Source organism: Lentzea sp. NPDC036949 (assembly GCF_055608075.1).
In genome coordinates, this window is sequence record NZ_JBVJRA010000002.1 from 679,708 (window position 1) to 765,958 (window position 86,251).

Sequence of the window (86,251 nt, forward strand, 5' to 3'; positions counted from 1 at the left end):
CAAAGTGGTCAACTCCGGTTGGCGTGATCGACTTCCCAGCGGCCTGCTAGGCCATTAGAGTGACGCATAAGCCCAGTAGCTTGATAACGCGTCACGATCCTTGAGCGATCGCATCCATTAGTAGGAAGCCTTCGTTGACGAGTGAACGACGTCACTGTGGGCAACCATGAGAGCGAACCGGAAACAAACGGAGCAATCCGGGCGTTGCACACGGTGAGCAAGAAGCCTGGGCCCCGGCCCTGAGCCGAGCGAAAGGACACCGCCATGGCCGACCGCGTTTTGCGTGGAAGCCGGCTCGGAGCAGTCAGCTACGAGACCGACCGCAACCACGATCTCGCTCCGCGCCGGGCAGCGCGGTACGCCTGCCCCAAGGGACACGACTTCGAGGTCCCGTTCTCCGACGACGCCGAGCTGCCTCCGACGTGGGAGTGCCGTCTGCACGGCACCGAGTCGAAGATCATCGACGGTGTCGAGCCGGAGGTGAAGAAGGTCAAGCCGCCGCGCACGCACTGGGACATGCTCCTGGAGCGCCGGTCGATCCCCGAGCTCGAGGAGCTGCTCGACGAGCGCCTCGAAGAGCTGCGCGGACGCCGCACCCGCACGGCCTGACCCGAGCACAGACGCTCAAGCCGTCCCGGTCGCCTTCCGGGGCGGCTTTTTGCGTGCCCGGAAAGCCGCACGCGGCGCACCGGGTGCGGCCTAGGATCTTGATCATGTGGCCACGCCTGGACGGACTGCGCACGCTCGAGCTCGGCCTGCCCGGTGAGCACCGCGACCGGCTCACCGCCCTGGTGCTCGCCGGGACGAAGCAGGCCACCGCCGGTCTGCTGGCCGGCTACACCGGTGAGGGCGAGCTGCCCGAGCACGTCGGTGAGCGGCTGGTGCTCGTGGACAGCGCCGGTGACCGGCTCGCGGTGGTCGAGGTGACGGCCGTGCTCGTGACGCCGTTCGACTTGGTCGGCTGGGAGCTCGCCGAGGCGGAGGGCGAGGGGTTCACCTCGGTGGAGCACTGGCGGGAGGTGCACGCCGGGTTCTGGGCGGAGCACGGCGGTGGCCGGCCCAGCGGACGGGCACCTGTCGTGTGCGTGTGGTTCCGGCTGATCAACGGGTGACAAGCGCGGTGCGGCGGGCATCCTGTGCGCATGACGACCACGCACGTGCGGCTGCCCTCCGGTGAGTCCATCCCCTCCCTCGGCCTGGGCACGTGGCACCTGGGTGAGTCGCGGGCGGCGCGCGCGGACGAGGTGACCGCGCTGCGGCTGGGGCTCGACCTGGGCATGACGCTGGTCGACACCGCCGAGATGTACGCCGACGGCGGCGCCGAGGAGGTCGTGCGCGAGGCCGTCGAGGGGCGGCGGGACGAGGTGTTCCTCGTGTCGAAGGTGCTCCCCCGCAACGCCAGCGCGGCGGGCACCGTGCGGGCGTGCGAGGCGAGCCTGCGGCGGCTCGGCACCGACCGGATCGACCTGTACCTGCTGCACTGGCGGGGGCGGGTGCCGTTCGAGCAGACCCTCGACGGGTTCGCCGCGCTCGTCGAGGCGGGCAAGATCCGGCACTGGGGCGTCAGCAACTTCGACGTGGCCGACATGAGCGAGCTGACGGCGTTGTCCGGGTTCTGCCAGACCGACCAGATCCTCTACAACCTCAGCCGCCGCGGGCCGGAGCACGACCTGCTGCCGTGGTTGGCGGAGCGGTCCATCCCGGTCATGGCCTACTCCCCCGTCGAGCAGGGCCGGTTGCTGCGTTCACCGGTGCTGGCGGAGGTCGCCCGCCGCCACGACGCCTCCCCCGCGCAAGTCGCGCTGGCGTGGGTGCTGCGCCGGCCCGGTGTCACCGCCATCCCCAAGTCCAGCTCCCCGGAGCACGTGCGGGAGAACGCCGCGGCTGTGGACCTCGCCCTCACCGTCCAGGACCTGTCCGACCTCGACGCGGCCTTCCCTCCCCCGGACGGCCCCGAACCCCTGGACGTCCTCTGACCGCTCCCCCCGCATCTGCAAGTACCACCAACTCGACATCAACAGGCTCGTAACCACCACCAACAGCACCTCCGGCCCCTGCGGGTGGCGAACAGGTTGGTGGTACTTGCAGATGCTCAGGCCGGGGTGCGGACGTGGAGGGTCACGCGGTCTCCCGCGAGCTCGAAGCGGACGTGGGAGAGGTCGGGCACGACGATGTCGGCGTCCAGGTCGGTGCCGACGCCCAGCGTGGTGCAGCCTGCGGCACGACCGGAGGCGAGACCCGAGGCGGTGTCCTCCACGGCCAGGCAGCGGCGCGGGTCGACGTGGAGCTGTTCGGCGGCCTTGAGGTACGGGACGGGTTCGGGTTTGCCGCGGTCGACGTCGTCGGCGGTCACCAGCACGTCGGTCACGGGTAACCCGGCGGCGGTCGTGCGGGCGTCGGTCACGTCACGGGTGCAGGAGGTGACGATGGCCTTGCGGTCGCCGACGGCGGTGGTCGCGTCGAGCGCGCCGGGCAGCACGACGACGCCGTCGAGGTCGTGGGTGGCGATGTGCGAGTAGTGGGCGAGGCCCGACTCGTGCCGGTCCGGTGGCAGCAGGGCGGCGACGATGTCCTTGGCGGGCTTGCCTTCCGTGCCGGCGAGGCGGGCCGGGTCGACGCCTTCCTCCTCGGCCCAGCGGTGCCACGCCCTGCGCACGGCGGCGGTGGAGTCGATCAGGGTGCCGTCCATGTCGAACAGGACGGCGTCGAATTCGAGTCCCATGGTCATCCCTTCGATCCGGTGGTGCAGGGGTCACGGTGGTCACGACCGGCTGGCCTCACCGCGGTGCTGTTACTTCGCTGTGGTGTCCGCGAGCTCGCGGCGCGCGACCTGGCGGACGAGCAGCACGACGAAGCCCAGTGCCACGAGGCTGAGTGCCGCGCCGAGCACGGCCACGCCGGGCAGGCCGAACTGGTCGAGTGCGATGCCGCCGAAGCCGGCGCCCGCGACGATGCCGATGTTGAACGCCGAGACGGCGAACGAGACCGCGAGCTCGCCGCCCTCCCCCGCCGCCTGGAACAGCGCGGCCTGCACCGCCGGGACGAACGACCAGGCGGCCAGCTGCCACACCACGACGAGCGCGATGGTCTGGAGGGCGCTGGTGGACATCGGCAGCACGGCGAGCAGGGCCACGGAGGTGATGGCGGAGGTGATGAGCAGCGTCTTGCGGGAGTCGGTGTCGGCTCCCTTGCCGCCGATGACGTTGCCGACCACGGCGCAGACACCGGCGATGACGAGCACGACGATGACCATCGTGCTGTCGAGGCCTGCGCGCTGTTCCAGCAGTGGCACGAGGTAGGTGTAGACGGTGAACGAGGCACCCCAGAACAGGGTGATCGCGGCGAGGCCGATGAGCACGGGCGCGGTGCGGATGGCGCGCAGGCGGACCTTGAGCGGCGGGCCGTCGTCGGCACCGGTGGGCGGCAGTGCGATGGCGATGAACGCCAGTGACAGCAACGCCATGCCGCCGATGACGAGCATCGGGACCCGCCAGCCCATCTGGTGGCCGAGCAGGGTGCTGATGGGCACGCCCAGCGCGGTGGCGGTGTTGACGCCGGCCTGGATCGTGGCGATCTTCGAGGCGCGCTTCTCCTCCCCGCCCAGGCGGGCGGCGGCACCGATGGCGGTGGCCAGGTAGAGGCCCATCATGGCGCCGGAGAGGATGCGCGAGCCCAGCAGGACCGCGTAGTTGGGTGCGAGCCCGGCGGTGAGGTGCCCGACGGCGAACACGATGAGCGCGCCGAACAGGACCTTGCGCCGGTCCATCCGGTGGCAGGCGGCGGCGAGCACCGGGGCGCTGATGGCGAACGCGACGGCGTTGAGCGTCACCAGCTGGCCCGCGGCCGCCTCCGACACGTTCAGGTCACGCGCGATCTGGGGCAGCAGTCCGACGACGGCGAATTCGGTGCACGCCACCGCGAACGCGCCGCTGAACAAAGCCCATATCCAAATCCTCTTCACTGCCCCCTCCAGGCGTGCGCGTTGACAACGCAATTGCGCAGAGGGTTCTCAGCTCGCTTCACGGCTAAGCAAATTTCCCCGTGACGGACTACGGGGTCCCGCAGGCATTCGGCGCGGGTCCGGTGGATCTGCGCGTATTTTCGCACGTAGGACCAACCAAAGTCGTCACGGGATCAGCCCAGCCACGGATGTCCGATTAGCACCTGGATGGGCGGTTCAAGCGGGTGAGCGAGTGGGTACGTGCAGTAGTACCGCGGCGCCTGAGGGTGACGACGCGCCACGTCCGCCGACGGGGAGGACCTCTGTGCTCAAGGACGTCGAGCAGCCCGCCACAGCACCGTCCACACAGCGAACACCGGGACCACAGCGAACACCGGGAGCACCTCGAACACCCGGCAGCCCCGAGCTCGTCACCGCTGCCCTCGCCGCACTCGAACGCGGCGAGGGCAGCGTGCTCGTTGCCGAGCAGCACGGCGTGCTGGGGCGCAGAGCGCTGGTCGGGCACGCGCGGGCCGAGGCCGCGCGCAGGGGCACGAGAGTGGTGCACGGGCGCGCGACCCACGTCGACCGGGTGGCACCGCTGTCCACGCTCAGAGCGGCGCTCAGCGCCGGGGTGCCCGACGCCCACCGCGACTTCGACGTCGACCACCTGACCGCGTTGCGGCAGGTCAGAGCACAGCTGGTGGGGCTGGCCGGTGACGGCGGCGTGCTGGTGTGCCTGGACGACTTCCACCACGCCGACGACGCGACGGCGCTGGCGCTGCGGGTGCTGATCCCCGGTCTGGCGACCACCCCGGTGCTGTGGCTGCTCTCGCTGCGCCCGGCGCAGGCCTCCCCCGCCGTGCGCGGGGTCGTCGACGTGCTCCTGGACGCCGGTGCGCGGCTGCTGCCCGCGCGGTGGCCGACCGGGGACGACGCGCGGCGCCTGTGCGCACAGGTGCTCGGCGCCGAGCCCGACCCGGCAGTGGTCGCGATCGCGACGGACGTCGACGGTGACGCGGAACGGGTCCTGCGCGCGTTGCACGAGGCCGGGCACATCCAGGTCGGCGGTGGTACGGCGGTGCTCGCCGCCGGCGCCGACCGGCAGCCGCTGCCGTCCTGGCTGGTCGCGGACGTCCGCGCCGCCCTGGGTGACCTGGCCGCGACCCCCACCGCCGTGCTGCACGCCGGTGCGGTGCTGGGCAGGGCGTTCACCGTGCACGAGGCGGCCGCGTTGTTGCGCAGGCCGGTGCCCGAGCTGCTGCAGGCCGCCGCGCAGCTGGTCGAGGCCGGGGTGCTGGCACCGGATGCCGGAGGCCTGGCCTTCCGCAGCGAGCTGGTGCGCCGGGTGGTGTACGCGGGGCTGGCCGAGCCGGTGCGGGTCGCGCTGCACCGCGAGGCCGCCGACGTCGTCGCCGCGGAGGGCGGTGCGCCGGCGGAGGTCGTGCGCCACCTCGAACGCGGTGGCCGCCGGGGTTCGCCCGCGGTGGTCGAGGCGCTGCGCAAGGCCGTGCGGGAACGCACCGGTGGCCCGGTCGAGGCCGCTGAGCTGGCGGTGAAGCTGCTGGACGTGGTCGGTGACGACCACCCCGGCGGTGACGAGCTGGTGGTGGAGGCGGTGCGGCTGCTCGCGCTGGCCGGGCGCACGGGTGAGGCCTGGGACCTGGCGGTGCGGGCGCTGAGCCGGGTGCCCGGCCCCGCCACGCAGACGCGGCTGGTCTGCGCGCTGGGCGAGCTGGCCGACGGCCGCGACCCCGGTCACGACCACGTGGTCGTGGAGTACGCGCGGCGTGCGCTGGCCCGGCCGGACCTCGACGACCAGCACCGGGCCGACCTCGCGGCGGTGCAGGCCTACCGGCTCGCGGCCGCCGGGCACACCGACGCTGCGGAGAGCGCCGCGGCACGGGCGCGGGCAGCCGGTGGTGAGGCGGTGGTGTTCGGGTCCGCGGCACGGGCGCAGGTCGCGTTGCGCCGCGGTGAGCTGAGCCGGTCGCTGGAGCTGGCCAGGGCCGCCGTGCGGGAGGCCGACCGGACCGGGCCGTTCCCGCGCAGGCACCACTCCCGGTTGTGGCTGTGCGCGCCGCTGGTGGCGCTGGACCGGTTCGACGAGGTGCACTCGACGCTGACCGTGGTGGCCGGTGAGTCGGCCCAGCTGGGGACGGCGTGGCCGATGCCGCGCTGGCAGTACCACCGGGCCAGGGCGCACCTGGCCAGCGGCCGGCTGCGCACCGCGGAGTCCGATGCCGAGCTGGCGGTGCGCAGCGCCAGGGACCGGCCGTTCACGCCGCTGCTGGGGCGGGCGTTGCTGCTGCTCGCGGAGATCCGCACGGGGCTGGGTGACCTGGGGGCGGCCGAGGCGAACCTGCGGGAGGCCGAGCAGGTCGGCGGCCGCGGTGCCGGGGCGGCCCGGCTGGCGTGGCGGCGGGTGCTGTGGCTGTGCGCGGCTGACCGGCACGACGAGGCGGCCGAGGTCGCCGAGGGGCTGCTCAGCGGCGCGGACCTGCTGGCGATCACGGCCACCGCGCCGTCACCGGTCGCACCGGTGCTGGTGGGGCTGGCCCGCCGGCGCGCCGACGAGCACCGCGTCGACCAGGTCGTGCGGGTCGCGCAGCAGCTCAGCGAGCTCAACCCCGGTGTGCTGGGCGTGGCCGCCGCGGCCGCGCACGCCACGGGCCTGCGCGACGGTGACCCGGACGCGGTGGTCCGCGCCGCGGAGCTGAACCGGCTGAGCGACCGGCGGGCGGCCGCCGCGGCCGCACTGGCCGACGCGGGCAGGCTGGCCCGTGCCCACGACGACCCCGACCGGGCCCGTGAGCTGCTGGAGCAGGCACGGCAGACGTGGGCGGCGTGCGGTGTCCCGCTGGCCCCCGGCCGCACCGGCAGCTACCTCGCCGACGGCCCCCGGCAGACCCGCCCGCCGCGGGAGGCGGTGCCGGAGCCGTCGCTGGAGCTGTGGGCGAGCCTCACCGAGACCGAGGTGAGGGTGGCCCGGCTGGTCGCCCAGGGCCTGACGAACAAGGCGATCGCCACCCGGCTGACCCTCTCCCCCAACACCATCGGCACGCACGTGCGCAACGCGTTCACGAAGCTGCAGGTCACCAACCGGGTCGAGCTGGCGCTGCAGGTCATCGCCCACGACCGCGACCGCGCACCCCGCCGCACCCCCTGACCGACCCCCGCCCCCGTCCCCCGACCTCCGAACGCCCGCCGGTGCCACCGGCGGGCGTTCTTTTTCTTTCACCGCCATCTGGCCTCACTCATTCACGTGAGAAGCGCCGCACGCATTCGGCATTCGCCGCGCGCAGGTTCATGGATTTGAGCGAGCTTCACGGACCCCCGCCACGGGGAACTTCTAATTCGCGACGAGTTCGAGCCCACCACGAGTGGCGCTGCTCGGACCGGTTCTGAGCGAATTCGACTTCCCTTCTGGACTTATTCCGGACGGAGTGGCATGCAGATCAGCATCCAGAAGTACGGGGGCAGCTCGCTGGCCGACGACGCCCAGGTGGCGGCGGTGGCGCGGCGAGTGGCGCAGACCCACCGGGCCGGCGCCGAGGTGGTCGTCGTGGTGTCCGCACGGGGTGCCACGACCGATGAGCTGGTCCGGGCGGCCACGGCGGTCAGCACGTCACCGGACCCGAGGGAGACCGACAAGCTGCTCGCCACCGGTGAGCTGGCCTCCGCGGCGTTGCTCGCCATCGCGTTGCGCGAGCTGGACGTGCCGGCGGTGTCGCTGTCCGGGCCGGAGGCCGGCCTCAAGGCGGTGGGCCCGCCCGGTGCCGGGGTGATCGCCTCGATCGACACCGGCACGGTGCGGCAGTGGCTCGACCGCGGCCACGTCGTGGTCGTGGCCGGTTTCCAGGCCCTCGACGAGGAGGGCGCGGTGGTCACGCTGGGCCGCGGCGGGTCGGACACCTCGGCGGTCGCGCTGGCCGTCGCCCACGGCGCGCCGGTGTGCGAGATCTACACCGACGTCCTCGGGGTCGCCAGCGCCGATCCCAGGGTGGTGCCCGGTGCCGGGCTGTTGCAGCGGCTGCCGGCCGCGGTGATGGCCGAGATGGCGTTCTCCGGCGCACGGGTGCTGCACCCGCGGTCGGTCGAGCTGGCCGCGGCGCACGGCGTGGACATCGTGGTGCGCGACTCGGCCGGGCTCGGCGAGGGAAGCACGATCTTCGGAGGGAGAGCGGCGATGCTCGACTCGGACGTCCTGGAAGGACGCGCCGGTGTGGTGGCGGTGACCCACGACGACAAGGTCACCCAGGTCGTGGTCGAGGCAGGGCGGGACCCGGCTGACGGCGGTGCGCGCGTGCTGGAAGCGGTGGCGCGCCTGGGAATCGCGGTCGACTCGGTGCAGTGGCTGTCGCACCGCGGCGCTCCGCTGCGGATGCGGTTCTGCGTCACCGACACCGCCGCGGACGACGCGGCCGGCGCGGTGCGCGGTGAGCTGCCCGACGACGACTGCGCGGTCACCCTGCGCCAGGACCTCGGCCGGGTCTGCGCCGTCGGCACCGGCCTGCTCAGCCGGCCCGGCCTCACCGCGCTGGGCCTCAACGCCCTGACAACAGCGGGCATCCCGGCCGAATGCGTGTCGTGCAGCCAGGAACGCACGACGTTCCTGGTGGCCCGCGACCGTGTGCACGACGCCGTGCGGACGCTGCACGAGCGCTTCGGGCTGCACGACCCCGACAGCGCACTGCCCGCCTGACCCCACCACTGTGCGAAAGGAGCCAGTTCCGGTGAACCAGCCGCAATCCTTCGGCGCGAAGCTGCGCCTGAACCGCATCGACCGCAACGGCGACGGGCGGTTGCTGGTCGTCCCGCTCGACCACTCCGTCGCCGACGGACCGGTGACCCCCGACGACTCCCTGGGCGACCTGATCGGCCAGCTCGTCGCCGCCAAGGTCGACGCGGTGGTGCTGCACAAGGGCACCGTCCGCCACCTCGACCCGAAGCTGTTCGTCGACACCTCCCTGATCGTGCACCTGAGCGCGAGCACCGCCCACGCCCCCGACCCGGACGCCAAGTACCTCGTCACCAGCGTGGAGGCCGCGTTGCGGCTGGGCGCGGACGCGGTGAGCGTGCACGTGAACATGGGCTCGCAGCAGGAGGCCGAGCAGATCGCCGACCTCGCCCGCACCGCGGAGGAGACCGACCGCTGGGGTGTGCCGCTGCTGGCCATGATGTACGCCCGCGGCCCGCAGATCGACGACGGCACCGACACCGAGCTGGTGCGGCACTCCGCCACGCTCGCGGCGGACCTGGGCGCGGACCTGGTGAAGGTCACCTACCCCGGCACGGCGGACGCGTTGTCGGACGTGGTGCGCGCCTGCCCGATCCCCGTGCTGGTCGCGGGCGGGGCACCGGTGGACGACCGGCGGGAGCTGCTGCAGCGCGTCGCCGCCACCATGCGGGCGGGAGCGGCCGGGCTCGCCATGGGCCGCAACATCTTCCAGCACCCCACTCCCGGCCGGTTGGCCAGGGACATCGGTGACGTCGTGCACGGCCGCATGGCGATCGCGGCCTGAACCGGGGAGGAAAGGCACTCATGACTGCTCAGATCAAGCAGATGCGGCAGCTGCTGGCCGACCCGGCGATGACCGAGAGCTCGCCCGGCTCGGAGTTCGCACAGGCCGCGGCGTTCGGCAACCGCGCGGAGGACGTGACCGTCACCTACCGCGGCTACCTGCCCACGGCGTTCCCGCTGTTCGCCGAACGACCGCGGTTCACCGTGCGGCAGCTGATGAAGATGGCGACGGTCCGCGACGGCGACACGCCGTTCGTGCGGGAACCGCAGCCGGAGTCCGACCGCGGGCAACGCTCGGGCGTCACGTTCGACACGACCCCGGAGGCGGGGTTCCAGCCGCTGCTGGACGCGGCGAAGCTCACCGACATCGGGGTGTCGCTGCCGGTGCCCGCCGGCCTGCTGGAGCACCCGCGGCTGCTGGCGGCGTTCATCGACTTCCGGCTGATCGTGCGGTTCGGCACCACGGAGAACCAGGTGCTGCTGCGCGGCAGCGACGACGGCGCGGTGCCCGGTCTGCTGGAGCTGCCGGAGGCCCGCCGCATGACCGTCGACTGCCGGCCGGTGGACCTGCTCACCAGGGCGGCGGCACTGGTCGAGGAAACCGGTGGGTCGTGCGACGGGATCGTGGCGCACAACGCCGTGTACTGGCAGGCCGTGGAGTCCGGGCTGCTGGGCCGGCTCGCCGAGGCGGGCGTGCGGATCGCGCGGACCAGGATGATCCCGGAGCACCAGGTGCTGCTCGGTGACTTCCGCGCCGCCACCACGTTCCTGGACCCCGGCATCTCGCACCTGACGCTGCGCCGCGGTGCCGCCCCGGACGGCGGTGACCTGCTGGAGGCGGGCAGCCGCATGGGTCTCGCGGTGCACCTGCCGCAGCACTTCGTGCTCGTGGAGCAGGAGGGTGCGCGCTGATGCGGGTCCTCTACGTCACCGGCATGATGCGCTGCGGCAGCACGATGATCGGCAACGTCCTCAACGAGACCCCGCACGCGGTCCACGTGGGCGAGCTGCACTACCTGTGGCGCAACGGCATCCTCACGCGGGGCACGAACTCCAGCTGCGGCTGCGGTGAACCGCTGACCGGCTGCCCGGTGTGGTCGCAGGTGCTGGCCGAGGAGGTGGCCGCCGACCGGCACGTCGCCGAGGCGGTCGAGGCCGTGCAGGCCACCCGGTTGCGCGCCCGCCACACCCCGCTGCGCCTGGCGGAGTCGCTCGGCCCGCTGCGCACACCCCCGGACGTGCGGTGGGTGACCGGGGTGACCACCGAGCTCTACCGCGCCGCCGCACGCGCCGCCGGTGCCGAGGTGGTCGTGGACAGCTCGAAGTACCCCGCGGAGGCCGCGGCGCTGCTGGGCCGTGACGACCTGGACGTGCGGGTGCTGCACGTGGTCCGCGACGCACGGGCCACCGCGCACTCCTACCGCAAGGACAAGAGCTACGTGACGCGCATGAGCGCGGCCCGCAGCACCGGTTACTGGAGCGCGGTCAACGCCGCCTCCGACCTGCTGGCGCTGGCCGGCCACGACCGGTACCTGCGGGTGCGTCACGAGGACTTCTCCGCACGCCCGGACGAGGTGATCGGTGAGGTGATGGCGTTCGCGGGCATCCCGGGCAGCGTCCCGGTGACCGCGGGCGGCACGGTCGAGCTGGGCGTGAACCACACGGTGACCGGCAACCCGGACCGCTTCCACCACGGTCAGGTGCTGATCAAGGCCGACGGCCGGTGGCGCACCGACCTGCCGTGGAAGCCCAGGGCGTTCACCACGGCCGCCGCGGCACCGCAGCTGGTGCGCTACGGCTACTCGGTGCGCGCGGGCAGGGAGGGCTGATGGACCTCGGACTGGACGGCAAGGTCGCCCTCGTGGCGTGCGCCAGCAGCGGCCTCGGGCTCGGTGTGGCCCGCGCCCTGGTGACCGAGGGTGCGGACGTGTCGATCTGCGGCCGCGACCGCGACCGGCTCACCGAGGCGCGCGGCAAGCTGGAGGCGCTGGGCGGTGGCCGGGTGCACGCCCAGATCGCCGACGTCGGCATCGACGGCGCGGTGCAGCGCTGGGTGGACAGCGCCGTGGCCGAGTTCGGCGGGATCGACGTCGTGGTCAGCCACACCGGCGGGGTCGTGCAGGGCCCGGTCGCCGACTTCGGGCCCGAGGACTACCGCCGGGCCGTCGACACCGTGCTCATCCCCCACGTGGCGCTGGTGAAGGCCGCGACACCGCACCTGCGCCGCGACGGGCGGGTGCTGATGATCACCTCGGAGGCGGTGCGCCAGCCGATGCCGCACAACGTGCTGTCCGGGGTGGCCCGGCAGGGGGTGCTGTCCTACGCCCGCAACCTCGTGCACGCCTTCGGCGACAGCGGTGTGACGGTCAACGTCCTCGCACCCGGCTACCACGACACCCCGGCGCTGCGCGGACCGTCCGGTGAGGACACCTCCGCCGCGGCCGCCGAGGTACCGCTGCGCCGCGTCGGCGACCCGGACGACTTCGGTGCGCTGGCCGCGTTCCTCGCCTCCCGGCAGGCCGCCTTCGTCACGGGCGCGCTGCTGCTGGTCGACGGCGGCAACACGCGCGCGCCGGTGTGACCACGACCCCGCGACAGGAGTGAGAACGATGGACCTGGCCGAGACCTACCGCGCCAACGGGTGGTGGCGCACCGACGAGACGCTCGTCGACGACCTGCGCCGGGCGGCGCGGGAGCACCCCGACCGGCGCGCGGTCGTCGTGTGGCACACCGACGGCCGCGACACCGAGACGCTGACCTACGCCGAACTGGAACGCCGAGTCGAGCGGATCGCGGCGGGACTGGCCGGCCTCGGCGTCGAACGCGGTGACGTGGTGACGCTGCAGCTGCCGAACTCCTGGCAGCTGCTCGCGACAACGCTGGCGTGCGCCCGCATCGGCGCGGTCGCCGGACCGGTGCTGCCGATCATGCGCCGCCGCGAGCTGGCGTTCATGACGACCCTGACGAAGAGCCCGGTCTACATCGGACCGGTCGAGCACCGCGGTTTCTCGCACGCCCGTCTCAGCGAGGAGGTCGCCCGCGAGGTGGCGTCGATCAGGGAACGTGTCCTGGTCGGCGCCGCCGGCTCGGACGCCGACCTCGGTGACGCCCGGGACTTCGACACCGCGCTGCTGGGCGAACCCGGCACCGAGGGCGCGGTCTTCGGTGACATCGAGGGCCGTGAGGCCAAGCCCGACGACCTGGCCTACGTCATGTTCACCTCGGGCACGACCGGTGAGCCCAAGGGCGTGATGCACAGCCACAACACGTTGCACGCCACCAACCGCATGCAGATCGACGCGCTGCACCTGCGCGACGACGAGGTCACCGCGATGGGCTCCCCCACCACCCACAACGCCGGGTGGACGTGGAACTTCACGATGCCGCTGCTGCTCGGCGCCACGTGCGTGCACATCGACAACTGGGACGCCGACCTGATGCTGCGCGTCCTGGAGACCGAGCAGGTCACGTTCTTCATGGGCGCGCCACCGTTCCTGGTGGACCTGATCGACCGCCAGCGCGAGCAGCAGCGCGACCTGTCGAGCCTGCGCACGTTCGCCACCGGCAGCGCGCCGATCCCGCCGGTGCTGGTCGAGCAGGCCCGCGACGTGCTGGGCTGCCGGCTGTACGCGTTGTGGGGCATGACCGAGAACGGCGCCCCCACGATCACCCGGCCGGAGGACCCGCAGATGCGGGCCGCCGAGAGCGACGGCTCCCCGGTGCCGGGCATGGAGGTCCGCATCGTCGACGAGGACGGCGCCCTGGTCGAGCCGGGAGCCACGGGGAGGCTGCAGGTGCGGGGCGCGACCCAGTGCCTGGGCTACTTCGAACGCCCGGAGGTCTACGCGGACAACGTGACCGCCGACGGCTGGTTCGACACCGGTGACCTGGCCCGCGACGACGGACACGGCGGCATCCGCATCGCCGGGCGGGAGAAGGACGTGATCTCCCGCGGCGGCGAGAAGGTGCCCGTGGTGGAGGTCGAGGCGGCGTTGCGCCGCCACCCCGACATCAAGGACGTCGCGGTGGTGGCCTACCCCGACGACCGGCTCGGTGAGCGGGCGTGCGCGGTGATCGTGGCACAGGGCGAGCCACCGCAGCTGCCGGCGTTGCGCGAGCACCTCGACGGGCTGGGCATGGCCAAGCAGTACTGGCCCGAACGCGTCGAGCACGTCGGTGAGCTGCCGACGACGCCCAGCGGCAAGGTCCAGAAGTTCAAGCTGCGCGAGCAGCTGGTCAGCGGCTGAGGGAGGGCAGGAGATGGACTTCTCGTTCACCGACGAGCAACAGGCGCTGGCCGACAAGGTCCGCGCGTTCGCCCAGGACACCATCGCCCGGCACGCGGCACTCGACGACCGGGAGGGCACGTTCTGGTCCGGGTTCTTCGCCGAGCTGGGCCGGGCCGGGCTGACCGGTCTGGCGATCTCCGAGGAACACGGCGGCCGCGGGCTGGGCGCGGTCGAGGTCGGCATCGCGGTGGAGCAGCTGGCCCGCGCCGAGGCGACGGCGTGCTACCCGGTGCTCAACGCGGCGCTGATCGGCGGCATCATCGGCCGCAGCGGCACCGCGCAGCAGCAGAGCCGGTGGCTGCCGGCGGTCGCCTCGGGTGACTCGGTGGTGGCACTGGTGCTCACCGAACCCGAGCACGGCACGGACGCGGCCGCGATCGAGCTGCGCGCCGAACGCGACGGCGAGGGCTGGCTGCTCACCGGCACCAAGACCTCGATCATGCTCGGGATGCACGCCACCCACGGGCTGGTGTTCGCCCGCACCGGCGAGGACGGGGCGCGCGGTGTGACCGCGTTCTTCGTCCCGCTCAACCGCGACGGCATCTCCCGCGAACGGCTCACCGACCTCGGTGTGCGCGCGGGAGGCCGGGCCACGCTGCACTTCGACGGCGTGCGCGCCGCGGACGACGAGGTCGTCGGCGGTGTCGGCGAGGGTTTCAGCGGGGTGATGCGCGGCTTCGACCACTCCCGCGCACTGATCGCCGTGCTGGCCGTGGCCAACGCCCAGGCCGCACTGGACGACGCACTGGCCTACGCCCGTGAGCGCGAGTCGTTCGGGCAGGTCATCGGCAAGCACCAGGGCGTGGCGTTCCCACTGGTCGAACACGCCACACGGGTGCACGCGGCCCGGCTGCTCGCGTTCGAGGCGCTGTGGCGCGCCGACGCAGGGCTGCCGCACCGCGCCGAGGCGAACATGGCCAAGTGGTGGGCACCGCGCGTCGGTGTCGACGCCGCGCACCAGGCCCTGCTCACGCTCGGCCACCGCGGCTGGAGCGACGAGCACCCGGCGAGCCGGCGGGTGCGCGACGCCATCGGGCAGGAGATCGCCGACGGCACCGAGAACGCCACCAAGCTCGTGGTGGCACGGGAGCTGCTGGGCCGTGAGCACGCGCCCTGACGGGCCCGGACCGAAACCACGACTGGACAAGGAGGAACACGTGACCACCACGCTGTGGCTGACCGGGCTGCCCAGCTCGGGCAAGTCGACACTGGGCCGGGAGCTGGTCGAGCGGCTGCGCGACCGCCGTGCGGTGCAGCACCTCGACGGTGACGCCGTGCGCAAGGACTTCTTCCCCGAACTGGGGTTCAGCAAGCACGACCGCACCGAGAACATCCGCCGCATCGGCAAGCTCGCCGCCATGCTCGCCTCCCACGGCGTGCTGTCGGTGGTGTCGGTGATCGCACCGTTCCGCGAGGTGCGCGAGGAGGTCCGCGCCGCGCACGAGGCGGCGGGCCTGACGTTCGTCGAGGTCTACGTCGACGCACCAGTGCAGGTGTGCGCCGAACGCGACGTCAAGGGCCTCTACGCCAAGGCCGACGCCGGCCAGGTCGAGGCGATGACCGGGGTCAGCGACGTCTACGAGGCACCCGCCTCCCCCGACGTGCTCGTCGACACCGCGTCGCTGAGCGTGCAGGAGAGCGTCGAGATGATCGAACGCGCCCTGGAGCGCTGCGAGTCCGAACGCCGTGAACAGGACATCCGGGAGGTGGTGCTGCGATGAGCGCGCCGGCCAAGGAAAAAGCGGTCACCGGCATCGAACAGCTGGAGGCCGAGGCGATCCACGTGCTGCGGGAGGTGGCGGGCGAGTTCGACCGGCCCGCACTGCTGTTCTCCGGCGGCAAGGACTCCACGGTCCTGGTGCACCTGGCGGTGCGCGCGTTCGCCCCCATCGCACCGCCGTTCACCCTGGTGCACGTCGACACCGGCCACAACTTCCCCGAGGTGCTGCAGTTCCGCGACGACATCGTGGACCGCTTCGGGCTGCGGCTGCACGTCGCGGAGGTCCAGGACTGGATCGACAAGGGCGCGGTGCAGGAACGCGCGGACGGGATGCGCAACCCGCTGCAGACCGTGCCGCTGCTCGACACGATCACCGAGCAGAAGTTCGACGCGGTGATCGGCGGCGGCCGCCGGGACGAGGAGCGCTCACGGGCCAAGGAGCGGATCTTCAGCGTCCGCGACAGCTTCGGCCGCTGGGACCCGCGCCGCCAGCGCGTGGAGCTGTGGAACCTCTACAACGGCATGCACTCCCCCGGTGAGCACGTGCGGGTGTTCCCGATCTCGAACTGGACCGAGCTGGACGTGTGGCGCTACGTCGAGGCCCGCGACATCGAGCTGCCCTCGCTGTACTTCGCCCACCAGCGCAAGGTGTTCCTGCGCGACGGCATGTGGCTGACCTCCGGGCAGTGGGGTGGTCCGGCCGACGACGAGGAGACCGTCGAGAAGACCGTGCGCTACCGCACCGTCGGCGACGGTTCCTGCACCGGTGCCGTGGAGTCCGACGCGGCCACGGTCACCGACATCATCGAGGAGATCAAGGCGAGCCGGCTCACCGAGCGCGGTGCCAGCAGGGCCGACGACCGCATGTCCGAGGCCGCCATGGAGGACCGCAAGCGGGAGGGGTACTTCTGATGACGTCCGACCTGTTGCGACTGGTGACGGCGGGCAGCGTGGACGACGGCAAGTCCACCCTGGTCGGCAGGCTGCTCTACGACACCAAGTCCGTGCTCAGCGACCAGATCGACGCCGTGCTGCGCAGCAGCGAGGAACGCGGGCTCGACAACCCCGACCTCTCGCTGCTGGTGGACGGCCTGCGGGCCGAACGCGAGCAGGGCATCACCATCGACGTCGCCTACCGCTACTTCGCCACGGCCAAACGCACCTTCGTGCTCGCCGACACCCCCGGTCACGTGCACTACCTGCGCAACACCGTGACCGGTGCGTCGACCGCGGACCACGCGGTGCTGCTGACCGACGCGCGCAAGGGCGTGCTCCCCCAGACGCGCCGGCACCTGGCCGTGATGGCGATGCTGGGCGTTCCCGGCATCACGCTCGCGGTCAACAAGCTCGACCTGGTCGACTTCTCCGAGGAGACCTACACCTCCGTGCGCGAGGAGTTCGTCGCACACGCGCAGTCGCTGGGCTTCCGGCCAGAGCAGATCACCACCATCCCGCTGTCGGCCCTGACCGGCGACAACGTCGTGACCCGCTCCGAAAACACCCCGTGGTACGACGGACCGACACTGCTGGAACACCTGGAGACCGTGCAGCCCGACGACCGCGGCTGCGACGTGGGCCTGCGGGTGCCGGTGCAGTACGTGCTGCGCGACGGCGACAACGACTACCGCGCCTACGCCGGGCAGATCGCCGCCGGCGCCGTGCGGACCGGCGACGAGGTCGTGGTGCTACCCGCCGGCACCCGCTCGACGGTGACCGAGATCGGCACCCCCGACGGCCCGGTCGACGAGGCGACCGTCGGGCAGCCGGTGGCCCTCACGCTGGCCGACGACCTGCCGGTGAGCCGCGGCGACCTGATCGCCGCCGCCGACCGCCTGCCGGAGCTGGCCGCCGAGCTCACCGCCACCGTGTGCTGGCTCGCCGAGGAACCCCTGCGCCCCGGTGCGCGGGTGCTGCTCAGGCACGGCACGCGCACCACGAAGTGCCGGGTCCCGAGCCTGGCCGCCCGGTTCGACGAGCAGGAGCTCGTGCTCGAACGCGACCCGGAGTGCCTGGAGCTCAACGAGATCGGCCAGGTGCGCCTGGAGGTCGCCGACGCCCTGCCGTTCGACGACTACACCGACTGCGTCGCGACCGGCGCGTTCCTGCTCATCGACCCCAACGGCGGCAACACCCTCGCCGCGGGCCAGGTCGGCGACACGCTCTCGGCGGTGACCGACGGGCGCGGTGATGGGTGAGCGGGACCGGGGCGTCGCGGAAGAGCGCGTCCGGGCGGCCGCCGGTGAGCAGGACGGCGCCGGCGGCCGCCCGGTGACGGGTCAGCACGACCGGGTCGTCGCCGGCGACCGGGACCGCCCCGTGACCGACGAGCGGGTTCGGGTCGTCGTCATCGGCGCGGGCGCGAGCGGCACGCTGGCCGCGGTGCACCTGCTGCGCTCCGGCGTCCCCGTCGAGCTGGTCCTGGTGGACCGCAGCGGCGAGTTCGGGCCGGGCCGGGCGTACCGGACCGGCGATCCCGGGCACCTGCTCAACACCGTCGCCGAGAAGATGAGCGCGTTCGACGACGACCCGGAGCACTTCGTGCGCTGGAGCGGAGCGGAACCGGGAGCGTTCCTGCCCCGCCGGGACTACGGGCGCTACCTGGCCCAGACCCTGGCCGCCGAGGAACAGCGGGCCGAGCACCAGCAGGCAGACCGCCAGGCCGTGGTGCGGCACGTCGCCGACACCGCCGTCGGACTGTCCACCCGCGACGACGGCGTCACCGTGGAACTGGCCCGCACCGGGCCGGTGCACGCCGACTTCGCCGTCCTCGCACCGGGCGCGGGCGGCGGCGACCCGCTCGCCGACCTGCTGCCCGACGGGTCACCGCGCTACGTCGCGGACCCGTGGGCCGGACCGTTGCCCGACACCGCTGGCGCACCGGTGCTGGTGCTCGGCACCGGACTGTCCATGATGGACATCGCCGTGAGCCTGGCACCGGACTCGCCGCTGCACGCCGTGTCCCGGCACGGACTGCTCCCCCGCCCGCACCGCCGCAAGCCGGGCGCACCGTCCTTCCCGGACCCGCCGGAACAGATCGGCTCGCTCGGCGAGCTGCTCCGGTTCGCCCGCCGCTGCGTGTCCGCCGACCCCGAGCGGTGGCGCGAGTTCGTGGACCACCTCCGGCCGCACACCCGCCGGCTGTGGCGACAGCTGGGAGTGGCAGAACAACGGCGGTTCCTGGAACGGGTGCACCACTACTGGAACGTGCACCGGCACCGAGCCGCACCCGACACCCACCGCGCGGTGCGGGCCTTGCTCGCCTCAGGACGCTTGCGGCTGCACCGCGGCCGCGTGGAAGCGCTGACACCCGTGCAGGACGGGTTCGAAGTCGTCCTGACCGGCGGACAGGCGCTGCGGGTGGGGTGGCTGGTCAACGCGACCGGTTTCCGCCGCGACGGTGGCCCACTGGTGCGGGAGCTGGTCGCGGAAGGCACCGCGCGACCCGACCCGGTCGGGCTCGGCGTGCGGACCGGCACCGATGGCCGCGTGCTGGACCGGTGGGGCACGCCACGACGGGTGTTCACACTCGGCGCGCTGCGCCGGGGCGAGGAGTTCGAGAGCACCGCGGTACCGGAGATCCGGGCGCAGGCGGCGGAGATCGCCGCGCACGTGCGACGAGGGGTGATGACATGAACGACCTGCTGATGTACCCGGCCTACATCGACGGCAAGGACGTCGAGCACCCACAGGGCCGGTACGTGCACACGGTGACGGCACGGGCCGTGCTGGAAGACACGATGCCGGCGCTCGCGCTCAAACGCGACCTCGACGCCGGTCTGACCGACCCGCGCACCGCCGGACCCGCCGTGGTCGGCGGATGCGCCCTGGCGGACGACCGGATGGCGACCGACGCACTGGAAGCAGCAGCGCGAGCGGCACCGGAGTGGGCACGGGTGCCACTGCGCGACCGCCTGGAGATCGGGATGCGCATCGGCGAACGACTCCGGGAGAAGCGCGACGACATCGTCGAACTCCTGGTGGCCGAAGGACAGCCCCGCGACCTGGCAGGCCCGACACTGGACGAGTACTGGCGGGCCGACTTCAGCGCCGAGACGCTGACCTGGTGCGCATCGCAGATGCAGACCACCAAGCACCGCGGCTGCGGCGGACAGGCGATCGTGCGACGCGTACCCGACGGCGTGGTGTGCGTGAACCCACCGCAGAACGCCTCGACCCCGAACGCCCTGTTCGGCGCAACCGCACTGCTCGCGGGCAACGCCGTGGTGGTGCGCGCCCCCCGCGGCGTCCCACTGGCCACCACCCACGCACTGCGCGAGGTCGTCGTACCCGTGCTGGAAGAAGCCGGAGCACCCACCGGAGTGCTCAACATCCTCTGCGGACCACCGATGACCGACCTGTGGCTCACAAGCCCGCACGTCAACGACATCGTCTACGTCGGCGGCAGCGCCAAGGGCCTGGAGTTCGAACGCGCCGCCATCGCCGCCGGCAAGAAACCCGTGCTGGAGCTCGCCGGCAACGACTGCGTGGTCGTGTGGGCCGACGCCGACCTCGACAGCGCGGCGGCGGCGATCACGGAGAACTTCCGCCAATCCGGGCAGATCTGCAACATCCCCAACCACGTCATCGCACACCCGGCCATCGCCGACGCGTTGCTCGAGAAGCTGGTGGCCGCCGCGGCCGCCACGAAACCCGGCTACCCCGACGAACCCGGAGTGGTGCTCACACCGGTGCTGATGGCCGACGCCTACTTCGCCGACATCGCCGACGCCGTGCGCCGAGGCGCGACACTGCTGCACGGCGGACGACGACTCGAAGTCGACGGGACACCATCGGACACGGGCTTCTTCGTGGAACCCGCCGTGCTGCGGGTCGACGGCTTCGACCGCGCCCGCGACATGCCCGCGGTACGGGAGGAAACGTTCTCACCGCTGCTGCCGGTCGTCGTCCCCGAAGAGCACGACGGACTGTTCGACGAGATCGTGCGGTTCGTCAACGCCAACCGCTACGGCCTGCGCAACTCCTTCTGGGTCCAGGACGAAGCGCTGGTCGCCGAAGTCGCCGCCGGAGTGACCTCCGGCGGCGTGGTCAACGTCAACGACTCGCACTCCGCGTTCCGCCCGTTCCTGCCCACCCACGGCGGCACCGGCCTCACCGGCGGCGTGTTCGGCGAGGCCAACTACCTCATGCTGCGCACGACCCACCTGCAGGGCGTGAACATCAACCGGGGAGGAGCACGGTGAACGAGCACAGCGTCGTCCTGCGCACACCACGACCGGCCGACGAGGTCTTCGACCAACTGCTGCACCCCGGCCGCTTCGCCGACGCCGCCACCGACATCGAGTCCGTGGCACCGTCGGACGACGGCGACCGGTACGCCCTGCGGTTCCGCGGCGGACTGGCCCGCTGGACACAGCGCACCGAAGCCGACCACGACGCGCGAGTCGTGCGGTTCCAACAGGTCAGCGGCGACTTCGTCGACTTCGGCGGCGCATGGGAGGTCGAACCCGACGGCACCGGCAGCCGCGTCGTGCACCGGGTGGCGTTCCGCACCAGCGTGCCGCACCTGGCCGGCGCGATCGAACCGGTGCTCGCCCGCGTGCTGCTGCGCGCCGCCGCCGACGTCGTCGACGCACTGGCCGGTCCGGCGGAGCTCGTCTCCGGCGCCCTGACCGACCAGAAACCGTCCGAGCACACGGCACTGGCCTACGCCGCCCCCTCAGCCGGCGCCCCGCTGCAACCGACCACCATCCCCCGCCGCCCACTCGGCCCGAACGACGTGGCGATCGACATCCGCTACTGCGGGGTGTGCCACTCCGACGTCCACCAGGTCAACGGCGACTGGGGCAGGGAGCTGTTCCCGATGGTGCCCGGCCACGAGATCGCCGGCGTCGTCACCGAGATCGGCCCCGAGGTGACCCGCCACGCCGTCGGAGACCGGGTCGGGGTGGGCGTGATCGTCAACTCGTGCCGGTCGTGCGACAAGTGCGCCGACGGGATGGAGCAGTACTGCGCGGACTCGGTCGAGACCTACTCCGACGTGGACAGCTACCAGGGCGGCGAACGCACCCGCGGCGGCTACTCCACGCACATCGTGGCCGACGAGCACTTCGTGCTGCGCATCCCGGACGCGTTGCCGCTGGAACAGGCCGCACCACTGCTGTGCGCGGGCATCACCACCTACTCCCCGCTCAAGCACTGGCAGGCCGGACCCGGCCGCAAGGTCGCGGTCGTGGGCCTGGGCGGACTCGGGCACCTGGCGGTGAAGATCGCACACGCGATGGGCGCCGAGGTGACCGTGCTGTCGAGGTCGTTGCGCAAGAAGGACGACGGCCTGCGACTCGGCGCCGCCCACTACCACGCGACCGAGGACCCGGCGACGTTCGAACAGCTCGCCGGCACGTTCGACCTGATCCTGTGCACGGTCTCCGGACTGTCCGACGTGGACTCCCACCTGACGCTGCTGGCCAACGGCGGCACCATGGTCTGCCTCGGGATCACCGAGGAGTCCATGGAGGTCAGCGTGTTCTCCCTGCTGCAGGGCCGCACCTCGCTCGCCGGCTCCCAGATCGGCGGCATGGCCGAGACCCAGGAGATGCTCGACTTCTGCGCCGAGCACGGCATCGGCGCGGAGGTCGAGGTGATCGACGCCGCGCAGATCAACGAGGCGTTCGAACGGGTGGTCGCCGGCGACGTGCGGTACCGGTTCGTGATCGACACGGCCACCATGACCGCTCAGAGGTAGCCCGGTGAGCCCGTTCACCGGGCGATCTACCGTCCGGTGAACGGGCTCACCACCCGCTGGTCGGCCATGTACAGGCGGTCTTGTTGGCGCACAAGACTGGATTTGCGGCACCCGGAGCAGAGGGTTGGTTTTAGATAGCACTGAAGTTATAGAGGTTATTTACTATCCGATGCGCGCTCCAGGCGAATTCCGGCGCCCATCGACTTCACCGTGGACACGAGGTCGTCCCACTTCGCGCCGAACAGGGTCCTCTTAGGACTTCTGGGTCAAGATGGCGGCATGAACTCGTTGTTGCTCGCCGCCGCGTTCGCCATGGTCGTCCGCTCGCTGGCGGCGTCCCGGCTGGACCGCTGGAACCTCGGCGCACCGGTCGTGATGGTGCTCGCCGGCGTCGCGGTCGGGCTCGCCAACGAGGACTCCATCGCCGCGGTCTTCAACACCGAGGCGGCCCAGCACGTCGCCGAGATCATCCTCGCGGTGCTGCTGTTCGCCGACGCCACCGAGGTGCGCGCCGGCCGGCTGTGGGGCGCCTACCCCGGTGCCGCGGCACGGGTGCTGCTCGTCGCGATGCCGCTGAGCCTGGGCCTGGCGGCGGTGCTGGGCTGGCTGCTGTTCCCGTCGCTGTCGTGGGCGGTGCTGCTGCTGGTCGCGTGCGTGACGGTGCCGACGGACTTCGCCGCGGCCGAGCGGGTGGTGCGCGACCCGGCGTTGTCGGTGCGGGTGCGCAGCACGCTGAACGTCGAGAGCGGCTACAACGACGGCATCGTCTCCCCGCTGTTCCTGTTCGCGCTCGTGCTGGCCGGCGACCACACCCAGGAGCGCTCGCCGGTCGAGGCGCTGGCCACGGTGCTGCCGTTCGCGGTCAAGGCCGTGGTCGTCGGCGTGGTCCTCGGCCTGCTGCTGGGGTGGCTGATGGACCGGGCGCACCGGGCGGGCTGGGTGACGGCGCAGTCCGGACGCGTTGCGGTGCTGCTGGCACCGCTGCTCACCTACACCGCGACGGTCGCGATCGACGGCAACGGGTTCGTCGCCTCGTTCGTGTGCGGCATCGCCTTCCGGTACGTGCACCGGCTGCTCAAGGCGCGCCGGGTCCGCGCCGGTGCCGCCGACCGCGCGGAGATCAGGGCCGACGTGCTGAACAACGACCTGCACCTGCTGGACGACGTCACCGGGCTGCTGACGATGACCATGTGGTTCGTCGTCGGCATCGCCGCGGTGCTGACCTTCTCCCTCGGCGTGTCGTGGCAGGTCCTGCTGTTCTGCCTCGCGGTGCTCACGGTGGTGCGGCTCGTCCCGGTGGTGCTGGCGCTGGGCGGGTCGCGGCTGCGCGGCCGCGAGCGCGTGCTGGTGGGCGCGCTCGGGCCGCGCGGGACGACCACGGTGGTGTTCGGGTTGCTCGCGTTCAACAAGCTGCCGGAGGGCGACGCCGCGGACACGATCCTGGTGATCACGATCGTGTGCGTGCTCGGCAGCGTGCTGGTGCACGGCATCGGGGCCAGGCCGACGGCCCGGCTCCTGTCGAAGGGTCAGTGACGCACCCGGTCGGTCGCGCAGGCGACCAGCAGCATCACGGTGACCGCTGCGAGCGCGTGGTCACCGCTGAGCGCGCAGATGCACGCCAGCGCGAACCAGAGCAGCAGTTTCATGAACCGAGGTTAGGGACCGCACGAGTGACGCGCATCTCATTTGGGGAAGGCTTGAGCTTCGATCAGGCCGCGGTCAGCCGCGTGCCGCGATCCCGTCGTACATCACCCGCCGCACCGCCTCGCTCAACCGCCGCTGCTCCTGCTCCCCCGGCGCGCGCAACGACGCGATCGCCGAGCCGAGGATCATGCCGTTGACGGCCCGCGCGGTGTTCGCGACGTCGAGGTCCGCGCGCAGGTAGCCGAGCTCCACACCGTGGGAGAGGTAGGCGGCGGTCAGCGAGTCGGCCAGCTCGAAGAGGTCGAGGACGCGGTCGGCCATGGCGCGGTCGATGCCGGGAGCCTCGAACAGCAGCAGCCGCGGCACCCGCGGGTCCGCGGTGAAGATCCGCGCCAGCGACTCCCCGATCCGGGCGGACTGGGCGCGGTACTCGTCGAGGGTGGAGACGGCGTCCGGGGCGTTGTCCGCGGTGAGGGCGCCGGTGACGCGGGCGACGAGGTCGTCGATGACGTGGTCGACGATGTCGCGCTTGTTCTGGAAGTAGCGGTAGAAGGTGCCGTGCCCGATGCCCAGGCGCGCGGCGACGTCGGCGATGCCGGTGGCGTGGTAGCCGGTCTCGGCGAAGCAGTCGAAGGCCGCGTCGATGATCTCGCGGCGCAGCTCCTGCTTCTTGCGCTCGGCGCGGCTGACCGGGTGGGCGCTGGACGTCATGACGCCGAGTCTATGACCTGCGATCCCTTGTGATCACCACAAAACTGACATACGGTTCCGAAGCTGACAGGCGATTCCGCAAGGAGGTTCCCGATGGTCCACGACGCGGTCGTCGTCGGTGCCGGGTTCGGCGGCATGGGTGCCGCGATCCAGCTCAGGCGGCTGGGGATGCGCGACCTGCTGGTCCTGGAGCGGGAGGACGACCTCGGCGGCACCTGGCACGTCAACCGCTACCCCGGCCTCGCGGTCGACATCCCCTCCCCGACGTACTCCTACTCGTTCGAGCCGAACCCGCACTGGTCGCGGCTCTTCGCGCCGGGCGAGGAGCTCAAGCGCTACGCCGAGCACGTGGCCGCGAAGTACGACCTGCGCCGGTCGATGCGGTTCGGCACGACCGTCACGGGTGCGGTCTGGCGGGACGACCACTGGGAGGTGCGGACCGCGGACGGCTCGGTCGTGGCGGCGCGGTACCTCGTGACGGCGACCGGGTTCCTGTCGATGCCCAGGATGCCGGACGTCCCCGGCATCGAGACCTTCGCCGGCCGGGTCGTCCACACAGCCGCGTGGGAGCCGGTCGACCTGACCGGCGAGCGGGTGGCGGTGATCGGCACCGGCGCCACGGCGGTCCAGCTGGTCCCGGAGCTGGCGAGGACGGCGGCGGCGCTGACCGTGTACCAGCGGACCCCGATCTGGGTGAGTCCCAAACCGGACTACCGCATCCCGCCGCCGGTGCGGCGGTTGTTCGCGCGGCTGCCGGTCGTCCAACGGGCCGTGCGCCGGCTCGGCAGCTCGGTGCTGGAGCTCATGATGATCTCCGGTGTCGTGCACTACCGGCAGCTGCGGGTCGCCAACCGGCTGGCAGAGCGGTGGTGCCGGGCGCACCTGCACCGCCAGGTCCGCGACCCCGGGCTGCGCCGCGCGCTCACCCCGGACTACTCCTTCGGCTGCAAGCGGCCGACGTTCTCCAACGACTACTTCCGCACGTTCACGCGTCCCCACGTCCACCTGGAGACGTCGCCGATCACGCGGGTCGACTCGTCCGGCATCGTCACCGCCGCCGGGCGCACCGAGATCGACGTGCTCGTGCTCGCGACCGGCTTCAACCTGTGGGACGTCAACTTCCCCGCGTTCGAGGTGCTCGGACGGGACGGCAGGGACCTGGGCACGTGGTGGCGGGAGAACCGGTTCCAGGCCTACGAGGGCGTGACCGTGCCGGGGTTCCCGAACCTGGTGTCGCTCAACAGCCCCTACTCCTACAGCGGCCTGTCGTACTTCACGACGATCGAGAGCCAGATGAAGCACATGGCCCGGTTGTTCACGGCGATGCGGTCACGCGGGGCGGACGTCTTCGAGGTGACCCAGCGGGCCAACGACGAGTTCCTGCACCGGATGCGGACGCGGGTCGCGGAGAACTCCGTGTTCTCACTGGGACAGTGCGCCACCTCGCGCAGCTACTACTTCAACCAGCACGGCGAGGCGACGCTGCTGCGACCGACCTCGACGATCAACGCGCACCGGGCTGCGGGGCGCTTTCCCTTGGAGCACTACCGGTTCGCGGTGTCAGCCCGGCCACGGGCGTGAGGGGCACCAACGGCGGCCGCTCCGCCGTGGTCGTCAGCTCGATCCGCCGCCCCTCCTCCCCCGCCCGGAGCACGGCCGTGATCGTCTCGAGCACGTGCAGCGCGAGCTCGTCGCCGGCGCGCGGCGCCCGCTGCCCGTCGGCTGCGACGAGGTCGAGCAGGCCGACTCCGCGCCCTGCTCCCGTGTAGCCCGCAGCGGCGGGAAGGGTCCGCCACCCGGTGCCGTCGAGCGGGAACAGGCGGGTCTCACCGTCGAAGTGGTTCGGGTCGGGTACCGCGAGCGTGCCGGTCTCACCGTGCACCTCGATCGGCACGGCGGTGGTGGTCACCCCGTCGAAACTGGTCGTGATGGTCGAGAGCGCACCGCTGACGTGTTCGAGCACGCCGGAGACGTGGGTGTCTACCTCGACCGGGACCCGCTCACCGGTCCGCGGCCCGGACCCGATGACGCGCTCGCTGCGCAGGCGGCTGACCGCGCCGACCACCGCGCGCACCGGGCCGAGCAGGTGGATCAGCGCGGTGAGGTAGTACGGCCCCATGTCCGCCAGCGGACCGCCCCCCGCGGTGTAGTAGAAGTCGGGGTTGGGGTGCCAGCGCTCGTGCCCCGGCGTGACCATCACGGCCGACGCGGAGAGCGGGCGACCGATGAGCCCGCTGTCGATCGCGGCCCGCGCGGTCTGCGTGCCCGTGCCGAGAACGGTGTCCGGCGCGCACCCGACCCGGACACCGGCCGCGGCGGCCCGGTCGACGATCGCCCGGCCGTCCGCGAAGGTGACGGCGAGCGGTTTCTCGCCGAAGACGTTCTTGCCCGCGTCGATCGCCCGGAACGCGATCTCCGCGTGGGCCGCGGGCACGGTCAGGTTCAGCACCGTGTCGACGTCCGCCCTGCCGAGCAGGCCCTCGACGCTGACCGCCTCGGCACCCGGCAACTCGGCCGCGACCGCCGCCGCGCGGGTGGTGTCGAGATCGGCGACCGCGGTGACGCGCACCGCCGGGTGGTCGCGGAGCGTGTCCAGGTACTGCCCGGAGATGAACCCGAGCCCTACGATTCCGACGCGGTGCGGGTCGCCCACGACATCCCCCTCGTGATGACGGTGCGGACAGCGGGGTGCCGCAGGACGTCCAGGCTGTGCCCCGGCGTCGTCACCACGATCCGCCCTGCACCCCACCGCCGCGTCCAGATCGCCGGGCAGGTGACCGGCCGGTGCCACGGGTGCCACGGCCGGACCGGGTGGGTGGTGGTGGCCAGCACGTCGACCAAGTCGTCGTGCAGCACCCAGTACTGCTCGGTGACCAGCTCGAAGTCCTCGACGCCCGCGGTGATCGGGTGCTCCCGGCCGAGCGCGGTGATGGTCACCTCGTGCGGCAGGAAGTTGTCCTCCGGCCCACCCTGGCGTTCGCACGGCTCCTTGCCCGGATGCGTGACGAACTGCCCACCCACCAGGTGCAGGTAGTCCGCCGACGCGCGGAACGAGTCCGCAATGCCGCCGTGCCATCCCGTGAACCCGGTGCCGGCCTCGACCGCCGAGCGCAACCCGCTCAGTTCCTCGTCGGTGATCTCCGACATCGTCATGCACTGCACGACGAGGTCGGTGCGCGCCATCTCGGCGGCGTCGGCGTACACCTCGGTCGACTCCTCGACCCGCACGGCGTAACCGCTGTCCTCCAGGAAGGGGATGAACAACTCGGTGGCCTCCACCGGTTGGTGGCCTTCCCAGCCACCGCGGACCACCAACGCACTCGGCCGTGCCACGCCACCCCCCGGTAACCGCTTTCCACACCTGGCTGAACAGTGCCTCGAACGGCACCGGTGGTCAAGAACTTCCCAGCCTCCGCACCGGCCGGCGCCGAGAACGGCTACCGGGCAGCTCCCCTGCGCTGAACGGCGCCGCGTTTGAACCGGCCGCTCCCGTGGTATCGACCAGGACCATTTGTTTCCCGTATGGAGGGTGCTCATGCAGATCCAGGTCAACACCGACCACAACATCCACGGTGGCGAAGGACTGGCCGCCTATGTGACCACCGACCTGGAGAGCGGCCTGTCCCGGTTCAGCGAATGGCTGACCTGGGTGGAGGTGCACCTCAGCGAGGACGGGGGCACCACCCCGGAGGACAAGAAGTGCGTGATCGACGCGCGGCCGAAGGGCAAGCAGCCGGTCGCGGTCACCCACCACGCGACCACCGTGGACGACGCGTACGCGGGCGCGGCGCAGAAGCTGGTGAGGGCGTTGGACTCCCGCTACGCCCGCGCCCGCGACCACAAGGGCAGTGACAGCATCCGCCACATGCCCGCTCCCGAGGACCCGGAGCTGGTCGGCGTGATCGAGGACGAGCCCAAGGGCTGATCGGCGCATCTCCGGCCGCCCCTCCGGGCCGCTGCCTTTGCCGGCGTCTGCAAGTACCACCAACTCAACATCAACCTGATTCGACAGGTGGCGAACAGGTTGGTGGTAGTTGGCGGCGATTTGATCAAGTGTTGGTGGTACTTGCAGACGCCTGGGCAGCAACGAGGGGGCGGGAAAGGCTTCTGGCCGGGTGCTCAGACCGGCTTGCTGAAGTGGAACGCCGCGATCACGTACCCGGCGGAGAAGTAGCGGCTGTGGGCCTCGTGCCGGTGCGTGCCGGAGTCCAGGTGCACCTGACCGCACCCGAGCCGGCGGGCCTCCTCGTCGACCCAGCGCAGCAGCGCTCCCCCGTGGCCCTGCCTGCGCACGGCGGGCAGGGTGCTCAGGTCGTCGATGTAGAGGTGGTAACCGACGTAGAGGTTCGTCAGCGGACGGAAACCGGCCACCGCGACGACCTTCCCGTCCGCGTCGAACGAACCGACCAGCCGGTAGCCCTCCTTGCGCTGCACCCGCACCGCCGCCACGAACTCGTCCGCGGAGACGAGGTGTGCCCGCAGCTCCCGCATCGCCTCGAAGGCCAGGGCGGTGTTCTCGTCGTCGAGCTCGGCAACGGTGTGCGTCGTCATGCCGACGATCATCACGGCAAGAAGTGGCCTCTCAGAAGACCCAGTTCACAAGATTTCTGAGAGGCCACTTCCCCAGAGGCGACTACGGGGTCAGGTTGAGGCTCCACGTGTCGAGGGTGCCGGTGTCGGACGAGGCCAGGTCGCGCACGCGGAGCTTCCACGTGCCGTTCGCGGTCTCAGCGGACAGGTCGGCGGTGTAGCTGCGGTCGATGTTGTCCGCGCTGCCGCCGCTGCGGTTGTGCAGCACGTACGCCGTGCCGTCCGGTGCGATCAGGGACACCGTCAGGTCGCCGATGTAGGGGTGGACGATCCGCACGGCGACCGTCGCGGTGGCCGAGGGCGTGGCCGAGCAGCCGGAGATCACCAGGTCGCTGTCCACGGCCGCGCCCGCGTCGGGGATGGCGAGGTCGGTGCCGTTGGTGCCGTTGCAGCTCCCGCCGCCACCACCGGTGACCGTGAGGCCGTAGGTGGCGGTGCGCGACACCGAACCGGCCGCGGTGACCGTGACCGAGTAGGTGCCGGACGCGACCGACGCGGTGGTGTTGATCGTCAACGTCGAGCTGCCACCGGTGCTCACCGACGCCGGGCTGAACGACGCCGTCGCGCCCGAGGGCAGGCCGGAGGCCGACAGCTGCACGGTCTGCGCGTTGCCGCTCACCGTCTGGGTCGCGACGGTGGCCGAGACCGGCGAACCCGCCGCCACCGAGCCGGACGTCGGCGACACGGCGACGGAGAAGTCCGCGCCGGGGGTGCTGCTGCCGACCGCGGACTTCCACAGGGTGTAGGCGATGCCGTCGACCGCGCGGTTGAGGTGGGTGTCGCTGATGTTGGCCGTCGTGTCGCAGGAGGAGTGGTAGCACGGGTCGAACGCGCGGCCCGCGGTGCCGCCCCACTTCGTCGCCTGGGCCGAGGTCTTGGTGGCGCTGGCGCCCATCGCGTACCCGGAGGCCGGGATGCCCGCGTTGGTGAACGACGCGTCGTCGGACCGGTTGCGGCCCTCGGTGTTCTCCTCGGGCTGCAGGCCCAGCGAGTCCCAGTAGGCCTTCATGTGCACGGACTGGGTGGAGTTGATGTTGTTGATGAAGTAGCCGCCGTTGACGGAACCGACCATGTCGAAGTTGTGGTAGGTCTTGATCTTCGAACGTTCGGTCGACGGCAGCTGCGAGACGTAGAAGCGCGAGCCGTTGAGGCCCTGCTCCTCGTCGGTCCACCAGGCGAACCGGACCTTGTTCAGCATCGCCGGGTTGCTGCGGGAGAGCACGAGCGCGGTCTCCAGCAGCGCCGCGGAGCCCGAGCCGTTGTCGTTGATGCCGGGACCGGCGGACACGCCGTCGAGGTGAGCGCCGAACATGTAGACGTTGCTCGCGTTGCCGCCGGGCCACTCGGCGATCACGTTCGGGCCGGCGCCGGTGGAGCAGCCGGAGGTGCAGGCCTGTTCGGACACCGTGAACCCGGCCGCGGTCAGCTTGTCCTTCACGTAGGCGACCGAGGCGCGGTAGCCGGCCGTGGTCGAACGGCGGTTGCCGCCGTTCTGGGAGGCGATGGTGGCGAACTGGGTCAGGTGCGCCTTGACCGCCGCGACGTCGACGTCGGGGATCTGCGGACCGGTGCCGCCGGTGACCGTCAGGGTGTAGGTCGCGGTCTTGGTGGTGCCGCCCGCGGCCCGGACGGTGATCGGGTAGGTGCCCGACGCGGTCGAGGACGTGGTGCTGACCGACAGCGTGGAGCTCGCGCCCGTGGTGACCGAGGCCGGGCTGAACGACGCGGTGGCGCCGGAGGGCAGGCCGGTGGCGGTCAGCTGCACGGTCTGCGCCTGGCCGGCCGTCGTCTGGGTCGAGACGGTGGCCGAGGCCGACGAGCCCGCGGCGACCGAGCCGGACGTGGGCGACACGGCGACGGAGAAGTCGCCGGCCGGGGTGGAGCCGCCGAGGTTCAGCGACCAGGAGTCGATCCGGCCGACGTCGTTGGCCGCGTTGTCGTTGACCCGCAGCTTCCAGGTGCCGTTCGAGGTCTCGGTCGACAGGTCGACGGTGTAGGTCTGGTCGATGTTGTCCGCGGAGCCACCGCTGCGGTTGTGCAGGGGGTAGGTGGAGCCGTCCGGGGCGACCAGCGTCACCGCGAGGTCGCCGATGTAGGTGTGGACGATCTTCACCGGGACCGTGCTGGTGGCGGACGGTGCCGAGGGGCAGTCGGTGATGGTGAGCGGAGACTCGACGGTGGTGTTGTCACCGATCGCGACGTCACCGTCGTTGGTGCCCGAACAGCCGGCCTGGGCCGTGGCGGAGGCGGGCAGGGCGACCGCCGCGGCGACGATTGCCGCCAGTGCCGTGCCGAGCAGGGGTCTTCTTCGCACGGTGGAGCTCCTTCGCAGGGTCTGCAGGTTTGCAGGGTCTGGCGAAGGTAGCTCCGCGGAGCGCTGACGACATCCGGTCGTTCGGAGGGTTGTGGTGCGGGTTCAGCCCGGCAGCGCCGTGCCGGGGGTGCGGGCGACCAGCGCGGCGGCCGCGATCAGGTCCCAGCCGGACGCGTACTCGTTGCCGGTCTCCAGGTGCGGTGCGTGCTTCTCGTAGCGGTCGAGCAGTTCTAGCACCGACTCGAAGACCGCGCGGTCGGGGTGCTCCGGCCGGACACCGCAGCAGTGCCGCGCCAGGTCGAGCATCTGGCCGGGCGACTCGCCGCGCTTGGTGGCCTCCACCTCGGCCGCGAGGTACACGTACAGGCGTTCCAGCAACGGGTCCAGCACCGGCACCCGGCCGGGCGCCGGACCGAGGTCGGGGGCGTCCCGCCGTTCCACCAGCCGCAGCGCGTTGCCGCCCAGCACGCCCGCGACCTGCTCGTCGTCCAGGCCGGCGTACCGGGCGCAGCGTGCGGCCGCGTGCGCGCCCCACAGCGCCGTCGAGTACGGCACGTCGCTGCCGAACAACACCCGTCCGGGTGGCATCGTGGCGAGCGCGACGACCAGGTCGGTCGGGCTCCACCAGGACGTGTCGAGGTACAGGTTGTCCACCGGGTGCCCGGACAGCCACGCCAGGTCCGTGAGCGCGGCGTGCGCCAGCACGAACCGGGCACGGGGGTAGCGGCGCAGCACCGCGAGCAGCGTGTCGCCGAACGGGTCGATCTCGGGTCCGGCGTGCACCACGACGGGCAGCGTCAGCTCGTGCGCCAGGCCGAACACCCCGTGCAACCGGTCGTCGTCGAGGGCGAACTCGTCGCTGGCCGGGTGGAGCTTGATCCCCCGCGCACCCGCCCGCACGCACCGCAGCGCCTCCGCCTCCGCGTCGTCACCGGGCGCCACCCGGCAGAACGCGACCACCGGTGACCGCGCGGCGGCGATCACCGCGTCGTTGGCACGGCGGTAGCCCTTCGGCTCGGTCAGCGGGAACACCGCCGCGGCCGCGTCCACTTCGGACAGGGCGTCCAGCAGCTGGTCGAAGGTGCAGGAGAACCCGCTCGGGTCGTTCGTGCCCACGTGCGTGTGGATGTCGAACAACGGCGCCGTCTCCCCGAGCGCCTCCCACCACGGCCGCACCAGGTCGTCTGCGTACACACCTCACCCCGTTCCTGTCCGTGCGCGAATGCCCGGTGGGGTCACGGGCAAACTCCGGTCGTTTTTCCCCGACCCGGCCGGGTAGCCGACGCACATGAGCGAACAACTCCCGATTTCCGGCTACGACCAGCTGACGCTCGGCGACCTCAAGCACCGCATCCGGTCGCTGGACGAGCAGGACCTGCGGCGGGTGCGCGAGCACGAGGAGGCGCACGGCAACCGCACACCGGTGCTGGAGGTCGTCGACGAACGGTTGCGGCAGCTCGCGGACGGCGCCGAACCGGCAGGCGGCGACCAGCGCAACACGCCACCGGCGGACGGCACGGCCGGCGGGTCGCCGGTGTCGCCCCAGCAGTCCCCGGACGGCAACACCCCGTTGCGGCACGGCGTGTACCAGCAGACACCGGCCCGTGGCCGCTGATGCCCGTGGGGGTGCGGTGACCACACCCCCACGGGACCTGCTCACAGCTTGAAGACCGACCGCACGCAGCCGTCGTCCTTCTTCTTGAAGATGTCGTAGCCGTGTGCGCCCTCGCTCAACGGCATGACGTGGGTCGCCAGGTGGTTCGTGACGAGCTCGCCGGTGGCGATGCGGTCGAGCAGCGCCGGGATGTAGCGCTGGCCGTGTTGCTGTGCGCCGCGCACGGTCAGACCCTTGTTCATCATGGCGCCCAGCGGGAACTTGTCCACGAACCCGGTGAACACGCCCAGCACGAACACCGACCCGCCCTTGCGGCAGTTGTAGATCGCCTCGCGCACGGCGATCGGCCGGTCCGTTTCGAGCTTCAGCTTGCTCTTCACCTGGTCGTAGGCGTACTGCGGCCCCGTCGAGTGCGCCTCGCAGCCGACCGCCTCGATGCACACGTCCGGTCCGCGCCCGCCGGTGGCCTCCAGCAGCGCGTCACCGACGGAGGTGTTCTCGTAGTTGATGGTCTCGACGCCGAACAGCTGTTCCGCCTGCCGCAGCCGGTAGTCGAACCGGTCGATCACCAGGACCCGTTCCGCGCCGAGCAGTTGAGCCGCACGGGCAGCCATCTGCCCGACAGCGCCGCACCCCCACACGGCGACGACGTCACCGGGTTTCACGCCGCCGAGGTCGGCGCCCATCCAGCCCGTCGCTGCCGAGTCCGACGTGAACAGCGCGCTCATGTCGTCGACCGCTTCGGGGATGGGGATGGCGGTGTGGTCGGCGAACGGCACGCGCACGTACTCGGCGTGGCTGCCGCGGAAGCCGCCCATCGCGTGCGAGTAGCCGAAGATACCGCCGGGGTTGGCGCCCCAGAGGCCCTGGGTGATCGCCGGGTTGGTGTTGGTGTTGTCGCACAACGAGTACAGCTCGTTGCGGCAGTACCAGCAGCGGCCGCAGGCGATGAACGAGCACACGACGACGCGGTCGCCCGGCCGGTGCCGCGTGACACCGGGCCCGACCTCGACCACCTCACCCATGAACTCGTGCCCGATCACGTCACCGGCCTGCATGAACGGGATGTGGCCGGTGAGCAGGTGCAGGTCGGAGCCGCACACGGTGCTCAGCCGGACCTTGAGGATCATGTCCTGGTCGTTCAGCAGCCGCGGGTCCGGCACGTCCTGCACGCGGACGTCGTTGATCCCCTCCCAGCACAACGCCTTCACAGCCGGCCACCTCCCCTTCCGGTCACCAGCTGCAGCGCCTTGCCCAGGGGGCCGGGGTGCGTCGGCGCGGTGTCGGGTTCGACCACCTCGCCGGCCTCCAGCACCGACTTCGCCCTGCGCAGCGCCTCCCGCAGCTCGGCGCGGGACGCGTCGCCCAGTGGCTGCGCGACCAGTTCGGTGCCCTTGTCCCCTGCGGCCGCGCGGATGCTTATCTCGGCCTGGTCCCGCCACGGCCCGGTCAGGTCCGGTAACGCCGCCTGCACGTCGGTGGGAGCGCGGTCGACCGTGACGGTCAGCGGCCGCTCCCCCTTCCCCTGCGCCTGCCGCCGGCGCCGCGCCACCGCCGCCGCGGTCACCACGCCCGCGGCCAGCAGCGCTTTCCCTGCTGAGTTCATGGTTTCTGCCTCTCTCGGAGCGCGAGAGCCGTGAGTACCCGACGTTGCGCGGAACAACCGGGTTCGACCGGATCTGCGCGGGTATGACTCCGGTGCCGAACAAAACACTGGAGGTATCAATGGCAACGGGTGAAACCGGGTTCGACGACGTCACCTACGACCTGATCTCCGTGCAGTACCACGCGCTCAAGGCCGGTCACGACTACGGCCAGTACGTGCGGGACGCCGACAACGCGGGCCGTCAGGACATCGCGGACTTCTTCCGGCGCGTGATGGAGGAGGACTCCGCCCGCGCCCGGCAGTGCCACGAGTTCATCAAGGAGCTGTCGGGTTCGAGCGACTCCGGGCCCGCGGTCAGCTGACCGCGCCGCTCAGCTCCACCCCACCGGTGATGATCAGCAGCGCCACGTCGAGGACCGCCACCGCGAGCAGTGCGGTGAAGTTCGCCCGCGACCCCGGCCGTCGTCCGCGCAGCCTGCCGAGCACGAGGATCAGCACCGACAACGGCACCGCCACGAGCCCCGCCGCAGTGACGGGGCCGGGCGGGCCGACCGCGAGGACCACTCCGGTGATCACCGCCAGCGCGGCTGCAACGCACGCGCTGGCGGTTCCGCCGATGCGGTGCGGCAACCCGCGCACGCCGGTCGCCGCGTCGTCGTCGAGGTCCGGGATGACGTTGGCGAAGTGGGCGGCGCTGCCGAGCACGGCGGCCGCCGCCATGAGCCACAGCGGTGGCCACCGCCCGTCCGGACCGCCCAGCGTCACGAACGCGGGCAGCAACCCGAACGAAAGCGCGTACGGCACAACGGAGAACGCCGTGGCCTTGACCCCGAGGTCGTACGCCCACGCCGAACACAGCATCACGACGTGCAGCAGCGTTGCGTCCACACCGGACAGCAACGACAGTCCGACCGCGGCCACCGCGGCGACGACCGTCGCGACCGCCACCACCCGCCTCGACACCACGCCGGTGGCGACCGGTTTGTCCGCGCGGCCCACGCGCGCGTCCCGGCCGGCGTCGAGCAGGTCGTTGAGCCAGCCGACGGACAGCTGCCCGGCCAGCACCGCCGCCGCGACGGCCACCAGTCCGGCGGCCGACCGACCGACCGCCGCGGCCAGCACGGTGGCCACCACGGTGACCGCGACGGAGGGCAGCGGATGACAGGAACGCGCGAGAGCTTCGAGGCGACCCATGGGCCTCCAGTCTGCCAGCGGGCGGCCACCGCGCAGAACGATCTTGAACCGAACGACCCCGAGCTGTACGAACGGCTGGCCGCCGAGTGGTGGCGGCCGAGCGGCGCGTTCGTGATGCTGCACTGGCTCGCCGCCGCACGGGCCGCCCTGGTTCCACCGGCCGTTCCCGGTGCGGTGCTGGTCGACCTGGGCTGCGGTGCGGGCCTGCTCGCGCCGCACGTGCGCGGCTACCGGCACATCGGGGTCGACCTCTCCCACGAAGCACTGCGCCAGGCGGCCGAACGCGGCGTGCTGCCCGTCCGCGCGGACGTGCTCGCCGTGCCGCTGCCCGACGGGTGCGCCGACGTCGTCGTCGCCGGCGAGATCCTCGAACACGTCCCCGACCTGCCCGCGGCCGTCGCCGAGGCCTGCCGGGTGCTGCGCCCCGGTGGCCTGCTGGTGCTCGACACGCTGGCCGACACCGCGCTGTGCCGGCTGGTGGCCGTCGGGGTGGCGGAACGCGTGCTCGGCCTGGCGCCGCGCGGGGTGCACGACCCGGCGCTGTTCGTCGACCGGGCACTGCTGGTGCGCGAGTGTGCCCGGCACGGTGTGCGCCTGGTTCTGCGGGGTATCCGCCCCTCGTTGCCCGACCTGCTCACGTGGTTCGCGCGCCGCGGTCGGTCCGTCCGCATGGTGCCGACCGCGTCCACGGCCGTGCTCTTCCAGGGCGCCGGCCGCAAGAAGGGATGATCCGTGGACCTCCCCGCACTGGTTGACCGCATGTCCGGCCGCGCGTCGAAGTACGACGTGGCCGGGGAGTTCCCCGAGGAGGACTTCGCCGACCTGCGCTCCGCGGGCCTGCTCGGCCTGATGGTGCCGCAGCGGCTCGGTGGCACGGGTGCCTCGTTCGCCGACTACACCGACGTCGCCGTGCAGCTGGGCAGTGGCGCCGGGGCGACGGCGTTGATCTTCAACATGCACGCGTCGGTCACCGGTGCGCTCGCTCACACCCCCGACGAGCTGGTGCGCCAGTTCGGTGCGCCGGAGAGCTTCTTCGCCTCCCGCGACCGGGTGCTGGCCGCTGCCGCGGAAGGCGCCCTGTACGCGGTGGCGATGAGCGAACGCGGCGTCGGCTCGCGGCTGTCGCAGGTGCGGACCTCCTACGAGCGCACCGGTTCCGGTTTCCGGATCACCGGCGCGAAGACGTTCGTCTCCGGCGCGGGACACGCCGACGCCTACCTCGTGGCCGCGCGGGACAGCACGTCGGAGGAACCGAAGGTGTCGTACTTCCTCGTGCCGGCCGGTCCCGGCGTCGAGGTCAGGCCCACCTGGGACGCGCTCGGGATGCGCGCCACCACGAGCCACGACCTCGACCTCGACGTCGAGGTGGGCGAGGACGCGCTGGTCGGCGGGATCGAGGGGGCCGCGCTGCTGCTGGCCCAGGTGATGCCGCAGTGGCTGGTCGCCTCCTACGCCGCGGTCTACGTGGGTGTCGCGCAGTCCGTGCTGCGGCACGGCGTGGCGCACCTGCGGGAACGCGGGCTGCACACGTTGCCGATGGTGCGCGCCCGGCTCGGGCGGGCCGACGTGGCGGTCGCCGCGGCCGAGCTGGTCGTGCGCAGGGCGGCGCGGCAGGTCACCGACGACCCCGGCAGCCCGGAGACGAACCGCTGGGTGTGGCGCGCGAAGCTCACCGCTGGAGACACGGCGGCGCAGGTGGCGTTCTCCGTGCTGGAGGCGGCGGGGGCGTCGGCGACCCGGCGCGGGCACCCGCTGGAACGGCTCTACCGCGACGCCCGCTGCGGTGCGCTGCAACCGGCGACGTCCGACGTGTGCGCCGACTGGCTCGGCGCGAGCGCACTGGGCGACAACCCGGACGAGGTGGCGCGCTGGTGACCGCGCACATCGCCGCGATCGGCACCGCGTTCCCGCCGGTGATCGAGCAGGACGCCGTGTGGGAGCACCACTTCAGCCCGTTGCTGGACGGCAGCAGGGCGGCCGGGCGGATCTTCGCGGCGGCCGGCGTGCAGCGCAGGCATGCCGTCGTGAGCCCGCTGGAGCTCGACGTGTCGGCGTGGACGACCGGTGAGCGGATGCGCCTGTACGACGAGCACGCGCGGCCGCTGGGGCACCAGGCCGTGACCGCCGCGCTGCGGTCGGCCGGTCTTGACGCGTCCGACGTCGGTCAGCTCACCGTCGTGTCGTGCACCGGCTACACGGCACCGGGCCTGGACGTGCAGCTGGCCGCGTCGCTGGAACTCCCCCAAGACGCCCAGCGGCTGCTCGTCGGGCACATGGGCTGCTACGCCGCGCTCCCCGCGCTCAGCTCCGTGGCCGACTACGTGACCGTGCACCGCCGTCCTGCGGTGCTGCTGTGCCTGGAGCTCACGTCACTGCACGTCCAACCTTCCACGAAGGACCTTCAGCAGGTCGTCACGCACGCGCTGTTCGGCGACGCGGCCACCGCACTGGTCGTGCTGTCCGGCCGGGGCGGGCTGGAGGTGGTCGGGACCGGTGCCGTCACCGATCCGGCCACCGCGGACCACATGACGTGGACCGTGACCGACCACGGGTTCCGGATGACGCTGTCCCCGCAGGTGCCCGACGTGCTGGGCAAGCACGTGCGGGACGCCGTGGAACGGCTGCTCGCCGAACACGGCCTGACCGTGCCGCAGGTGCGCGGCTGGGCCGTGCACCCCGGTGGTCCGCGCATCCTCGACACCGTCGAGCACGAGCTCGGGCTGCCGCCGGACGCGCTGGAGCCGTCCCGGCGGGTGCTGCGCGAGCACGGCAACTGCTCGTCGCCGACCGTGCTGCTGGTGCTCGACGAGCTGGTGCGGGGCGCTGGGCTGCGACCGGGTGACCCGGTGGTGGCGATGGCGTTCGGCCCCGGTCTGACCCTGTACACCACTCTGCTATCCGCGAGGTGACGCCGTGCGCTCCGTCGAAGGCCAGGTCGTGCTCATCACCGGCGGGTCGGCCGGCATCGGCCGCGTCACCGCGCAGCGGCTCGCCCGTCGCGGTGCCCGCGTGGCGATCTGCGGCCGTGACCAGGACCGGCTCACCGCCGCGGTGCAGGAGCTGCCCGGTGCCTGGGGCATGTGCTGCGACGTCACCGATCCGCGGGCGCGCGAGGAGCTGGTGCGCGGTGTCGTCGACCGGTTCGGCCGCATCGACGCCCTGGTGAACAACGCGGGTCAGGGCCGGGTCGCGAAGCTCGCCGAGCTGGACGCCGAGCAGGCGACCAGCCTCGTCGAGGTCAACTTCACGGCGGTGGTCGAGCTGACCCGGCTGGTGCTGCCGCACCTGGAGTCCCGTGGCGGGCACGTGGTGATGATGTCGTCGATCGGCGCGTGGGTGCCCGTGCCGCCGTTGTCGCTGTACTCGGCCACCAAGGCCGGTGTGCTGGGGCTGGCGGTCGGGTTGCGGCGCGAGGTGCCGCGAGGCGTGAAGGTGCACGCGGTCTGCCCCGGTCCGATCCGCACCGAGTGGCTCTCCCGCGACCTCAACGGCCGTCCGTCCGAGCAGGAGGCCCCGAACCGGCTGTCCGCGGGTTCGGCGCCGGAGGCCGTGGCCCGCGCGGTCGAGCGGTGCCTGACCGCGCGAACCTCCAGGACGATGGCCGCGCCGCGCTGGTGGGCCGTCGCACGCCTGGGTGCTCTCGCGCCGGTGAGCCGGGTGCTGGACCTCGTGGTCGCACCCGCCTCCACCACGATCGTCCGAGCCGCCCGACGCTACGGCCGCCACCTGAGCCCCTAACCCGCCCCTCCGTTGTCGCCCCACGCATCTGCAAGTACCACCAACTCATGATCAAACCGCCGCTGACCACTACCAACATGGTCGCCGCCCGCCGGACCGGATCGGCGTGCGCAGGTGGCGGGAAACGCTGTTGGTAGTGGGAAAGTGCCTGTTGATGTTGAGTTGGGGGTACTTGCAGATGCCAGAAAAACCAAGGGGCGGTTAGCGCCGGGACGGGGCGGCATCGCTCAGGGAGCTGGGTGCGTCGGGGTGGGCGTTCTCCTCGACGCTGACGCCGAGGCGTTCGACCAGTTCCCCGCCCAGCCAGCCACCGAGGCCGCCGGCCAGGAAACCCAGCCAGGCCACGACGATCGCGGGCCAGGTGGGGTGCCAGTCCGGCTCGCCCAGGCGCAGCAACCAGCTGATCGCGAACGCCACCAGCACCACGCCGTTCGACAGGCCGTGCAGCAACCCGATCCGCCGCGCTCGGGTGCCGCGCGGGACGACCAGCGCCCAGTCGAGCCAGCCCGTGGCGGCGGTGACCACCCCCATCAGCACGCCCGCGGCGATGAGGTGGGCGGCGGTGAACCCGAAGCTCACCCGGTCGGTGAGCAGGTACAGCACGTCGAAGCCGACCGCGGTGGTCAGCAGGCCCAACGGGAACACGATGAGGATGGGGTGGACGGCGTGGCCCGCGGCGCGGACGCGACTGCGCATGAGGTGCTCCTTCCGGAAGCGACTGCTGCCAGCAGGCGTACCCGGCGGCGGAGCGGATACCCCTCTCTCATGAACAACTCTGGCGTGAACACCCCTGGCGTGCCGATCGAGGAACTGCGGCGGTTCGTGCTGGACCGGCTCGACGAGGACGAACGCCGCCTGGCCGACGAGGAGCTGCCGCGGCTCGACGACGCCGAGCGCCGCGGCCGGTTGCGGGTCGTGCGCTCCGACGACGGCGCCGGGCTGCTCCTGCTGCCCGGACCGGTGCAGGCGGCGGAGGAACGGGCCACGGTGCCGTTCCCGGAGAAGGTCGGCCTGCTGCGCACCGAGGTGGAGCAGACCGAGGACGAGGCGGTGCTGCGGCTGGTCGCGTCCGCCTACAACGAGCACCACGACTGGCAGGAGGAGTGGCGATGACGAGCCGCGCGCCCGAGCCCGACCGGGTGACCGCCGAGAGCGAGCTGGAGGACGCCGACATCGGCGGCGAGCACACCCGGCCCACCTACGCCGACGAGAACCCCGGCGGCCCGCACCGCGGACCCGACGAGTCCGAGCCCGACGACGAGGGCGGCATGGACCCGTGAGTCACTCCTCGACCTGCTGGGTGACCGTGCCGCGCACGAAGTACCGCTGGGCCACCAGGAACAGCAGGATCATCGGCACGGTGGCGACGACGCTGGCCGCCATCACCAGCTCCCACTGCGCCTCGCCGCCCTGGCCGAACCGGTCCAGCACCGCCTTCAGCCCGCGCGGCAACGTGTACAGCTCCGGCTCGCGCAGGTAGATCAGCGGCCGGATGAGGTCCGTCCAGGCGGCCTTGAGCTCGAACACGAACACGACGATCAAGCCGGGCCGGGCCAGCGGCAGTGCGAGGGACCGGAACTGCCGCCACGGCCCGGCGCCGTCGACCCGTGCCGCGTCGAACACCTCCGCGGGCAGGCCGAGGAAGAACTGGCGCAGCAGGAACACGTAGAACGCCGACCCGAACAGGTTGCCCGCCCACAGCGGGACCTGCGTGGTCGCGAGGCCGACCGCGTGCCACTCCAGGTACACCGGCACCATCGTGACGGCGGCGGGCAGCATCATCGTGGCGAGCACGAGCCCGAACAGGACACCGCGGCCGCGGAACCGGAAGCGGGCGAAGCCGAACGCCACGACCGCGCTCGACACCGTCGCCGCCGCGGCGGCCGCGAACCCGACCGCCACGCTGTTGCCCACCCACGCGAGCAACGGCACGGCCCGCCAGACCTCGGCGTAGTTCTCCGGCCGGAGCACCTCGGGCAGCAGGGCGTTGTCGAAGACCTGCGAGCGGTCCTTCAGCGACGCGCTGACGAGCCACCAGAACGGGTACGCGAACAGCACCCCGACGGCGACCAGCGCCAGCACCACGGGCAACCTGCGGGTCATGACCGGTCCTCGTAGTGCACGTAGTCGCGCGAGAGCCGCACCTGCACGGCGGTGATCGCCGCGATCACCAGGAACAGCACCCACGCCAGCGCCGAGGCGTAGCCCATGCGCAGCGAGCCGAACGCCTCCTGGAACAGGTAGATCACGTAGAACAGCGCCGCGTCGCCCTCGGCCGGTGACGACGGGCGGGCGCCGAAGAACATCGTGTAGGCCTCGGTGAAGACCTGCAGCGACGCGATGGTGTTGACGATGACCGTGAAGTACACCGTGCCGCTGATGCCGGGCAGGGTGATGTGCCAGAACTGCTGCCACGGCGAGGCGCCGTCGAGCCTGGCTGCCTCGTAGCGCTCCCCCGGCACCCTGGTCAGCGCCGCCAGGTACAGCACGGCGGTGCTGCCGACGGTCCACAGGCTCATCAGCACCAGGCCCGGTTTGATCCAGTCCGGGTCGGTCGTCCACTGCGGACCGGTGAAACCGAACCAGCCCAGCACCGCGTTGACCGCGCCGTTCTGGCCGTTGAGCAGCAACAGGAACAACGCCGCCAGCGCGACCGGCGGGGTCATCGTGGGCAGGAACAGCACGGTGCGGAAGAACCCGGCGGACCGGCCGGCGCGGCGCAGCAGCGAGGCCAGCCCGAGAGCGAGCACGATCTGCAGCGGCACGTGCAGCAGCGTGAAGAAGACCGTGTTCCACAACGCGGTCGCCGCCCGGTCGTCGGTCAGGATCTCCCGGTAGTTCGACAGCCCGGTGAACCGCGCGGGCTTGAGCAGGTCGTAGTGGGTGAACGACAGGTACAGGCTGTAGAGCATCGGCCCGGCGGTGAGCAGCAGGAACCCGAGCACCCACGGCAGCACGAACAACCAGCCCGCACGGGCCTCCCGCGCGGTCGTCATCAGCGTCCTCCGACGCGGGTCAGCGCCCGGCCGGCCTCGCGTTGCGCCTGCGCCATCGACTCCTCGGGGCTCTGCTGACCGAGCAGCACCCTGGTGACCGCGGCCTCCCACGACCGCACGAGGTCGCTGGCAGCGGGGCTCGGTGGCAGTGCGAAGGCCTTGTCCTGCACGGACTGCAGCACTCGCACGCCCTGTTCGAGCACCCGGATGCCGCGCGGGTCGTAGACCTCGGCGAAGATCCTCTCGTCGGCGGCGCGGTTGGCGGTGAAGGTGCCGCTGTAGGGCTTCCCCTTCGCGGCCAGTGCGTCCCTGCGCGCCTTCGCGGCGGTGACCCACGTGTCGGTCGCGGTCATGGTGGTGATGAAGTCGCAGGCGAGGTCCGGGTGGCGGGCGCCCTTCGGGATCGCCCAGGCCTGCCCTCCTGCCTCGGTCAGCGGGGCACCGCGCCGGTCGGTCAACGGCGCGATCGTGACGTCGACGTCCGGCGAGTTGGCGGCGAGGGTGTTGACGTACCAGGAGTCCATCGCCATGGCGGCGACCTGGCCGGTGGCGATCTCGTTCTTCGCCCCGAAGGAGTCGAACGTGTCGCGGAACGCCTTGAACGCCGCCCAGCCGCCCTGCTCGCGCACCAGCCCGGCGGTGTAGCGGACGGCCTCCACCACGCGCGGGTCGTCCAGGTGCGGTTCGTCGCCGAGCAGGTCGGCGCCGTTCGCCTTGGCCCACATGGCCACGAACTCCGGCATGCGCGGGTCGAACCCGATGCGCTGCACCCGGCCGTCCTGCACGCGGGCGAGCCGCGCGGTGACCTCGGCGAGGGCGTTCCAGTCCGTTGTGGACAGCCGGGCCGGGTCGACGCCGTTCTCGCGCAGCACCGGGTTGTTGAGGATCAGCACCCGGACGGTGAAGAAGTCCGGCACCCCGTACACGGTGCCCTCGTAGGTCACCTGCCGCACCGCCGCCTCGCGGTAACCGGCGAGGTCGACGCGGTGGCGGGCCAGGCACGGCCCGAGGTCCTGCACCGCTCCCCTGGCCGCGTACCCGCCGAGCTTGCGGCGGTCGGCGTAGACCAGGTCCGGCGGGTCGCCGGCGGCCACCGAGGAGAGGAACTGCTGCTCGTCGAACACGCCCTCGTTGACCCGCAGGTCGACCTCGGGCCGGTCGGCCTTGAAGACCGCCACGCGGGCGGTGGCGTGCTCGTCCGGCAGGCCGAAACCCATGGTGACGAGCGTGTTCGGCCGATCGGCCGCGCTGGGCCCGAGGCCTCCGCAGCCCGCGACGAACAGAACGGCCAGTGCTAAGGCCGGCCCCCTCATGCGCGGGCGGCGACCACGGCGCGACGGCCGCGGAGGTGGTTGCGCGCCGCCGTCAGCAGCGTCCGCGCCTCCATCAGCTCACCGTATTCCAGGTGGTCGTCAGCGGCGGCGACGTGGGCCAGCGCCTGCTGCGGCGCCGCAGGTGCGCTCAGCACCGCGCGCGCCAGGCACTTGCGGGCCTGTTCCGCCTGCAGCGCCAGGTCGGCGCCGCCGGTCGCGCGGAGGAGCACCAGGGCGTCGCAGATGGCCTGGTCGAGGGAGCGGTGCTGCACAGTGGCCACCTTCGGACAGTCGGGAACGGGAGCGCCGACTGCTTGACGCCGATCCCGGCTACCCGCGGTTCACGGGCGGCAAACGGGTTGTGCGCGGGAAAGTCGCGGTGCCCCCCGATCAGCCGCCGCGGTTGTCGACCGCGGAGCTCAGTGCCGCGGCGGCCTCGGCGAGCGCCCGGTCCGAGACCGGCTCGCCACCGGCCCGGTCCAGCAGGTCGTCCCTGGACACCACGGGCAGGGCGCCGCGCAGGTCGGGCCGGTCGAGCTCGGTGCTGCCGGCCACCACGTACCGGCCCTCCACGTGCACCAGCATCGCGTTGTGGCGCGGCGAGTCGAGCAGCTTCCTCAGGTCTTCGACGGGAACGGGCACGTCGTTCTCCTCTCGTCGCGCCACAACGGCGATGTGCGGGCGGTCAGTGACCGGTGGCCTCGTTGCCCACGCGCTGACCGGACTCCTTGGCGTGGCCGCCGACGTCCTGCGCCGCCTCACGGGTGTGCTGGGCGGTGGTCTGCGCGGCGTCCGCTGCGACCTGCCTGACCTCACCGGCGGCGTCGGTCACCGAGGACGTCACGTCCTCCTTCAGGTGCTGAGCGGACTCGGTCAGCGCCTCCTTGGCCGGTTCGATCGCATCGCTGAAGGTGTCGGAGAGCTGCTGCACCGCCTGCTGTTCGGCGTCGGTGCGGGGCAGCACGGCCGCCAGCAGCAGTCCGGAGCCGAACGCGATCAGGCCGGCCGCGAGCGGACTGCCCTGCGTCTGGCGGGCGACCCGCTGCGGGGCCTCCTGCACCACCTGCGCGGCCTGCTGCGCGCGGTCCGCAACGGCCTGACCGGCCTGCTCGGCCCGTTCGGCCACGGCCTGCCCGGTGTTCTGCCCCTGTGCCCGCACGCTCTGGGCGGTGTCGCTCGCGGTTCCCATCACCCTGTCCTTCATCGCGGTCAGTCCCCGTCGCACGCCCTGCACCCGCCGTTCGGCGATGCGCTTCGGGCTGGTGTGGTCGACGAGCCGGTTCGCGTCGGCCCTCAGCTCGGCGCGGGTGACTTCGATGTCACGCCTTATTTGGTCGGGTGTTTCGCCCATTCCGCGTCCTCCTTCAGCGTTTCGACGGTGCGTTCGGGTTTCGGGTTGACGGTGCGCAGCTTGGCCCGCCCGCTGGTGTAGAGGACCGCGCCGGCGATGCCCCACAGCACGGCCACGATCAGCGCGGCCCAGCCCAGCGGCATGACCGCGCCGAGCGCGAACACGAGCGCGAAGCTCAGCAGCACCGTCGTGAGGTACCCGGCGAACCCGGCGGCGGCGAGCATGCCACCGGCCTTGCCGGCCTTGCTCGCCTCCTGCCGCAGCTCGGCCTTCGCCAGCTCGAGCTCCTGGCGCATCAGCTTCGACAGGTCACCGGTGAGCTCGCTGACCAGGTCACCGAGCGACTCCTCGGTGCGGGCCTGCGGGTACTCAGGGCTCGACATGCGGCACCCCCGCCGCGGGCCGACCGGGCGCCGGGTTCGACGTGGCCGGGGCACCGTAGTCGGGCGTCGCGCCGTAGCCGGGGGTCTCACCGGTCACCTGCTGACCCGTGGTCCCGGCGTACCCGGAGCTCTCGGTGTAGCCCTGCGTCTCGGAGTAGCCCTGCGTCGAACCGTAGCCCGGGGACTCCGCATAGCCCTGCGTCGAGCCGTAGCCCGGCGACTCCGCATAACCCTGCGTCGAGCCGTAGCCCGGCGTGGACGGGTATCCCGTGGGCTCGGTGTAGCCCGGTGCCAGGTCGGCGCGTTCCGACGTCACCGGCACGACGCCGCCGCCGGAGCGCTGCCCGCTCTGGCCGCCACCGGTCGCGCTCTTCGCGACACGGCCGATGAGGAACCCGGCCACCGCGGCGCCCAGCAGGAACGTGCCCGGCTTGCGCCGCGCGTAGTCCCGTGCGGAGTCGAGCAGCCCCTGCGCTCCTCGCTCGTCGAGGAACCGCGCGGCCTGGCGGCTCGTGTCGGCCGCGCTCTGGATCGCACCCGCCGACATCGAGTCGGACGACGCGCCGCCGGCCATCTCGCTCAGCTCGTCGGCGATGCGGCCGAGCTGCTTCGACACCCGCTGGGCCTGCTGCTCCGCCTCCGCCGCGACGCGGTCGCGCACGTCGTTGACGACGTGGCGGGTCTGCTGCTTCGCCTCCTGCGCCACGTGCGCGGCCTGGTCGCGCACTGTGCCGCCGACCTCGCCGGCTGCTTCCTTGGCGTGCTGCGCGACCTGGGAACCTTCGTCCCGGGCCGCGGTGCGCACTCCACCCATCTGGTTCTCGGTCACGGCTGACTCCTCAGCTCGTAGTCGTGTCCTGGCCTACGAGCTACCCGTCGAAATCCGTCGCAAACGACTCGGTTCTGATCATTTTCAAAAGCTGCTGAACCGAAAACGTGACCGCCGTCCGTGTTTGCCGACGCCCGGCCGGGCTAATTCCTCCGCACGCGCACGAACTGGAAGCGGAGACCACGGATGACCCCTGCTGGACAACTGCGTTCACTCGCACGTGAACACGTCGCCGTCGCCGCGCTGACCATCCCGCGGCTGCTGCGCCACCGGGTGTGGCGCGACGCGAACCCGCACGAGGGAGCCGGTCTCGGTGTCGTGCTGGTGCCGGGTTTCGGTGCGAGCGACCTGAGCCTCACCTTCACCACGACGTGGCTGCGCGACCGCGGTTACGTCCCGACCGGCGCGGGCACCGGGTTCACCGTGGGCTGCACGTCCGAGCTGGTCGACCGGGTCGAGCAGCGGCTGGTCGAGCACGCGGAGGCCACCGGCGGCCCGGTCGTGCTGCTCGGGCAGAGCCGCGGCGGCGGGCTCGCGAGGGTGGCCGCCACCCGCCGGCCCGACCTGGTGAGCGGTCTGGTGATGATGGGCAGCCCGGTGCTCGACCCGATGGGCGCGCACCCGCAGGTGCTGCTCGCGGCACGGGCGCTGGCGCAGCTGTCCCGCGTCGGCGTGCCGGGGCTGATGGACCCGGAGTGCCTCGCCGGTGACTGCTTCGAGGACAACGTCCAGGCCGCCGCCGCGCCGTTGCCGCCGGAACTGCCCGCCGTGTCGATCTACTCCAGGTCGGACGGCATCGTGCCGTGGCAGCTGTGCCAGGACCCGTCGGCCGAGTGCGTGGAGGTGCACAGCACCCACACCGGCATGGCGCTCGATCCGGACGTGTACCAGGTCCTGCGGCCGCGGCTGGCCGAGTGGGCGGCCCAGCGCTACGACCTGCGGGCGACCGGATGAGCTCGCACGACCGGCTGGTGCGCACGGCGGAGGACGTCTTCGGCTGGACCGAGCTGCGGCCCGAGCAGCTGTGCGCGATGCGGCACGTGCTGGACGGGCGCGACGCGCTGGTCGTGATGCCCACCGGCGCGGGCAAGTCCGCGATCTACCAGGTCCCCGCGATCCTGCTCGACGGCCCGACGGTGGTGGTCTCGCCGTTGGTGGCGCTGCAACGCGACCAGGTCGCGGCACTGCGCGCGGCGGGCGCTCCCCCGGCTGCGGCCGTGAACTCAACACGTTCGGCGGAGTCCAACGAGGACGCGTGGCGGGAGTTCGCGGAGGGGCGGACGGAGTACCTGTTCCTCTCTCCCGAACAGCTCGCGAACCCCGACGTGCTCGACCGACTCGACCGCCGTCGGCCGTCGTTGTTCGTGGTCGACGAGGCGCACTGCGTGTCGGCGTGGGGTCACGACTTCCGGCCCGACTACCTGCGGCTGCGCGAGGTCGTCGACCGCCTCGGCCACCCCGTCGTGCTCGCGCTGACCGCCACGGCGAGCGGCCCGGTCCGCGGCGACGTGGTGGAGCACCTGGGCCTGCGCGACCCCGCCGTGGTGGTCGCCGGGTTCGACCGGCCCAACCTGCACCTGTCCGTGCGCTTCGGCACCGACGAGGACGACCGCTCCCGGTCCGTTGTGGACCGGGTGGTCGAGCGGAAGGGCCCAGGCCTGCTCTACACGGCCACCCGCAAAGACGCCGAGCGCTACGCCGAGACCCTCGCCGCCAAGGGACTGCGGGCGGCCGCGTTCCACGCCGGCATGAAGGCAGCCGACCGCAAACGGGTCCAGGACGACTTCATGGCCGACCGCCTCGACGTCGTCGCGGCCACCTCCGCGTTCGGCATGGGCATCGACAAGCCCGACGTGCGCTTCGTGGTGCACGCGGCCACCCCCGGTTCGCTCGACGCCTACTACCAGGAGATCGGCCGCGCCGGCCGCGACGGCGAGCCCGCCGAGGTCGTCCTGTTCCACCGGCAGGAGGACGAGGGCCTGCAACGGTTCCTCAACACCCGCCGCGCCGACCTCGACTGCGCCCGCGAGGTGGCCGCGCTCGTGCGCGAGCAGCCCGGCATCACGCTCACCGCGCTGGCGGACCGGGTCGAGTGCTCGCGCCGGAAGGTCACCGGCACGGTGAACCTCTTGGAGAGCGCCGGAATCGTGGAGATCACGCGCGACGGCGTGCGGTACGCGGACGGTGCACCCACGCCGGCGAAGTCGGTCGCGGTCGTCGAGGAAGAAGCCGAACGGCAGCTGAAACGCGACAGGTCACGGGTCGAGGTCATGCGCGAGTACGCCGGCACCCGCGGCTGCCGCCGCCGGTTCCTGCTGGGGTACTTCGGGCAGGAGCTCGACGGGCCGTGCGGTCACTGCGACCGGTGCGACGAGGGGCTGCCCGAGGAAGCCGACGCGGCCGGCGTGGCCGCTGAGCACCGGCCGGACTCCGAGGTGCGGCACGAGATGTGGGGGCGCGGCACGGTGGTGCAGCAGGACGGTGACCGGTTGATGGTGCTGTTCGACGAGGTCGGGTACAAGACGTTGTCGCTGGCGGCGGTGGAGGAGGCCGGGGTCTTGGACTACGTCTGAGGCCGGCTCAGAGCTTGCGCAGCTCGTGGTCGAGCATGGCGGCAACCTCGAGGACCATGCTCGTGGCGCGCACAGGGTTGACCGGTGAGTCATGGCCGACGAAGCACTCCACGTCGACCGAGACGTTGTGCAGGCGGAACAGGAGCTGCTTGTCGACCTGGTTGTCGAGCTCGTTCGGCCTGAGCAGGTGGAGCTGGAGCGCTTCGTCGCCATACCCCGGTTCGACGTGGTACCGGTGCCCGTCCACCGCGGTGTGGTTCTTCAGCCGGTCGAAGTCGTCGGCGGCACGGCTGCGGCTTTCGTGCAGGCGGACGGACACGGCGAGGCGGAGCCGGCTGAACCCTCCCCAGCTGCACGACCTGGTCCCGGTGGCGATCTGCTGCGGTCCGCCCTCCGCAGCGCCGGCGGTCCACCGGGGGAGGTCCGGTGCGGCCCGGACCACGGCGCAGACGTCGGGAGCCCGGTCGAAGTAGGTGTTGTGGCGGAGGTGGTCCACGGCCTGCGGACCCACGAGGTACCCGCCGACGGCGATCGCGGTGGCCACCCAGCCGGCCTTCACCAACGCCGGACGGGACGGCCACCACCACGTGCGCGGGTTCTCGATCCGAACATCGCCGTGGATCGCGTCCACCTGGAGAACGTGGCCCGCGATGTGGCTGTTGTTCACCTCGTTGCGGTTCACCGGCTCGGCAGGCGGTTCGTTCAGCTGCACCACGCCAGCTTGCCAGCACCCACCAGTGCCGGGGGGTTGCGAGACAAAACCGCGCCTCCCGGCACCGGCGCTACTCGTTCTCCACCCGCAACTCCAAGCCCGGCGCGGACAGCACCGGCGCGTCCGGTGCCTCGGCCAGCACGAGCGTCAGCTCCCCCGTCTCGAACCGGGATCCGCTCCCGGTCCACCGCACGGGTTCCTCGCTCCTCAGCCGCACCTCACCGCCGGGCTGCGTCACCACGGCGGTGAGCCCGTCCCCGTCCTGCTCCAGCACGACGGTGCCGCCGTCCTCGGGCCCGCCCGCGTCGGGCAGGTCCGCGGACAGCCGCAGGCCGGCCACCGCGCCGCCCTCGACGCGGCACTCTCCGACCAGGTCCAGGAGCACCGTCTTGGACCGCAGCGTCACCTCAGCCTGCGAGACCTGACAACGAACCGTGGTTGCTGAACTGTCGGCCATGCGCAGTGCCTACCCACCGCGCACCCGCCGAAAACAGGATCAGCCATCCAGGGCGACGGGCCAGTCACCGACCAGCGGGCAGTGCCGGACCGCCTGGTCGAGCAGGTCGGCCCGGCGTTCGCTCGGGACGTTGGGCAGCGCGACCGAAAGCGACGCGTCGACGGTGTAGTCCTGGGCGGTGCCGTGGTTCAGCGCCACCCGTGCGCGCACGGCGCTGCCGGTCGTGTCGAGGTCGCCGGTGGAGGCCGCCAGCGCCACGGCCTGGTGCAGGCACGTGGCCAGCGCCGCGGCGTACAGCTTCTCGGGGTCCCAGGACCCGTCACCGACGGGGAGCGCGGACCCCGACACCTCGACCTCGTCGTTCCGGGAGACCGCCTCGACCTCTTCGACCTTCATCGCCACCTGCTTCGTCGACGGGTGTGAACCCTCCGCGCATACCCGTGGCCTGGCGGCTCAACCGCGATCGGGGTCAGCGGAACACGACAGTGCCGCTGCCGTCGAACGGCACCGCCAGGTACTCGGTGCACGCGTCGGCCAGCCACGCCGCCAAGTACCCGGCGAACGACGACCGCACCAGCAGCGCGACCCGGTCGGGCCCGGTCACCTGCAGGATGACCCCTGTGCGTGCGAGCAGCGTCTGCACGCAAGTGCCGACGGGAGCCGCAGCCGGGTGCAGGTCCACGGCACATCCGTGAGCCAGCACGTCGCGGACGTGCGGACCCTCCAGCTCCACGGTCGTGCGCTGAGCCGAAGTGTCCACAACGGACCCCCTTTCACCACCGAGCGCGCCACGCAGCACCTCCTCGACCACCGCCTGCAGATCGGGTCCGGCCACGACCAGGAACTCGTCAGGCCCCAGCCACAGCACCTCCACGGCACCGAACAGGCCGGTGTCCATGGTGAACGTGCACGCATCCGCCGGGAACACCACACCCAGCGCGCCGCCCATGGCCGCGATGGCGCCGGAGTTGGACACCCGCACCGTGAGCTGGGAGCGGAACGGCACCTCGCGCACGCCCAGCGCGGGTGCGAGCGCGGTCAGCCGGTCGGTCCAGGCCGCCAGCGGGCTCACCGGGTCAGCCGTCACGGCGGGCTCCTTCCTGGTCGTAGAGCACGGAGCCGGTCACGGTGACCGGGACGAGCGCGTCCCCGACCGGCACGTGGAGGGTCTCGCCGATGCGGTCGCGGCCGGAGCGCACGAGGGCGAGCGCGAAGGTGCGGCCCAGCGCCGCGCTGGGGTAGCTGGAGGTGACGTGGCCGAGCATCCGCACCGGCGGTTCGGGCAGCCGGTCGGTCTCGACGACCTGCGCGCCCTCGGGCAGCAGCACCCGCGGGTCGACTGGCAGCAGGCCGACGAGCTGCTTGCGGTCGGCGCGGTTGTTCTCCGCACGGGCGAAGGACCTCTTGCCGATGAAGTCGGCCTTTTTCTTCGACACCGCCCACGACATGCCGAGGTCCTGGGGTGTGACGGTGGCGTCGGTCTCCTGGCCGATGATCGGGTAGCCCTTCTCGGCGCGCAGGACGTGCATGGTCTCGGTGCCGTACGGCGTGATCCCGTGCTCCTCCCCCGCCGCCATCAGCGCCTCCCACACGGCGATGCCGTGCCAGGCGGTCACGTTGATCTCGTAGGCCAGCTCGCCGGAGAAGCTGATCCGGCACACCCGCGCGGGCACACCGGCGACCTCGGTGTCGTGCCAGGTCATGAACTCGAACGCCGCGTTCGAGACGTCGAGCGAGGGCGCCACCGCGGCGAGCACCGCACGGGACTTCGGCCCCACCAGCGGGATCGTGGCCCAGTGCTCGGTGACCGACGCGCAGTGCACGTCGAGGTGCGGCCACTCCGTCTGCAGCCACTCCTCCATCCAGTCGAGGATCTTGGCGGCATTGCCGGTCGTCGTGGTGACGAGGTAGCGCTCCTCGCCGACGCGGATCACGGTGCCGTCGTCGATCACCATGCCGTCCACGCCGCACATGACGCCGTAGCGGATCCGGCCGACCTTCAGCGTGCTCATCAGGTTGGTGTAGAGCAGGTCGAGGAACTCGCCGGCGTCCGCGCCCTGGACGTCGATCTTGCCCAGCGTGGAGCCGTCCATCAGCGCGACGCCCTCGCGTGCGGCCCGGCATTCGCGCAGCACGGCCGTGTGCAGGTCCTCACCCGGCCGCGGGTAGTACCAGGGCCGCTTCCACTGGCCGACGTTCTCGAACACCGCCCCGTGCGCGACGTGCCACGGGTGGATCGCCGTGACCCGCACCGGATCGTGCAGCTCGCCGCGGTTGCGCCCGGCCAGCGCGGCGAACGACACCGGGGTGTAGGGCGGTCGGAACGTCGTCGGCCGCTGCTCGGCCAGTTCGACGCCGAGGGCCTCCGCGACGATGCCGGCCGCGATCATGCCCGAGGTCTTGCCCTGGTCGTGCGCGGTGCCGATGGTCGTGTACCGCTTGATGTGCTCCAACGACCGCAACCCCGCGCCCGTCGCGCGCAGCACGTCCGCGACCGTCGAGTCCCGTTGCAGGTCGACGAAGCTCGTCTCGTCGGAGCCGGGCACCCGCCACAGCACCAGGCCGGACCGGCCCGTGCACCGCGCGTCCGACACCGGTCGCGGCACCGTCGTCCGGGGGTCGAACCCGGCGCCGAGCGACGCCTCGGCACCGCAGACGCTGCCGTCGCCCAGGCACCGGGCGAGGTCGAGGTTCCCGTTCGCCGCACCGGCGACCCGCACCGTCGGCTCGGCCGGTCCCGGCACGAACGCGCCGAGCCCGTCGTCGTAGAGCAGTGTGCCGCCGGCCTGGCTGAACAGGCTCACCACCGGGTTCCAGCCGCCCGACACCAGCAGGGTGTCGCACGCGACGACCTCGTCGCCGACGTGCACCGCCGTGATCCGTCCCTCGCCCTCCGTGCCGGTGACCACCCGCCCGGCGCGGACCTCGATCCCCCGCGCCGCGCACTCGGCCGCGAGCGCGGCGGGTGCCTCCGGCCGGGCGTCGACCACCAGCGCGACGTCCACACCGGACTCCGCGAGGTCGATCGCCGCGCAGTACGCGCTGTCATGGGTGGTGAACACGACCGCGCGTGAACCGGGCAGCACGCCGTAGCGGCGCAGGAACGTGCGGGCCGAGGACGCCAGCATGATCCCGGGCCGGTCGTTGTCCGGGAACACGACCGGGCGTTCGTGGGCACCGGTGGCGAGCACTGTCTGCTTGGTGCGGATCCGCCACACCCGCTGCCGGGCGACGCCGGCGGGTGCGGCGAACCCGAGGTGGTCGGTGCGCTTCTGCAGCGCGAGCACGAACCCGTCCTGGTACATGCCGAACGCGGTGGTGCGGTCCAGCACCAGCACACCGGGCGTGCCCTTGAGCTCCGCGACCACGTCGGCGACCCACGCGGCCGCCGGCCGGTCGTCCAGGTGCTCCTCGAAGACCGGCAGCGCACCGCCGGGCCGGTTCTGCTCGTCCACCAGCACCACGCGGGCACCGCTGCGGGCGGCGGTCAGCGCGGCCATCAGCCCCGCCGGTCCGGCGCCGACGACCAGCACGTCGCAGTGCACGTGCTTGGCGTCGTAGCGCGCCGGGTCAGGTTCGGCGGCGAGCCGTCCCTGCCCGGCCAGGCCGCGCGCCACCAGGCCGTCGTACAGCTCGACGGTCGTGGCGATCAGCATCGGCTCGGGGAACGGCGCCTCGACCTGCACCAGTGACGTCGGGTCCTCCGACCCGGCCGCGACGATCCCGCGCGGGCGGCCCAGCTTCACGCTGGTGCCGATCTCGTGGACACCGTTGGCCAGCAACGCGGAGGCGAGCGTGTCGCCGGGGTGGCCGGTGTAGTCCTGTCCGTTGAACGTGAAGCGCAGCAGCGTGGTCCGGTCGACCACGCCGCCGGTCGGGGTCCGGAACGTCACGGGGCCACCTCCGGCATCGGCTCGCCGGACCGGTAGGTGGCGAGGAGCTCGTGGGTGCGGGTGTCGCGCACGGCGTTGAACCAGCGGCGGCACCCGGCGCTGTGGCTCCAGCGCTCGGCGAACGGGCCGCTGGGGTTGTCCCGGAAGAACACGTACTGCGCCCACTGCTCGTCGGTGAGCACCGACGGGTCCTCGGGGTAGGCGACGTGGGCCTGGCCGCCGTAGTGGAACTCGGCTTCCTCGCGCGGTCCGCACCACGGGCACGGGATGAGTTGCATCGTCAGCTCCTGCCAGGGCCTGTGTCGAGGTCCTGTTCGATGAGAGTCGTGCCTGAGGTGGTTCCTGGCGGTGCGGGCGGACAGCCCGCATACCGCGGTGTTGTACGTGGGCTGTCCGCCCGTGCCCCCTGGGGCCGCCTCAGGCCCGGCTGTCGCGAACACGGACCTCGACACAGGCCCTAATGCGCGACGGCGGCGGCGCCGTGCTCGTCGACGAGGGCGCCGGTGGTGAAGCGGTCGAGGGTGAACGGCTCGTTGTACGGGTGCGGTTCGTCGTGCGCGACGGTGTGCGCGAAGCAGTCGCCGACACCGGGCGTGGCCTTGAACCCGCCGGTCCCCCAGCCGCAGTTGAGGTACAGGCCGCCGACCGGGGTGAGGCCGACGATCGGCGAGGCGTCCGGCGAGACGTCGACGATGCCCGCCCACGTCCGCAGCAGGTGTGCCCGCGCGAACACCGGGAACAGCTCCAGCGCCGCGGCCATCTGCTCCTCGATGACGTGGAACGAACCCCGCTGGCCGTAGCCGTTGTAGCTGTCGATGCCCGCGCCCATCACCAGTTCGCCCTTGTGCGCCTGGGAGACGTAGACGTGCACCGCGTTGGACATCACGACGGTCGGGTGCACGGGTTCGAGCAGTTCGGACACCAGGGCCTGCAACGGGTGCGAGGCGAGTGGCAGCCGCAGGCCGACCATCTGCGCGAGCACGGAGCTGTGGCCGGCCGCGCACAACGCGACCTTGCCCGCGGCGATCCGGCCACGCGACGTCCGCACCGCGGTGATCCGGCCGTGAGCCGTTTCCAGGCCGGTGACCTCGCAGTTCTGGATCAGGTCGACGCCCATGGCGTGCGCGGCCCGCGCGTAGCCCCAGGCCACGTAGTCGTGCTTCGCGATGCCCGCACGCGGCTGGTAGGTCGCGCCCAGCACCGGGTAGCGCACGTCCGGCGAGGTGTTGACGATCGGGCAGAGTTCCTCGACGCCGTCGGGGTCCACCCACTCGGCGTCGATGCCGTTGAGGCGGTTGGCGTTGACCCGCCGGACGCTGTCGCGGACGTCCTGGAGGCTGTGCGCGAGGTTCAGCACGCCGCGCTGGTCGAACAGGACCGGGTAGCCGAGGTCGTCCTCCAGGCCCTCCCAGAGCTTGAGCGAGTGCTCGTAGATGCCGGAGCTCTCGTCCCACAGGTAGTTCGACCGGATGATCGTGGTGTTGCGGGCCATGTTGCCGCCCGCGAGCCAGCCCTTCTCCAGCACCGCCACGTTCGTGATGCCGTGGACCTTCGCGAGGTAGTAGGCGGTGGCCAGGCCGTGGCCCCCGCCGCCGACGACCACGACGTCGTAGGAGGCCTTCGGCTCCGGGTTCTCCCACAGGAAGTCCGGGTGCTCGGGCAGATGGGCTCCTGGCGGGCTGGTCATGCGACGCCTCCAGCGGGAATCACCTGGTCGACTTCTGGTATATCAGTCTGTGGGTTACCGTAGGTCACATGAACGCACGGGTCAACGACGAGCCGGCGGCCGTCTCGCTCACCGAACGGGCGTACGCCGTGCTGCGCGACCGGCTGGTGATGCTGGAGATCAGGCCGGGCGAGCCCATCAACGAGGACCGGCTGCGCGCGGAGCTCGGCGTCGGCCGCACGCCGATCCGCGAGGCGCTCAAGCGCCTGGAGCAGGAACGGCTCGTCGTCGCCTTCCCCCGCCGCGGCACGTTCGCCACCGACGTGAACATCTCCGACCTCTCCCACGTCTCCGAGGTGCGCCGCACGCTCGAACCGCTGGCCGCCGCCGCCGCGGCCGAGCGCGCGACCGCAGCGGACCGGGCCGCCCTGACCGGGCTGCGGTCCCAGCTGGAGACCGCAGCCCGGCCGGGCGACAACACCGCGCTGCTGCGCGCCGACGTGGACGTGCACCGCGCGATCTACCGGTGCGTGCACAACCCGTTCCTGGAGGACACGCTCATCTCCTACGACAACCTCGCCACCCGCATCTGGTGCGTGTTCCTGCCGCGCCTGTCCGGGATGGCCGGGCACGTCGACGAGCACGTGCCGTTGCTGACCGCGATCGTCGAGGGCGACGCCGAGAAGGCGGCCGAGCTGGCCTCCCAGCACGTCATCGGGTTCGAGCGGGCGATCCGGGCCCTGATCTGACCTTGGCGCCGGTCGCCGCGGCGGGCGGGGTCGGTCAGGCGGGGTGCCCCAGGCGGGCCGAGAGGTCGCGGGACGCGGCGCGCAGCTCCTCGACGACCTCGGGCACGCGCTTCTGCGAGAGCCGGTAGGCCGGTCCGGCGGCGCTGATCGCGGCCACCACGTCGCCGTGCGCGCCGAACACCGGGACGGCGACCGCGTGCAGGCCGGGTTCGAGCTCCTCGAAGCAGGTCGCGTAACCGTCCGTGGCGGTGCGCCGCAACTCCTCCCGCAGCCGCACCGGATCGGTGATCGTGCGCGGCGCGCAGGCCTCCAGGTCGCCGCCGAGCACGCGTTCCCGGTCCGCACCGGACGCACCGGCGAGCAGGACCTTGCCGCTGGACGTGGCGTGCAGCGGCGTGCGCTGGCCGACCCAGTTCTGCGCCGCCACGGCGGAGCTGCCGCGGGCCTGGCTGACGTTGAGCGCGTTGTCGCCGTCGAGGACGGCGATGTTGACCGTCTCCCCCAGCTGGTCGGCGAGCGCCGAGCAGACCGGGCCACCCAGCCGGGCGTAGTCGAGCCGGCCGGTGACGGCGCCCGCGAACCGGAGCATGCCCAGTCCGATCCGGAACGGTCCGCGCTCCCCGTTCTGCTCGACGAGGTCGCGGGCGCGCAGGGTGTAGACGAGTCTGGACGCGGAGGACTTGTGCACGCCGAGCTCGGCCGCGATCTCGGTGATGCCGGCCTCGCCGTTGCGCGCCAACAGCTCCAGGACGGCGATGGCCCGGTCGACGGACTGCACGAGCGCTCCGTCGCGCCCCTCCCCGTTGTTGCTCATGAAGCCAAGGTAACGCTTTCGACCGGCTTCCCCGGCGTCCGTCACCGGGCTGTTGCGTGAGGACGGTCGGTGGTGAAGGCGTTCCGTGCTACCCCGGTAGCACGCCCGAACACCCGCTACCGCGGTAGCGCTCGCGGTGGGCGCCGGGGCACGACGACGCCACGGCGCCGTCCCCCTAGCGTTCCCGATGTGCTCAGCTCCCGTTCCGCCCCGGTGCTCCTCGCCGGTTCGTTCGTCCTGTTCGGACTGGCCGGGTGGGCGCTGCGGCTGCCGCTGGGCCTCGACAGCGCGGTGTACCGCTCCGGCGCGCTGGCCGTGCTCCGCGGTGAGGCGTTGTACGACCACCTCACCGCCACACCGGAGTGGGCGGTCGACCTGCCGTTCACCTACCCGCCGGTCGCGGCCGTGCTGTTCACGCCGCTGGCGGTGCTGCCGACCCAGCTCACGTGGGCGGTGTTCGCCGCCGCCACCGCGTTCGGCGTGGGCGTGGTGCTGCGGTGGACCACCGGCCGGACGCCGTCACCGCTGCTGTTCGCGGCGGTGTTCGGTCTCGAACCGGTGTGGCGGACCGTCGGGTACGGACAGGTCAACGTGCTGCTCATGGCCGTCGTCGTGGTCGACGTGCTGCGGCAGGGCCGGTTCTCCGGCGTGCTGGTCGGGATCGCCGCGGCGGTGAAGCTGACGCCGTTGGTGTTCGTGCTGCACCTGCTGGTCACCGGGCGGGTGCGGGACGCGGGGCGGGCGCTGGCGGTGTTCGGCGGTCTGCAGCTGCTCGGGTTCCTGCTGCTGCCCGGTGACTCGCTGCGGTACTGGGGGTCGGCGGTCCTCCGCGGCAACGACGCGACGGGCAACGGGCACCTCGCCAACCAGTCGATCTCCGGTGCGGTGCAGCGGCTGACCGGTGCGGCACCGTGGGCTCCCCTGCTGGTCGCGGCGCTCTGCCTGGGCTGCGTGGCCGCGGCGGCGGTGCTGGCCCGGCGGGCGCACCTGCGCGGTGAGCCCCTGGGGGCGCTGCTGGTCACAGCGTTCTGCGGGCTGCTGGTCAGCCCGATCTCGTGGTCGCACCACTGGGTGTGGGTCGTGCCGCTGGTGGCGTTCCTCCTGCGCGGGCCAGGTGCCGCGCAGGTGCCCGTCTGGGCGGTCTTCGTCCTGTGGCCGCTGCTGGTGCCGACGGGGAACGCCGTGCTGGACAACCTCTACGTGCTGGTCGCGGTCGTCGGTGGGGTGCTCGCGTGGCGCGGCCTCCTGTCCGGGGGTGGAGTAGGTTCGGCGCGAGTGGATGATCTTCCGGGGCGGTGGGGCGGATGAGGGGTGCCGTGGTGCGGCAGTTCCTCGCCGCCGGCGTGTTCACGTTGTTCTCGGCGAGCAGGCTGGTCAGGACGCCGGCGTCGGCGGGCTGGCGGCGCCTCCGGATCGTGCTCGTGCTCGGCGTCGCGTCCTGGGTGGTCTTCCTGAACGTGGTCGGCCCGGCCGAGCTGCGGTTCACCTACTCGTCGATCCCCGCGTGGTGGTTCACCGGTCTCGCCGTCGCCGCCGTGCTGCTGACGCAGGTCCACCCGCTGTGGGCGTGGCGGATGCTCGCGGTCGTGATGGTGTTCGAACCGGTGGTCCTGCACGACTTCCGCTCGGCGTGGGGCTGGCCGTGGACGCCCGGCACGGTCCTCGCAGCCGCGGCGGCACTGCTGACCACCGCCCAGGCCTACCGGCAGACCGTGCTCGTGTGGGTGTTCTTCTTCTCGATGGTCGTCGTGTGGGCGCACATGTGGGACTACCGGGACATCTTCCTGGTCGGTGCCATCGTGGGCGGTGTGCTCGTCGTGGGCAACGCGATGCGGTTGCGGCGCGTGGCCGAGGCCGACCGCAACGAGCAGTCCCGGCGCCGCGAGGTCGAGGAGGTCCGCGCCGCCACGCTGCAGGAACGCGCGGTCATCGCCCGCGAGCTGCACGACGTGGTGGCGCACCACATGTCCGTGCTGGCGCTGCGGGCCGGGAGCGCGCGGTACCGGTTCCCCGGCCTGTCGGCGGAGCTGGAGGGCGAGTTCGCCGAGATGCAGGAGACCGCGCGGGAGGGCCTGACCGAGATGCGGCGGCTGCTCGGCGTGCTGCGCAACGAGAACGGCGAGGCCGAGACCGCGCCCCAGCCGCGCGTGGAGCAGATCGCCGAGCTGGTCGACCGCCTGCGCAGCGCCGGAGTCGCGGTGACCGTGCGGTTCGACGGCGACGTGAGCGGCGTGCCCGGCGGTGTCGCGCTGTCGGCGTACCGGATCGTGCAGGAGGCGCTGAGCAACGCCGTCCGGCACGCCCCGGGGTCCACTGTGGACGTGCGCGTCACGGCGGGCGCCGACCTGCGTGTGGTGGTGCGCAACAGCGCCGCCGCCGAACCCGGGCCGCCGACGGACGACCGGGCCAAGCACGGCCTGCTCGGCATGCGGGAGCGGGTCGCGACCCTGCGCGGCACGATCGTCGCGGGTCCGGGCGAACGGGGTGGTTTCGTCGTGGCGGTCACGCTGCCCCTGACCGGGAACGAGGACCAGCCGTGAACACGACAGTGCTGATCGCCGACGACCAGACGATGGTCCGGCAGAGCTTCCGCGCCGTGCTCGCCGCACAGCCGGACATCACCGTGGTCGGCGAGGCGAGCAACGGCGCCGACGCCGTGCACGCGGCCGTCCGCGACCGCCCCGACGTCGTGCTGATGGACGTGCGCATGCCGGTGATGGACGGCCTGGAGGCCACCCGGCTGATCCTCGGCACCCCGGACCTCGGCACCCGCGTGCTGATGCTGACGACGTTCGACGTCGACGAGTACGTCTACGGCGCCCTGCGGGTCGGCGCCTCCGGCTTCCTGCTCAAGGACGCCCCGCTGGAGGACCTCGTCAACGCCGTGCGGGTGGTGGCGGCCGGCAACGCCCTGTTCGCGCCCGCCGTGACCCGTCGGCTGGTCGCGGAGTTCGCCGCCCGCCGCCCAGGCGCGGTGCGGCCCGAACGCGCCGACCGGCTGACCGCGCAGGAGCTGAAGGTGCTCCGGCTGGTCGCGCGCGGCCTCTCGAACACCGAGATCGCCGCCGCGCTGGTGATCGTCGAGCAGACGGCGAAGACGCACGTCAGCCGGGTGTTCGCGAAGCTCGGCGTGCGCGACCGGGCGCAGGCGATCGTGGCCGCCTACGAGATGGGCATCGTGGTCCCCGGTGAGTGAGCGGTAAATCGTTCGTCCGGCGCGTTCACCGGACCTACCCTGCCTGGATGGTGCAGGGGGAGATCGACCGCACAGCAGAGGAAGAGGACTTCTCCGGGGTCGCGTGGCTCGACCACGGCGGAGAGGTCGAGATCGCACGCGCCTACGGGCTCGCCGACCGCGCCCACTGGGTGCCCAACACCGTCGACACCAGGTTCGGCATCGCCAGCGGCAGCAAGGGTTTCACCGCGCTGGCCGTGCTCTCGCTGGTGCACGAGGGCAAGCTGGCCCTGGACACCGCGGCCCGTTCGCTGCTCGGCGACGACCTGCCGCTGATCGCGGACGACGTGACCGTCGAGCACCTGCTCACCCACACCTCCGGCATCGGCGACTACGTAGACGAGGAAGCCGGCCACGAGCTCACCGACTACGTCGTCGGCGCCGCGCACGAACTGACGACCACCGAGGCGTTCCTGCCGCTGCTCGACGGCCACCCGGCCAAGTTCCCCGCGGGCGAACGGTTCAGCTACTGCAACAGCGGCTTCGTCGTCCTCGCCCTGCTCGCCGAACGCGCGAGCGGCACCGGCTACCACGACCTGGTCCGCGAACGCGTCCTGCGGCCCGCCGGCATGACCAGGACCGACTTCCTGCGCTCCGACGAACTGCCCGGCGACGCGGCCGTCGGCTACCTGCCGATCGACGGCGTGGACCGCTCCAACGTATTCCACCTGCCGGTGCTGGCCACCGGCGACGGCGGCATCCACACCACCGCGGCGGACATGTCGGCGTTCTGGCGCGCCCTGTTCGCCGGGCGGATCGTGCCCGACGTCGAGGAGGTCGTGCGCCCGCGGTTCGACGTGCCCGAGGACGAACCGGTGCAGTACGCGCTGGGCTTCTGGCTGCGCGGCGGCACCGACACGGTGATGCTCGTCGGCAGCGACGCCGGGGTGTCGTTCAAGTCGACTCACGACCCGCACACCGGCACCACCTGCACGGTGCTGTCCAACACCTCCCCCGGCGCCTGGCCGATCGCTCGCGCCATGGCCGGCGGACGATGGTGATCGAGTGGCCGGCGTCGTCGGCCTTCGCGATGGCGCAGTCCGACACCACCGGCAGTCTGTTCCGAATGGACGGTGCGGCGAGGAGCACCGGAGCTGCTGCCGGCCCGCACCTCCCGGTGGCGAGCGCCGCACCGGCGCCGGCGCGGCGGACAGGCGGCCGATCCCCGAAGTATCAGCCGTCACAGCCCGCGCGCCGACTTCCGGCACCGGCGGGGCAGACCGGGCGCCGCCCAGGCGCCCGGCCCACCGCCTACTTGTCGTCCGGGTTGCCGCAGAGGCCGCTGTCGTTGTCCGACAGGACCGGCACGGCGATGACGTTGACGTCGATGAAACAGGCGTTGATGTCGCTGGCGATCTCGGTGTCGTCGAGGTCGACGAGGCCGACCTGGTGGGTGAGGTCCAGCTCGGGGGTGGCGGCCATGGCCTGCGAACCGAAACCGAGGAAAGCGCCCGCGATGGCGACGGCCGCTCCTGCCTTCTTCAGCACGAAATCTCCTAAGAATGGTTGTGTTCACTCGGGACTCGGCGAGCAACCGCTCAGCCGGAACCTCGCAGCACCGTAGCCAGACCGGTGCGGGACCCAGAAATCCATGATCACGCGATGGTGTGAATGTCGGCCGATCACCACACCATCGGGTTGTTTCGCGCAATTGATGTTTGCGCCGTGTCGTCCGTTTCAGGTGGTTCCCGCCCTCCCCGAGTTGCCCGCGTCACATCGGGTGGAAGTTGACACCGGTGTCAGCACCTAGCGTCGGGGCAGCGCGTTCCGAAGGCCGGAACGCCACCGGTGGAGGAGATCCGCGATGGGCACTGCGTTGGGCTACAAGGCTTTCGGCGGACCGGAGGTCCAGGAGTTCTTCGAGCGGCCCGATCCGGTGCCCGGTCCGGCGGAGGTCCTCGTCCGCGTCGAGGCCGCCGGGGTCAACCCCCTCGACCACCTGCTGCGCTCCGGGCACGTGACCGCGATGAACGGCGACGTGCCCTTTCCGCAGGTGCTCGGCATGGAGGCAGCGGGAACGGTCCTCGCCGTCGGCGCCGACGTGACCGGGCTGGCCGTCGGTGACCGGGTCACCGGGTTCGCGCTCACGTTCGCGGGCACCTATGCCGAGACGACGCTGTTGCTCGCCGAGTCCACCGCCCGCATCCCCGACGCGCTGCCGGCGACGTGGGCGGCGACCATTCCCGTCGCGGGCACCACGGCGCTGGACGTGGTCGACCAGCTCGACCTGCCCGCCGGTTCCTCGCTGCTGGTGAACGGGATCGGCGGCGGTGTCGGCATCGCGCTGGCGCAGGTCGCGCGTGACCGCGGCCTGGTCGTGACGGGCACGGCGAGCTCGGCCAAGCGGGAGCTCGTCGCGAAGACCGGTGCGACCTTCGTCGACTACACCGGGGGCGATGTCGTGCAGCGGTTGCGCGAGCTGGCGCCCGACGGGTTCGACGCGGTGGTCGACACCGTCGGCGGCGAGTCGTTGCGCGCGGTGGCCGCACTCGCGGTGAAGCCGGAGGCGCTCGTCTCCGTCGGTGACCCGTCGGTGGCCGACCTGGGTGGCGCGGCGGTCCGGCGGCGGCTGGACCGGGCGGGGCTCGAACGCGTGGCGGAGCTGATGGTCGCCGGGCGGCTCGACCCGCACATCACCGGCACCTACCCGCTCGCGCGGGCGCAGGAGGCGCTGGCGCTCGTCGAGTCGCGGCACGCCACGGGCAAGCTCGTCGTCGACCTGAGCCGCTGACGGCGCTCAGCCGGTGGCCGTCCCCTGCCGGTAGCTGGTGTTGATCTCGATCAGCTCGTCGAGGACGGCCCTGGCCTCGACGAGCCTGGCGATGTCGGCGGTCAGCCGGTCCCGTTCGCCGGTCATCGTGGTGAAGGCGTCCTCGGCGACGGCCCTGCTGTCGCTGTCCACGCAGGGCAGCAGCCGTGCGATCACCTTGCTGCTCAGGCCCGCGTCGAACAGCCGCCGGATGATCTCGACGCGCACGGCCGTCGTCGGCGGGTAGTGCCGCTGCCCGCCGACGGACCGCGTGCTGTGCATCAGGCCCTGCTGCTCGTAGTAGCGCAGCGAGCGGGCGCTGACCCCGGCCAGCCGGGCCAGTTCTCCGATCCGCATGCCACCAGCCTAGGCGGGTGGCATGCGGATCTCGTAGCCGCGTCATTCGACTGCCCAACCCGTACGCATTGACAACAACGGCGGTCAGAATGACGACTGCGGTCCGCATCGGAGCCTGTAGCTTGGCTGAGCGACCTGCGACAGGTAGTTCCAGGCCGAACCGGCCACTCCCCCAGAAGAAGGCTCCTCATGGCACACACCGCTCTGCTGAAAGTCACGGCCAAGCCCGGCCGCGCGTCAGACGTCATCGATTTTTACCGGGTCACGCTGGCTGCCACGCGCTCCCGTCCGGGACTCATCGGGCTTCGCGTGGTGCGCGAGGCGAAAAACCCCAACAACTTCATGCTGATCGAGCAGTGGGATTCCAAGGAGGACCAGGCCGCTTACGCCGCCTGGCGCGCCACCACACCGGAAGTCAGCGAGGCTTTCAGCGAGATGATCGACTCGTTCTCGCTGGAGTGGTGGGATGAGATCAACGCCTGACACCGGAGAGTCATGACCGGCGAAGACATTTTTTCCGACGTGATGAGCACATTGCGTCTCAGTTGCGTCCTTGCCGGTCATCGGTCCGGTTCGGGCGATTGGTTGATCCAATCGCCACCGCCCGGCAGGGTCAAGGTCCTGGCGGTGACGCGAGGGCAGATCAAGTTCCGCCTCGGCAAGGAGCCGGAGTGGCTCGAAGTAGCAGCCGGTGAAGCGCTTGTCCTGGATGGCCGGTCTCCGTTCGTGTTCGGCACGAAGCTCGACATGGCACCCACGCAGGCCGTCCTCGGCGAGCGGGACATCTCGCCCTCGCCTGACGATGAGACCGTGTGCGTCACCGCGCACGTCGACCTGAGAGGCGGGGCTGATCTGTTCCTGCAACAAGCCGTGCCGGCCGTCACCCACGTTTCCGCTGATTCGAACGCCGGCCCGGCCATGGGATGGCTGCTGCGGCAGCTGGACGTTGAGATGAAGCACCGGCTGCCCGCATCTCACCGCGCCTCCGAACACGTTTTGGAGATCCTCTTCATACACGTCATGCGCGAGTGGCTGTCGGCCGGCTTGGCACTCCCCGCCGGCTGGATCCACCTCTTTGCAGACCCGGTGCTCAGCCCTGCCGTGAGACTGATCCACCACGAGCGCAAATTCGCCCTGTCGGTCGGCGAGTTGGCGCGCGCCTGCGGGCTTTCGCGGACGGTCTTCATCGAAAAGTTCCGCGAAAGTGCCGGGATTCCTCCCGCCTCGTACGTGTTGCAGTGGAAGATGCAGCTGGCACTCAGCCTCTTGGAATCCACGGAGATGTCGGTCGACCAGATTGCGCGACATCTTGAATATTCGTCATCGAGCGCGTTCAACGTCGCGTTCAAGCGCTCGACGGGGAGAGCGCCCGGAAGTCTCCGGAAAGCAAGGCGTTGAAGCGCGCTACGAGGAGTGCCAGGTGACGGCGCTGCCGACGTCCACGCGGGAGGTGCGGAAGCCGTTCACCGGGTGCGCGAGGTCGGGGTGGCCGAACGAGACGCCGGCCACCACCCGCCTGGTCGCGGGGAGCTCGAAGTGGTCGCGCAGGAAGTCGCTGTACCCGGCGAGGGCGGCCTGGGGTGCGGCGCCCAGGCCGAGGCTCTGGGCGGCGAGCAGGAATGAACCGAGGTAGAGGCCGCAGTCGACGGCGCCGTAGACGCCCAGGTCCGCCTCGGTCGTGATGATCGCGACGTGCGGTGCGTCGAACAGCTCGAAGTTGCGCAGCAGCTGCCGCGCGGCGCCCTCGTGGTCACCGCGTTCGACGCCGACGCTGGTGTAGAGCTGCCTACCGCATTCCCGTCGGCGTTCCTGGTAGACCCCGGTGTACTGGACGGGGAACGGGAAGTCCGGCTGACCGGGGTGCTCCCGCAGGTGTCCGAGCAGCCGGGTGCGGAACCGCTCGGTGCCGGCGCCCTCGGTGACGACCACGTGCCACGGCTGGGTGTTGCACCACGACGGGGTACGCTGCGCGAGCGCGAGCAGCTGCTCGATCGTGGACCTCGGGACCGGGTCGGGCAGGAACTGCCGGCAGGTCCACCTCTCGTCCAGCAACCGCCGCAGCGCCTCGTGCAACCCGGTCGTCGTGCTCACTGCGACCTCCGCGGCGGTGTCGATCTCCCGGCCGGAGCCAGTGGTGCTGCCCAGATCGTTGACCCGGTAATTGATCTTCCGCGCTGACCGGCCAGGCTGGTCCCGCTTGTCGAGTGCGGAGGTCGGCTCGGGGGCTGAGCGCCCCGAGGAGTGGCCGGCCGGTCCGCCGAGGCGGGGCGATGGGTCGCCAGCGGGCGGGACCACCACCTCCGGGCGTCCTCAGTTCAGGACGCGGTCGTGGAACTGCGGGAGCGGGTGCGGGACCTTGCCCTCGGGCACCGGTGGGTGGCCCGACGGGTCCGACGGGAACGAGATGACCTCGATGAGGTAGCCGTCGGGGTCCGGGGCCAGCGTGATGGTGATGCCGCCGACCTTCAGCGGCGGGTCGCACGCGAGGGCGTAGCCCGCGTCCGCGATCTCGGCGGCGGCTGCCGCGGCGTCGTCGACGGTGAGGACGAACGGCGTCCACGCGGGCGCGCCGGACTGGACCGGCATGCTGTCGCCGCACATCAGCACCACCCTGCCCTGACCGCTCGCGTCGGCGAGCACCACCTCGGTGACGTCCGGTGCGGTGAACTCGACCCGTTGCAGCACTGACAATCCGATCGCTTTCGTGTAGAAGTCGATGGACCGTTCCAGATCGCTGACCACAATCTTGGCGTAGCTCAGGCGGACTTCCATGGCGTGCGCACCTCCGGGCGTTCGATGCGGTCGCGGGGGACGATCAAACGCAACATAATGTGTTGTGCAAGATCTTGTCCACACTCGACGGAGGAGCACGGCCGTAAGCGCACCACTGGACGGGTCACCGTCCTCTCCTTGCGTCTCGATAGGCGCTGCCGAATGACTTTGCGGACTCGTTCGATCCGGTCTCACCGACGAAGACTTCGAACAAGCGGCGAATGAGTGGCGCGAGAAACGCCTGTACCCCAGCACGCGACTACGAGCGCTCGGCATCGACATCGATCTTGCCAATGTCATGCCCGACGCCATCATCGGCGCAGATCCGGTTCACTTCTGGATCATTGAAGCCGTCGCGTCTGATGGTTTCGTATCATCGCCTCTGGAATCTGGACTTGGTTCGCGGATGAGCCGGGCCTTTCAGCATGAATCGTGATGCACTCGTAGAGGTCCAGGACACGGTGCATCTCGGTGCAGGGTCTCCCGGCTGATCGCGGTGACGGTGCCGCGGTCGAGCAGGTGGAGCGCACAGCGTGCTCAGCGACCAGGTGGAGAACGCGGTGATGCCCCAGTCGGCGGGGGACGTCCGGGCGACCAGGCAGATCCGGTCACCGATCGTCTCCGTTCGCCCCCGCTCCATGCGGACGAACACGCCCGGACGACGAGCCGTGGCCACCTCCGCACTCGACAAGCGGGACCAGCCTTGCCTGGTCAGCGCGGAAGACCAATTACCTGGTCAACGATCTGGGCAACACCACCAGCACGGCACTGCTAGCCTCCACATCACCCCCTCTGACCTGGCAGGACGGACCATGTTCGACGCTGCTGCGCTGCCCGCCTTCGCACCGCCGGACCTCGGCGAGCACGAGGACGGGGACGACGCGGAACGGCCGCCGTTGCGCGGCCACACGACGCCTCCCCCTGGGTTGACCGACGTGGACTGGGCGGCCCTGGAGGACGCCTACGGCACGGCCGCCGACACGCCGTTGTTCATCGAGGCGATCACGAGCGACGACGACGGCGACCGGAACTTCGGCGTGTACGGCCTCTACTCGGCCACCACGCACCAGGGGTCGGTCTACACGGCGTCCGAGGCCGCGATCCCGTTCCTGGCCGAGCTGCTGCACCAGGACAACGAGCTGGCACCGCTGTTCCTGGCTAGGATCGCGGTCGGTGAGACGCACTTCGTGGCCCGGCCGGACGACGTCGCCAAGGCCACGAGCGAGTACGCGGGGCTGGTCGCGGAGTTCGCCGCCGACGTCGAGGCGATGTGGACCCGCACCGGTGACGACGAGGCGCTGCGGCTGCTGGTGCTGCTGGGCCGGGAGCCGGAGAGGCTGCCCGCCCTGACACCCGACGCGTCCGCGGGACTCTGCCTGGCCCACGGTTTCCTGGCCGCGCGCGACAACGGAGTCACGCCCGGCAGCGCGCGACGCACCGACGCGAGGGTGGACCACGTCGCCGCGGCACGGGATCTGATGACGACCAGCCCGTCGTTGCACGTGCGCGGTGCCGCGGCCGCGTGCCTGGTCTACTCGGGTTTCGCCGACGACGGCACGCGGGCGTTGCTGCACCACCTCGCGCAGGGCGAGTACCCGGTGCACGACACGTGGACGGGTGACCTCGGCGAGCTGGCCGCGGCGGCGTGGACCTTCGGCACGGACGACGACGGACTGCTGACCGCGCCCGAGGGCAGCCGTCCGACGTTGCACGCCCGGCTGCTCGAACGGATGGCGCGCCAGTTCCGCGGCAGCGGGGACGGCTACCGCGCGCTGGCGCCGGAGGAGCTGACCGCGGCCCAGCGCACGACCCTGGAGACCGCGCTCCGCTCCTCACCGCAGACGATCACCGGTGCCGACGTCGACTACCTGTGGGTCGACGTCCCGGGAACGGTCGCCGCGGCGCAGAGGCTGCTCGGCACCGCGACCGGCGAGCTGACCCGGCGCACCTCACTGGGCCCGCTGTGGTTCGTGCTGGAGGACGCCCTGCTCGCCCGCGGCGACCGGGAGTCCGCCCTCACCGCCCTGGCCGAGGTCGACGCGTGGGCCGCGCTCGGCGAGGTGTTCGCCCAGCGCGGGCCGGACAGCACGAACGAGTCGATCAGCTTGACCGTGCGCCACTTCCGCGGCGACCGCCACGACTCCGCCGTCACGCTCGCGCTGTCCTCGGTCTTCGCCGACGCACTCGCCGGCCACCGCCCACGGATGGAGGCGTTCCTGGACGGGTGGCTGCCGCGGGTGTCCGAACTGGACGGTCACGACCTGGCGTTCAACGTCCCCGGTGAACGCATCGGCACGGCACTGGCCGCCCTGGCCCGGTCGGGCGGGTTGCCGGAGCGCTTCCGCCCGATGGTCAAGCCGTACCACCGGTTCCCGGAGTACTCCACGGTGCCGCTGCCGTTGCTGGAGGAGCTCGGCTGGGCGGCGCCGGGCGACTGACGCACGCCCTCAGACGGCGGCGGGTGCGCCGGTGACGGTGGCGAGCTGGAGCTTGGTCTCGTCCGCGCTGCCGGGCACCGCCGTCATGACGACGATCTTGAGCTCGGTGTCGCCGTCGCCCAGGACGTCGCAGTCGACCTCGACCGGGCCCACCGACGGGTGGTGGACCGTCTTGTGGTCCTCGCGGTGCGCGGCGACCGCCCCGGTGGCCCACAGCCGCGCGAACGTCTCGTTGCCCGCGGTCAGCTCCCGGACGAGCGCGGCCAGGCGGCGGTCCCGCGGGAACCGGCCGGTCGCGCGGCGCAGGTCGGAGACGACGGCGGCGTCGGTGGCGGCGCGGTCCGCCTCGGTCACCGGCCACCGCGCGAGGTGGGCGGGGCCGCCGTCGGCGGCGAACCGGTCGCGGGCGAAGTTGCGCGACCGGGGCGGGGAGAGGGCCGGGTCGCCCAGCAGCGCCGCCCACCCGCGGTTCCACCACACCAGCTGCCAGTCCGCCGCGAAGACGGCGGCGGCCACGTCGCCGAGGCGGGCCAGCACCCGCTGCATCCCCGGCGGGACGTGGTCGGAGATGGTCCCCTCGGCCGGCGGCACGAGCAGGGCCAGCCGGTACAGGTGGTCCCGCTCGGCGGTGGAGAGTTGCAGAGCACGCGCCAGCGATGCCACCACCGACGCGGAGGGGGCCGTGGCCCGCCCCTGTTCCAACCGCACGACGTAGTCGACCGAGACGCCAGCCAGGTCGGCCAGCTCCTCGCGCCGCAGCCCCGCCGCACGCCGCCCGCGCGCCGTGCCGATCCCGGCGGCCGCCGGGGACAGCCGGTCCCGCCAGGTCCGGATCATCGCACCGAGTCCGGTGCCGGAGGTCGTCACGACGTCCATCCTGCTGCCCGCGGCGTCCGTTGTCCGGGTGGGAGGGTGGTACTGCTGTTCCTACCGCCGGGCCGGTCCTGGTCCACGGCCGCGCCGGCGCTCACGATCGTTCTCATGACGATCACCTTCATCACCGGGGCCAACAAGGGTCTCGGCCGCGAGACCGCCCGCCGCCTCGCCGGGCTCGGCCACACCGTCCTGGTCGGTGCCCGCGACCGGGAGCGGGGCGAGGAGGCCGCCGCGGCGCTCGGCGCGCGGTTCGTCCCGATCGACGTGACCGACGACGCGTCAGTGGCCGCTGCGGCCGCCGACGTCTGCGACCACGAGGGCCGCATCGACGTCCTGATCAACAACGCCGGCGTGCACGGCCCCCTCGGAGGGGAGCTGGGCGACCTGACCGCCGCCGACGCCCTCGCCGTCTTCGAGGTCAACGTGCTCGGCGTCGTGCGCACGACGCACGCGTTCCTGCCGCTGCTGCGCCGCTCCGACGACCCGGTCGTCGTCAACGTCAGTAGCGGCATGGGTTCCCTCGCCCTCACCCACGACCCCGGCCGCCCCGAGTCGGGCGTGGTCGCACCGTTCTACGCCGCCTCGAAGGCGGCGCTGACGATGTTGACCACGCAGTACGCCAAGGGCTTGCCGGGCATCCGCGTCAACGCGGCCGACCCCGGCTACACCGCGACGGACCTCAACGGGCACAGCGGCTTCCAGACGGTCACCGAGGGCACGGATGCGATCGTCGCGCTCGCCACCGAGGGCCGCGGGGCGGGCACAGGCCGGTTCGTGTCCCGCGAGGGCGAGCTCGCCTGGTCCTGATCAGGGCGTGTGCATGCGGTCGACCTTCACCGTGAGGACGACGCGCTGCTGCTCACCGCCGCCGAAGCCCGGGTAGGGCCGCCCGAGGTACTTCTGCGACAGCTCGTCGATGTGTTCGCGCGCGCCGTCGGCGGTGATGTCCACGACGCTGCCGCGCAGCGCCCAGTACCGGGAGGGCGCGGCCGGGTCGGCGATGCCGATCGCGATGCGCGGGTCGCGGCGGAGGTTGCGGGTCTTCTGGTGGGTGTCGACCGTGTTGATCAGCACGTGGTCGCCGTCGGTGCCCACCCAGGTCTGGGAGATCTGCGGTGAGCCGTCAGGCATGAGGGTGGTGACGAAGCAGATCGCCTTGGCGTCGAGCACGGCGATCAGGTCGGCGGGCAGTGCCGTCATGGTGAGGGCCTTCATCTCGTCTGGTCGTTGTAGAGGTGGCCGATGAGCGCCTCGTCGGGGGCGTCGCCGGAGAGGTCGGCGTGGCGCAGGCCGGCCAGGGCGATCCGCAGGGAACGGCGCCACAGGCCGGGTGCGCGGGTGCGGGTGGCGTCCATGACGCTGCCGACCATCACGTGCACCGCGGCGAAGTCGGCCGGTGTCGCACCGGCGGGGAGCTGACCCGCGCGGACGGCCCGGTCGACCAGGCCGGCCACCAGCGGGGTCATCCGGTCGTGCGCCCGCTGCACCAGCGCCGTGGCCTGGTCGCGGCTGCGCAGCAGCTCCCCCAGGCCGCGGCTCTGCGCCTCGACCTCCAGCTGTCGTTCGAGGAACCAGGCGAGCCCAGCCAGTGCGTCCTCGTGCTCGGCGGCCTCCTCCGCGAAGCCGACCACCTTGTCGACGTGGTCGCTGAAGAGGGCGTCCAGCAGGTCTTGGCGCTCGGGGAAGCGGCGGTACACCGTGCCCATCCCGGTGCCTGCGGCCCGCGCGATGTCCTCATAGGACACGTCAAGTCCTTGGGTGGCCATCAGCTCGTACGCCGTGCGCAGCAGCAGCTGGCGGTTGCGCTCGGCATCGCGCCGCAAGGGAGGGGGTCCGGTCACGCACCGAACCCTAGACAAGTGGAAGAGGAATTCCAAGTTGAAGATTTATTCCACTTATGGGCTACGCTCATGCCATGGAGCCGTTCCCGATCGCCGTCCCCGAAGCCGACCTGCTGGACCTGCGCGCCCGCCTGACCGCCACCCGGTGGCCCGACCGCGAGACCGTCACCGACGGCAGCCAGGGTCCGCAGCTCGACCGCATCCGCGCCCTGTGCGAGCACTGGGCCACCGGCTACGACTGGCGGCGGGCCGAGCAGGTCCTCAACGACCTCGGCTCGTCCCGCACCACCATCGACGGCGTCGACGTCCACTTCCTGCACGTCCGCTCGGCCGAGCCGGACGCGGTGCCGTTGCTGCTGTGCCACGGCTGGCCCGGTTCGGTCCTGGAGTTCCGGCACCTGGTCGGCCCGCTGACGGACCCGGTCGCCCACGGCGGCGACGCCCGCGACGCGTTCCACGTCGTGATCCCGTCAATGCCGGGATTCGGGTTCTCCGGCAAACCGACCACGACGGGCTGGACCGCCGCCCGCGTCGCCGACGCGTGGACCACCCTCATGCTGCGGCTGGGTCACGACACCTGGTTCGCGCAGGGCGGCGACTGGGGTGCGGCCGTGGTCGAGCAGCTGACCCGCAGGGCACCCGAACGGTGCCGGGGCGTGCACTTCAACCTGCCGCTGGTGTTCCCCACCGCCGCCGAACTGGCCGAGGCGACCGAGGAAGAGCAGCGGATGGTGGCCCGCGCCCAGCGCTACCAGGACGAGCTCAGCGCGTACGCCCGCGAACAGGCCACCCGCCCGCAGACGATCGGCTACTCGCTCGCGGACTCACCGGCCGGCCTCGCGGCCTGGATCTACACGCTCTTCCAGGACGTCACCGACAGCGACGGCAACCCCGAGGACGTCATCGACCGCGACGAGATCCTCGACGACATCATGCTCTACTGGCTGCCCAACGCCGCCGCGTCGTCCGCGCGCCTCTACTGGGAGGAGGCCAGGACCGGCGGCGGCGCCCAGGAACCCAACCCCGTGCCCGCCGGGTTCAGCATCTTCCCCGGTGAGGCGGTGCAGGCGTCGCGGCGGTGGGTGGAGCGGCGGTACACGACGGTGCTGCACCACGCCCAGCTGGAGCGCGGCGGCCACTTCGCGGCCCTCGAACAGCCGCGCGTCCTCACCGAGGAGATCCGGACGACGTTCCGGTCGCTGCGCTGACCACGCAGCTCGGCTCGGCAGCTCACCGGGGTTCCCGGTCGTCCACGGAGACCGAGGAGCTCTCGATGGCGTTGCCCGCTCCCCCGCGCCACAGGTTGAACCCGGCTTCGACCGCGACCAGGTACCACTCGTGCGAGATCGGCCGGTCCGCTCCTGGCGAACCCGCTTGACGGAGTGAGCACTCACTCCGCATGCTGGGCGCATGACACCGACATCCGAGGCCCGGCGGCGAGCGCCGGGCATGAGCGCGGAGGACCGCCGCGCCATGATCGTGCACGCCGTGCTGCCGCTGCTGGTCGAGCACGGCACGAACGTCACGAGCAGCCAGATCGCCCGCGCCGCCGGCATCGGCGAGGGCACCGTCTTCCGCGCGTTCAAGGACAAGGACGAGCTGTTCGACGCCTGCACGGCCGAGGCGCTCAAGCCCGACCACGTGCTCGACGCCATCGCCGAGATCCCCCTCGACCAGCCGCTGGAGGACCGCCTCGTCGAGGCGGCAGAAGCGCTCGGCGCGCACCTCGAGCGGATGGGCGCGCTCATGGGGGCGCTGCGCGCGTCCGGCCGTCCCAAGCACCGCGACCACCGCCGCGGGGAGCACGGCGGCAGGAGCCGGCGGCACGAGTCGATGATCGCGATCCGGGAGGCCGTGGTCGAGCTGTTCGTGCCCGACACCGACCGGTTGCGCCTGCCACCCGACCAGCTCGCCGCCCTGTTCCTGACCCTGCTGTTCGGCGGCCGCAGGCTGGCCTCCGACGTCGACGCGCCCACCACGCGCCAGGTGGTCGACTTCTTCCTGCACGGCGCCGTGGAGGCCGCATGATGCCGGGCGGCGTGGAGTTCCTGCTGGGCCGGCGTGGCCGCAGGCGCGCTCCCACGACCGTTCCGGACAGCGGGCTCACCGGACCGGTCGACATCCCCGAACCGACACCGGAGCCGCAACCGAAGGACCTGCGCTCCCGCCTCAGGCGGGTCAGGACGTCCGTTGCGGGCACCGTCCGCGGCCTGCCGAAGGTCGCGAAGCTGACGTGGCAGGCCAGCCCGGTCCTGACGGTCGTGCTGACGCTGATCACGCTGCTGTCCGGGCTGCTGCCGACCGCGACCGCCTACATCGCGAAGCTGCTGCTGGACTCCGTCGTCGCGGCGATCCAGCACACCGGCACCACCGGGGACATCGCGAAGGTCGCGGCACTCCAGTTCGGCGTGCTCGCCGCGACCGCGGTCAGCAGCGCGCTGACGTCGATCGCGCAGTCGCTGCTGCAGGAACGCATGACGCTGACCATCCGCCACCGGGTCATGACCCACGCCAGCGACCTGCACCTCGCCTACTTCGAGGGCTCCGCGTCGTACGACATGCTGCGCCAGGCCGCGCAGGAGGCGCCCACCCGGCCGTTGTCGATGATGAACTCCGCGCTGGGGCTGCTGCGGACGCTGATCACGTTCGGCAGCATGATCGCGTTGCTCGTCTCGATCAGCCCCCTGCTGGCGCTGGTCGCGCTGCTGGCGCCGATCCCGGCGTTCATCTCGCAGTCGAGGTACGGCTCGCGCGCGTTCTGGCTGACCTTCATGATGTCGCCGATCAAGCGCCGGATGGACTACCTGTCCTCGCTGGTCACGACCGACACCTACGCCAAGGAGACGAAGCTGTTCGGGCTCGGCCCGTACTTCGTCGACCGGTTCCGCCGGCTCGGCACCGTCTCCTACGAGCGGCAGCGCAAGCTCACGGTCAACCGCAACGTCAGCTCGACGTCCTGGGGCCTGCTGAGCACCCTCGCGGGCTCGGCGATAACGCTGTACATCGCGCTGGAAGCGGTCGGCGGCCGGCTCACCCTGGGCGACCTGGCGCTGTACACGGCCGCGGCGGCGTCGGTGCAGGCGTCGGTCTCGGGGCTGTTCACGGCGTTCTCGGGGATGTACGAGAACAACCTCTACCTCGACACGCTGTACCGGTTCCTCGACACCAAGCCGGAGATCACCGCCCCACCGGCACCGCGGCCGATGCCGTCCACCGTGGAGGGGCACATCGAGTTCGACTCGGTGACCTTCAGCTACCCCGGCGCGGGGGAACCCGCGCTCGACGACGTGAGCTTCGAGATCCGCCCCGGCGAGACGGTGGCGGTGGTGGGCCGCAACGGCGCGGGCAAGTCGACGTTGTTCAAGCTGCTGTGCCGCCTCTACGACCCGACCGGCGGCCGCATCCTGCTCGACGGCGTCGACATCCGCGAGTACGACCCGGTCGAGCTGCGCACCCGCGTCAGCGCGATGTTCCAGGACTACGTGACCTACCAGGGCACCGCCGCGGAGAACATCGGCCTCGGCGACCTCGCCCGGCTCGAAGACCGGCCGCACATCGAGAACTCGGCCCGCCGCGCCGGTGCCGACGAGCGCATCGAACGGCTGCCGCAGGGCTACGACAGCCCCCTCGGCCGCTGGTTCGACCAGGGCGTCAGCCTGTCCGGCGGCGAGTGGCAGAAGATCGCGCTGGCCAGGGCGTTCCAGCGGGAGGCACCGATCCTGGTGCTGGACGAACCGACCTCCGCGCTGGACGCCCAGGCCGAGCACGACCTGTTCGCCCGCCTGCGGGAGCTCTCGGAAGGCCGCACGACCCTCTACATCTCGCACCGGTTCTCCACCGTGCGGCAGGCGGAGCGGATCCTGCTGCTGGAGCACGGGAAGGTCGCCGAGTACGGGACGCACGAGGAGCTGATGGCGGCCGGGGCCGGGTACGCCGAGCTGTTCACGTTGCAGGCCAAGGCATACCTGGACGAGGTGCCGGGCGCACGCGTCGAATAGCGCGTCCTGTTCGATTCGAACAGGCGAAATCACGTCCTCCAGGCTGCGGAAAATCGAATCGTTCATATTCATGAATCATCCGTACGACCCGCACGACTGGGGCTTCGAGTTCATGACCGTGAATTTTATTGCTCAGCACGCGCTGTTGCGCAATACTCGACAAAAGCGCCGCCAGCTACGCTGACTCCCACCGCCATAGCGATCAGCGTCATTTCGATGAATTCGTCCGATCTTCGAAGACGCAGGAGGACAAATGAAACGACCAGTCGCACGGCGGATCTCCGCTGTCGTGGCCGCGGTGGCCGTCGCGACCTCGACCGGCGCGGTGCTGGTGACGTCACCGGCGTCGGCGGCGGCCGGCACCGCGACCGGCTACGCCTCCCAGAACGGCGGGACCACCGGCGGACAGGGCGGGGCGACGGTCCGGGCCACCACGGGAACCCAGATCCACCAGGCCCTGTGCGGCCGCGCGAGCAGCAGCACGCCGATCGTCATCGAGGTGTCGGGCACGATCAACCACGGCAACACCGCCAAGGTCTCCGGCAGCAGCTGCGAGACCGCCGCCGGCGTGATCGAGCTCAAGCGGATCAGCAACGTCACGATCATCGGCGTCGGCAGCGGAGCCGTCTTCGACCAGCTGGGCATCCACATCCGCGAGTCCCGCAACATCATCATCCGGAACGTGACGGTCAGGAACGTCAAGAAGTCGGGCTCCCCCACCTCGAACGGCGGCGACGCCATCGGGATGGAGAGCAACGTCCGCAACGTCTGGGTCGACCACGTCGACCTCCTGGCCTCGGGTGGCGAGTCGGAGGGCTACGACGGCCTGTTCGACATGAAGAACAACACCCAGTACGTGACCCTGTCCTACAGCACCCTGCGCAACTCCGGTCGCGGCGGTCTGGTCGGGTCCAGCGAGAGCGACCGCTCGAACGGGTTCATCACCTACCACCACAACCTGTACCAGAACATCGACTCCCGGGCGCCTTTGCTGCGCGGCGGCATCGCCCACATGTACAACAACCACTACGTGAGCTTGAACGAGTCCGGCATCAACTCCCGGGCCGGCGCCAAGGCCAAGGTGGACAACAACTACTTCAAGAACTCCCGCGACGTCCTCGGCACCTTCTACACCACGGAGGCCGGTTACTGGCAGGTCAGCGGCAACGTCTTCGACACCGTGACGTGGTCCGCCCCGAGCAGCGACCACAGGCCCGCCGGGCCCGACGTCAAGTCCACCACGACCGTCTCTGTGCCCTACGCCTTCACCCTCGACCAGGCCACCTGCGTTCCGGGTGTCGTGAGCCGCACGGCAGGCTCGGGAACGGGTCTGGCGGAGTCGAACGGCAGCTGCCAGTAGAACTCCGCACGGACTGAGCGAGATCCTGTTCGACGAGGGGAGCCCGTGGCGGCACAGGCCGTCACGGGCTCCCGTGTTCGCAAGACCTTTCCCCGTGGGGAGATCAGCGAACGGTGAGGGTGTACTCCGCGGTTCCGGTCTTGCCCGCGCTGTCCGTCGCCGTGACGGTCACCCTGTAGGTGCCGCGCTGGTACGGGCCCATCAGCGTCATCCGGGTGGTGCCGCCCGGGTTGACGGTCTGCGGGGTGAACATCGGCGCGTTGGGCAGGCCGGCGCCGGTGAGCCGGATGGTGCCCGTGCCACCGGTGACGGTGACCGTCGCGGTGGCGTAGCCACCTGGCGGGACGCTGCCGGAGTTCGGCGACACCGAGGGCGTGGGGCCGTTCACGGTGCCGCTGCCGACGGTGAGCGTGTACTCGGCGGTCCTGGACTCCGCGGTGCCCTTGGCCGTGACGGTGACCTTGTACGTGCCCGCCGGGGTGGTGGCCGAGGTCGCGAGGGTCAGCTTGGCCACCTCACCGGAGTTGACGGCCGCGGGCTGGAACGTGGCCGTCGTTCCCGCGGGCAGGGCGGACGCGCTCAGCTCCAGCTTCTCCGGGCCCTGGTCGCCTGCCGTGGTGGTGACGCTGGTGGAGACGTGCTTGCCGGGCTCGGCCTTGCCGGAGGACGGCGACAACGCCACCGCGAACCTGCCGGGCTGGGTACCGCCGCCGATCTCGCCCTTGGCCCAGTCGCCCATGGAGTTGGTCAGCCGCGCCATGATGCTGTAGCGGTTGCAGCCGCTGGCACCCCACGACGAGACGCCGACGATCACGCCGTCCACGATGAACGGACCGCCGCTGTCACCCGAGCAGTTGGCGGTGCGCCCGTCGTCGTAGCCGGTGCACACCATCAGGTCGCCGTTGACCCTGATGTCGAAGACCTGGCAGCCCGCGGGGTCGTTGACCGGCAGGGTGGTCTTGCGCAGCTCGCCGGACCCGCCGGCCGAGGAGGTCTTGCCGTAGCCCAGGGAGAAGCCGGACTTACCCGGCCGAGTGAGGGCGCTGTCCCCCGAGCCGGCCACCGCGGCCCACTGGCTCTGCGGGACCGGCAGGTCGTCGGCCGTGGTGACGACAGCGACGTCATAGCCGGTGCGCCAGCCGCCGGAGCCGGTGTAGCCGGGGTGGGTCTTGAACGACTCGACGGCGGTGCGGAACATCTCGTCGCCGGGGGTGTTCAGGTCGTCGTCGCCGTAGACGTAGCTCTTGGCGCCGGTGGCGTCGACCATGCAGTGCGCCGCGGTGAGGATCTTGCGCTTGCCGACCACCGAGGCGGTGCAGGACTGCCCCTGCGGGCCGTTGCCACCGACGCGCATGCCGGCGATGACGAACGGGTGTTCCTTCACGGTGGTGCGTTCCCCGTTGACGATCAGGGCTCCGGCGCCACCGGGGCGCAGCTGGTCGGTCGGGGTCGCCGCGGTGCTGGTCCCGCCGGCGGGCGTGGCGCCCGCCGCGGTGACGACGGGCATGGTCACCGCGGCCAGTGCCAGGGTGAGTACCGCTGCGAAGCGTGGTGTTCTCATCGTGTTCCTTCGGTGCAGGGGTGTGATCGAGCCGGAGGACGTTGTCCGTCCACTTCGGTCAGAAAGTGATGGACCAGCCGGTGAGCGTGCCGGTGTCGAACCGGTAGGTGTCGGTCACCAGGAGCCGCCAGGTGCCGTTGGCCTCCTCGCGCGAGGCGTCGACGGTGAAGCTGCGGTGCACGCCGCCGGACTCGCCGACACCGCCGGCGCGCTGGAGCGGGTAGGCCGTCCCGCTCGGTCCGACGAGACCGATGGCGAGGTCCCCGGTGTAGCCGTGGTCGATGTCGACCCGGACCGACAGCGCGGCAGAAGCCTTGCCGTCACAGGAGTCCTGGGTCACCGAGGTGCCGACCGCGGTACCCGCGTCGGGGATCGCCACGTCCTCGTCGTTGCTCCTGGCTCCGCACCGGGGCGGGGTGCCGCCGCCGACGTCACCGACGAAGAGCAGCCTGTTGGGCGAGCCGGTCCCGGGATTGCTGACCAGGTCGGGGGTGGCGCTGCGCACCAGCGCATCGCCGACCTGCTGCGGGGTCGCGCCGGGGTGGGCCGACAGGTACAGCGCGGCGGCGCCCGCCACGTGCGGTGAGGCCATCGAGGTGCCGCTGGCGGTGCGGAAGGACCCGGCGTTGTCGCTGGAGTGGATGTTGCCACCCGGAGCGAACAGGTCGACGCAGCGACCGTAGTTCCCGCCGCGCGTGCGGTCCTTGTTGAACCAGCCGACCGTGAGCGCCTCGGGGACGCGGGCCGGGCTGACCCCGCACGCGTCCTCGCCGTTGTTGCCGGCGGAGACCACCACCACGAGCCCCTTGGCCACCATCGCCTTGACCTGCTCGTCACCGACGCCGAGGACGTCCATGCCCAGGCTCAGGTTCACCACGGCGGGCTTCACCGCGTTCTTGGCCACCCACTCCATGGCGCTGACGGTGACCGAGTCCGGGCCGGAGCCCCGGCAGTCCAGCGAGCGCACGGCCACGACCTTGGCCTTCTTCGCCACGCCCACGGTCTTGCCCGCGATCGTGCCGGCCACGTGCGAACCGTGCCAGTAGCAGTCACTCGCGTCGGCGTCGTTGTCGAGCAGGTCGTAGCCGTGGCTCGCCCTGCCCTCGAACTCGGGGTGCTGGATGCTGATCCCGGAGTCGATGACGTAGGCGGTCACGCCCTCGCCCTCGTTGGGGTAGGCGTACTTCTTGTCCAGGGCGGTGGTGCGCTGGTCGACCTGGTCCAGACCCCACGACGGCGGGTTCGGCTGCTCGCCGGTGGCCGTGCTGGTGCCGTCCTGGTGCACGGACCTGACCGACGGGTCGGCCGCCAGCCGCCGTGCCTGCTGCTCGGACAGGTCGCGGACCGCGAAACCGTTCAGGGTGACCGAGTACGTGTCGGTCACGCGGCCACCGTAGCGCCGGGTGAGCGCCTCGGCCTGGCCCCCGGCAGCCGCGCGGGCCTCGGCCTTGAGCACCACCACGTACTGCCCGGGGTGGTGCCGTTCGGCTTGGGCGACAGCGGCTTCCGGCTGCTGCGCCACGGCTTGGCCCGCCGTGGCCGCCACGGTGGCGGTGGCGACCACGACCGTGACCAGGCTTGCCGCCCACCGCTTTCTGCGCTCTTGCATCTGTTCCTCCATCGCGCGTTTCGAGCGGCCGCTGGCAGGGGCTCGAGACGTCGGGCCGCTCGGCAACCACCATTCGGCCTGGGCGACGGGGTGAACAAGTGTGGCTGGGACCCGTAGGGGTACGGGAAAAGACACGTGGTCGACGGCGTTCCATTTCGCGGGGTTTACCGTGCCCGCTCGACCGACCTAGCCTGGCGGGAGTTCCGCTGCGGGTGGGCCGTCGACAGGAGCGAGCAGGCATGGGACGTGGTGGGGTGCGCCCGCTCTCCGTCCGGTCCGGGTCGGTACCGCTGGTCGGCCGGGACGCGGAGCTGGCCGCCCTGCTCGACGCCGTGCGGCACGCGCCGGCCGCGGTCTTCGTGGAGGGCCAGGCCGGGGTGGGCAAGACGCGGCTGATGGCCGAGTTCGCCGCGGTCTGGGACGGGGACGCGCGGGTGGTCGTGGGTGCGTGCCAGCCGCTGCCGGAGCCGTTCCCGTACGGGGTGCTCCTGGACTGCCTCAGCCGGTGCGGTGACCGGCTGGCCGATCCCGGTCCCGTCACCGGCGCGCTGCGCGACCACCTGCCCGAGCTCGCCGACCTGCTGCCGCCCGCGCCGCGTCCCCTGCCCGATCCCGCGGCTGAGCGGCACCGGGTCTTCCGCGCGGTGCGGGAGCTGCTCCGCTGCCTGGGGCCGACCGTCCTCGTGCTGGAGGACCTGCACTGGGCGGACGAGGAGACCCGCCGGGTGCTGCGGTTCGTGCTGGGCACCCCGCCGCCGGACCTGTCGGTGGTGGTCACCTACCGCCGCGAGGACCTGCCCACCACAGCTCCGCTCGGCCAGGTCGTGCACGTCCCGCACGGGCTCGACCTGGTCCTGCGCCCCTTCGACGCGGTGGACGTGCGGACCATGGCCGACGCGCTCGTGGGAGCCGAGATCACCTCGGCGGCGTTCGCCGACGCCGTCCTGCACGAGACGGCCGGAATTCCGTTCGTGGTGGAGGAAACGGTTCGCGCGCTGCGCGACCCGGTGCGCGATGTGCGCGCGGAAGGCGATCTCGCGCGGGAGGTCGTGGCCGGACTCGACGTGCCGGTCCTCGTGGCGGATGCGGTTCGGGAGCGGCTGGGCGCCCTGTCCGGCGCCGCCCGATCGCTGGCCGAGGCCGCCGCGGTGCTGGGCGTGCCGGAGACCGCGGACGTCCTCTGCGCCGTGGCGGCCGAGGCGGCGACGGAGCACCTCGTCGCGCTGGTGGAGTCCGGGGTGTTGGTGGAGGGAACCGCGAACAGGTTCGGCTTCCGGTGCAACACCGCCCGGCGCGCGGTGTGCGCTTCGCTGCCCGGTCCTCGCAGGCGGGAACTGCACGAACGCGCGGTGGCGGTGCTCTCCGCACTGGACAACGCGCCGGCTGTCCGCCTGGCCGTGCACGCCAAGGCGGCGGGCATGAGGGACGAGTGGCTGCGCTTCGGCGACCTCGCCGCCGAGGAGGTCGAGGACGTGCCCACCGCGGTCGGCCTGCTCTCGGAGGTGCTGGCCGACCCGGGGACCAGCGCGCGGGACGCCAACCGGCTGGCCACCAGGATGTGCGGCTACGCCCTGACCGGACTGCCCGGCGGAGTGGTGACCGCGCGGGTCGAGGCCCTGCTGTCGGACCACCGGCTGGACCCGGACGTCCGGGGCGAGGTGCACCTGTGGTTCGGACTGCTGCTGCAGCGCGAGACCGGGAAGGTGGACCGGGGTGCCGAGGAGATCGCCCACGCCCTCGACCTGCTCGGCGGGCAACCGGAACGCACCGTGCGCGGCATGGCGGCCGCGGCGGGCCCGTACCTGGGGATGGGGTCCATCACCGAGCACCGCGCCTCGCTCAGCCGGGTGGAGGGGGTCGTCGACCACCTGCCCACCCCGGCCCTGCGCATCGCCGTCCTGGCCACCACGCTCGGCGGGCGGCTCATCGCCGGTGACCCGAGCACCTGGGAGCGCATCGCCCAGCTGCCCTCCCCGGCGGAGGTGCACGATCCCGAAGAGGTCCACCAGCTGGCCAGGGCGCACTGCAACGTGGCGGACGCGTGCTCGTGGATCGGGCACTACTCGCGGGCACGGGAGTTCCTGCGCCACGGGTTCGACCTGGCCGAGCGGGCCGGCGCCTCCTACGTCGTCGGCACCGCCGAGGCCACCGAGGCCCGGCTCGACTGGCTCAGCGGGCGGTGGTCGGGGCTGGGCCAGCGGATCGACCGCCTGCTCGGCACCTATGCGAACCTGCTGCTCGCCACCGACCTGAACCTCACGCGCGGCTGGCTGGCGACGGCCAGGGGTGAGTGGGTGCGGGCCGAGGAGGCCTTCCTGGCGGCGGGTTCGCACTCAGGCGCCCCGGTCTTCCCGGTGGGCATCTCGGCGGCGGGCGGCATGGCGGGGATGCTGCTCAGCCGGGGCCAGGCCGCCGCGGCCGAGGCGCACGTCGACCGCGGGGTGGAGATGCTGCGGAGCAAGGACGCGTGGGTGTGGTCGGGCGACGTCCTGCCCCAGGCCGTGGACTGCCTGCTGGCCCTCGGCCGCGTCGACACCGCGCGGCTGCTCGTCGCGGAGACCACCGCCGGCCTGCGAGGTGCCGACGCTCCACTGGCCCAGGCGGCGCTGACCGCGTGCCGGGCGCGACTCGCCTCCGCGGCCGGGGACCGCGCAGAGGCAGACCACCTTTACCGCGAGGCGATCGACCTGCACCGGGAGCTGGGTCTGCCCTACCGGGTCACCCAGCTCGCCGAGCAGGCCGAGGGCGACACTCCCCCGGCCGGCGTGCTCGACGCCCTCGCCCGGTCCTACGAGTCGCTGGGGGCGACGGTCGACGCCGCGCGCTGCCGCCACCGCATCCGCAGCACCGGCGCGACCACCCCGTCCTACCGTGGGCGACGCGGCTACGGCGACGACCTCTCCCCGCGCGAGCAGGACGTGGCCCGCCTCCTGGTGGGCGGCCACACCAACCGGGAGATCGCCCAGGCCCTGTTCCTCTCCCGCCGCACGGTCGAGGAGTACGTCGTCAAGGTCCGCCGCAAGCTCAACGCCCGTTCCCGGCACGACGTCCGGCTCGGCTGAGCACGACGTCACCCGAGCCGGCCGTCGACCAGCCACCGCACGTGGTCGCGGTTGCGCAGGGCACGGCTCCCCGAACGACATCCGCACGTGCATCAATTTCATCGGACGTCAGGAACTCTCGATCGGTTCGGTTCCGGAGGACGATCATTCGGCGGTGGCATGATCCCGCGCATGCGGTTGCCGAAGGCTTTCCACCCGCTCCGGCATCGGCGATTTCGGCGGTTGTGGACCGGGCAGGTGTTCAGCCCACTGGGAAACGGGCTCACACCGGTCGCTTTGACGTTGCTGGTCCTGGGCGGTGACCGGCCGGCCAGCGCGCTGGGCTGGGTGCTCGGTGCGCAGAGCGCAGGGCTGATCCTGTTCGTGGTGGTCGGCGGGATGCTGGGCGACCGGGGCGACCGGGTGCTGCTGATGACGCTCGCCGACGTCGTCCGGCTCGTGGCCGTGTTGGTGCTGGCCACCGTCGGCTCCGGTGCGGCGGTCCCGACGCTGATGGTGATCACGTTCGTGCTCGGGGTCGGCGGCGCCATGTTCGAACCGGCGGCGCGAGCCCTGCTCCCCTCGCTGGTGCCCGACGACGACCTGCAGGCGGCGAACGGGCTCAACGGCGTGACCAACCGGGTGGCGCTGATCATCGGGCCCCCGGTGGGCGCGGCGCTGTTCACCGCCCTCGGCCCGTCGGTCGTGTTCGCGGTGGACGCCGCCACCTTCCTCATCTCGGTGGTCGCTCTGATCGGCCTGCGGACGACCGGCGCCGCGCCGCGCCGGGCCGAGTCCGGCCGGTCGCCCGTCTCGGAGGCGCTGGAGGGGGTTCGGGCGGTCGGGCGGCAGCCGTGGGTGGGTGCGGTCATCCTCCAGGGCGCGGTGCAGGTCCTGCTCGTGCACGCGCCGCTGGCGGTGCTCGCCCCGATCGTGCTGCGTTCCCGCGGGGAGCTGGGGTCCTACGGCTGGCTGCTGTCCCTGCAGGCGGCCGGAGCCGTGGGCGGCGCGCTGATGGCCGGGCGGTGGAAGCCGAAGGAACCCGGAACCGTCGCCCTGCTGGCGATGCTGGGTGCCGGTCCGGTGCTCGTCGGGTTGGCTGCTGGGTTCCCGGTACCGGTGCTCGCGCTGCTGATGGCGGTCTACGGGGCCGGCGGATCGCTGTTCGCGATGCTGTGGGTCAGCGCCCTGCAACGGCGGGTGCCGGACACCGTGCTGGCGCGGGTGGTGTCGTTGGACTACCTGGGTCAGCTGGGGCTCGAACCGGTCGGGCTGGCACTCACCGCGCCGTTCGCGGCGGTCGCGGGCATCGCGGCGGCGATCTGGGTGAGCATCAGCGCGCTCGTCGCGACCACAGCGCTGCCGTTCGTCGTGCGCGGTGTGCGCACTTTCGGCGCCGACCGGGACGAGAAAGAACCCAGCCGTTGACGGCGAGGGCCGTGCCCCGGTGTCACGTGTAGGTGCCGTGTAGAACGCCTCATTACGTTCGTTCAACGTGCGGAAATCCGCGCTCCAGCTGAACGGACGAAGGATCACGACAATGCGCAAGACAATCATCGCGACGTTGAGCGCGGTCACCCTGATGGCCGCCGCGGCTCCCGGGATCGGCGTCGCCGGCACGAGCGACTACCCGGTCACGCCCTTCCGGATCGAGTACGGCGCGAGCGTCCTCTCCGGTTCCATCACGTGGTACAACCGCAGCGTCTCCATCCCGGGTGAGCTGAGGGCTCGCTCCTCCGAGAAGCAGGGCCGGTTCCGCGGTACGTCCGCGAACTGCGTGACACCTCTCGAGACGCGAACGGCACAACCCGGCGAGAACAGGGGGTTCAACGTCGGGCTCAACTGCGACTACCCGGGTGGACTCACCAACGTCTACGTGGCCCTGTGGGAAGGCGACACCTACCGCGGTGGCGTGGTCTGCACCAGGCAGGGCTGCGTGGAGGACTGAGCCCGTCGGGCACAGGGCGACGCTCGGGGAGGTCCGGCCCGCACCTCCGAGGTGCGGACCGGACCTCCCCCATGTCAGCACCGCGGGAACGTCACGCCGGTGAGCCGCTCCGACGCCTCCCACAACCGCCGCGCCAGCACCGGGTCGCTGGCCGCCGCCGACCGCCCGACCAGCGCGGGGTGGCCGTGCAGCTCGAACCTCCCGTCCGGACCCACGTAGCTGGCGCCCGGCAGGTCCTGGGTCGCCGCGTACAACGACGGCAGCGCCCCCTGCTCCTCGCTCTGCGCGAGGTACCGCCCGGCCAGGTGCACGACCTTGACGAGGTGCCGGTTGCGGCCCTTCGTCCCCAGGTTGCTCGCCGTGTAACCGGGGTGAGCGGCCAACGCCCTGACGGCCGACCCCGCCTCCCGGCACCGCCGGTCCAGCTCCAGCGTGAACAGCAGGTTCGCGAGCTTCGACCGGCCGTAGGCCTTCACCGGGTTGTAGCCGGACCGGGCGAGGTCGAGGTCGTCCAGGTCGAGCACCCCCGCCCTGTGCGCGCCGGACGCCACCGTGACGACGCGGTCGGTGATCGAGGGCAGCAGCAGGTTCGTCAACGCGAAGTGCCCGAGGTGGTTGGTGCCGAACTGCAGCTCGAACCCGTCCGCCGTGCGGCCTTGCGGGGTCATCGCCACCCCGGCGTTGTTGACGAGGACGTCGATCCCGCCCTGCCACCCCTGCGCGAACGCCCGCACCGACGCCAGGTCGGCCAGGTCCAGCTGACGCACCTCGGTCGTGCCGCGCATGGCCGCCGCCGCCCGCTCCCCCGCGGCGACGTCCCGCACGGCGAGCACCGTGCGCGCCCCCGCCGCCGCGAAGGCGGTGGCCGTGCCGCGCCCCACCCCGCTGGCCGCACCGGTCACCACGACGGTGCGCCCGGTCTGGTCGGGGAGGTCTGCGACGGCCCACCGCTGCTTCGTCATGATCGCCAGTCTAGGCACCGGCTGGGTCGAGCACCGGTGCGAGCGAGGGGGTGGGGGGGGGGGAAAGCAGGGGGGGAACCCCCCGCCGGAAAAGGAGCATCAGGCCCCCTCCAGAAGGGAAAGGTGTCAGTGTCGTTCGCGGTGGGGGTGGAGAGAAAGTACGGGTCGTTGGTGGAAGCG

Annotated in this window: 86 protein-coding genes and 1 pseudogene (1 of these 87 cut by a window edge); 49 read left to right on the forward strand and 38 right to left on the reverse strand. The window is 71.8% G+C overall.

All coding sequences use genetic code 11. From position 1 onward, the window contains the following. The 4 genes from ACZ7CD_RS09040 to ACZ7CD_RS09055 form a co-directional block, all read left to right on the forward strand. On the forward strand, positions 1-27 hold the final stretch of the coding sequence (locus ACZ7CD_RS09040; RefSeq protein ID WP_360396686.1) for a thymidine kinase. The gene continues 690 nt to the left of window position 1, outside the view; only the last 27 of its 717 coding nucleotides appear in the window; its start codon lies off the left edge, out of view; its stop codon occupies positions 25-27. 237 nt (positions 28-264) lie between these two features. Continuing rightward, entirely contained in the window at positions 265-609 is a 345-nt protein-coding gene (locus ACZ7CD_RS09045; RefSeq protein WP_030466135.1) for an RNA polymerase-binding protein RbpA, read from the forward strand. Positions 610-713: 104 nt separating this feature from the next. Further along, positions 714-1,112 carry an ASCH domain-containing protein gene (locus ACZ7CD_RS09050; protein WP_458432220.1) on the forward strand — a complete coding sequence of 133 codons (399 nt, stop codon included), beginning with the start codon at positions 714-716 and terminating at the stop codon, positions 1,110-1,112. A gap of 30 nt (positions 1,113-1,142) precedes the next feature. Then, positions 1,143-1,976: an aldo/keto reductase gene (locus ACZ7CD_RS09055; RefSeq protein ID WP_470378682.1), complete on the forward strand. Its 834-nt coding sequence runs from the start codon at positions 1,143-1,145 to the stop codon at positions 1,974-1,976. A gap of 116 nt (positions 1,977-2,092) precedes the next feature. On the opposite strand, the gene ACZ7CD_RS09060 is transcribed toward ACZ7CD_RS09055, so the two are convergent. Both ACZ7CD_RS09060 and ACZ7CD_RS09065 read right to left on the reverse strand, forming a co-directional pair. Next, positions 2,093-2,722: an HAD-IA family hydrolase gene (locus tag ACZ7CD_RS09060; RefSeq protein ID WP_360396681.1), complete on the reverse strand. Its 630-nt coding sequence runs from the start codon at positions 2,720-2,722 to the stop codon at positions 2,093-2,095. A 69-nt stretch (positions 2,723-2,791) separates the two neighbouring features. After that, positions 2,792-3,961 (reverse strand): MFS transporter, encoded by a 1,170-nt coding sequence (locus tag ACZ7CD_RS09065; protein WP_360396679.1) that lies wholly within the window; start codon positions 3,959-3,961, stop codon positions 2,792-2,794. Between the two features lie 304 nt (positions 3,962-4,265). Between ACZ7CD_RS09065 and ACZ7CD_RS09070 the strand changes: the two genes are divergently transcribed. The 16 genes and pseudogenes from ACZ7CD_RS09070 (at position 4,266) to ACZ7CD_RS09145 (ending at position 23,709) form a co-directional block, all read left to right on the forward strand. Continuing rightward, the gene (locus ACZ7CD_RS09070) at positions 4,266-7,109 is read left to right on the forward strand and encodes a helix-turn-helix transcriptional regulator (RefSeq protein ID WP_470378683.1); all 2,844 of its coding nucleotides are present in this window, start codon (positions 4,266-4,268) and stop codon (positions 7,107-7,109) included. A 282-nt stretch (positions 7,110-7,391) separates the two neighbouring features. Continuing rightward, entirely contained in the window at positions 7,392-8,645 is a 1,254-nt protein-coding gene (locus ACZ7CD_RS09075) for an aspartate kinase (protein ID WP_360396675.1), read from the forward strand. A gap of 31 nt (positions 8,646-8,676) precedes the next feature. After that, positions 8,677-9,465 carry a 2-amino-3,7-dideoxy-D-threo-hept-6-ulosonate synthase gene (locus ACZ7CD_RS09080; protein WP_360396673.1) on the forward strand — a complete coding sequence of 263 codons (789 nt, stop codon included), beginning with the start codon at positions 8,677-8,679 and terminating at the stop codon, positions 9,463-9,465. 20 nt (positions 9,466-9,485) lie between these two features. Then, positions 9,486-10,376: a family 3 encapsulin nanocompartment shell protein gene (locus ACZ7CD_RS09085; protein WP_360396671.1), complete on the forward strand. Its 891-nt coding sequence runs from the start codon at positions 9,486-9,488 to the stop codon at positions 10,374-10,376. Then, positions 10,376-11,293 carry a sulfotransferase gene (locus tag ACZ7CD_RS09090; protein WP_470378684.1) on the forward strand — a complete coding sequence of 306 codons (918 nt, stop codon included), beginning with the start codon at positions 10,376-10,378 and terminating at the stop codon, positions 11,291-11,293. Before ACZ7CD_RS09085 ends, ACZ7CD_RS09090 begins: the two co-directional genes overlap by 1 nt. Beyond that, positions 11,293-12,045 (forward strand): SDR family oxidoreductase, encoded by a 753-nt coding sequence (locus tag ACZ7CD_RS09095; RefSeq protein WP_470378685.1) that lies wholly within the window; start codon positions 11,293-11,295, stop codon positions 12,043-12,045. The genes ACZ7CD_RS09090 and ACZ7CD_RS09095 overlap by 1 nt, the downstream gene beginning before the upstream one ends. 28 nt (positions 12,046-12,073) lie before the next feature. Further along, positions 12,074-13,711 (forward strand): AMP-binding protein, encoded by a 1,638-nt coding sequence (locus ACZ7CD_RS09100; RefSeq protein WP_360396665.1) that lies wholly within the window; start codon positions 12,074-12,076, stop codon positions 13,709-13,711. A gap of 13 nt (positions 13,712-13,724) precedes the next feature. Further along, on the forward strand, positions 13,725-14,870 hold the full coding sequence (locus ACZ7CD_RS09105; RefSeq protein WP_360396663.1) for an acyl-CoA dehydrogenase family protein: 1,146 nt from the start codon (positions 13,725-13,727) through the stop codon (positions 14,868-14,870). Continuing rightward, a complete protein-coding gene (gene cysC / locus ACZ7CD_RS09110) occupies positions 14,854-15,474 on the forward strand; it encodes an adenylyl-sulfate kinase (protein WP_470369302.1) in 621 nt (206 codons plus the stop codon). The genes ACZ7CD_RS09105 and cysC overlap by 17 nt, the downstream gene beginning before the upstream one ends. Then, positions 15,471-16,385, forward strand: coding sequence for a sulfate adenylyltransferase subunit CysD (gene cysD, locus ACZ7CD_RS09115; protein ID WP_360396659.1), 915 nt, complete (start codon positions 15,471-15,473; stop codon positions 16,383-16,385). The genes cysC and cysD overlap by 4 nt, the downstream gene beginning before the upstream one ends. Continuing rightward, positions 16,385-17,668 (forward strand): sulfate adenylyltransferase subunit 1, encoded by a 1,284-nt coding sequence (locus ACZ7CD_RS09120; RefSeq protein WP_360396657.1) that lies wholly within the window; start codon positions 16,385-16,387, stop codon positions 17,666-17,668. The genes cysD and ACZ7CD_RS09120 overlap by 1 nt, the downstream gene beginning before the upstream one ends. Further along, on the forward strand, positions 17,661-19,106 hold the full coding sequence (locus ACZ7CD_RS09125) for an FAD/NAD(P)-binding protein (protein ID WP_470378686.1): 1,446 nt from the start codon (positions 17,661-17,663) through the stop codon (positions 19,104-19,106). The genes ACZ7CD_RS09120 and ACZ7CD_RS09125 overlap by 8 nt, the downstream gene beginning before the upstream one ends. After that, entirely contained in the window at positions 19,103-20,674 is a 1,572-nt protein-coding gene (locus tag ACZ7CD_RS09130; RefSeq protein WP_458432214.1) for an aldehyde dehydrogenase family protein, read from the forward strand. The genes ACZ7CD_RS09125 and ACZ7CD_RS09130 overlap by 4 nt, the downstream gene beginning before the upstream one ends. Continuing rightward, positions 20,671-21,060 (forward strand): annotated as a pseudogene (locus tag ACZ7CD_RS09135) (SRPBCC family protein); the annotation flags it as partial. The gene ACZ7CD_RS09130 and the pseudogene ACZ7CD_RS09135, both read left to right, overlap by 4 nt. A 39-nt stretch (positions 21,061-21,099) precedes the next feature. Then, the gene (locus tag ACZ7CD_RS09140) at positions 21,100-22,176 is read left to right on the forward strand and encodes an NAD(P)-dependent alcohol dehydrogenase (protein WP_458434397.1); all 1,077 of its coding nucleotides are present in this window, start codon (positions 21,100-21,102) and stop codon (positions 22,174-22,176) included. Between the two features lie 279 nt (positions 22,177-22,455). Next, positions 22,456-23,709: a cation:proton antiporter domain-containing protein gene (locus ACZ7CD_RS09145; protein WP_360396652.1), complete on the forward strand. Its 1,254-nt coding sequence runs from the start codon at positions 22,456-22,458 to the stop codon at positions 23,707-23,709. Positions 23,710-23,895: 186 nt separating this feature from the next. Here the strand turns inward: ACZ7CD_RS09145 and ACZ7CD_RS09150 are convergent, their stop codons facing one another. After that, complete coding sequence (locus ACZ7CD_RS09150) at positions 23,896-24,531, reverse strand: TetR/AcrR family transcriptional regulator (protein WP_470378687.1); 636 nt, start codon at positions 24,529-24,531, stop codon at positions 23,896-23,898. Between the two features lie 93 nt (positions 24,532-24,624). Between ACZ7CD_RS09150 and ACZ7CD_RS09155 the strand changes: the two genes are divergently transcribed. After that, positions 24,625-26,112, forward strand: a complete 1,488-nt coding sequence (locus tag ACZ7CD_RS09155) for a flavin-containing monooxygenase (protein WP_470378688.1) — start codon at positions 24,625-24,627, stop codon at positions 26,110-26,112. On the opposite strand, the gene ACZ7CD_RS09160 is transcribed toward ACZ7CD_RS09155, so the two are convergent. Together ACZ7CD_RS09160 and ACZ7CD_RS09165 are read right to left on the reverse strand one after the other, a co-directional pair. Continuing rightward, the gene (locus ACZ7CD_RS09160) at positions 26,036-27,184 is read right to left on the reverse strand and encodes a Gfo/Idh/MocA family protein (protein WP_458432211.1); all 1,149 of its coding nucleotides are present in this window, start codon (positions 27,182-27,184) and stop codon (positions 26,036-26,038) included. The genes ACZ7CD_RS09155 and ACZ7CD_RS09160 overlap by 77 nt on opposite strands. Next, positions 27,154-27,864, reverse strand: coding sequence for a ThuA domain-containing protein (locus ACZ7CD_RS09165; RefSeq protein ID WP_470369305.1), 711 nt, complete (start codon positions 27,862-27,864; stop codon positions 27,154-27,156). The genes ACZ7CD_RS09160 and ACZ7CD_RS09165 overlap by 31 nt, the downstream gene beginning before the upstream one ends. Before the next feature lie 202 nt (positions 27,865-28,066). Between ACZ7CD_RS09165 and ACZ7CD_RS09170 the strand changes: the two genes are divergently transcribed. Continuing rightward, the gene (locus tag ACZ7CD_RS09170) at positions 28,067-28,456 is read left to right on the forward strand and encodes an HPF/RaiA family ribosome-associated protein (protein WP_360396643.1); all 390 of its coding nucleotides are present in this window, start codon (positions 28,067-28,069) and stop codon (positions 28,454-28,456) included. Between the two features lie 194 nt (positions 28,457-28,650). On the opposite strand, the gene ACZ7CD_RS09175 is transcribed toward ACZ7CD_RS09170, so the two are convergent. The 3 genes from ACZ7CD_RS09175 to ACZ7CD_RS09185 form a co-directional block, all read right to left on the reverse strand. Beyond that, positions 28,651-29,082: a GNAT family N-acetyltransferase gene (locus ACZ7CD_RS09175; RefSeq protein WP_360396641.1), complete on the reverse strand. Its 432-nt coding sequence runs from the start codon at positions 29,080-29,082 to the stop codon at positions 28,651-28,653. 82 nt (positions 29,083-29,164) lie between these two features. After that, entirely contained in the window at positions 29,165-31,435 is a 2,271-nt protein-coding gene (locus ACZ7CD_RS09180; RefSeq protein WP_470378689.1) for a M28 family peptidase, read from the reverse strand. A 102-nt stretch (positions 31,436-31,537) separates the two neighbouring features. Next, positions 31,538-32,629 (reverse strand): amidohydrolase family protein, encoded by a 1,092-nt coding sequence (locus ACZ7CD_RS09185; protein ID WP_470378690.1) that lies wholly within the window; start codon positions 32,627-32,629, stop codon positions 31,538-31,540. A 94-nt stretch (positions 32,630-32,723) separates the two neighbouring features. Here ACZ7CD_RS09185 and ACZ7CD_RS09190 point away from each other — a divergent pair, with 94 nt between their 5' ends. Beyond that, entirely contained in the window at positions 32,724-33,050 is a 327-nt protein-coding gene (locus tag ACZ7CD_RS09190) for a DUF8129 domain-containing protein (protein WP_360396635.1), read from the forward strand. A 41-nt stretch (positions 33,051-33,091) separates the two neighbouring features. Here the strand turns inward: ACZ7CD_RS09190 and ACZ7CD_RS09195 are convergent, their stop codons facing one another. Next, complete coding sequence (locus ACZ7CD_RS09195; protein ID WP_360396633.1) at positions 33,092-34,261, reverse strand: zinc-dependent alcohol dehydrogenase; 1,170 nt, start codon at positions 34,259-34,261, stop codon at positions 33,092-33,094. Further along, positions 34,258-34,656: a hypothetical protein gene (locus ACZ7CD_RS09200; protein WP_360396631.1), complete on the reverse strand. Its 399-nt coding sequence runs from the start codon at positions 34,654-34,656 to the stop codon at positions 34,258-34,260. The genes ACZ7CD_RS09195 and ACZ7CD_RS09200 overlap by 4 nt, the downstream gene beginning before the upstream one ends. 119 nt (positions 34,657-34,775) lie before the next feature. On the opposite strand from ACZ7CD_RS09200, the gene ACZ7CD_RS09205 reads away from it, so the two are divergent. Further along, positions 34,776-35,018, forward strand: a complete 243-nt coding sequence (locus tag ACZ7CD_RS09205; protein ID WP_360396629.1) for an acyl carrier protein — start codon at positions 34,776-34,778, stop codon at positions 35,016-35,018. On the opposite strand, the gene ACZ7CD_RS09210 is transcribed toward ACZ7CD_RS09205, so the two are convergent. Further along, entirely contained in the window at positions 35,011-35,850 is an 840-nt protein-coding gene (locus ACZ7CD_RS09210; RefSeq protein WP_470378691.1) for a UbiA family prenyltransferase, read from the reverse strand. The two genes, ACZ7CD_RS09205 and ACZ7CD_RS09210, sit on opposite strands and share 8 nt — an antisense overlap. Here ACZ7CD_RS09210 and ACZ7CD_RS09215 point away from each other — a divergent pair. The 4 genes from ACZ7CD_RS09215 to ACZ7CD_RS09230 are packed head-to-tail and all read left to right on the forward strand — an operon-like array spanning position 35,815 to position 39,588. Continuing rightward, a complete protein-coding gene (locus tag ACZ7CD_RS09215; protein WP_470378692.1) occupies positions 35,815-36,579 on the forward strand; it encodes a methyltransferase domain-containing protein in 765 nt (254 codons plus the stop codon). The two genes, ACZ7CD_RS09210 and ACZ7CD_RS09215, sit on opposite strands and share 36 nt — an antisense overlap. A 3-nt stretch (positions 36,580-36,582) precedes the next feature. Further along, entirely contained in the window at positions 36,583-37,725 is a 1,143-nt protein-coding gene (locus tag ACZ7CD_RS09220; RefSeq protein WP_458432202.1) for an acyl-CoA dehydrogenase family protein, read from the forward strand. Then, positions 37,722-38,759, forward strand: coding sequence for a type III polyketide synthase (locus tag ACZ7CD_RS09225; protein ID WP_470378693.1), 1,038 nt, complete (start codon positions 37,722-37,724; stop codon positions 38,757-38,759). Before ACZ7CD_RS09220 ends, ACZ7CD_RS09225 begins: the two co-directional genes overlap by 4 nt. A 4-nt stretch (positions 38,760-38,763) precedes the next feature. After that, positions 38,764-39,588, forward strand: coding sequence for an SDR family oxidoreductase (locus ACZ7CD_RS09230; protein WP_470378694.1), 825 nt, complete (start codon positions 38,764-38,766; stop codon positions 39,586-39,588). A 201-nt stretch (positions 39,589-39,789) separates the two neighbouring features. Here ACZ7CD_RS09230 and ACZ7CD_RS09235 read toward each other — a convergent pair whose 3' ends face one another. Continuing rightward, a complete protein-coding gene (locus ACZ7CD_RS09235; RefSeq protein ID WP_470378695.1) occupies positions 39,790-40,284 on the reverse strand; it encodes a DUF2231 domain-containing protein in 495 nt (164 codons plus the stop codon). Positions 40,285-40,353: 69 nt separating this feature from the next. On the opposite strand from ACZ7CD_RS09235, the gene ACZ7CD_RS09240 reads away from it, so the two are divergent. Further along, the gene (locus tag ACZ7CD_RS09240) at positions 40,354-40,701 is read left to right on the forward strand and encodes a hypothetical protein (RefSeq protein WP_360396615.1); all 348 of its coding nucleotides are present in this window, start codon (positions 40,354-40,356) and stop codon (positions 40,699-40,701) included. Further along, entirely contained in the window at positions 40,698-40,868 is a 171-nt protein-coding gene (locus tag ACZ7CD_RS09245; protein ID WP_360396613.1) for a hypothetical protein, read from the forward strand. The genes ACZ7CD_RS09240 and ACZ7CD_RS09245 overlap by 4 nt, the downstream gene beginning before the upstream one ends. A gap of 1 nt (position 40,869) precedes the next feature. Here the strand turns inward: ACZ7CD_RS09245 and ACZ7CD_RS09250 are convergent, their stop codons facing one another. From ACZ7CD_RS09250 to ACZ7CD_RS09285, 8 genes are all read right to left on the reverse strand, one after another. Then, positions 40,870-41,691, reverse strand: a complete 822-nt coding sequence (locus ACZ7CD_RS09250) for a carbohydrate ABC transporter permease (RefSeq protein WP_458432200.1) — start codon at positions 41,689-41,691, stop codon at positions 40,870-40,872. Further along, a complete protein-coding gene (locus ACZ7CD_RS09255) occupies positions 41,688-42,584 on the reverse strand; it encodes a carbohydrate ABC transporter permease (protein WP_470378696.1) in 897 nt (298 codons plus the stop codon). The genes ACZ7CD_RS09250 and ACZ7CD_RS09255 overlap by 4 nt, the downstream gene beginning before the upstream one ends. Continuing rightward, positions 42,584-43,801 (reverse strand): extracellular solute-binding protein, encoded by a 1,218-nt coding sequence (locus ACZ7CD_RS09260; RefSeq protein WP_360396608.1) that lies wholly within the window; start codon positions 43,799-43,801, stop codon positions 42,584-42,586. Before ACZ7CD_RS09260 ends, ACZ7CD_RS09255 begins: the two co-directional genes overlap by 1 nt. Before the next feature lie 92 nt (positions 43,802-43,893). Beyond that, positions 43,894-44,178, reverse strand: coding sequence for a hypothetical protein (locus ACZ7CD_RS09265; RefSeq protein WP_470378697.1), 285 nt, complete (start codon positions 44,176-44,178; stop codon positions 43,894-43,896). Positions 44,179-44,287: 109 nt separating this feature from the next. Further along, complete coding sequence (locus ACZ7CD_RS09270) at positions 44,288-44,539, reverse strand: hypothetical protein (RefSeq protein ID WP_360396604.1); 252 nt, start codon at positions 44,537-44,539, stop codon at positions 44,288-44,290. 43 nt (positions 44,540-44,582) lie between these two features. After that, positions 44,583-45,248, reverse strand: a complete 666-nt coding sequence (locus tag ACZ7CD_RS09275; RefSeq protein WP_360396602.1) for a DUF3618 domain-containing protein — start codon at positions 45,246-45,248, stop codon at positions 44,583-44,585. Next, entirely contained in the window at positions 45,224-45,631 is a 408-nt protein-coding gene (locus tag ACZ7CD_RS09280) for a phage holin family protein (protein ID WP_360396600.1), read from the reverse strand. Before ACZ7CD_RS09280 ends, ACZ7CD_RS09275 begins: the two co-directional genes overlap by 25 nt. After that, complete coding sequence (locus ACZ7CD_RS09285; protein ID WP_470378698.1) at positions 45,618-46,460, reverse strand: hypothetical protein; 843 nt, start codon at positions 46,458-46,460, stop codon at positions 45,618-45,620. The genes ACZ7CD_RS09280 and ACZ7CD_RS09285 overlap by 14 nt, the downstream gene beginning before the upstream one ends. A 186-nt stretch (positions 46,461-46,646) precedes the next feature. On the opposite strand from ACZ7CD_RS09285, the gene ACZ7CD_RS09290 reads away from it, so the two are divergent. Together ACZ7CD_RS09290 and ACZ7CD_RS09295 are read left to right on the forward strand one after the other, a co-directional pair. Then, complete coding sequence (locus tag ACZ7CD_RS09290) at positions 46,647-47,414, forward strand: esterase/lipase family protein (protein ID WP_470378699.1); 768 nt, start codon at positions 46,647-46,649, stop codon at positions 47,412-47,414. Further along, positions 47,411-49,033 carry a RecQ family ATP-dependent DNA helicase gene (locus tag ACZ7CD_RS09295; protein WP_470378700.1) on the forward strand — a complete coding sequence of 541 codons (1,623 nt, stop codon included), beginning with the start codon at positions 47,411-47,413 and terminating at the stop codon, positions 49,031-49,033. The genes ACZ7CD_RS09290 and ACZ7CD_RS09295 overlap by 4 nt, the downstream gene beginning before the upstream one ends. 7 nt (positions 49,034-49,040) lie before the next feature. Here ACZ7CD_RS09295 and ACZ7CD_RS09300 read toward each other — a convergent pair whose 3' ends face one another. From ACZ7CD_RS09300 to ACZ7CD_RS09330, 7 genes are all read right to left on the reverse strand, one after another. Further along, complete coding sequence (locus tag ACZ7CD_RS09300; protein WP_470378701.1) at positions 49,041-49,745, reverse strand: hypothetical protein; 705 nt, start codon at positions 49,743-49,745, stop codon at positions 49,041-49,043. A gap of 70 nt (positions 49,746-49,815) precedes the next feature. Further along, on the reverse strand, positions 49,816-50,151 hold the full coding sequence (locus ACZ7CD_RS09305) for a hypothetical protein (protein WP_470378702.1): 336 nt from the start codon (positions 50,149-50,151) through the stop codon (positions 49,816-49,818). A gap of 90 nt (positions 50,152-50,241) precedes the next feature. Further along, the gene (locus ACZ7CD_RS09310) at positions 50,242-50,598 is read right to left on the reverse strand and encodes an OsmC family protein (RefSeq protein ID WP_360396588.1); all 357 of its coding nucleotides are present in this window, start codon (positions 50,596-50,598) and stop codon (positions 50,242-50,244) included. Between the two features lie 73 nt (positions 50,599-50,671). Continuing rightward, a complete protein-coding gene (locus ACZ7CD_RS09315; protein ID WP_470378703.1) occupies positions 50,672-51,289 on the reverse strand; it encodes a sarcosine oxidase subunit gamma in 618 nt (205 codons plus the stop codon). After that, on the reverse strand, positions 51,279-54,095 hold the full coding sequence (locus ACZ7CD_RS09320; protein ID WP_470378704.1) for a 2Fe-2S iron-sulfur cluster-binding protein: 2,817 nt from the start codon (positions 54,093-54,095) through the stop codon (positions 51,279-51,281). Before ACZ7CD_RS09320 ends, ACZ7CD_RS09315 begins: the two co-directional genes overlap by 11 nt. Beyond that, a complete protein-coding gene (locus ACZ7CD_RS09325) occupies positions 54,092-54,373 on the reverse strand; it encodes a sarcosine oxidase subunit delta (protein ID WP_470378705.1) in 282 nt (93 codons plus the stop codon). Before ACZ7CD_RS09325 ends, ACZ7CD_RS09320 begins: the two co-directional genes overlap by 4 nt. A gap of 179 nt (positions 54,374-54,552) precedes the next feature. Beyond that, complete coding sequence (locus ACZ7CD_RS09330; protein WP_360396583.1) at positions 54,553-55,782, reverse strand: sarcosine oxidase subunit beta family protein; 1,230 nt, start codon at positions 55,780-55,782, stop codon at positions 54,553-54,555. Positions 55,783-55,850: 68 nt separating this feature from the next. Here ACZ7CD_RS09330 and ACZ7CD_RS09335 point away from each other — a divergent pair, with 68 nt between their 5' ends. Further along, positions 55,851-56,510 carry a GntR family transcriptional regulator gene (locus ACZ7CD_RS09335; RefSeq protein ID WP_360396581.1) on the forward strand — a complete coding sequence of 220 codons (660 nt, stop codon included), beginning with the start codon at positions 55,851-55,853 and terminating at the stop codon, positions 56,508-56,510. A gap of 34 nt (positions 56,511-56,544) precedes the next feature. Here the strand turns inward: ACZ7CD_RS09335 and ACZ7CD_RS09340 are convergent, their stop codons facing one another. Next, positions 56,545-57,324 carry an IclR family transcriptional regulator gene (locus tag ACZ7CD_RS09340; protein WP_470378706.1) on the reverse strand — a complete coding sequence of 260 codons (780 nt, stop codon included), beginning with the start codon at positions 57,322-57,324 and terminating at the stop codon, positions 56,545-56,547. A gap of 189 nt (positions 57,325-57,513) precedes the next feature. Here ACZ7CD_RS09340 and ACZ7CD_RS09345 point away from each other — a divergent pair, with 189 nt between their 5' ends. Genes ACZ7CD_RS09345 through ACZ7CD_RS09360 form a run of 4 tightly spaced genes read left to right on the forward strand, consistent with a single transcriptional unit; the run spans position 57,514 to position 61,560 of the window. Next, on the forward strand, positions 57,514-58,632 hold the full coding sequence (locus ACZ7CD_RS09345; RefSeq protein ID WP_360396578.1) for a glycosyltransferase 87 family protein: 1,119 nt from the start codon (positions 57,514-57,516) through the stop codon (positions 58,630-58,632). Continuing rightward, entirely contained in the window at positions 58,629-59,864 is a 1,236-nt protein-coding gene (locus tag ACZ7CD_RS09350) for a sensor histidine kinase (RefSeq protein ID WP_470378707.1), read from the forward strand. Before ACZ7CD_RS09345 ends, ACZ7CD_RS09350 begins: the two co-directional genes overlap by 4 nt. Next, positions 59,861-60,520: a response regulator transcription factor gene (locus ACZ7CD_RS09355; protein WP_360396575.1), complete on the forward strand. Its 660-nt coding sequence runs from the start codon at positions 59,861-59,863 to the stop codon at positions 60,518-60,520. The genes ACZ7CD_RS09350 and ACZ7CD_RS09355 overlap by 4 nt, the downstream gene beginning before the upstream one ends. Before the next feature lie 47 nt (positions 60,521-60,567). Next, the gene (locus tag ACZ7CD_RS09360) at positions 60,568-61,560 is read left to right on the forward strand and encodes a serine hydrolase domain-containing protein (RefSeq protein WP_470378708.1); all 993 of its coding nucleotides are present in this window, start codon (positions 60,568-60,570) and stop codon (positions 61,558-61,560) included. Positions 61,561-61,810: 250 nt separating this feature from the next. Here the strand turns inward: ACZ7CD_RS09360 and ACZ7CD_RS09365 are convergent, their stop codons facing one another. After that, positions 61,811-62,047, reverse strand: coding sequence for a hypothetical protein (locus ACZ7CD_RS09365; protein WP_360396571.1), 237 nt, complete (start codon positions 62,045-62,047; stop codon positions 61,811-61,813). Positions 62,048-62,363: 316 nt separating this feature from the next. On the opposite strand from ACZ7CD_RS09365, the gene ACZ7CD_RS09370 reads away from it, so the two are divergent. Then, a complete protein-coding gene (locus tag ACZ7CD_RS09370) occupies positions 62,364-63,290 on the forward strand; it encodes an NADP-dependent oxidoreductase (protein WP_360396569.1) in 927 nt (308 codons plus the stop codon). Between the two features lie 6 nt (positions 63,291-63,296). Here ACZ7CD_RS09370 and ACZ7CD_RS09375 read toward each other — a convergent pair whose 3' ends face one another. Next, positions 63,297-63,665 carry a MerR family transcriptional regulator gene (locus ACZ7CD_RS09375; protein WP_470378709.1) on the reverse strand — a complete coding sequence of 123 codons (369 nt, stop codon included), beginning with the start codon at positions 63,663-63,665 and terminating at the stop codon, positions 63,297-63,299. 189 nt (positions 63,666-63,854) lie between these two features. Here ACZ7CD_RS09375 and ACZ7CD_RS09380 point away from each other — a divergent pair, with 189 nt between their 5' ends. Together ACZ7CD_RS09380 and ACZ7CD_RS09385 are read left to right on the forward strand one after the other, a co-directional pair. Then, positions 63,855-64,148, forward strand: coding sequence for a putative quinol monooxygenase (locus tag ACZ7CD_RS09380; protein WP_470378710.1), 294 nt, complete (start codon positions 63,855-63,857; stop codon positions 64,146-64,148). 12 nt (positions 64,149-64,160) lie between these two features. Then, positions 64,161-65,063: an AraC family transcriptional regulator gene (locus ACZ7CD_RS09385; protein ID WP_470378711.1), complete on the forward strand. Its 903-nt coding sequence runs from the start codon at positions 64,161-64,163 to the stop codon at positions 65,061-65,063. A gap of 6 nt (positions 65,064-65,069) precedes the next feature. Here ACZ7CD_RS09385 and ACZ7CD_RS09390 read toward each other — a convergent pair whose 3' ends face one another. Both ACZ7CD_RS09390 and ACZ7CD_RS09395 read right to left on the reverse strand, forming a co-directional pair. Next, positions 65,070-65,756 (reverse strand): nitroreductase, encoded by a 687-nt coding sequence (locus ACZ7CD_RS09390; protein WP_470378712.1) that lies wholly within the window; start codon positions 65,754-65,756, stop codon positions 65,070-65,072. A 219-nt stretch (positions 65,757-65,975) separates the two neighbouring features. Then, positions 65,976-66,437 carry a VOC family protein gene (locus ACZ7CD_RS09395; RefSeq protein WP_470369328.1) on the reverse strand — a complete coding sequence of 154 codons (462 nt, stop codon included), beginning with the start codon at positions 66,435-66,437 and terminating at the stop codon, positions 65,976-65,978. 812 nt (positions 66,438-67,249) lie between these two features. Between ACZ7CD_RS09395 and ACZ7CD_RS09400 the strand changes: the two genes are divergently transcribed. Then, on the forward strand, positions 67,250-68,875 hold the full coding sequence (locus ACZ7CD_RS09400; RefSeq protein WP_470378713.1) for a hypothetical protein: 1,626 nt from the start codon (positions 67,250-67,252) through the stop codon (positions 68,873-68,875). Between the two features lie 9 nt (positions 68,876-68,884). Here the strand turns inward: ACZ7CD_RS09400 and ACZ7CD_RS09405 are convergent, their stop codons facing one another. After that, the gene (locus ACZ7CD_RS09405; protein WP_470378714.1) at positions 68,885-69,751 is read right to left on the reverse strand and encodes a helix-turn-helix domain-containing protein; all 867 of its coding nucleotides are present in this window, start codon (positions 69,749-69,751) and stop codon (positions 68,885-68,887) included. Positions 69,752-69,856: 105 nt separating this feature from the next. Here ACZ7CD_RS09405 and ACZ7CD_RS09410 point away from each other — a divergent pair, with 105 nt between their 5' ends. Continuing rightward, the gene (locus tag ACZ7CD_RS09410) at positions 69,857-70,558 is read left to right on the forward strand and encodes an SDR family NAD(P)-dependent oxidoreductase (RefSeq protein WP_470378715.1); all 702 of its coding nucleotides are present in this window, start codon (positions 69,857-69,859) and stop codon (positions 70,556-70,558) included. Here the strand turns inward: ACZ7CD_RS09410 and ACZ7CD_RS09415 are convergent, their stop codons facing one another. Together ACZ7CD_RS09415 and ACZ7CD_RS09420 are read right to left on the reverse strand one after the other, a co-directional pair. Continuing rightward, positions 70,559-70,966 carry a PPOX class F420-dependent oxidoreductase gene (locus tag ACZ7CD_RS09415; protein WP_360396553.1) on the reverse strand — a complete coding sequence of 136 codons (408 nt, stop codon included), beginning with the start codon at positions 70,964-70,966 and terminating at the stop codon, positions 70,559-70,561. It abuts the gene before it with no gap. After that, complete coding sequence (locus tag ACZ7CD_RS09420) at positions 70,963-71,592, reverse strand: TetR/AcrR family transcriptional regulator (RefSeq protein WP_470378716.1); 630 nt, start codon at positions 71,590-71,592, stop codon at positions 70,963-70,965. Before ACZ7CD_RS09420 ends, ACZ7CD_RS09415 begins: the two co-directional genes overlap by 4 nt. Positions 71,593-71,666: 74 nt before the next feature. Between ACZ7CD_RS09420 and ACZ7CD_RS09425 the strand changes: the two genes are divergently transcribed. The 4 genes from ACZ7CD_RS09425 to ACZ7CD_RS09440 all read left to right on the forward strand — a co-directional run bounded on the left by ACZ7CD_RS09425 (position 71,667) and on the right by ACZ7CD_RS09440 (position 76,950). Next, entirely contained in the window at positions 71,667-72,800 is a 1,134-nt protein-coding gene (locus tag ACZ7CD_RS09425; RefSeq protein ID WP_360396549.1) for an epoxide hydrolase family protein, read from the forward strand. Positions 72,801-73,041: 241 nt separating this feature from the next. Next, the gene (locus ACZ7CD_RS09430) at positions 73,042-73,620 is read left to right on the forward strand and encodes a TetR/AcrR family transcriptional regulator (protein ID WP_360396883.1); all 579 of its coding nucleotides are present in this window, start codon (positions 73,042-73,044) and stop codon (positions 73,618-73,620) included. Further along, complete coding sequence (locus tag ACZ7CD_RS09435; protein WP_470374184.1) at positions 73,620-75,590, forward strand: ABC transporter ATP-binding protein; 1,971 nt, start codon at positions 73,620-73,622, stop codon at positions 75,588-75,590. Before ACZ7CD_RS09430 ends, ACZ7CD_RS09435 begins: the two co-directional genes overlap by 1 nt. A gap of 253 nt (positions 75,591-75,843) precedes the next feature. Next, positions 75,844-76,950 carry a pectate lyase family protein gene (locus ACZ7CD_RS09440; RefSeq protein WP_360396547.1) on the forward strand — a complete coding sequence of 369 codons (1,107 nt, stop codon included), beginning with the start codon at positions 75,844-75,846 and terminating at the stop codon, positions 76,948-76,950. Between the two features lie 103 nt (positions 76,951-77,053). On the opposite strand, the gene ACZ7CD_RS09445 is transcribed toward ACZ7CD_RS09440, so the two are convergent. Together ACZ7CD_RS09445 and ACZ7CD_RS09450 are read right to left on the reverse strand one after the other, a co-directional pair. Then, a complete protein-coding gene (locus ACZ7CD_RS09445; protein WP_470378717.1) occupies positions 77,054-78,511 on the reverse strand; it encodes a trypsin-like serine protease in 1,458 nt (485 codons plus the stop codon). Positions 78,512-78,569: 58 nt separating this feature from the next. Beyond that, a complete protein-coding gene (locus ACZ7CD_RS09450) occupies positions 78,570-80,120 on the reverse strand; it encodes a S8 family peptidase (protein ID WP_470378718.1) in 1,551 nt (516 codons plus the stop codon). A gap of 239 nt (positions 80,121-80,359) precedes the next feature. Here ACZ7CD_RS09450 and ACZ7CD_RS09455 point away from each other — a divergent pair, with 239 nt between their 5' ends. The 3 genes from ACZ7CD_RS09455 (at position 80,360) to ACZ7CD_RS09465 (ending at position 85,109) form a co-directional block, all read left to right on the forward strand. Then, positions 80,360-83,182 (forward strand): ATP-binding protein, encoded by a 2,823-nt coding sequence (locus ACZ7CD_RS09455; RefSeq protein ID WP_470378719.1) that lies wholly within the window; start codon positions 80,360-80,362, stop codon positions 83,180-83,182. Between the two features lie 171 nt (positions 83,183-83,353). Then, the gene (locus tag ACZ7CD_RS09460) at positions 83,354-84,589 is read left to right on the forward strand and encodes an MFS transporter (protein ID WP_470378720.1); all 1,236 of its coding nucleotides are present in this window, start codon (positions 83,354-83,356) and stop codon (positions 84,587-84,589) included. A gap of 112 nt (positions 84,590-84,701) precedes the next feature. Beyond that, positions 84,702-85,109 carry a hypothetical protein gene (locus tag ACZ7CD_RS09465; RefSeq protein WP_360396539.1) on the forward strand — a complete coding sequence of 136 codons (408 nt, stop codon included), beginning with the start codon at positions 84,702-84,704 and terminating at the stop codon, positions 85,107-85,109. A 74-nt stretch (positions 85,110-85,183) separates the two neighbouring features. On the opposite strand, the gene ACZ7CD_RS09470 is transcribed toward ACZ7CD_RS09465, so the two are convergent. Beyond that, complete coding sequence (locus ACZ7CD_RS09470) at positions 85,184-86,071, reverse strand: oxidoreductase (RefSeq protein ID WP_360396537.1); 888 nt, start codon at positions 86,069-86,071, stop codon at positions 85,184-85,186. Positions 86,072-86,251: the final 180 nt, after the last annotated feature.

Bases quoted from the DNA above. Each gene is read 5' to 3' on its own strand.
- ACZ7CD_RS09045 (WP_030466135.1), top strand. From the start codon at position 265: ATGGCCGACCGCGTTTTGCGTGGAAGCCGGCTCGGAGCAGTCAGCTAC.
- ACZ7CD_RS09445 (WP_470378717.1), bottom strand. From the start codon at position 78,511: ATGAGAACACCACGCTTCGCAGCGGTACTCACCCTGGCACTGGCCGCG.
- ACZ7CD_RS09435 (WP_470374184.1), top strand. From the start codon at position 73,620: ATGCCGGGCGGCGTGGAGTTCCTGCTGGGCCGGCGTGGCCGCAGGCGC.
- ACZ7CD_RS09240 (WP_360396615.1), top strand. From the start codon at position 40,354: ATGAACAACTCTGGCGTGAACACCCCTGGCGTGCCGATCGAGGAACTG.
- ACZ7CD_RS09385 (WP_470378711.1), top strand. From the start codon at position 64,161: ATGACCGGCGAAGACATTTTTTCCGACGTGATGAGCACATTGCGTCTC.
- ACZ7CD_RS09350 (WP_470378707.1), top strand. From the start codon at position 58,629: ATGAGGGGTGCCGTGGTGCGGCAGTTCCTCGCCGCCGGCGTGTTCACG.
- ACZ7CD_RS09210 (WP_470378691.1), bottom strand. From the start codon at position 35,850: ATGGGTCGCCTCGAAGCTCTCGCGCGTTCCTGTCATCCGCTGCCCTCC.
- ACZ7CD_RS09280 (WP_360396600.1), bottom strand. From the start codon at position 45,631: ATGTCGAGCCCTGAGTACCCGCAGGCCCGCACCGAGGAGTCGCTCGGT.
- ACZ7CD_RS09175 (WP_360396641.1), bottom strand. From the start codon at position 29,082: ATGACGACGCACACCGTTGCCGAGCTCGACGACGAGAACACCGCCCTG.
- ACZ7CD_RS09450 (WP_470378718.1), bottom strand. From the start codon at position 80,120: ATGCAAGAGCGCAGAAAGCGGTGGGCGGCAAGCCTGGTCACGGTCGTG.
- ACZ7CD_RS09380 (WP_470378710.1), top strand. From the start codon at position 63,855: ATGGCACACACCGCTCTGCTGAAAGTCACGGCCAAGCCCGGCCGCGCG.
- ACZ7CD_RS09130 (WP_458432214.1), top strand. From the start codon at position 19,103: ATGAACGACCTGCTGATGTACCCGGCCTACATCGACGGCAAGGACGTC.
- ACZ7CD_RS09170 (WP_360396643.1), top strand. From the start codon at position 28,067: ATGCAGATCCAGGTCAACACCGACCACAACATCCACGGTGGCGAAGGA.
- ACZ7CD_RS09260 (WP_360396608.1), bottom strand. From the start codon at position 43,801: ATGGGTTTCGGCCTGCCGGACGAGCACGCCACCGCCCGCGTGGCGGTC.
- ACZ7CD_RS09340 (WP_470378706.1), bottom strand. From the start codon at position 57,324: ATGAGCAACAACGGGGAGGGGCGCGACGGAGCGCTCGTGCAGTCCGTC.
- ACZ7CD_RS09190 (WP_360396635.1), top strand. From the start codon at position 32,724: ATGAGCGAACAACTCCCGATTTCCGGCTACGACCAGCTGACGCTCGGC.
- ACZ7CD_RS09050 (WP_458432220.1), top strand. From the start codon at position 714: ATGTGGCCACGCCTGGACGGACTGCGCACGCTCGAGCTCGGCCTGCCC.
- ACZ7CD_RS09330 (WP_360396583.1), bottom strand. From the start codon at position 55,782: ATGACCAGCCCGCCAGGAGCCCATCTGCCCGAGCACCCGGACTTCCTG.
- ACZ7CD_RS09155 (WP_470378688.1), top strand. From the start codon at position 24,625: ATGGTCCACGACGCGGTCGTCGTCGGTGCCGGGTTCGGCGGCATGGGT.
- ACZ7CD_RS09060 (WP_360396681.1), bottom strand. From the start codon at position 2,722: ATGGGACTCGAATTCGACGCCGTCCTGTTCGACATGGACGGCACCCTG.
- ACZ7CD_RS09075 (WP_360396675.1), top strand. From the start codon at position 7,392: ATGCAGATCAGCATCCAGAAGTACGGGGGCAGCTCGCTGGCCGACGAC.
- ACZ7CD_RS09200 (WP_360396631.1), bottom strand. From the start codon at position 34,656: ATGAACTCAGCAGGGAAAGCGCTGCTGGCCGCGGGCGTGGTGACCGCG.
- ACZ7CD_RS09470 (WP_360396537.1), bottom strand. From the start codon at position 86,071: ATGACGAAGCAGCGGTGGGCCGTCGCAGACCTCCCCGACCAGACCGGG.
- ACZ7CD_RS09145 (WP_360396652.1), top strand. From the start codon at position 22,456: ATGAACTCGTTGTTGCTCGCCGCCGCGTTCGCCATGGTCGTCCGCTCG.
- ACZ7CD_RS09095 (WP_470378685.1), top strand. From the start codon at position 11,293: ATGGACCTCGGACTGGACGGCAAGGTCGCCCTCGTGGCGTGCGCCAGC.
- ACZ7CD_RS09405 (WP_470378714.1), bottom strand. From the start codon at position 69,751: ATGGACGTCGTGACGACCTCCGGCACCGGACTCGGTGCGATGATCCGG.
- ACZ7CD_RS09120 (WP_360396657.1), top strand. From the start codon at position 16,385: ATGACGTCCGACCTGTTGCGACTGGTGACGGCGGGCAGCGTGGACGAC.
- ACZ7CD_RS09370 (WP_360396569.1), top strand. From the start codon at position 62,364: ATGGGCACTGCGTTGGGCTACAAGGCTTTCGGCGGACCGGAGGTCCAG.
- ACZ7CD_RS09375 (WP_470378709.1), bottom strand. From the start codon at position 63,665: ATGCGGATCGGAGAACTGGCCCGGCTGGCCGGGGTCAGCGCCCGCTCG.
- ACZ7CD_RS09100 (WP_360396665.1), top strand. From the start codon at position 12,074: ATGGACCTGGCCGAGACCTACCGCGCCAACGGGTGGTGGCGCACCGAC.
- ACZ7CD_RS09205 (WP_360396629.1), top strand. From the start codon at position 34,776: ATGGCAACGGGTGAAACCGGGTTCGACGACGTCACCTACGACCTGATC.
- ACZ7CD_RS09455 (WP_470378719.1), top strand. From the start codon at position 80,360: ATGGGACGTGGTGGGGTGCGCCCGCTCTCCGTCCGGTCCGGGTCGGTA.
- ACZ7CD_RS09400 (WP_470378713.1), top strand. From the start codon at position 67,250: ATGTTCGACGCTGCTGCGCTGCCCGCCTTCGCACCGCCGGACCTCGGC.
- cysD (WP_360396659.1), top strand. From the start codon at position 15,471: ATGAGCGCGCCGGCCAAGGAAAAAGCGGTCACCGGCATCGAACAGCTG.
- ACZ7CD_RS09255 (WP_470378696.1), bottom strand. From the start codon at position 42,584: ATGACGACCGCGCGGGAGGCCCGTGCGGGCTGGTTGTTCGTGCTGCCG.
- ACZ7CD_RS09415 (WP_360396553.1), bottom strand. From the start codon at position 70,966: ATGAAGGCCCTCACCATGACGGCACTGCCCGCCGACCTGATCGCCGTG.
- ACZ7CD_RS09290 (WP_470378699.1), top strand. From the start codon at position 46,647: ATGACCCCTGCTGGACAACTGCGTTCACTCGCACGTGAACACGTCGCC.
- ACZ7CD_RS09125 (WP_470378686.1), top strand. From the start codon at position 17,661: ATGGGTGAGCGGGACCGGGGCGTCGCGGAAGAGCGCGTCCGGGCGGCC.
- ACZ7CD_RS09335 (WP_360396581.1), top strand. From the start codon at position 55,851: ATGAACGCACGGGTCAACGACGAGCCGGCGGCCGTCTCGCTCACCGAA.
- ACZ7CD_RS09430 (WP_360396883.1), top strand. From the start codon at position 73,042: ATGAGCGCGGAGGACCGCCGCGCCATGATCGTGCACGCCGTGCTGCCG.
- ACZ7CD_RS09250 (WP_458432200.1), bottom strand. From the start codon at position 41,691: ATGACCCGCAGGTTGCCCGTGGTGCTGGCGCTGGTCGCCGTCGGGGTG.
- ACZ7CD_RS09410 (WP_470378715.1), top strand. From the start codon at position 69,857: ATGACGATCACCTTCATCACCGGGGCCAACAAGGGTCTCGGCCGCGAG.
- ACZ7CD_RS09460 (WP_470378720.1), top strand. From the start codon at position 83,354: ATGCGGTTGCCGAAGGCTTTCCACCCGCTCCGGCATCGGCGATTTCGG.
- ACZ7CD_RS09295 (WP_470378700.1), top strand. From the start codon at position 47,411: ATGAGCTCGCACGACCGGCTGGTGCGCACGGCGGAGGACGTCTTCGGC.
- ACZ7CD_RS09055 (WP_470378682.1), top strand. From the start codon at position 1,143: ATGACGACCACGCACGTGCGGCTGCCCTCCGGTGAGTCCATCCCCTCC.
- ACZ7CD_RS09275 (WP_360396602.1), bottom strand. From the start codon at position 45,248: ATGGGCGAAACACCCGACCAAATAAGGCGTGACATCGAAGTCACCCGC.
- ACZ7CD_RS09325 (WP_470378705.1), bottom strand. From the start codon at position 54,373: ATGCAACTCATCCCGTGCCCGTGGTGCGGACCGCGCGAGGAAGCCGAG.
- ACZ7CD_RS09150 (WP_470378687.1), bottom strand. From the start codon at position 24,531: ATGACGTCCAGCGCCCACCCGGTCAGCCGCGCCGAGCGCAAGAAGCAG.
- ACZ7CD_RS09245 (WP_360396613.1), top strand. From the start codon at position 40,698: ATGACGAGCCGCGCGCCCGAGCCCGACCGGGTGACCGCCGAGAGCGAG.
- ACZ7CD_RS09090 (WP_470378684.1), top strand. From the start codon at position 10,376: ATGCGGGTCCTCTACGTCACCGGCATGATGCGCTGCGGCAGCACGATG.
- ACZ7CD_RS09310 (WP_360396588.1), bottom strand. From the start codon at position 50,598: ATGAAGGTCGAAGAGGTCGAGGCGGTCTCCCGGAACGACGAGGTCGAG.
- ACZ7CD_RS09425 (WP_360396549.1), top strand. From the start codon at position 71,667: ATGGAGCCGTTCCCGATCGCCGTCCCCGAAGCCGACCTGCTGGACCTG.
- ACZ7CD_RS09465 (WP_360396539.1), top strand. From the start codon at position 84,702: ATGCGCAAGACAATCATCGCGACGTTGAGCGCGGTCACCCTGATGGCC.
- ACZ7CD_RS09440 (WP_360396547.1), top strand. From the start codon at position 75,844: ATGAAACGACCAGTCGCACGGCGGATCTCCGCTGTCGTGGCCGCGGTG.
- ACZ7CD_RS09215 (WP_470378692.1), top strand. From the start codon at position 35,815: ATGACAGGAACGCGCGAGAGCTTCGAGGCGACCCATGGGCCTCCAGTC.
- ACZ7CD_RS09395 (WP_470369328.1), bottom strand. From the start codon at position 66,437: ATGGAAGTCCGCCTGAGCTACGCCAAGATTGTGGTCAGCGATCTGGAA.
- ACZ7CD_RS09105 (WP_360396663.1), top strand. From the start codon at position 13,725: ATGGACTTCTCGTTCACCGACGAGCAACAGGCGCTGGCCGACAAGGTC.
- ACZ7CD_RS09235 (WP_470378695.1), bottom strand. From the start codon at position 40,284: ATGCGCAGTCGCGTCCGCGCCGCGGGCCACGCCGTCCACCCCATCCTC.
- ACZ7CD_RS09360 (WP_470378708.1), top strand. From the start codon at position 60,568: ATGGTGCAGGGGGAGATCGACCGCACAGCAGAGGAAGAGGACTTCTCC.
- ACZ7CD_RS09085 (WP_360396671.1), top strand. From the start codon at position 9,486: ATGACTGCTCAGATCAAGCAGATGCGGCAGCTGCTGGCCGACCCGGCG.